Origin of the sequence: Primorskyibacter flagellatus (assembly GCF_900176485.1) — a bacterium.
In the GTDB taxonomy this organism is placed as follows: domain Bacteria; phylum Pseudomonadota; class Alphaproteobacteria; order Rhodobacterales; family Rhodobacteraceae; genus Primorskyibacter; species Primorskyibacter flagellatus.
This window is the reverse complement of sequence record NZ_FWYD01000002.1, coordinates 339,498-454,228: the sequence shown is the minus strand read 5'-3', so window position 1 is coordinate 454,228 and position 114,731 is coordinate 339,498. Positions and strand designations below refer to the sequence as shown.

Annotated in this window: 105 protein-coding genes and 1 riboswitch (2 of these 106 cut by a window edge); of the genes, 59 read left to right on the top strand and 46 right to left on the bottom strand. The window is 59.8% G+C overall.

All coding sequences use genetic code 11. The features are described from left to right. The 6 genes from addB to regB all read right to left on the bottom strand — a co-directional run. Positions 1–1,713: the 5' portion of a double-strand break repair protein AddB gene (gene addB, locus B8991_RS05000; protein WP_084350919.1), read on the bottom strand. 1,218 nt of this gene lie to the left of the window's left edge; only the first 1,713 of its 2,931 coding nucleotides appear in the window; its start codon is at positions 1,711–1,713; its stop codon lies off the left edge, out of view. Then, positions 1,706–2,365, bottom strand: a complete 660-nt coding sequence (locus B8991_RS04995; RefSeq protein WP_084350917.1) for a nucleotidyltransferase family protein — start codon at positions 2,363–2,365, stop codon at positions 1,706–1,708. Before B8991_RS04995 ends, addB begins: the two co-directional genes overlap by 8 nt. Continuing rightward, entirely contained in the window at positions 2,365–3,363 is a 999-nt protein-coding gene (locus B8991_RS04990) for an aminoglycoside phosphotransferase family protein (RefSeq protein ID WP_084350916.1), read from the bottom strand. Before B8991_RS04990 ends, B8991_RS04995 begins: the two co-directional genes overlap by 1 nt. Continuing rightward, the gene (gene tsaE / locus B8991_RS04985) at positions 3,360–3,854 is read right to left on the bottom strand and encodes a tRNA (adenosine(37)-N6)-threonylcarbamoyltransferase complex ATPase subunit type 1 TsaE (RefSeq protein WP_412780452.1); all 495 of its coding nucleotides are present in this window, start codon (positions 3,852–3,854) and stop codon (positions 3,360–3,362) included. The genes B8991_RS04990 and tsaE overlap by 4 nt, the downstream gene beginning before the upstream one ends. A gap of 20 nt (positions 3,855–3,874) precedes the next feature. Next, positions 3,875–5,389 (bottom strand): PAS-domain containing protein, encoded by a 1,515-nt coding sequence (locus B8991_RS04980; protein ID WP_084350913.1) that lies wholly within the window; start codon positions 5,387–5,389, stop codon positions 3,875–3,877. A gap of 81 nt (positions 5,390–5,470) precedes the next feature. After that, positions 5,471–6,868: a sensor histidine kinase RegB gene (gene regB, locus B8991_RS04975; protein ID WP_084351164.1), complete on the bottom strand. Its 1,398-nt coding sequence runs from the start codon at positions 6,866–6,868 to the stop codon at positions 5,471–5,473. 107 nt (positions 6,869–6,975) lie between these two features. Between regB and B8991_RS04970 the strand changes: the two genes are divergently transcribed. Then, positions 6,976–7,596 carry an SCO family protein gene (locus tag B8991_RS04970; RefSeq protein ID WP_084350911.1) on the top strand — a complete coding sequence of 207 codons (621 nt, stop codon included), beginning with the start codon at positions 6,976–6,978 and terminating at the stop codon, positions 7,594–7,596. 77 nt (positions 7,597–7,673) lie between these two features. Next, entirely contained in the window at positions 7,674–8,228 is a 555-nt protein-coding gene (locus B8991_RS04965; RefSeq protein WP_084350909.1) for an ActR/PrrA/RegA family redox response regulator transcription factor, read from the top strand. 39 nt (positions 8,229–8,267) lie between these two features. Here B8991_RS04965 and B8991_RS04960 read toward each other — a convergent pair whose 3' ends face one another. The 3 genes from B8991_RS04960 to B8991_RS04950 form a co-directional block, all read right to left on the bottom strand. Then, positions 8,268–8,735 carry a GNAT family N-acetyltransferase gene (locus B8991_RS04960; protein ID WP_084350907.1) on the bottom strand — a complete coding sequence of 156 codons (468 nt, stop codon included), beginning with the start codon at positions 8,733–8,735 and terminating at the stop codon, positions 8,268–8,270. Continuing rightward, positions 8,732–9,328 carry an HD domain-containing protein gene (locus tag B8991_RS04955; RefSeq protein WP_084350905.1) on the bottom strand — a complete coding sequence of 199 codons (597 nt, stop codon included), beginning with the start codon at positions 9,326–9,328 and terminating at the stop codon, positions 8,732–8,734. The genes B8991_RS04960 and B8991_RS04955 overlap by 4 nt, the downstream gene beginning before the upstream one ends. Positions 9,329–9,430: 102 nt before the next feature. Beyond that, the gene (locus B8991_RS04950; RefSeq protein ID WP_084350903.1) at positions 9,431–10,138 is read right to left on the bottom strand and encodes an FkbM family methyltransferase; all 708 of its coding nucleotides are present in this window, start codon (positions 10,136–10,138) and stop codon (positions 9,431–9,433) included. A gap of 130 nt (positions 10,139–10,268) precedes the next feature. Between B8991_RS04950 and ahcY the strand changes: the two genes are divergently transcribed. The 6 genes from ahcY (at position 10,269) to B8991_RS04920 (ending at position 18,011) form a co-directional block, all read left to right on the top strand. Then, positions 10,269–11,663: an adenosylhomocysteinase gene (ahcY, locus tag B8991_RS04945; RefSeq protein ID WP_084350901.1), complete on the top strand. Its 1,395-nt coding sequence runs from the start codon at positions 10,269–10,271 to the stop codon at positions 11,661–11,663. Positions 11,664–12,143: 480 nt separating this feature from the next. Continuing rightward, entirely contained in the window at positions 12,144–12,485 is a 342-nt protein-coding gene (locus B8991_RS04940) for a DUF2853 family protein (protein WP_084350899.1), read from the top strand. 504 nt (positions 12,486–12,989) lie between these two features. Beyond that, positions 12,990–14,330, top strand: coding sequence for an aspartate aminotransferase family protein (locus B8991_RS04935; RefSeq protein ID WP_084350897.1), 1,341 nt, complete (start codon positions 12,990–12,992; stop codon positions 14,328–14,330). A gap of 461 nt (positions 14,331–14,791) precedes the next feature. Next, positions 14,792–15,796: a DctP family TRAP transporter solute-binding subunit gene (locus B8991_RS04930; RefSeq protein ID WP_084350895.1), complete on the top strand. Its 1,005-nt coding sequence runs from the start codon at positions 14,792–14,794 to the stop codon at positions 15,794–15,796. Positions 15,797–15,939: 143 nt separating this feature from the next. After that, the gene (locus B8991_RS04925) at positions 15,940–16,629 is read left to right on the top strand and encodes a TRAP transporter small permease (RefSeq protein WP_084350893.1); all 690 of its coding nucleotides are present in this window, start codon (positions 15,940–15,942) and stop codon (positions 16,627–16,629) included. A gap of 5 nt (positions 16,630–16,634) precedes the next feature. Further along, positions 16,635–18,011, top strand: coding sequence for a TRAP transporter large permease (locus B8991_RS04920; RefSeq protein WP_084350891.1), 1,377 nt, complete (start codon positions 16,635–16,637; stop codon positions 18,009–18,011). A gap of 211 nt (positions 18,012–18,222) precedes the next feature. Here the strand turns inward: B8991_RS04920 and B8991_RS04915 are convergent, their stop codons facing one another. From B8991_RS04915 to B8991_RS04890, 6 genes are read right to left on the bottom strand one after another with little or no spacing between them, the layout of a single operon-like run. After that, the gene (locus B8991_RS04915; RefSeq protein WP_084350889.1) at positions 18,223–22,008 is read right to left on the bottom strand and encodes an nSTAND1 domain-containing NTPase; all 3,786 of its coding nucleotides are present in this window, start codon (positions 22,006–22,008) and stop codon (positions 18,223–18,225) included. A 51-nt stretch (positions 22,009–22,059) separates the two neighbouring features. Further along, positions 22,060–23,124: an ABC transporter substrate-binding protein gene (locus B8991_RS04910; RefSeq protein WP_084350887.1), complete on the bottom strand. Its 1,065-nt coding sequence runs from the start codon at positions 23,122–23,124 to the stop codon at positions 22,060–22,062. After that, positions 23,124–24,974: an SLC13 family permease gene (locus B8991_RS04905; RefSeq protein ID WP_084350885.1), complete on the bottom strand. Its 1,851-nt coding sequence runs from the start codon at positions 24,972–24,974 to the stop codon at positions 23,124–23,126. Before B8991_RS04905 ends, B8991_RS04910 begins: the two co-directional genes overlap by 1 nt. A 3-nt stretch (positions 24,975–24,977) precedes the next feature. Then, positions 24,978–25,664 carry a class I SAM-dependent methyltransferase gene (locus B8991_RS04900; protein ID WP_084350883.1) on the bottom strand — a complete coding sequence of 229 codons (687 nt, stop codon included), beginning with the start codon at positions 25,662–25,664 and terminating at the stop codon, positions 24,978–24,980. Further along, complete coding sequence (locus B8991_RS04895; RefSeq protein WP_218673187.1) at positions 25,661–26,626, bottom strand: nucleoside/nucleotide kinase family protein; 966 nt, start codon at positions 26,624–26,626, stop codon at positions 25,661–25,663. Before B8991_RS04895 ends, B8991_RS04900 begins: the two co-directional genes overlap by 4 nt. A gap of 6 nt (positions 26,627–26,632) precedes the next feature. Beyond that, positions 26,633–27,709: a type 2 periplasmic-binding domain-containing protein gene (locus B8991_RS04890; protein ID WP_179141425.1), complete on the bottom strand. Its 1,077-nt coding sequence runs from the start codon at positions 27,707–27,709 to the stop codon at positions 26,633–26,635. A 704-nt stretch (positions 27,710–28,413) separates the two neighbouring features. On the opposite strand from B8991_RS04890, the gene B8991_RS04885 reads away from it, so the two are divergent. Both B8991_RS04885 and B8991_RS04880 read left to right on the top strand, forming a co-directional pair. Beyond that, entirely contained in the window at positions 28,414–29,721 is a 1,308-nt protein-coding gene (locus B8991_RS04885) for an OmpP1/FadL family transporter (RefSeq protein WP_084350877.1), read from the top strand. 18 nt (positions 29,722–29,739) lie between these two features. Beyond that, the gene (locus B8991_RS04880; RefSeq protein ID WP_084350874.1) at positions 29,740–30,219 is read left to right on the top strand and encodes a DUF4231 domain-containing protein; all 480 of its coding nucleotides are present in this window, start codon (positions 29,740–29,742) and stop codon (positions 30,217–30,219) included. A 7-nt stretch (positions 30,220–30,226) separates the two neighbouring features. On the opposite strand, the gene B8991_RS04875 is transcribed toward B8991_RS04880, so the two are convergent. Further along, positions 30,227–30,790, bottom strand: coding sequence for a hypothetical protein (locus B8991_RS04875; protein WP_084350872.1), 564 nt, complete (start codon positions 30,788–30,790; stop codon positions 30,227–30,229). 382 nt (positions 30,791–31,172) lie between these two features. Between B8991_RS04875 and B8991_RS04870 the strand changes: the two genes are divergently transcribed. Together B8991_RS04870 and B8991_RS04865 are read left to right on the top strand one after the other, a co-directional pair. Beyond that, positions 31,173–32,318 (top strand): patatin-like phospholipase family protein, encoded by a 1,146-nt coding sequence (locus B8991_RS04870; protein ID WP_084350870.1) that lies wholly within the window; start codon positions 31,173–31,175, stop codon positions 32,316–32,318. Positions 32,319–32,345: 27 nt separating this feature from the next. Beyond that, positions 32,346–33,917, top strand: coding sequence for a tetratricopeptide repeat-containing protein (locus tag B8991_RS04865; RefSeq protein WP_084350868.1), 1,572 nt, complete (start codon positions 32,346–32,348; stop codon positions 33,915–33,917). A gap of 12 nt (positions 33,918–33,929) precedes the next feature. On the opposite strand, the gene B8991_RS04860 is transcribed toward B8991_RS04865, so the two are convergent. The 7 genes from B8991_RS04860 to B8991_RS04830 all read right to left on the bottom strand — a co-directional run bounded on the left by B8991_RS04860 (position 33,930) and on the right by B8991_RS04830 (position 43,333). Further along, a complete protein-coding gene (locus tag B8991_RS04860; RefSeq protein WP_084350866.1) occupies positions 33,930–35,288 on the bottom strand; it encodes a cytochrome P450 in 1,359 nt (452 codons plus the stop codon). Positions 35,289–35,313: 25 nt separating this feature from the next. Further along, positions 35,314–36,987, bottom strand: a complete 1,674-nt coding sequence (locus B8991_RS04855; protein WP_084350864.1) for a Dyp-type peroxidase — start codon at positions 36,985–36,987, stop codon at positions 35,314–35,316. Between the two features lie 15 nt (positions 36,988–37,002). After that, on the bottom strand, positions 37,003–38,019 hold the full coding sequence (locus B8991_RS04850; protein ID WP_084350862.1) for a hypothetical protein: 1,017 nt from the start codon (positions 38,017–38,019) through the stop codon (positions 37,003–37,005). 19 nt (positions 38,020–38,038) lie between these two features. Further along, complete coding sequence (locus B8991_RS04845) at positions 38,039–38,797, bottom strand: hypothetical protein (protein WP_235866541.1); 759 nt, start codon at positions 38,795–38,797, stop codon at positions 38,039–38,041. Positions 38,798–38,906: 109 nt separating this feature from the next. Next, the gene (locus B8991_RS04840; protein WP_084350858.1) at positions 38,907–39,806 is read right to left on the bottom strand and encodes a DMT family transporter; all 900 of its coding nucleotides are present in this window, start codon (positions 39,804–39,806) and stop codon (positions 38,907–38,909) included. Then, the gene (locus B8991_RS04835; protein WP_084350856.1) at positions 39,803–42,151 is read right to left on the bottom strand and encodes a PIG-L family deacetylase; all 2,349 of its coding nucleotides are present in this window, start codon (positions 42,149–42,151) and stop codon (positions 39,803–39,805) included. Before B8991_RS04835 ends, B8991_RS04840 begins: the two co-directional genes overlap by 4 nt. Positions 42,152–42,157: 6 nt before the next feature. Beyond that, positions 42,158–43,333 carry an ROK family transcriptional regulator gene (locus tag B8991_RS04830; protein ID WP_084350854.1) on the bottom strand — a complete coding sequence of 392 codons (1,176 nt, stop codon included), beginning with the start codon at positions 43,331–43,333 and terminating at the stop codon, positions 42,158–42,160. A 114-nt stretch (positions 43,334–43,447) separates the two neighbouring features. On the opposite strand from B8991_RS04830, the gene B8991_RS04825 reads away from it, so the two are divergent. From B8991_RS04825 to B8991_RS04730, 20 genes are all read left to right on the top strand, one after another. Next, positions 43,448–44,710, top strand: coding sequence for an extracellular solute-binding protein (locus B8991_RS04825; RefSeq protein WP_084350852.1), 1,263 nt, complete (start codon positions 43,448–43,450; stop codon positions 44,708–44,710). Positions 44,711–44,797: 87 nt separating this feature from the next. Then, complete coding sequence (locus B8991_RS04820; RefSeq protein WP_084350850.1) at positions 44,798–45,685, top strand: carbohydrate ABC transporter permease; 888 nt, start codon at positions 44,798–44,800, stop codon at positions 45,683–45,685. Between the two features lie 71 nt (positions 45,686–45,756). Then, on the top strand, positions 45,757–46,635 hold the full coding sequence (locus B8991_RS04815) for a carbohydrate ABC transporter permease (protein ID WP_084350848.1): 879 nt from the start codon (positions 45,757–45,759) through the stop codon (positions 46,633–46,635). Further along, the gene (gene argH, locus B8991_RS04810) at positions 46,632–48,116 is read left to right on the top strand and encodes an argininosuccinate lyase (RefSeq protein WP_084350846.1); all 1,485 of its coding nucleotides are present in this window, start codon (positions 46,632–46,634) and stop codon (positions 48,114–48,116) included. The genes B8991_RS04815 and argH overlap by 4 nt, the downstream gene beginning before the upstream one ends. A gap of 3 nt (positions 48,117–48,119) precedes the next feature. Next, a complete protein-coding gene (locus B8991_RS04805) occupies positions 48,120–49,178 on the top strand; it encodes an ABC transporter ATP-binding protein (protein WP_084350844.1) in 1,059 nt (352 codons plus the stop codon). Beyond that, positions 49,175–50,041, top strand: coding sequence for a carbohydrate kinase family protein (locus B8991_RS04800; protein ID WP_084350842.1), 867 nt, complete (start codon positions 49,175–49,177; stop codon positions 50,039–50,041). The genes B8991_RS04805 and B8991_RS04800 overlap by 4 nt, the downstream gene beginning before the upstream one ends. Before the next feature lie 157 nt (positions 50,042–50,198). Continuing rightward, positions 50,199–51,125: a hypothetical protein gene (locus tag B8991_RS04795; protein ID WP_084350840.1), complete on the top strand. Its 927-nt coding sequence runs from the start codon at positions 50,199–50,201 to the stop codon at positions 51,123–51,125. Positions 51,126–51,210: 85 nt separating this feature from the next. Continuing rightward, positions 51,211–52,167 (top strand): AAA family ATPase, encoded by a 957-nt coding sequence (locus tag B8991_RS04790; protein ID WP_084350838.1) that lies wholly within the window; start codon positions 51,211–51,213, stop codon positions 52,165–52,167. After that, complete coding sequence (locus tag B8991_RS04785) at positions 52,164–53,066, top strand: DUF58 domain-containing protein (protein ID WP_084350836.1); 903 nt, start codon at positions 52,164–52,166, stop codon at positions 53,064–53,066. The genes B8991_RS04790 and B8991_RS04785 overlap by 4 nt, the downstream gene beginning before the upstream one ends. Continuing rightward, a complete protein-coding gene (locus B8991_RS04780; RefSeq protein ID WP_084350833.1) occupies positions 53,063–53,440 on the top strand; it encodes a hypothetical protein in 378 nt (125 codons plus the stop codon). Before B8991_RS04785 ends, B8991_RS04780 begins: the two co-directional genes overlap by 4 nt. Next, positions 53,433–54,398: a VWA domain-containing protein gene (locus tag B8991_RS04775; protein WP_084350831.1), complete on the top strand. Its 966-nt coding sequence runs from the start codon at positions 53,433–53,435 to the stop codon at positions 54,396–54,398. The genes B8991_RS04780 and B8991_RS04775 overlap by 8 nt, the downstream gene beginning before the upstream one ends. Next, positions 54,377–55,291 (top strand): vWA domain-containing protein, encoded by a 915-nt coding sequence (locus B8991_RS04770; protein ID WP_235866540.1) that lies wholly within the window; start codon positions 54,377–54,379, stop codon positions 55,289–55,291. The genes B8991_RS04775 and B8991_RS04770 overlap by 22 nt, the downstream gene beginning before the upstream one ends. Then, positions 55,288–55,962 carry a tetratricopeptide repeat protein gene (locus B8991_RS04765; protein ID WP_084350826.1) on the top strand — a complete coding sequence of 225 codons (675 nt, stop codon included), beginning with the start codon at positions 55,288–55,290 and terminating at the stop codon, positions 55,960–55,962. The genes B8991_RS04770 and B8991_RS04765 overlap by 4 nt, the downstream gene beginning before the upstream one ends. Then, entirely contained in the window at positions 55,959–57,161 is a 1,203-nt protein-coding gene (locus B8991_RS04760) for a BatD family protein (protein ID WP_084350824.1), read from the top strand. Before B8991_RS04765 ends, B8991_RS04760 begins: the two co-directional genes overlap by 4 nt. A 79-nt stretch (positions 57,162–57,240) precedes the next feature. After that, positions 57,241–57,867 carry an S-(hydroxymethyl)glutathione synthase gene (gene gfa / locus B8991_RS04755; RefSeq protein ID WP_084350821.1) on the top strand — a complete coding sequence of 209 codons (627 nt, stop codon included), beginning with the start codon at positions 57,241–57,243 and terminating at the stop codon, positions 57,865–57,867. A gap of 96 nt (positions 57,868–57,963) precedes the next feature. Further along, positions 57,964–58,689 carry a LuxR C-terminal-related transcriptional regulator gene (locus B8991_RS04750; protein ID WP_084350819.1) on the top strand — a complete coding sequence of 242 codons (726 nt, stop codon included), beginning with the start codon at positions 57,964–57,966 and terminating at the stop codon, positions 58,687–58,689. A 10-nt stretch (positions 58,690–58,699) separates the two neighbouring features. Further along, positions 58,700–59,869: an FIST N-terminal domain-containing protein gene (locus tag B8991_RS04745; RefSeq protein WP_084350817.1), complete on the top strand. Its 1,170-nt coding sequence runs from the start codon at positions 58,700–58,702 to the stop codon at positions 59,867–59,869. Further along, positions 59,866–62,121, top strand: a complete 2,256-nt coding sequence (locus tag B8991_RS04740; RefSeq protein ID WP_179141431.1) for an ATP-binding response regulator — start codon at positions 59,866–59,868, stop codon at positions 62,119–62,121. The genes B8991_RS04745 and B8991_RS04740 overlap by 4 nt, the downstream gene beginning before the upstream one ends. A gap of 12 nt (positions 62,122–62,133) precedes the next feature. Next, positions 62,134–62,799 carry a hypothetical protein gene (locus B8991_RS04735; RefSeq protein WP_143514489.1) on the top strand — a complete coding sequence of 222 codons (666 nt, stop codon included), beginning with the start codon at positions 62,134–62,136 and terminating at the stop codon, positions 62,797–62,799. Next, on the top strand, positions 62,796–63,146 hold the full coding sequence (locus tag B8991_RS04730; protein ID WP_084350813.1) for a hypothetical protein: 351 nt from the start codon (positions 62,796–62,798) through the stop codon (positions 63,144–63,146). Before B8991_RS04735 ends, B8991_RS04730 begins: the two co-directional genes overlap by 4 nt. Positions 63,147–63,160: 14 nt before the next feature. Here the strand turns inward: B8991_RS04730 and B8991_RS04725 are convergent, their stop codons facing one another. Further along, a complete protein-coding gene (locus tag B8991_RS04725; protein ID WP_084350811.1) occupies positions 63,161–63,970 on the bottom strand; it encodes a quinoprotein dehydrogenase-associated SoxYZ-like carrier in 810 nt (269 codons plus the stop codon). 125 nt (positions 63,971–64,095) lie between these two features. Here B8991_RS04725 and B8991_RS04720 point away from each other — a divergent pair, with 125 nt between their 5' ends. Next, positions 64,096–65,121 (top strand): quinoprotein relay system zinc metallohydrolase 2, encoded by a 1,026-nt coding sequence (locus B8991_RS04720; RefSeq protein WP_084350809.1) that lies wholly within the window; start codon positions 64,096–64,098, stop codon positions 65,119–65,121. A 3-nt stretch (positions 65,122–65,124) separates the two neighbouring features. On the opposite strand, the gene B8991_RS04715 is transcribed toward B8991_RS04720, so the two are convergent. Continuing rightward, positions 65,125–65,730 carry a hypothetical protein gene (locus B8991_RS04715; protein WP_084350807.1) on the bottom strand — a complete coding sequence of 202 codons (606 nt, stop codon included), beginning with the start codon at positions 65,728–65,730 and terminating at the stop codon, positions 65,125–65,127. 165 nt (positions 65,731–65,895) lie between these two features. Here B8991_RS04715 and B8991_RS04710 point away from each other — a divergent pair, with 165 nt between their 5' ends. The 13 genes from B8991_RS04710 (at position 65,896) to B8991_RS04650 (ending at position 78,329) form a co-directional block, all read left to right on the top strand. Further along, complete coding sequence (locus B8991_RS04710) at positions 65,896–67,008, top strand: S-(hydroxymethyl)glutathione dehydrogenase/class III alcohol dehydrogenase (protein WP_084350805.1); 1,113 nt, start codon at positions 65,896–65,898, stop codon at positions 67,006–67,008. Positions 67,009–67,014: 6 nt separating this feature from the next. Then, a complete protein-coding gene (fghA, locus tag B8991_RS04705) occupies positions 67,015–67,848 on the top strand; it encodes an S-formylglutathione hydrolase (RefSeq protein WP_084350803.1) in 834 nt (277 codons plus the stop codon). A gap of 14 nt (positions 67,849–67,862) precedes the next feature. Then, a complete protein-coding gene (locus B8991_RS04700) occupies positions 67,863–68,285 on the top strand; it encodes a c-type cytochrome (RefSeq protein ID WP_084350801.1) in 423 nt (140 codons plus the stop codon). A gap of 119 nt (positions 68,286–68,404) precedes the next feature. Further along, on the top strand, positions 68,405–70,207 hold the full coding sequence (locus B8991_RS04695) for a methanol/ethanol family PQQ-dependent dehydrogenase (protein ID WP_084350799.1): 1,803 nt from the start codon (positions 68,405–68,407) through the stop codon (positions 70,205–70,207). 85 nt (positions 70,208–70,292) lie between these two features. Next, positions 70,293–70,829, top strand: coding sequence for a c-type cytochrome, methanol metabolism-related (locus B8991_RS04690; RefSeq protein ID WP_084351160.1), 537 nt, complete (start codon positions 70,293–70,295; stop codon positions 70,827–70,829). Then, positions 70,813–71,658, top strand: coding sequence for a substrate-binding domain-containing protein (locus B8991_RS04685; RefSeq protein WP_084350797.1), 846 nt, complete (start codon positions 70,813–70,815; stop codon positions 71,656–71,658). The genes B8991_RS04690 and B8991_RS04685 overlap by 17 nt, the downstream gene beginning before the upstream one ends. After that, entirely contained in the window at positions 71,655–72,203 is a 549-nt protein-coding gene (locus B8991_RS04680) for a PQQ-dependent catabolism-associated CXXCW motif protein (RefSeq protein WP_084350795.1), read from the top strand. Before B8991_RS04685 ends, B8991_RS04680 begins: the two co-directional genes overlap by 4 nt. A 103-nt stretch (positions 72,204–72,306) precedes the next feature. Next, positions 72,307–72,395, top strand: a riboswitch (TPP riboswitch). 47 nt (positions 72,396–72,442) lie between these two features. Beyond that, on the top strand, positions 72,443–73,219 hold the full coding sequence (gene thiM / locus B8991_RS04675) for a hydroxyethylthiazole kinase (protein ID WP_084350793.1): 777 nt from the start codon (positions 72,443–72,445) through the stop codon (positions 73,217–73,219). Continuing rightward, positions 73,216–73,851, top strand: coding sequence for a thiamine phosphate synthase (thiE, locus tag B8991_RS04670; protein WP_084350791.1), 636 nt, complete (start codon positions 73,216–73,218; stop codon positions 73,849–73,851). The genes thiM and thiE overlap by 4 nt, the downstream gene beginning before the upstream one ends. Then, positions 73,848–74,654, top strand: coding sequence for a bifunctional hydroxymethylpyrimidine kinase/phosphomethylpyrimidine kinase (thiD, locus tag B8991_RS04665; RefSeq protein WP_084350789.1), 807 nt, complete (start codon positions 73,848–73,850; stop codon positions 74,652–74,654). The genes thiE and thiD overlap by 4 nt, the downstream gene beginning before the upstream one ends. A gap of 37 nt (positions 74,655–74,691) precedes the next feature. After that, on the top strand, positions 74,692–75,378 hold the full coding sequence (tenA, locus tag B8991_RS04660; RefSeq protein ID WP_084350787.1) for a thiaminase II: 687 nt from the start codon (positions 74,692–74,694) through the stop codon (positions 75,376–75,378). 342 nt (positions 75,379–75,720) lie between these two features. Continuing rightward, positions 75,721–76,587, top strand: a complete 867-nt coding sequence (gene motA, locus B8991_RS04655) for a flagellar motor stator protein MotA (protein WP_084350785.1) — start codon at positions 75,721–75,723, stop codon at positions 76,585–76,587. Beyond that, positions 76,584–78,329 (top strand): hypothetical protein, encoded by a 1,746-nt coding sequence (locus B8991_RS04650; protein WP_084350783.1) that lies wholly within the window; start codon positions 76,584–76,586, stop codon positions 78,327–78,329. Before motA ends, B8991_RS04650 begins: the two co-directional genes overlap by 4 nt. 69 nt (positions 78,330–78,398) lie before the next feature. Here B8991_RS04650 and B8991_RS04645 read toward each other — a convergent pair whose 3' ends face one another. Genes B8991_RS04645 through pobA form a run of 5 tightly spaced genes read right to left on the bottom strand, consistent with a single transcriptional unit; the run spans position 78,399 to position 82,248 of the window. Continuing rightward, a complete protein-coding gene (locus B8991_RS04645) occupies positions 78,399–79,235 on the bottom strand; it encodes a 3-oxoadipate:acetyl-CoA acetyltransferase (RefSeq protein WP_084350781.1) in 837 nt (278 codons plus the stop codon). A 54-nt stretch (positions 79,236–79,289) separates the two neighbouring features. Then, complete coding sequence (pcaG, locus tag B8991_RS04640) at positions 79,290–79,910, bottom strand: protocatechuate 3,4-dioxygenase subunit alpha (protein WP_084350779.1); 621 nt, start codon at positions 79,908–79,910, stop codon at positions 79,290–79,292. A gap of 3 nt (positions 79,911–79,913) precedes the next feature. Beyond that, a complete protein-coding gene (gene pcaH, locus B8991_RS04635) occupies positions 79,914–80,642 on the bottom strand; it encodes a protocatechuate 3,4-dioxygenase subunit beta (protein WP_084350776.1) in 729 nt (242 codons plus the stop codon). 46 nt (positions 80,643–80,688) lie between these two features. After that, positions 80,689–81,066, bottom strand: a complete 378-nt coding sequence (gene pcaC / locus B8991_RS04630; protein WP_084351158.1) for a 4-carboxymuconolactone decarboxylase — start codon at positions 81,064–81,066, stop codon at positions 80,689–80,691. Between the two features lie 12 nt (positions 81,067–81,078). Beyond that, positions 81,079–82,248: a 4-hydroxybenzoate 3-monooxygenase gene (pobA, locus tag B8991_RS04625; protein ID WP_084350774.1), complete on the bottom strand. Its 1,170-nt coding sequence runs from the start codon at positions 82,246–82,248 to the stop codon at positions 81,079–81,081. A gap of 103 nt (positions 82,249–82,351) precedes the next feature. On the opposite strand from pobA, the gene pcaQ reads away from it, so the two are divergent. Continuing rightward, the gene (gene pcaQ, locus B8991_RS04620; protein ID WP_084350771.1) at positions 82,352–83,272 is read left to right on the top strand and encodes a pca operon transcription factor PcaQ; all 921 of its coding nucleotides are present in this window, start codon (positions 82,352–82,354) and stop codon (positions 83,270–83,272) included. A gap of 163 nt (positions 83,273–83,435) precedes the next feature. Continuing rightward, a complete protein-coding gene (locus tag B8991_RS04615) occupies positions 83,436–84,644 on the top strand; it encodes an ROK family transcriptional regulator (RefSeq protein ID WP_084350769.1) in 1,209 nt (402 codons plus the stop codon). On the opposite strand, the gene B8991_RS04610 is transcribed toward B8991_RS04615, so the two are convergent. From B8991_RS04610 to trhO, 4 genes are all read right to left on the bottom strand, one after another. After that, complete coding sequence (locus B8991_RS04610; RefSeq protein WP_084350766.1) at positions 84,641–85,624, bottom strand: aldose epimerase family protein; 984 nt, start codon at positions 85,622–85,624, stop codon at positions 84,641–84,643. The two genes, B8991_RS04615 and B8991_RS04610, sit on opposite strands and share 4 nt — an antisense overlap. After that, a complete protein-coding gene (gene xylA / locus B8991_RS04605) occupies positions 85,624–86,931 on the bottom strand; it encodes a xylose isomerase (RefSeq protein WP_084350764.1) in 1,308 nt (435 codons plus the stop codon). Before xylA ends, B8991_RS04610 begins: the two co-directional genes overlap by 1 nt. Beyond that, a complete protein-coding gene (gene xylB, locus B8991_RS04600) occupies positions 86,928–88,379 on the bottom strand; it encodes a xylulokinase (RefSeq protein WP_084350761.1) in 1,452 nt (483 codons plus the stop codon). The genes xylA and xylB overlap by 4 nt, the downstream gene beginning before the upstream one ends. A gap of 237 nt (positions 88,380–88,616) precedes the next feature. Continuing rightward, positions 88,617–89,531: an oxygen-dependent tRNA uridine(34) hydroxylase TrhO gene (trhO, locus tag B8991_RS04595; RefSeq protein WP_084350759.1), complete on the bottom strand. Its 915-nt coding sequence runs from the start codon at positions 89,529–89,531 to the stop codon at positions 88,617–88,619. A 115-nt stretch (positions 89,532–89,646) separates the two neighbouring features. Between trhO and pncA the strand changes: the two genes are divergently transcribed. The 3 genes from pncA to pncB all read left to right on the top strand — a co-directional run bounded on the left by pncA (position 89,647) and on the right by pncB (position 93,882). Further along, the gene (gene pncA / locus B8991_RS04590; protein ID WP_084350757.1) at positions 89,647–90,240 is read left to right on the top strand and encodes a bifunctional nicotinamidase/pyrazinamidase; all 594 of its coding nucleotides are present in this window, start codon (positions 89,647–89,649) and stop codon (positions 90,238–90,240) included. A 74-nt stretch (positions 90,241–90,314) separates the two neighbouring features. Further along, positions 90,315–92,525, top strand: coding sequence for a PAS domain-containing hybrid sensor histidine kinase/response regulator (locus B8991_RS04585; RefSeq protein WP_084350755.1), 2,211 nt, complete (start codon positions 90,315–90,317; stop codon positions 92,523–92,525). A gap of 67 nt (positions 92,526–92,592) precedes the next feature. Further along, on the top strand, positions 92,593–93,882 hold the full coding sequence (pncB, locus tag B8991_RS04580; RefSeq protein ID WP_084350753.1) for a nicotinate phosphoribosyltransferase: 1,290 nt from the start codon (positions 92,593–92,595) through the stop codon (positions 93,880–93,882). A gap of 9 nt (positions 93,883–93,891) precedes the next feature. Here pncB and arfB read toward each other — a convergent pair whose 3' ends face one another. The 6 genes from arfB to B8991_RS04550 form a co-directional block, all read right to left on the bottom strand. Beyond that, positions 93,892–94,311: an alternative ribosome rescue aminoacyl-tRNA hydrolase ArfB gene (gene arfB, locus B8991_RS04575; RefSeq protein ID WP_084350751.1), complete on the bottom strand. Its 420-nt coding sequence runs from the start codon at positions 94,309–94,311 to the stop codon at positions 93,892–93,894. Between the two features lie 297 nt (positions 94,312–94,608). Next, positions 94,609–95,238 (bottom strand): queuosine precursor transporter, encoded by a 630-nt coding sequence (locus tag B8991_RS04570; protein WP_084350749.1) that lies wholly within the window; start codon positions 95,236–95,238, stop codon positions 94,609–94,611. Positions 95,239–95,329: 91 nt separating this feature from the next. Continuing rightward, on the bottom strand, positions 95,330–96,211 hold the full coding sequence (locus B8991_RS04565) for an esterase-like activity of phytase family protein (RefSeq protein ID WP_084350747.1): 882 nt from the start codon (positions 96,209–96,211) through the stop codon (positions 95,330–95,332). Further along, positions 96,184–97,095 carry a penicillin-insensitive murein endopeptidase gene (gene mepA, locus B8991_RS04560; RefSeq protein ID WP_084350745.1) on the bottom strand — a complete coding sequence of 304 codons (912 nt, stop codon included), beginning with the start codon at positions 97,093–97,095 and terminating at the stop codon, positions 96,184–96,186. Before mepA ends, B8991_RS04565 begins: the two co-directional genes overlap by 28 nt. Then, positions 97,092–98,432, bottom strand: a complete 1,341-nt coding sequence (locus B8991_RS04555; RefSeq protein ID WP_328588467.1) for an MFS transporter — start codon at positions 98,430–98,432, stop codon at positions 97,092–97,094. Before B8991_RS04555 ends, mepA begins: the two co-directional genes overlap by 4 nt. Positions 98,433–98,487: 55 nt before the next feature. Continuing rightward, positions 98,488–99,024: an acyl-CoA thioesterase gene (locus tag B8991_RS04550; RefSeq protein ID WP_084350741.1), complete on the bottom strand. Its 537-nt coding sequence runs from the start codon at positions 99,022–99,024 to the stop codon at positions 98,488–98,490. A 131-nt stretch (positions 99,025–99,155) separates the two neighbouring features. On the opposite strand from B8991_RS04550, the gene B8991_RS04545 reads away from it, so the two are divergent. From B8991_RS04545 to yaaA, 3 genes are all read left to right on the top strand, one after another. Next, positions 99,156–99,449, top strand: coding sequence for a YggT family protein (locus B8991_RS04545; protein WP_084350739.1), 294 nt, complete (start codon positions 99,156–99,158; stop codon positions 99,447–99,449). Between the two features lie 123 nt (positions 99,450–99,572). Beyond that, positions 99,573–101,636, top strand: coding sequence for a DNA helicase RecQ (recQ, locus tag B8991_RS04540; protein ID WP_084350736.1), 2,064 nt, complete (start codon positions 99,573–99,575; stop codon positions 101,634–101,636). 30 nt (positions 101,637–101,666) lie between these two features. Further along, positions 101,667–102,449, top strand: a complete 783-nt coding sequence (gene yaaA / locus B8991_RS04535; protein ID WP_084350734.1) for a peroxide stress protein YaaA — start codon at positions 101,667–101,669, stop codon at positions 102,447–102,449. 3 nt (positions 102,450–102,452) lie between these two features. Here the strand turns inward: yaaA and B8991_RS04530 are convergent, their stop codons facing one another. After that, positions 102,453–104,648, bottom strand: a complete 2,196-nt coding sequence (locus B8991_RS04530) for a PAS domain-containing hybrid sensor histidine kinase/response regulator (protein WP_084350732.1) — start codon at positions 104,646–104,648, stop codon at positions 102,453–102,455. A gap of 208 nt (positions 104,649–104,856) precedes the next feature. Here B8991_RS04530 and B8991_RS04525 point away from each other — a divergent pair, with 208 nt between their 5' ends. Further along, positions 104,857–105,417 carry a putative glycolipid-binding domain-containing protein gene (locus B8991_RS04525; protein ID WP_084351156.1) on the top strand — a complete coding sequence of 187 codons (561 nt, stop codon included), beginning with the start codon at positions 104,857–104,859 and terminating at the stop codon, positions 105,415–105,417. 109 nt (positions 105,418–105,526) lie between these two features. On the opposite strand, the gene B8991_RS04520 is transcribed toward B8991_RS04525, so the two are convergent. Continuing rightward, the gene (locus B8991_RS04520) at positions 105,527–106,708 is read right to left on the bottom strand and encodes an acetyl-CoA C-acyltransferase family protein (protein WP_084350730.1); all 1,182 of its coding nucleotides are present in this window, start codon (positions 106,706–106,708) and stop codon (positions 105,527–105,529) included. A 255-nt stretch (positions 106,709–106,963) separates the two neighbouring features. Here B8991_RS04520 and B8991_RS04515 point away from each other — a divergent pair, with 255 nt between their 5' ends. The 3 genes from B8991_RS04515 to tdh all read left to right on the top strand — a co-directional run bounded on the left by B8991_RS04515 (position 106,964) and on the right by tdh (position 109,848). Beyond that, positions 106,964–107,530, top strand: a complete 567-nt coding sequence (locus B8991_RS04515) for a helix-turn-helix domain-containing protein (RefSeq protein WP_084350729.1) — start codon at positions 106,964–106,966, stop codon at positions 107,528–107,530. 96 nt (positions 107,531–107,626) lie between these two features. Further along, positions 107,627–108,811, top strand: coding sequence for a glycine C-acetyltransferase (locus B8991_RS04510; RefSeq protein ID WP_084350728.1), 1,185 nt, complete (start codon positions 107,627–107,629; stop codon positions 108,809–108,811). 11 nt (positions 108,812–108,822) lie between these two features. Further along, complete coding sequence (gene tdh / locus B8991_RS04505; RefSeq protein ID WP_143514495.1) at positions 108,823–109,848, top strand: L-threonine 3-dehydrogenase; 1,026 nt, start codon at positions 108,823–108,825, stop codon at positions 109,846–109,848. A gap of 111 nt (positions 109,849–109,959) precedes the next feature. Here the strand turns inward: tdh and B8991_RS04500 are convergent, their stop codons facing one another. The 4 genes from B8991_RS04500 to B8991_RS04485 form a co-directional block, all read right to left on the bottom strand. Further along, entirely contained in the window at positions 109,960–112,302 is a 2,343-nt protein-coding gene (locus tag B8991_RS04500; RefSeq protein WP_084350724.1) for an aldehyde dehydrogenase family protein, read from the bottom strand. Continuing rightward, positions 112,299–112,598, bottom strand: coding sequence for a hypothetical protein (locus tag B8991_RS04495; RefSeq protein WP_084350722.1), 300 nt, complete (start codon positions 112,596–112,598; stop codon positions 112,299–112,301). Before B8991_RS04495 ends, B8991_RS04500 begins: the two co-directional genes overlap by 4 nt. A gap of 6 nt (positions 112,599–112,604) precedes the next feature. Beyond that, positions 112,605–113,594 (bottom strand): deoxyribose-phosphate aldolase, encoded by a 990-nt coding sequence (deoC, locus tag B8991_RS04490; RefSeq protein WP_084351153.1) that lies wholly within the window; start codon positions 113,592–113,594, stop codon positions 112,605–112,607. 73 nt (positions 113,595–113,667) lie between these two features. Continuing rightward, complete coding sequence (locus B8991_RS04485; RefSeq protein WP_084350720.1) at positions 113,668–114,360, bottom strand: glycosyltransferase family protein; 693 nt, start codon at positions 114,358–114,360, stop codon at positions 113,668–113,670. A gap of 134 nt (positions 114,361–114,494) precedes the next feature. Between B8991_RS04485 and B8991_RS04480 the strand changes: the two genes are divergently transcribed. Beyond that, on the top strand, positions 114,495–114,731 hold the 5' end (the start) of the coding sequence (locus tag B8991_RS04480; protein WP_084350718.1) for a metal ABC transporter solute-binding protein, Zn/Mn family. Its footprint extends 729 nt past the window's final position; only the first 237 of its 966 coding nucleotides appear in the window; it begins with the start codon at positions 114,495–114,497; the stop codon falls past the right edge of the window.

Sequence of the window (114,731 nt, the reverse complement as noted above, 5' to 3'; positions counted from 1 at the left end):
CTGCACCCGTGCCTCCAGCGTGCCCCAGATCAGGATATGCGGGTGCGGCGCGTCGCGATCGCGCAACGGTTCCGCCGAAACCAGGACGCCCGAAACAAGGGAGTCGTAATCGGTGGCGTCCATTTCCCCGCCATGGGGCGCCTCGGCGGCGATCTGCTGCATGGCGGCTTTCGCAGAGCGGCCGGCCGCCTGATCCCACAGGATGCCGCTGCCGGTGGCGTTTGGCCCGGCCGAGATCGCCTCGGCCCGCGCGATATGGGTTTCTGCCCAGTCCGACAGGGGGCGCTTGCCCTTTAGCGGATCAACCATGAAACAGGCAGCCATCCAGGCAAGCCATTCCGCCGCGTCCTGTTTCTCCGCCCAGCCTTGCAATGCCTCTGCCGTCGGGAAGGGGATGCCCTGCCGACGGATGTGAAGCTCCAACTCGCGGGTCAGGATCAGGTGCCGATTGCGGTCCTGCCCGGTATGGGTCAGCGGATGTTTCAGAAGGGTCAGCAGCGTCTCGGCGGTGCAGGGGCGCTGAAACAGATCCAGCACATGCCGCAGAAAGCGGCCCGGTGGGGTCAGTTGCAAAGGCGTGCCCGCGCTGTCATCCGGCACGATGTCCCAGCGGTCCAGGGCCGAGGTTACCTGACGGGTCAGCATCCGGTCCGGCGTTATCAGCGCTGCGGTTTGACCGTCCTCTGCCGCCTTTCGCAGACGCATGGCGATGGCCAGCGCCTCATCGCGACGCGTCGGCGCCTCCAGCAAGGTCACATCTTTGGTCGCTATCGTAAGGTCCGGCAGGGTCGGCCCGTCCGTAAGCCATTGATCGGTGACCGGCGCAGGCCGCAGGGAAAGCGACACCAGTCGATTGCGATCTGCCGAGGGTGCTGGCGTGTCCGACCAGGGCGTGACCTGATCGGGGCGCAATTCCATTTGCTGCATCAACCGGGCAAAGCGATATTGCGGGTGATCCTCGCTTGTCATCCCGTCGGTCAGCGCATCCCAGACATGATCCGGCATGTCGTAATCAAAGCCGGGCAGAACCACCGCACCCTGCGGCAGCCGCGCCACGGCCCGCATCAACAACGCCGTGGTGCCACGAGACCCGGTTGAGCCTGCAAGGATCACCGGGTGATCGGGCGGCGAGAGTTCCCAATCGCGGATCAGCCGAAGCGTCGCCAGCCGTTGCCATGCGGCGGTGTCCGGGGGCTCTGCATCCTTGTCGAAATAGCTTTGCACGATGCTGATGAAGGTTTGTGCGCGCTCCCAATGACCGCTGAGGTCGGACACGTCCAGCGCCGCGATGGCAGATGGCGGCACGCCCTCGCCCTGCATCTCGTCCATCAAGGCGGTAAGGCTGTCGGCAAGGTCGAACAGGGCCGTGCGCGGGGCGAGATCGGGTTGCTGGTCCAGTAGCCGGGCGATGAGTTGTGACAGTTCCAGCCTGCGCCGCAAGGCTGGCACCGGATCCGGCAGGTCGGGCATGTCAGTGGCGTCCGCCAACGATGTCAGAAGACGAACGCGCGGCAAGAGTTTTGGGGGCCCGGCGTCAAAAATATCGCGGATCCGGCGGGACATGCGGCGGGTGTTCACGATCAGCTCGACCTGCGCCCAAGCCTCTGGCGGGGTATCGGCCATCCGTTCGGTCAGCCCGTCGATCAGGGCGGCCGGGAAATCCACACCGGGTGCCAAGCCAAAAAGGCGCGGGGCGGGCGTATCGCTAAACATCCAGCATCGCCTCGGCCAGCGCGATGCCTTCGGGGTGGCCGACATCGCACCATTTACCATCATAGGGCAGGCCATAAAGTCGCCCGTTCTTCGCGATTTCATTCCAAAGTACGTTCAGCGAAAAGACCTGTTCGGGGATGGGGTGAAGCCCGTCCGTCCGGATAATCTGCACGCCGCTATAGACCAGCCCCGGACCGCGTTGCAGGCGGCCGTCCGGCAGGAGCGTGAAATCCCCTTCGCCATTGTGTCCAATGGCGTGCTGCAATGGCACACAGAGCAGAAGCGCATCCATGTCGTCGGGCCGCCAGGCATTTGCCAACAACTGAAACGGATTGGGGCCGCGCCAGACCGCATCGGTATTCGTGGTGAATACCGGATTGGATTGCAGCAAAGTCAGCGCCTGCCGCAACCCTCCGCCCGTGTCGAGGATCGCGGGGGTCTCGTGACTGAACAGAACGTCGGTCGATGCCAGATGCGCGCGCAGAAGGTCAGGCAGATAGTGCAGGTTGACGACACGGCGCAAATCCGGAAATGGCTTGGTCAGGTCCAACGCATGATCGATCAGGGGCCGCCCGGCGACCTTGATCAGCGGTTTCGGGCGGGTTCGGGTCAAGTCCTTCATGCGCGTGCCAAAGCCCGCGGCGAAGATCATCACGGCTTGCGGGTCGGACACTGCGATTTCAGCCTTTCCAGAACGGCGGTTTCAGGAGGCGGCAGAAGCGGCGCAAGTTGCCGCGCCAGTTCTGCAAGCACCGGATGCGCGAGGTTGGTTTGCAGGTGAGCCCAGACACGGGGGATCAGGTCGATGTAATGCGGCTTGCCCGCACCGATGCAAAGCCGGGTAAAGACCCCGAGAATACGCAGATTTCTTTGCGCACCCAGAACAGCGGCGGCGGCGGCAAATTGATCCGGGTCATGGCCGGTAAGTTTTAGGAAATAGGTTGTCGTGTCAGCGACGACAGAGGCAGGCACATCCCGGCGCGCGTCCTGCAAAAGCGACATGAGGTCATAGGGCGCGTGGCCCAGCATGGCGTCCTGAAAGTCCAGAAGGCCGGCGCGTGCGCTGCCGGTGCGGTCCGGCAACCAAAGCAGGTTTTCGGCGTGATAGTCCCGCAGGATCATCACCGAGGGCGCGCCTGCATGGGCCTGCAATGCATCCTGCATGGCATTGATCGCCGCAGATTTCGCATCAACCGCCACGGGTTGACCCGCATGTTCGGCATACCAATCGAAGACGAGGTCGGTGGCCTGCGCCAGCATATCCGGCGTGGCGCGCGGCAGGTTGGCCGGAGGGGACAGGCGGTGGACTCGTGCCAAGACTTCGGCGGCGGTACGGTATAGCAGCGACTCCTGCGACGGATTCTCCTCTGCCAGACGCGCAAACAGCGCATCGCCGAGATCTTCCAGCAGAAGCAAACCATTATCCGTGTCGGCGGCCAATATACGCGGCGCGCTCAGACCATTTTCGACCAGATACTCCGAGAGCGTCTGAAACAGCTGCGTGTCGCCCGCCGGGTCAGTCATCAAGATAGCACTGCGCGTGCCATCCGTGAGACGCATATAGGTGCGCGAAGAGGCGTCACCGGCCAGCAATGCGCGGTCAGCGTCAGTCCAGCCTGACCGTGACAGAAAATCATCCGGCGAAGTCATCCGACTATTCCCTCAAGCCGGGACTTCCACTTCGCACCGTGCCAATTCAATGACAACTCGCGGGCGTCTTCCTGAGCGGTTTCGGAGAACCGAATGGTCAGCGCGTCTTCTGGCGTTAGCGAACCAAGCCTGTCGGGCCACTCAATCAGGCAAATCGCGCTTTCAAAAGCCTCTTCAAGACCAAGCTCGATACACTGCGCGGGGTCGGTAAGGCGGTACAGATCGCAGTGCCAGATTTCACCAGACGTGCTGTCATAGACCTGAACAAGCGTGAATGTAGGTGAGGGAACGTCTTCAGGCTCTGTCAGCAACGACTGGATCAGCTGTCGCGCGAAAAAGGTCTTGCCTGCGCCGATGCCGCCTTCCAGCAGTACACTGTCGCCGGGTTGCAGCCGGGTGCCAAGGGTCCGGGCAAAGGCACAGGTCGCCTGTTCAGAATTTATGTGAAAGGTCGTTGATCCGCGTGACATGGCGGCGACATTAACGCCCATGCCTGTGGCTGCAAGCGGGTTCAGACGCTCTGCGTGTCCAATTGCCGTATGGGCAGCGTCGGCGTTTCGCAGGCAAAGCTGACAAGCGTTGATCCGCCCGACACAGGGGTTATCTGGCAAAGAATCTGACCGCCGTTCCTGTGCGTTACTCGCATTTCCCAGGCCGCCCGGTCATGGCCCTGCACCACAAAATCGCGCAGCTCGCCCCACATGGGTGACGGATGGCACAGTTCCTGCCACTGCCGGGTGGCGTCAACGACGGTCATCTCGGCAAAACTGCTGTCCGGATCAGACTTCCACAGCGTGCGGTAGGCTGTATTGGAAAAGGACAGCACGCCGTTTTGTGAGAAGATCGCGATGGCGTCGTCCAGCGTGTCGATCACACATTGGCTTAGCTCTAGCTCTGACCGGAACCGGCGCGTCAACGAAATCTCGGCACTGATATCTTCAAACAAAAAGGCAATTGCGCCGTCAGGGTGCGGCCGGCCGGTGACTTTGTAGGTCAACCCAGAGGCAAGCGACCAGGTTTCGGAATAGCGGTCATCGCTGGCGGCTGCGACAAGGTCCGCCATCTGCTCGCGCCAACCGTGGTAGTTCTTGGGCTCGGGCATCATCCGGCCTTCGCGAAGCCGGTCGAAGAACGACAGCAGATTCGGTCGACCGGAAAGAAATTCGGCGGACAGCTGCGTCAGGTCGATCAATGCCGGATTGAAAAGTGCAAGCTGACGATTGCGGTCAAAAATGGCCAGGCCGATGGGCAGGTAGGCAAAAGTCTTTGTCAGGGTCTGGACAAAGTTGCGCTGCGCGATCTCTGCCCGCACAACAGCCGTTACGTCGATCCCGAAATGAAGCCATGACGCACCGTGTTGCGCGGATGTGATATCGAACCATCGTTGGGCGTCGCCGCGCGCCGATGTCAGGCAGGTGCGCCGGGTGCGCATATGCTCCAGCCCGTTGGATGGCACATCGAAAATAGGCGCTCCGGGCTGATAGCTCTCGACGCTCGCGGTCAGGGTGTCATAGGCTTTGTTGCTCCAGTCCGTGCGATTTTTGCTGTCGCTTTTCCAAATTGGATTGGGTGCCGTTCCCAAGGCGATACGCAGCAGGTCCAGTTCGGACTGGGCGCTGCGTAATTGGTGCAGATCGGCTGAGCTGGCCGGTCGGTCGCACAGCGTCAGGCGCATCCGGCTGCCGACTTTATCAACCTCGATATAACCGTCATCGTCGGGCTTGGCTGAGGAAAAAAGCTGCCGTTCACGGGGTACATGATCGGGCAGCGAAGGAAAACGTGCGCGCAAACTGGCGACAAGATCGTGCCAGGTGATGTTTTTGCCCGCCATCAAGTCTCGTGTCTCGTCCGTTGCATCGACGATCATGTCGTCTTTGAGCAAGACCGAAATGGCCGGTTCAACATCCTGACGGGGATGGGGTCGTCCAGCCGGGCGATCGTTGCCGCGCGCCAATACGGATAGCAGAATGATCGCGGTAATCGCTGCGGCGGTGCAAACCACCAGGAAGTCATACGTTTCGATCATGCCGGTCCAGCTTTGCTGTCAGATTCGGATATGCCGACATTTCCTTAACAGCGTTAATAACCCCTTAATCGGAACAGTGCCCTAAACTTCGATCAAGGTGTTTTCGCCGATCGGGTGCCCTGACTTTCCCAGTTCCGTGACAATCATGTTGCGGGGCCAAACCACCTCGACGATGGCACCGCACCTTTCGGACGTCATTGATTTCGGTAAAAACCCATCTGACCCGTTGGCAAAATTCAACTGCGCGCCGGTACGCTCCAGCAGCGTCTTGGCGATGAACAAACCCAGCCCCATGCCTTCGTATTCCGGACGCGCGCTGCGGTCACGATCCGTCCGGCGGTTGCGCACAAAAGGGTCACCGATCCGCCCGAGTAGGTTCGGAGGATAACCGCGCCCGTCGTCGATGATCCGAATGGTGATTTTTGCTTCCGTCCATGTTGACTCGATCCAGACGGTGGTGCGGGAAAAATCCACGGCGTTCTGAACGAGGTTGCGCAGCCCGTGAATGATTTCCGGACGGCGCAGGATGTTGGGTTGTTCCGCCTCGCCACCCGGTCCGGGGCCTTCCTCGACAATGATTTTCTTCCCGCGGTTTTCATGCGGTTCTGCCGCTTCCATGATGACCTGCACCAGCGGTGCCTGGCGCATGTGCAAATCTTCTTTGCCAGCGCGTCCCATCGAACGAAGGATGTCGCGACAGCGATCGGCCTGCTCGCGGATCAGGCGCGCGTCTTCCTGCAAATCCGGTTGGTCATGCAGGTCTTCCATCAGCTCTGCCGAGGTCAGTTTTATCGTGGCCAGCGGTGTGCCAAGCTCATGCGCGGCTGCCGCGACCACGCCGCCAAGGTCGTTCAACTTCTGCGCGCGGGACAACGCCATTTGCGTCGCGGCCAAAGCGTCGTCCATGGAGTGCATTTCGTTCGCGATGCGGCGGGAATAGATCGACAGAAACAGCAGCGCGATGGTGATTGCGACCCAGTTTCCGTACAGAAACGTGTCCGGGACGCGCAGGATGAAGCCTTCTTCGGTCCGCAGCGGCAGGTGAAACCGGATCAGCAGCGACATCAGGACAAACGCTGTGATCCCCAGCAGAGCAGTGGATCGTAGCGTCAACACCGAGGCGGAGACCGTGACCGGCCCCAACACCAGCAAGGCGAACGGATTGTTCAGGCCTCCGGTCAGGTACAGCAGAAAGGACAGTTGCAGCACATCAAACAGCACCATCAGGAAGTTCTCGGTCTCGCTGAGACGCTTGTTTTCCGGAAAGACAAAAACCGCGATCAGGTTCCCGATAACCGAGACACCGACCGCCATAAGGCACAGGCCAAGCTCCAGCGTCAGGTTGAACATGCGCTGGGCCACGAAGATCGCCACCAACTGCCCGACAATGGCAATCCAGCGGATCAGGATCATCGTGCGCAGACGGATCCAGTTGCCCCGGTTGCGGCCGCCGGCAAAAGAGGTTTCAGAGGTGCTCATCTGCGGCCATTCGTTCCCTTGCATTCAATAAGCCAATTGTTAGGTGTGACCGGGTTCCGGATCAACTGGGTTCGGCGTAAAACACCTTGGTCCCCGGAGTAAGTAAAATGAAGAAGACCACTGTCCTTGCCGCTACTGCCGTAGGCGTCTTGTTGCTTGCCGGCGGGGTTTATTTCGCGACAACCAACGGGTCTGACGATCGCTTTGCGCAGTGCCGTGCCACCCAAGTCGCCGGCGGCGCAGGTCAGATCGGTGGCCCGTTCACTCTGGTCGATGATACGGGTGCGACAGTCAGCGACAAGGATGTGATCACAGAGCCGTCCTTGCTGTATTTCGGGTATACATTCTGCCCGGATGTCTGCCCGCTGGATGTTGCGCGTAACGCCGATGCGGTGGATGTCCTGCAAGAGCGTGGCCAGTCTGTGACGCCGGTGTTCATCTCGATCGACCCCAAGCGCGACACGCCTGAAGTCGTTGGCGAGTTCGCGTCGAACATGCATGAGCGGATGATCGGGCTGACTGGGTCCGAGGAGCAGGTCAAAGCCGCAAGCCAAGCCTACCGCACTTACTACAAGGCGCATGAGGACGGCAGCGACTATTACCTCGTGGATCACTCCACCTTCAGCTACCTGGTCTTGCCGGAATATGGATTTGTCGAATACTTCCGCCGCGATCTTGGCCCCGAGGATATGGCGGACCGGATTGGCTGCTTTGTGAACAACGCCTAATTGCATATGGTTTGACCGCCCCTTGACCTCGGGATAGGTATGTTCGGACAACCTCATATCGTCCGAAGGAGAGTCGAGTGGCAGAACGCAAGCTACAGGATTTGGGAGAGGACAAAAGCCTCCTTCTTCTGGATGATGACGAGGCGTTTCTCAGGCGCTTGGCAAAGGCGATGGAAAAACGTGGGTTTGAGGTTGAGATCGCCGGTTCTGTAGCAGCGGGCAAGGCTATCGCGACTGCGCGACCCCCCGCCTACGCCGTCTGTGATCTGCGGCTTGAGGATGGCAACGGCTTGGATGTGGTCGAGGTGCTGCGCGACAAGCGGCCCGATTGCAAGGTCGTGGTCCTGACCGGCTATGGTGCGATTGCGACGGCGGTGGCCGCGGTGAAGATCGGGGCGACGGACTATCTGTCAAAGCCCGCCGATGCGACCGACATCACAAATGCACTGCTGGCCAATGACGACGATCTGCCACCCCCGCCGGAAAATCCGATGAGTGCGGATCGTGTCCGGTGGGAGCATATCCAGCGTGTCTATGAGCTGTGCGACCGGAATGTCTCGGAAACGGCGCGGCGGCTGAACATGCACCGCCGGACCTTGCAGCGGATCCTCGCAAAACGGTCTCCGCGCTGAACGGGATGTGGTCTGCCGCTTACGGTTACGGCGCGATGGTCAGAGCGCGAAGCGCTTCATGACGCGGGGCGCGACGGGCGCGTCGTCCCAGGTTTTCCAGTCCTCGAAGCCCCGGCTGTCGTAATAGGCCAGGCCGCCAGTATTGTCGGCACGAATGACGGCCGCGATATAGCGGTAGCCAAGCTCTTGCGCGGCGGTTTTGGTTGCGGAAAACAGGGCAGATCCGATGCCTGTACCGTTCAGGCCAATGCGAACGTAGGTGGCAATATCGCAGGTGTCGGGTGGAAGACCCTTATGCGGCTCGATCCACTGAAAGCCAAGCAGACCGGTGTCGTCCTCTGCAACGTGCCACGCGTTGCGCCCGATATGTCGTGCCCGCCAGTCGCACAGATCGCGGGAGGTCACTTCGGTGGTCAAGGCCGTGCTGTCGCCCGCGTGGATCAACGGGTTGAGAATGGCCACCATTCCCGCCTCATCGCCGTCGCGGGCTGCGCGAACAAGCGTCATGTCATCGCCCCGAGCAACGCCGCATGGCGATGCGTGAACTCTGCCCGCGTCACGGCCGGTGGGCGCAGCCGAATGGACAGATCGCGGATCAACCCCGGCTCAGGAGCGCCGAACAGGCGGTCTGCTTCGCTGCGCGAGAAGCCGGCAATCTGAATGGCCTCCATCCACGCGCTGACCTTGTCGGCCTTCTTGATCAGCTTCTTGATCTTCACCGGGATCGTGGCGGGCAGGCCAAAGCGGATATGGATGGCCCCGGCCAACCGTTCGTCCAACGCACCGTAGCCCGGCCCGACGGCAGCCTTTACCGGCGAGATCATGTCCCCGATCACATATTCCGGTGCATCGTGCAGCAGGGCGGCCAACTGCCATTTTGCCGGCTCATCCGGGCAGATGCGGGTGAACAGGGTCTCGACCAGCAGCGAATGTTCGGCGACAGAATAGGCATGCTCGCCGCGCGTCTGGCCGTTCCAGCGGGCGACAAAGGCAAGCCCATGCGCAATGTCCTCGATCTCGATATCGACGGGGGTGGGGTCCAACAAGTCGAGCCTGCGCCCCGATAGCATTCGTTGCCATGCGCGTGGTTGTTTGGCCATCTCGTCTTCCTGATAAATCCGTGGCCCTTGAGTATGACGTCCGGTTTTCTGTGTAAATGCCGGGAACGTCGCGCAGGCCGTCGGAGTTTCCGGGTCCAGAGCCTAATCCAGAGTGACCGGTGTTGTCGCGTAGACAAAATTGCCGTGCAACTTGCCGATCTGGGTATAGTTCAAACCACGAAACGTCCGATTGATCCACTGCGCCTGATCAAGATATTCAAGGATCAGGATCGGCTGCCATCGGTGGATAAGGTGCCACGCGCCTTTCAGCGCCTGTTTCTCATGGCCTTCGACATCCAGTTGCAGGATCGACAGCTTGCGGTCCAGCGGCACGACATAGTCCAGCATCACCGCCTTCACCGGCTCGACGCCGGGGCCGTCCTCGGTCACGAATTTGCTCAGGCCGCCCAATGAACACCCCTCGGCATCGCGGGTTTGAAACAGCACTTCGCCGTCGCGGTTGGACAGCGCGGCATTGGTCAGCGTGACATTCGACAAGCCGTTCAGTGCAACGGTCCGGGTGGCGCAATGATGGTTGGCAGGGTTGGGTTCAAACGCCCATAGCCGCGCTTCAGGGGCCAGAGCGCTGGACAACGCCGGAATGAAGTCGCCGAAAAACGCACCGGCATGGATGATGTCGCCATCACCTGCATGTTTGCGCATGAAGCGCAGCGTGTCGGGCTCATACACCCTGCCGGACAGGACGGCGCGCGATGCGGGGCGCTGCTCCAGCCCGTCCGGGACGCAATAGCGGCCATATTCATTCTGCGGAATCCCGTTCTCGGATACCGAAGCCTGATCGTTTGACATGTTTGAATTCCTGCCCTGACGTGGCCGCGTCACGCGGGCCTTGATCGTCGGAATCCTGATCTACGTTGCCCGAGAAATCAAGGGATGCTAGGGGCGTGGCAAACCTATCGGGAATTTCTGGAGAGCTGGCATGGCCACCGACTATATCGTCAAAGACATCAATCTTGCTGAATACGGGCGCAAGGAACTGAATATCGCCGAAACCGAGATGCCCGGCCTGATGGCGTTGCGCAAGGAATACGGCGAGTCCAAGCCGCTGAAAGGCGCGCGGATCGCGGGCAGCCTGCACATGACCATCCAGACCGCTGTTCTGATCGAAACGCTGGTGGCGCTGGGCGCGGATGTGCGCTGGGCGTCCTGCAACATCTTCTCGACGCAGGATCATGCGGCGGCGGCAATTGCTGAAACCGGCACGCCGGTGTTCGCCATCAAGGGCGAAACGCTGGAGGAATACTGGGACTATGCCGACCGGATCTTCATGTTCGAGGAGGGCGGCGCGAACCTGATCCTTGACGATGGCGGCGATGCGACGCTGTACATTCTGATCGGTGCGCGTGTCGAAGAAGGCGAAGAAGACCTGATCGCGACCCCGACATCCGAGGAAGAGGTCGCCCTGTTTGCCCAGATCCGCAAGCGGATCAAGGAAAGCCCCGGCTGGTTCGTCAAGCAGCGCCACATGCTCAAAGGTGTCAGCGAAGAGACCACGACCGGCGTGCATCGCCTGTACAAGATGATGGAAAAGGGTCACCTGCCTTTCCCGGCGATCAACGTCAATGACAGCGTCACCAAGTCGAAATTCGACAACAAGTATGGCTGCAAGGAATCGCTGGTTGACGGTATCCGCCGCGCCACCGACACGATGATGGCCGGCAAGGTTGCGGTGGTTTGCGGCTACGGCGATGTGGGCAAAGGCTCTGCCGCAAGCCTGCGCGGCGCGGGTGCACGCGTGAAGGTGACAGAGGTCGATCCGATCTGCGCGCTTCAGGCCGCAATGGACGGGTTCGAGGTTGTGTTGCTGGAAGACGAGGTCGCCAAGGCCGATATTTTCATCACCACCACCGGCAACAAGGACGTGATCCGGATCGAGCATATGCGCGAGATGAAGGACATGGCCATCGTCGGCAATATCGGCCACTTCGATAACGAGATCCAGATTGCCAACCTCAAGAACCACAAGTGGACCAACATCAAGGACCAGGTTGATATGATCGAGATGCCCTCGGGCAATCGGATCATCCTGCTGTCCGAGGGCCGTTTGCTGAACCTTGGCAACGCCACCGGCCATCCCTCCTTCGTGATGTCGGCAAGCTTTACCAATCAGGTTCTGGCGCAGATCGAGTTGTGGACAAAGGGCGAGGACTACAAGAACGAAGTATATGTCCTGCCCAAGCATCTGGACGAAAAGGTGGCGCGTCTGCATCTTGACCGGATCGGCGTGAAGTTGACAAAGCTGGATGCCGAGCAGGCCGCCTATATCGGCGTTGGTGCCGATGGTCCGTTCAAGCCGGATCATTACCGTTACTGATCCGGAGCCGCGATTTGTCGTAATTGGGGGACTGTCGCGCATTCGATTTGCGGAACAAGGGTTGCGGGCATTGCCCGTGGCACACGGTTTCAGGCCATCCACCAGGGTGGCCTGCTACTGTTATCCCTTCATACGAATTCGGTTGTTTCGGTGTTCCGGCATCGCAGATCCTCCGGCGCGGCGTCGGGCGAAGCCTGTGGCAGGATCGTCTATCGCCGTTGCATGCTTGGTGGCCACGTGCCTTTGAGCATCAGAGCGCTGTAACAAGCGTGTAAAGGCCCAACCCCGTAGCATATGCCACCGGATCATCTGACGCGGACCCGTTTACCTGTGAGGTGACGTAAGGGTGACTTTCCGCTCAGGGGAAAATCCGCCCGGCTTTGCCATTGTCATACCAACATTTCCCGTTAACCTGTCGCTTGTGCTGAAACTGGGACGAGTCAAGCCAGGCACGAGACCTGACATTATTGGGAGAATATTATGGGACGACGCGACGAATTGATCGAGAAATATGCTGACGATCTGAGGACAAAATGCGGCATGGATCCTGATATGGACCTGCTTCGCAAAGTGACCATTGCCTGCGGACCGGCCATTTACAACGCCGACGCGTCGACAGTGGCGGGAAGCCAGCCGGACGAGCTTGAGACCGTCAAGAAGAACTTTTTGATGAAGAAGCTGGGCTTGCCTGATGGGGCGGAACTGGATGATGCAATCAAGTCTGTGATCGAGACCTACGGGCAGTCCGAGCGCAATAAGTATCGCGCCGTGATCTATTACATGCTGACCAAACATTTCCGCAAGGAAGCCGTCTACGGCTAAGGCCGATTGGGGCATGGCACCATGTCTCCGACCGCGAAACATCACAAGTGAGCTAAATTGTAGCTACTAGACGTTTGCCCCGGGCATATGGTTGGGGTAGTCTCTACTTGTCTGGCTAGTATGGCTGGAACCTAATTCAGTTCGCGTGTGGTGTGTAGGGAGCACGTGGGGTGACGGAGGGTTCTGGCGCTATGTCCGGAACCCTCCGTTTTATTTGTGGTACATTTTTGGTGACCGTTGCCTGTTACATGTGGCATGGGAGTCACCACTTGCGCTGCGCGATCTAAAGTCGCGAAATGATCGTGTTGCATCCGCGCTGGGGGCCGTTGACGCCGAAGCGTCCGATACCCGATGCCGGTGAACATTATTGCCACAGAGCGGCAGGGATCCCTCATGTGGCGACATGACATCTTTAAAATTGCCTCACTGGCGGCAGAAATACCCCTTATCCTGTTGTCGCGGCTTTGATCGCCGCGCGACGTTTTTCTTCAAAAGGCCCCTGTCATGAGCCAGACTCAAAGCCACGTCTTTCCCCGCCACTGTAACGCCAGCCTGCCCACGGCGGTGGGAGGTGACGGCTGCTATCTGATCGATGCTGACGGCAAGCGTTACTTTGACGGATCGGGGGGCGCAGCCGTGTCCTGCCTGGGTCATTCCAATGCGCGCGTCCGCGACGCGATCAAGGCGCAGGTCGATCAGCTGGCCTTTGCGCATACCGGCTTTTTCACCTCTGATCCGGCAGAGCAGCTGGCCGACTTGCTGATTGAAAATGCGCCGGGCGAGTTGGACCGGGTGTATTTCGTCTCGGGCGGTTCCGAGGCCGTGGAAAGTGCGATCAAGTTGGCCCGACAGTATCATGTCGAGAATGGCGAACCTCAGCGGCGGCATCTGATTGCCCGGCGGCAAAGTTATCATGGCAACACCATTGGCGCATTGTCCGCAGGGGGCAACGCATGGCGGCGTCAGCAGTTTGCGCCACTGCTGCTAGACATGAGCCATATCGCGCCCTGCTATGAATATGCCGAAGCCGCCGAAGGCGAAACGCCCGAGGCCTACGGCCAGCGTGTCGCCAATGAACTTGAGGCCGAGATACAGCGGCTTGGCGAAGACAGTGTCATTGCCTTCATCGCGGAACCTGTGGTCGGCGCGACACTGGGCGCGGTGCCGTCGGTGCCGGGCTACTTCAAGCGCGTGCGCGAGATTTGTGACCGCTACGGCGTCTTGCTGATCCTGGATGAGGTGATGTGCGGCATGGGCCGCACCGGGCATCTTTTTGCCTGTGATGCAGATGATGTTGCGCCCGATATTCTGTGTATCGCCAAAGGGCTGGGCGCGGGGTATCAGCCGATTGGCGCGATGCTGTGCTCTCGTGCGATCTACGACACGATCGCCCAAGGTACAGGGTTTTTCCAGCACGGACACACTTATATCGGCCATCCGGTCGCAGCAGCAGCCGGCCTTGCGGTCGTGTCGGAACTGCTGGAGCGTGATCTGGTTCCACAGGTCCAGGCGCGCGGTGCCTATCTGCACTCTGCGCTGACAGCACGGTTCGCCCAGCACGCCCATATTGGTGACATCCGGGGCCGTGGTCTGTTCCGGGGGCTGGAATTTGTCGCGGACCGACAGACAAAGACACCCTTCGATCCGGCCTTGGGCCTTGCGGGCAAGCTCACGAAAGCGGCCTTTGCCGAAGGATTGATCTGCTATCCGATGCCGGGTACGCGGGACGGACGCCATGGTGACCACGTCCTTCTTGCGCCTCCCTTCATCGCAACCGAAACCGAGTTGGACGAAATGGTGGACCGCCTGTCGCGTGCCGTAGACACCGTGATGGCTGGCGTTTGACCCGTGATGATGCGGCGGTGGCGTGAGGTCAGCGCAGGGGACGACGTACGCCGCTCGGGCTGTCGCCCATCGCCCCGCCCGCCATCCCGAAAAAGGTCGTGCAGATTGAAGAGTACCATGAGGGGGCCGCTTTGGCCCAAGGCACTTTGGCCGGGTTGAGCTGAGTTTGAACGCCGAATCGTTCGAGCGTCCATCGTCGCTCTGCGGTAGAAGGCATACCCGGTTTTACGTATTGTGCGCGCCGCAGGCTGTATGGGGGCGGTGTTGAGGAGAGGAAGATCAAAACTCCGAATCCGCGGTTCTGGCTGCAAGCCAATGATACAAATAATAAAATTTATAAACCTCAGATGCTTGTCACGAAAACTTGAGTGCGATGCGCCGTTTCTATTGACTGGCGCCACCGCATCGCGTGGTTTTGTGAGGCAATAAAAAAGAAAATCAGGATCCCGGGAGGAGACCACATGAAAAGATTTCTGATGAGCGCGGCGATTGCGACCGTTTTGACAGCCACGGCGCAAACAGCGGTTGCAGCCTGTGATGATGGCGAGATTGCGATCAAGTTCAGCCATGTCACCAACTCTGACAAGCACCCCAAGGGGATCGCAGCCAGCCTGCTGATGGAACGTGTGAACAACGAGATGGACGGAAAGGCCTGCATGGAGGTCTTCCCGAACTCGACGCTTTATAATGATGATCAGGTCCTGGAAGCGATGCTGCAGGGCGACGTGCAGTTCGCCGCGCCTTCGCTTTCGAAGTTTGAGCAGTTCACAAAGGTGTTCCGGATTTTCGATCTGCCTTTCATGTTCAAGAACATCAATGCCGTGGATGAGTTCCAGAACTCTGAAACAGGGCAGGCAATGAAAGAATCGATGACTCGTCGTGGGTTGGTGGGTCTTGGATTCTGGCATAACGGCATGAAACAGATGTCTGCAAGCAAGCCTTTGATCTTGCCTGCGGATGCGGCCGGGCTGAAATTCCGCGTGCAGCAATCGGACGTGCTTAAGGCGCAATTCGAGGCGCTGGACGCCAGCCCGCAACCCATGGCGTTTTCCGAAGTGTATGGCGCGCTGCAAACCGGTGTGGTCGATGGGCAGGAAAACACCTGGTCGAATATCTATGGGCAGAAGTTCTTTGAGGTGCAGGACGGCACGACCGAGACCAATCACGGAGTGCTTGACTATATGCTCGTGACATCCATCGACTGGTGGGAAGGCCTGCCGGATGACGTCCGTGATCAGCTTGCGACCATCGTTGATGAGGTGACAACGGAACGGAACGCGGCCGTGAATGAAGTCGACATGGAGGCGCGTCAGGCCGTGCTTGATGCGGGCGGTGTCATCCGCGAGTTGGATGAGGATCAGCGCCAGGCCTGGGTTGATGCGATGAAGCCGGTCTGGGAGCAGTTCACGGCGGACGTTGGACAAGAGAACATCGACGCGGCGCAAGAAATCAACGCGAAGCATTGATCTAAATCTAAGCCTTGCCCCCCGCAACTGAATGCCGGGGGCAGGCATCATCAAACGATAGGGGCGGAAAGGGGCCTTTCCGGTCTGCGGCCCTTCGGGGTGGTGGAGCCCGACTCCAACCAGACATAGTTCGGAGGGGAAACATGTCCGCTCACTATCAACCGGAAACGGCGCTTGGCCGTTTCGTGAACGAGATCGAGGAGACCGCGATTGCGCTAATCCTTGGTGTCATGACCATCATCACATTTGTCAACGTCGTGCTGCGCTACGGGTTCAACACCGGGCTGGTCTGGGGGTTGGAGGCCGTGACGTTCCTGTTTGCATGGCTCGTGCTTTTCGGGGTCAGCTACGCCGTAAAGGTGACCGCCCATCTGGGCGTGGATGCGGTGATTAACCTGTTCTCGCCTGCCACCCGCGTTGTTCTGGCGCTGTTCGCCGGTGCGCTTTGTATTATCTACGCTTCGCTGTTGATGAAAGGTGCCTGGGACTATTGGGCCAATTTCGCAAACCTGCCGCAGACCACGGGACGGTGGTTCCCGATCGGGCTGGAAGACATGAAGCGCACATCCTACCGCGGCTGGTACGAGGTGGTGGATATTCGCTTTCCGGAATGGCTTCGCTGGATTGAACCGATCATGAACGAGGGCGAGCATTACGAAAAACTGCCCCGCTTTATCCCCTATGTCATGCTGCCCTTCGGCATGGCGCTGCTTTTGTTTCGGTACATACAAGCCACCATTCGTCTTGCCACGGGCCGCTCCAAAAGCCTGATCGTCAGCCATGAAGCCGAAGACGCCATCGACGACGTCGCGCACATGAATCGCGAGGGCTGATCGACATGGAAGTTGTCTCACTATTCGTCATGGTTATCGGTCTGATGCTGATCGGTGTGCCGATTGCGGTCAGTCTGGGCCTGTCATCCATCGTCTTCCTGCTGGTGCTGAGCGATACATCGCTGGCATCTATCGCACAGACCTTCTTTCAGGCGATGGCCGGGCATTACACGTTGCTGGCGATCCCGTTCTTCATCCTCGCGTCCAGCTTCATGTCCACTGGCGGCGTGGCGAAGCGCATCATCCGGTTTTCCATTGCGATTGTGGGGCACCTGCCCGGCGGGTTGGCCATCGCGGGGGTTTTTGCCTGCATGCTTTTCGCAGCGCTGTCAGGGTCTTCGCCTGCCACTGTGGTCGCCATCGGCTCCATCGTGATCGCGGGCATGCGGCAGGTGGGCTATTCCAAGGATTTTGCCGCCGGTGTCATCGCCAATGCGGGCACGCTGGGCATCCTGATCCCGCCCTCCATCGTGATGGTGGTCTATGCGTCTGCCACTGACGTCTCGGTTGGGCGCATGTTTCTGGCCGGCGTCATTCCGGGGCTGATGGCGGGCTCGATGCTGATGCTGACGATTTTCATCATCGCGGTTGTCAGGAAATTGCCGAAAGGCGAATGGAAGGGCTGGGGAGAAGTGTTTCTTGCCGGGCGCGAAGCGGGGTGGGGTCTGTTCCTGATCGTCATCATCCTTGGCGGCATCTACGGCGGTATCTTCACCCCGACGGAGGCAGCGGCGGTGGCGGCCGTCTACGCCTTCTTCATCGCCAGCTTTGTCTACCGCGACATGGGGCCCCTGTCGCGCCCCGAAGGCCAGCGCAACCTGACCTTGCTGGACAAGCCGATAGCACTGATCACGGTGTTCTTTCATCGCGACACCCGCGATACGCTTTTCGAGGCGGGCAAGCTGACGGTGACGTTGATGTTCATCATCGCCAACGCACTGATCCTGAAACACGTCCTGACGGACGAGCAGATCCCCCAGCAGATCGCCGGCGCGATGCTGTCTGCGGGCTTCGGCGCGGTGATGTTTCTGGTGATCGTCAACGTGATCCTGCTGATCGGCGGGCAGTTCATGGAGCCGTCGGGCCTGATCGTCATCGTCGCACCTTTGGTCTTTCCCATCGCGATTCAACTGGGCATCGACCCCATCCATCTGGGCATCATCATGGTGGTGAACATGGAAATCGGGATGATCACGCCGCCCGTCGGCCTGAACCTGTTCGTCACATCCGGCGTCGCCGGAATGCCGATGATGCGGGTCGTGCGGGCCTCGCTTCCGTTTCTGGCAGTGCTGTTCGTGTTCCTGATCATGGTCACCTATATCCCGATCCTGTCGACATGGTTGCCGACAACCTTCATGGGGCCGGAGATCATCACCAACTAGATGCGACAAACTCGAACACATCATTCGGTTTAAGGATCATATCGGCCTTCTGGCTTTTCGCGCCGAGAGGGCCGATTGGGGCCGGACGTCAACGCAGATATATCGTGTCAAAATAGGCTGATTTCATCGTCTGCTTGGACGAAACTTGCTTTGGAGCGCATGTTGAGCGGCGTGATGCTGAAAGTCCTCAACGGACTGACGGTTGCGCATCTCACTGGAAGGTAAGGAATCGAGTCAGAAAGGCGCGGCCCCTGGACCATATACTGGCAATGTCCGAAGGCAGCGCCACCTGCGAACAAAGCTCTGCCATGGATTTCCCGGCTGCGTGCGTAGTGGGATCTTGCGCGATCATTTTGTCGGCGCATATCAACAATTCCTGCGGATCAAGGTAATACTCGAACAAAGTGTCCGCCGCGACCGCCAGCCTGCTGGATGTGCCGGCGCTGAACGCAACACCCTCGGCGTTGCCCGAATAGCCGGTCACCGATTGCCGGACCCCGCCTTCATGCGCGTCCTGAACCTGCACGCCGTTTTGGGTAATGACAGCGATCCATTTCTCATTGGTTGCGCCGCGGTTGAACTGCCGTACGTCCAGCCCGCTTTTCCAGTCATATTGGTCAGTCCGGTCGGTCAGCTTGGACAGCTTGATCGTGGAATCGTCGCTGGCGCTGGCAAGTCGGCTGGCATCCTCGTTGAAACTCAGGGCATTCACCGGCTGTTGGTGATGAGCCACGATCTTTGAGGCCGCGGTCGTTTTTGCGCCCTTGTCCAGCGTCCAGAGATAGACCCGGCCACTCCAATCACCCGTGGCAATACGAAGCGGGCCTGCCTCCGGGACATTGGCCGACTTAGGCGCTACTGCAAGCGACACGACAGGAGCGCTGTGTTCCAGCGTGTGCAGCGCGCTTCCCATGGTGACGTCCCATAGCCGAACGGTCTTGTCCCAACTGGCGCTTGCCAAGATGTGAACAGCGTCGCTATCGGGCACAAATGCGAGGGCAGAGATTGCGGCATCATGTGCGTAGCGATGTATCAGCTTGCCCGACGATATGTCCCAGACCTTGACCATTTTATCCCAGCCACCGCTGGCCAGCATACCATCCTTGAACGCGAGCGCCGTGACGCCTTCGGCGTGGCTTTCAAGCCGGTGAAGCAGCGCACCAGTGGCGGCATCCCAAAGTGTAAGCTTGCCGTCCCAACCCGCCGTAGCAAGCACGCGGGCATCCTCGCTGAAAGCAAGATGAGTGACGCGAACATCTTGCCGCGGCAAGGCAATACCGTTTGTCGTCCAAGACTTATCGGAAATCGGTGTGACCACCACGGACCCGTCCCGGCCCGCAACCGCTGTGCGGCTGCCATCGGGGGCCACGGAAATGGCCGACACCTCGACCTGTTGTGGCATGACCGCAGACAGTTTCGGGCGGTCCGCAGGATTGGATATGTCATATAAGTCGACATTGCCGCCGGCCACCGCCGCGATGAAAAAGCCGCCGGAGGGGCTGGCTGCAAACTGCCGAACCCTGTCAGCAGCCAATTTGGGTGCGGGTGTTCCGCTGCACTGACGGGCCGTGTCGTCCGGCACATTCCACGTCAGCACCGAGCGGTTTCGATCCAGCGAGATCATGTGCTGCACTGCGGTGCCGCCGTCGCCTGGCGGCGGGAGGAAATGAACGTCGGTCACGGCATGTTTGTGACCTTTCAAGGTTTGCTGCCTCTGCGCAGCCTGCACCGCGCGGTTCAGCGCGCTCTGCGCGGCGGGCAGCACCAGCCCATCATGGGTTTGGGTCACGCAAACGGCCGAGCGCGCCGTGACCATGCTTTGCACCGGGTCCGTGCCCATCAGGCCAAGTGCAGTTAGCGCCTGCTGCCGTGCCCAGGACATGCGTTCGGACATCTTGGCCTCGTGTTCCTTGACCAAAGCATATCCCAGAAACCCCAGCAGCACCGCAGTGACTGCCATCACGATATTGCGGCGCCTGCGGCCTTGGCGTTTTCGCATCGCCTCGCTTGTTTGCACAAACGCCTTGCCGGTTTTGTGGTCTGTGGTCCGCCCGTCAAATCCGCCGCGGTTGAGAAGTTCGACCGCTTGTTCAAGCCGTGATCCGCGCCAGAGATGATCGGCGGGACGCCCGGCCTTGTCCCATGCGACAGAGGCTTGCCTGACCTGTTGTCGCAGCAGAAATTCCGCCCGGTGATCCTCGATCCAACTGCGCAGCGGCTTCCAAGTCCGGAACAGCGACTCATGCGCCACTTCCAGCACCCGTGTGCCACCCTCGGCGCGCGAAACCAGCAGCCGCCGCTCGACAAAACTGTCAAGCAGGTCTTCCACGGGGCGCAATTCCGGCGCATCCCAAGGCACGGGCTGGCGCGCAAACTGGCCGTCATCCGCAAGCCGCACCATTTGCAGAAATGCGATACGCAGCGCGGGTTCCTTGTCGTTCTGGCGGGCGCGGGCAAGGATGGCGTCCGCCTCGCCCGCGATGGCACCATCCAGACCGCCCAAAACCTTATAGGCGTCCAGGGTCAGCAATCCGGCCTGATGACAATCGCGCCACATCAGCCAAAGGGTGAAGGACAGAAGCGGTAGCGCATCGGCCGTGCTGGCATCCTCAAGCAGCCGATCGGCCAGTCCGGGCTCCAACTCTATCGCGCCCAGCTTGGCCGGCGCTTCGATCACCTGCCGCATGCCTTCGACCGCCATGGGGCCAAGCGACAGCGTCTCGAAATCCATGCCAAGCTGCGCGTTCGCGTGCTGAAAGGATTCCAGAAAATCCGACCGCATCGTGACAAAGACGGTGATCGGTGAATCTTCGACATCCAGCGACGCCGCCAGAAGGTTCAGGAAATGCGCAGTCTGGGCATTGGTCCCGAGTTGGCCAAGAAGTTCCTCGAACTGGTCGATAACCACCAGCAGCTGCGCTTCGGGCTGGCCGGCGCTGCGACGCAATTGATAAGCAAAATCGACAAGCGGGGTGGATCCGGGACGCATCGGCGCATCCTCGGGTTCTTGATTGCAGATCCGCCGGAGGTCATCGAGGCTCCAGTCCAGAAATTCAAGCAACGACGCGTTTGCGTCCGAGGGCGGTTCGTGGCGGAGGGCCTCAAGCCTTGCCAGAAGATTGTGAAGGCGTTCGTCTTCCTGTGGCTTTGTCTCTGCTGTCGGGGGATCTGGCTCCATTTGATGCGTCAGCAGCAGGGGCGGTGCTTTGTGCCATGTCTCCAGCCGCCGTTGGATGTTTTCGGGCTTGCGCGCGTCGGGTGTTGCGTTGGGGGCGTAGCGCCGCAACGAATTACTGAGCGATTGAGCCAGTTCCGCAAACGGGTCGCGACCGGGGCGAAACGGATCGACGATCACCCAGTGTTTCGGTTCGCGGCGCAGCCGGGGCAGAATACCGGCGCGCGCGAGCGAGGATTTGCCGCTGCCGGAAGCCCCCAGCACCATGATCAGCCCCGGTGCGCCACGGTCCAGCAATTCAACGCCTGCGCGAACCTCGTTTTCGCGGCCGAAAAATACCGGTGCATGTTCTTCGTGATACGCGTTCAGACCAAGATAGGGCGATGATCTGGGGTCCCAATCGCCAACCGCGCCCAGCAGATCCAGTTCCGACAGCCCGTGCCAGAGCCGCCTGTATCCGTCCTCGGGGTTCGCCCGCAGGTCGATGAACTGCTTTTCGGTGATGATCGAGGGCAGCTTGGCATCCGGCGCCAACGGATCGGCCAGAAGCGCCATGATCGGCTTGCCCTCCATTCGGGCCAGGGCGATCTCGGCAAAGCACCAGTGTGATTGCAGGTAGGATTCCGTGCAGATCGCAATCACAACCCGACAGGCCCGCAGTTTGCGGTAGAGCGTCCTTTCCCAACTGCGTCCCGCAACGATGCCCTTGGTCGGATCAAGATCAAGAAATACGCAGACATGGTTCTGCTGCCGCAGCCGTGCTTCAAGCTGCTTGGCCAGCGCACTGTCGGCAGAACTGTGGCTGATGAAGATCGTGCTCATACGGCGTCTGTTTCAATTTGCCGCCAGCTGCGCTTTGCGGGGACGGCCACGTTAACAATCTCCCGTGTAGAAGTTGCCTGTGGCGCGGGCAAAGGCTTCGTGGATGAAGGGGACGATCAGGCCGCGCCGTTCCAGCGCCGGTTGACATATATGGACCAGAAACTGCTTTGACGTCATCGTGCCCATCGGCGCGGCCCCGTCCAGGACCGACAGGGCTTCGCGGGCTGCGACCTCGCCCTGTTCGTAGGGTGACGCCGATACGCTGAGCATCGCGCCATCCTGGCTGTTGGTCCAGCCCATGCCGACGATCGGCACGGTGGCGTTTGCCTCGGCCCATTTCATAACCTGACTGGCCGGACGAATGAAGGGTCCGTCCTCGCCGTCGCGGATCTGTTGATAGTTGGTTACAAGAATAAGGTCCGCATCCTGCCCGGCGCGCTGCACCGCCTGTTTCCATTCGTCGAACGTGTCCACTTGCACCGGGTCCAGCCACTCGAACGGAGCCCAGTCGATGCTGGTAAAATGCGGAATGTCGGCAGTGATGGATGCTGACCTGTCACCGATGAACACGACGCGGGGCTTGGCGATTGGTGCCACCCCCTCCGCGACCTGCACTTGAAGTAGCGTAAGCGAAATGTCGCGGATCACCTCCATCGGTTTGCGTTCGAGGATGCCGCTGACATTTTTGCTATCGCCGTAATAGGCGGCGGGATCACCATTGACCCCGCCAAACACTACTTTGATCGCTGGCTGCCCGTCTTCGCGGTCCTTGAAAAACTTCTGACCCACCAGCGTTTGCGCGGGGTCGTCGAACAGGATCAGCACGTCTGGCTGGGATTCCTCGACCACCCTGTTGGCCAGCTTTGCGGCTGTGCGCCGAAAATGCTCACCTGTATGGTTCTTCAGATCCATGTAATGATAGCGGACCAAGATGCCCGGATGATCCTTTATCGCGCGTTCGATGCCTTCGTTGATCGCCTCGACCCATGAGTAATCTGTATTGTAGCTGTGGATAATCAGGATCTGCTGAGCGCGGCTTTTCTGCCAGTAGACCAGCGCAAAAAACAGCCCCATGAAGACCAGCATGACAGCGATGCGCAGAGAGTTTCTGTTCATCAGATCAAATCCAGCTTTTGCCAGTACACCAGCGAGCCGTAAATTGCGCCGATCCGCAGGGCCAGCATGACAATATTCGCGGTGATGATGCGCGACTCGTCACAAACTTCGGCCATGCCGCGTGCTGCAAGATCGTTGCGAAGCTTCAGGAAATACGAGCTTTGATACGGAAAAATGAACGTATCGGCGACGGCAAGGATGACAAAGCCAATCAACCACAGTGACGTGCCCTGCGCGATGGCCAGCGGAAACAGCGCGGTCGCGAACAGCACCACAGTGACACCGGTGGGCAGGGCCAGCCGCACCAGCAGGATCATGGCCGATAACATCAGGATAAAGAGCGGAAAGTCGCTGCGCATATACGCGCCGAGCCACCCCAGATGGCTGACGATGAACGTGTCCAGCCCCGTGCTGGCGGCAATGGGCACCCAGCCGACGATTGCCCCGATATAGACCAGCACCGGCCAGTCGATCTGGTTGCGCAACGCTTCGCGCTGAAGCGAACCGAACAGCATGAGCGTCACGAAAATGGCCAGCGCAACCCATGGCACGTCGATCCCGTGCAGTGCCTCTGTCAGGATGCCGAGGGTCATGGCGGATACCGCCAGAATTGCGATCCATTCCAGACGTGCGATGGGGCCGAGGATGCGGCGTTGTTCCAGGATGGTCTGCCGCGGGATGGAAAATTGCCGCGCGCCGCGGAAAAGCACCACAGAGACTGCGAAGTAGGACACCAGCACAAGCAGGCCAAAGACCGAGGCCGCGTTGAACCACGACAGCCAGTCAAACGCGAATTGCGTTTGGGGATCAAGAAGCCCGTACACCACAAGGTTGGGCACAGATGCCGTCAGAAACAGCGGCACAAAAATCGACACACCCGCCGTCAGACTAAAGATCAGCCGATTGGCAAAAACGTCTTTGCGCCCGGCCTTGGAGATCTCGACCAGGTCCACGAGAAAGGGCGAGATGATGGTGATGCGGCCCACCACCGACGGAATGATCGGCGACAGCAGCGTCCCAAGGCCAAACAGGCTGAGGCTGTACCCAAGCGACGTAGAAGGGACGCGCGACAAGACCCACAGCGAGAACCGATAAGTCACGCCCGATGCAACCATCAACGCCCCGATGCCGAAGATGCTGAGGCAGATGAAGAAGCTTTCGGAACGAAAGCCGGACAGCGCCTGTTCGGGCGGCGCGACATCCAACAAGATCACCGCAAGCGCGGCAAACAACGGCGGCACATATTCCGGCACCAAGCCGAACAGCCACATGCAGACAGTGACCGAGATTATGGCGAGGAAATCGGTCGCGGCGTCGCTTAGGCCGATGGCAGGGCCGATGTAATACACCGCAACCGGCCAGACGATGGCTTGAAGCCAACCGGCAATTGCGAGGAGTGTTGCATCGCCTGTTAGCGTCGCGGGGATCTGCGACGTGGCGGCATTGCCCGGATCATCGTAGCGGCTGGCGTAGGATTTGAAGAAAAGCTCACGCAGGGATCGGCTGATCTCGGCTATGCCCGCAAGGGCTACGGCCGGGATCGCCAGCACGTTGGAGTCTTCTACCGCGATGGCGGCATCCGTGTGGGTGTCGATGCCCAGCAAGGCCTCTTCGCCTGCATAGCCTTCATTCCGCGTGACAAAGCGGCCGCTCGCGCATTCCAGGCGGATCGTGCCGCGCTGGATCAGATAGACGGTCCGGGCGGCGTCGCCCGTCTGGTACAGATATGCCCCCGCCGAAATCACGCGCGTCTCGATATGTGGCAAGAGTTTTGATAGCTGAATCGCTGATAATTGCCCGAGGATCGGGTCGGACAGCAATTTGTCAGCAGAGAGGGCATTGGTTGCCATTGCTCAGGATGTCCCGCCGCCGTTTTTGCGCGAAACGCGGTACAGCGGGCGGGGAACTGGCCCGACATGAGTGGCAAAGTGGCCAATCAGCTGAATATCAAGCGCGCCACAGGTCTCAAAAATTGCCAACTCTTCGTCCGGCAAATAAGTGTCCCACGTATAGCCGGGGGGCGGGATCTCGGATTTCAGCGCCAATTCGACAAACAGAACCGGAATGCGCTCCGTCAGCATCTGCATCATGCCCTGAACATGCTTTAACCCCTTGTTTTGCACGATGTGGTGGAGAATGCTGAAGAAAAACGCATAGTCGAAGTCTCCGGGCGCTATTTGCGCGCAGGTTTCAGCCGAAAGCTCTTCTTGCACGAATGTGGCGCTGCCGGGCGTGTAGAGCTGGATTTCCTGACACAGGCTGACATTGCGCGGGTCAATATCGCTGCCGCGCCCGATCATGCCGCGATCCACGAAATACAGCGTGTTATAGCCCAGTGAACAGCCCGCATCCCACAGCTTGCGTCCCTCTATATTGTCACCCATCGCCTCCTCGACCGCGCGGCAACGGTCCAAGCAGGGGCGCAGCGGCCCAATCGCGGGCTTGTGGGGGTAGTTGTAAAGCGGCTGATACACGTTTTTGCCTTGCACCAGCAGGGCGTCTACGCGCGCCTGTTTCTCTGCCTCGTTTGTCACGGTCATATAGTCTCTGCCTCTGTCTTGGCCTGCGATTGCGGCCGACGGACCCCCAGAAGATTTCTGTCAGGCCCGATTTCCAGCACCACATCGGCGATGCGTGCGTTTGGCATGACCCATTGGGTGATGCTGGGTTGCAAGGCTTCGTTCCAGAACGCTTGCATCTGCTCTTCGGTAAATCCGGCCTGCCCATGGGTTTGTTGGCGGATTTTGCGTTCTCGGCCAAAACGCCATTGTTGCAATTGGGCAATCGGGGCGTCGAGGTAGATGAAGAAATCGAACCGATCTGCCAGTGTGTCATAGCCGGGGCAGCGCGCGCCGACCATCGCCCCGTCGAAAATGCAGATGTCGGGCGTGTCCGGCAGAACCTCGTCCGCCGCTGGCGTGTCGCGGCCCAGATCGTAGCGTGGAACGGTCAACGTCTCGCCCCGGCGATCAAGTGACGAGACAAACGCGCAAAGCCGTTCGGTATCATGCGATCCGGGCAAGGTCCGCCACTTGTGTCCACGGCGCAGACGTTCTTCTTTCGGGAAATAGAAGTCGTCCAGCGAAAGGCTGAGACAGCGTTGCTTGGCAGACGCCATCATCGGCAGACAGGCGGACAGGATCTTGGATTGCGTCGTTTTGCCAACCCCCGGACCGCCGCCGATGCCAACCAGAAAGGTGCCGGACGCTTCGGTCGCGCGTTGGCCCAGATATTGCGTAAGCGGCACGATGATCTCGAACAGGAAAGTCGCGCTGGGATCAGAGATGCCAAAACCCGCCATCACTCGTTCATATTCCGGCGTCAGATCGCGGAACAGCCGCAAGCGGCGCTCGACGTGATCCCCGTTCCATTTACCACCGAACAAGGCAGTCTCCAGCGGGTTTCGGGACAGACGTTTCGCGATCAAGCGATACGCCTCTGTATCGCTTTGCAACGCGGCGCGAGCCAGCCGATCGACAGTCGGATCGTTCAATTCGGGCATCTCCATTCATCGAGCATTGTCAGGGCTCGCCGCGTCCAAACACTCTTTGAAATGGCTGATACTATCGAAAAAGAACGCTTCTGCCTGTTTTCTGGAGCAGTAGCTGCTGATGATGTCCGGGTTAGTATACAGGACATCCATATAGTGTGTGCGATTGAATTTCTGAAAACTCTCGGAGTTGAAGGCTTGCTGGAACAACCAGTCCAGAAATTGTCGTCGTTCGGGCGGTATGTTCTGCTGTACGAAAAAGCCCCGGAACCGGTAATAGGCATGGCATTGTTCCCGGTCAGGCGTAGCGAAAGACGTGGTCGGCCCAAGTCGCGCGGTCAGCGCCTGTGTAACGTCCTTCTTTGGCAGCAAGGTGAAGATCGGCTTCAGGAAACCACCTTCTATCAGCCGCGCAATGTCGCCGGGTTGCTCGATCAGGGCATCGGCGTAGCCATCCTTGCTGTCCGTCTTGTTGAACAGCGAAAAGTACCTTTCGGACCCGCTTTCATAGGCTTGCGGCACAAAGGCGGGCGGGGTGGCTGGGTCGTTGGCCGTGGTCGGCACCTCTTCGATCACCGGCGTTTCGGCAGAGGTGTCGAGCGGGATCAGAAAAGCTTGCTCGAACTTTTCCAGCAGGAAATCCTCAAGCCCAAGGCCGGTATCATCGCCGCCGAAAATCGCGATTTTCAAGGTCGAGGTGTCACCCGCCGATGCGTGATCGACAAACCCGCCAAGATCCGAAAACCGGGTATCGTCCGTGCGGATGTACAGCTGACTGAAGGTGATCTGCGCGATGTTCAGGGGCGTCAGGAACACATCCTGATCGGGTGATGTGGCAAGCAGGCTGGCATAGGTGTCGTTAAGCTGTATGACGTTATACCCGTTTGGCGGCAGCTCTGAGAAATACTCCAGCGCGACGTCCAGATTGCCACCGAACTTGAACAGAAGGTTCACCTCGATGTTCAGATCGTTGCCGTCGGCGTCCTTGAGATTGCGGATGGCCTTTGCGATCTCGTCACTCAGCGGCAGCGATCCGGATGCGGTGCTGCGCGGAATGAAGATATTGATCGGCTGGTCCGGGAAGCCGGCGGGCATCGGCACAAAGTCAACATCACAGGTCTGGGCCAATGCGGGCATTGTTGAAATGACACCCATTATGGCCAGAAAAACCCATGCACGCAGACAACCAAAGACCGAACCCGCGGCGTGAAGAATGGTCCTGGCCAAGGTAATGCGTTTCCTGCGGTTCGGTTTCATCAGGTGTTCGTCAGGGGCAAGCGTATTCCAGCAGGCATGGTCCGGCCAAAATCTGTTGCCTTGGATACGCTGCCGTTAAAGATGTACGCATGTTTCCGTAATAGTAGTGCTACGTCAAGAGACATCGCCTTGTCAGCCACGCGACACAACCCTTGGGGTCGGGCAAGTTTACACTTATTTGCCATTGTCTTAAGGCTTATCGCCCGCAGCCTGATGTGGGGGGACGGTGTGTGTGACCGAAAATCCACATCTTATGATTTGCGAACTGGCGGTGCCAAGCAATGTTATCGGGGTTTACCTGATACAGTCTAAGGTTGCATAAGTAGCATATGTATAGGTGTACGCCGTGGCTGGCGCTGCTGTCTTTTTTCGGCAGGTATCCAAGCCATTCAGATTTGCCTTAGGTCGGGATCACATCCGACCGGCGGTTTCCAGAGCGTAATTTTTCCAGTTCCCAGCAAAGCAAGGCCATAGGGGCGCTTGCGCATATTGCCGATGACCGATCATTAACGGGCCACGGCGTCACGCAGAGGACAAGCGTCATGCTCTTGAAAAGACATTTATCAACGGTGACCCTGATGGTGGCGCTGGCAGTTCCGATTTCGGCGATGGCCAATGGCTACCAAAACCTGCATCAAAGCGCGATGGGGCTGGGAACAGCCTATGCCGCGAATGGTGCGGGCATTGACGACGTATCGGCGATGTTTTCCAACCCTGCGTCGCTGAGCCGGTTTCCGGGATGGAATGCGTCTGCCGGTGTGACGCTGATCCTGCCAACCGACACGTTTGAAGGGCTGTCTGCTACCACATCCGGCGGCGTGCCGATCACAGACGGGAACCCGTCAGAGCCGTCGCAATTCCTCGACACGACCTTTTCCGGTTTCTGGTATGTGAGCAAGCAACTGTCGGACAAGCTGCATTTCGGGCTGGCGTTCAACGCACCCTGGGCGACGGAATCGGACTATACTGACACAGCCGCATCCCGATACACCGCGACGACAACAGAACTGACAGCCTACAACCTCAGCCCGATGCTGTCTTATCAGGTCACTGAACAGCTTAGCCTCGGTGCGGGACTCAACATCCAGTATTATACCTCGAAATTCGCGACCAACATTTCGACAACGCCCGCTGCTCCGGCGCGCGGGACTGATGCATTGGCGACGTTTGAGGGCGACAAGCTGGCATTCGGGGCCACGGTCGGTCTGGAATATCAGGCGACGGATCAATGGCGGTTCGGCGTCTCCTATCGGTCAGCGATCAACCATGAATTCGACGGCGACGTACAGATCGACGGATCGACGGCAGCATTGGCCGCGCTGCCCGGCTTTGGCATCTCGGATTCCGGATCGGCGAAATACGATATTGCTACGCCGTGGATGTTGCAGCTTGGCGCGCATGGGCAAATCAACGACAAGCTGGAGGTCTACGGGTCGGCAACACTGACCGGGTGGAGCAAATTTACAGACACGATCGTTGAGACGTCGAATGGTCTTGGAACCATCGAGGTCAAAAACGGCTGGCACGACGCAATCTATGTCGCCGTCGGCGCAGGCTATCAGGTGACGCCCAAGACCAAGATTTTCGGGGGGCTCGCCTATGACGAAACCCCGACACCGACCAAGGTCCGCAACCCGCGGGCACCCAATGCGCATCGCTACTATGTTGGCCTTGGCCTGTCGCATGCGTTCTCGCCGTCGCGGTCCATCAAGTTCGGCTATGCGCACACGTTCTTTGACGACGCACCGATCCGTCTGACCGAAGCCACCAATCCCGGACGAGGTTCGCTGAATGGCGACATCAAGATCGATGCGGATATTGTCATGGTTCAATATGTGCACAGCTTCTGACGCTTGGGCCGTCATGCCATGACCAGCGCCGAAACCGACTATCTGGAGCAGCGCCTCGATGGGCAGATTGAGTGGTACGACCGCAAAAGCGTGTCCAATCAGGCCGCTTACAAGAAGCTGCGGCTGATCGAGATTATTGCCGCCGCGTCGATCCCGCTCTTGGCCGGATACATCGACAAACACGTCTATGTCGGCATGGTGATCGGTGCTTTGGGGCTGATTGTGGCAGTCCTCGCCGGGGTCATTGGGCTGTACCGGTTCCAGGAAAACTGGGGCGAATACCGTGCCGTGTCAGAGGCTTTGAAGCAGGAGAAATTCCTCTTTCTCGCGCGGGCGGCACCATATGACGGTGAAAAGCCCTTTGAACTGTTGGTCACGCGGGTTGAGACCATGCTGCGGAAGGAAACATCGGGCTGGACCCAGTCGATACGAAAGGCAACCCAGTCCGATCAGGCAGAGCGCGCGGGAATGGAGAAATCCTCGCCAGAAGGCGGGTAGACCCGGATCAATGCAGTTTGGCTGGATCAATGATCGCCACCTTCGCCGCGATACACTCGACCCGATGCGCGACATCGGCGGTGCCGCCGTCGCCGTCACCGCCCTGTCCATTCCACAACAGCAGCAGATGAATCGGGCCGCCATCGGCACAGGTCTTTGCCGCAGCAATCATGCGGGTGTTGTTCCGCGCGAAAGGGTTGTCCGAGGCATCGGTGGCGCCGGCCGGATCCGGCCACGCCGCCGTAGACCGTCCAAGGACATCTGCAAACCGGTCCTCCCAGCCAGAGTCGCAAGCGAGCGGGAGCCTGACCGACTCCTCAAGAAATGCTTCTTTTTCCAACGGGAGGAACAACCGCACCTGCGCGCCCCGGTCAAGACCGTGTTCCGCGAAAAGAATGTCCCCCCCGCGTGCGCCGCCACAGATGCAAATGTCGTCCTTGCCGACCCGCCAGCCTTCAAGAATTGCCGCGATCCGCGCGCTTGCCGCATCTTCCATCGACGCCGGAAATCGCGGTGTGTCCCGGTCCGGACTGTCGATCATATGGCCGCTGAACAAAATCACGCGTTGCATATCTTTACCCATCCTTCACAGATCAACGGCAAATAAGGATCATCCGCCTTCGTGTCAGTCAGCCCTCCTCCCAAATGGGTCTGATGCCAGCATCCTGCAAGCAGTGGAGAGCGACGAATTCGGCCTCTAGACCAGCGCGCAAGCCCGCGTGACTGTTGACTTTCAGATAGGGAAACGGCTCCAATAGACATGCGGTTCCGCAGCCTTCGCAATCAAAATGAAAACAAGCGTTTTTCCACTTGGCCCGTATCGGCTTTGGTCCACCAATCAACCGAAGTCGCGTGTCTGTCTCCTTTGTACTCTTCCGGACAGACCAATTTTTTCAAACACATGAATACATATCGGAGAGTTCCATCTCGCGATGCAAAGAAAGGTTAGCCAAATGTCAAAAGACCTGAACGCTCATTTGTTCGGACCAGGCCCAAAGCGAATTCTTGCACTGGACGGGGGCGGCATCCGCGGAATTCTGACCCTGCAAATGCTGGCCCGCATAGAAGAGATATTGCGCAAGCGTACCGGTGACGAAAACACGGTCTTATCGGATTATTTCGACCTGATCGGCGGCACTTCTACCGGTGCGATCATTGCGTCGGCGCTGGCACTTGGCTGGCCGGTCAGCCGGATCAACAAGCTTTACCTCGAATTTGGAAACGACATTTTCCAATCGTCATTCTTTCGGATGGGGCTTTTGCGGCCGAAATTTTCCGCCAAGGCCGTGCGCGAAGGTCTGGAACGTGAATACGGCGATATCTGTCTTGGCGGGCCAGAGGTGAAAACCGGGCTGGGGATTGTCGTCAAACGCATCGACACCGGCAGCCCGTGGATTATCCACAACAACCCCAAGGGTATGTATTACAACGAGATCCCCGGCAGCGGGTCAACGCCCAACAAGGATTACCTGCTGCGCCAGGTGGTTCGGGCAAGCTCGGCTGCGCCGACGTATTTTGAACCCGAACTGATCAATGTGACATCTGACATGCAGGGCGCATTCGTCGATGGTGGGGTCAGTCCCTACAACAATCCGGCGCTGCAACTGTTGATGCTCGCAGCGCTGAAAAACCACGGGTTGAACTGGCCGGTGGGCAGCGACAAGATCCAGATTGTGTCATTGGGCACCGGTACCAAGACACTGGCGATGGAGCAGGAAAAGGTCATGAAAATGTCCGCCGCAGAACTGGGCGTGCGCGGTTTGTCCTCGCTGATGGACGATAATGCCGCGTTGAACGAACAGTTGCTGCAATGGATGTCGGACAGCCCGACGGCGCGATCGATCGACAGCGAGGTGGGCGATCTAAGTTCTGATATTCTGGGCGGTGGCACGCCACTGTTGACCTATCTGCGCTACAACGTCGAGTTCGACACCGTATGGCTGAAAGACAACCTGAATGTCGACTACTCGATGGATCGGCTGGAGGCGATTGCGCAGATGGACAAACCCGAAAACATGGACGACCTGACCGATATAGGTAAGGCGGCTTGTATCCTGATAAAGGAAGAGCATTTCGGTAAACAGTTCGATATCGGGTGACGGATTCCACGGACGGAGGGACATATAATGCAGCAGGATGGAAACGAATCGTCTGATGCAAAGGGCGGGTCAGAGCGGCAGCTGACATGCTTTGTGGTAACGGGGTTTGGCCACAAGACCGACTATGTGACGGGCCGCGTTCTGAACCTTGACCAGACCTTTAAGCAGTTGGTCCAGCCGGCCTGTGACAAGGTTAACGTCAATTGTTTTCGCGCCATTGATGCCAACCTGACCGGTCAGATTGATTCCATCATGTATCGCTGGCTGTTTGAGGCAGATTTGGTCATTGCCGATCTGTCGACTTTGAATGCCAACGTTTTTTACGAGTTGGGCGTAAGGCACGCGCAGCGCCCGAATACCACGGTGCTGATCGCCGAGGCGCTGTTGCTGGAACGCATTCCCTTCGATCTCAGTTCTTTCGTGATCCATCAATACGAGCATGGCGGCGAAGGCATCAGCGCCGACGAACAGGACCGGTTTGTCGCGTATCTATCCGATATTCTGGCCAAGATCATCGGGACCGAAAGGATCCGACAGGAAACTTCACCTGATGTGCCCGCAGAATCTGACAGTCCGGTTTATCGAAATCTGAAAAGTATGAGGCCGCCGGACTATACCCCTGAATCGTTCCTTGTGCCGCCCGCGTATATTGCGCCAGAGGCGCGGAACACTGCCCTGCCAGATGATGGCGCATCGCTTGCGACCATGCTGCAAGCCGCCGAGGACGCGATGGCGTCGAAAGACTTCGAGACTGCCATAGATCTGCTGCGCCGAACCATGGACCTGCAAACCAAAGGGCGGCCCGACAGCAAGCCGGATGTGTATCTTGTGCAGAAGCTTGCACTCGCCACCTACAAAGTCGGTGAGAAACGCGACACGAACGGCAAGATTGACGCTGATCTGACAATGTCTGCGCTCTATCAGGCCGAAGACATATTAGAGAAGTATTGCGCGCCGGGTATCACCAACGATCCCGAAACGCTTGGTCTGGCGGGCGCGATCAACAAGCGCCTGTTCGATTTGACCGATGATGCGGAATATCTTGATCGGGCGATCCGGTTTTACGAACGGGGGTTTTACATTCGGCAGGACTATTACAACGGGATCAACGTCGCTTTCATGTACTCGCTGCGGGCGACGCGTCAGGAAACGCGGTTCGACGCGATTGTCAATTTCGGGCATGCCAACATGATCCGTGAGCAAGTTGCGCGGATTTGCGAGGATCTTATCAGTGACGAAGATAGCTTTGCCGGACGTGGTGACCGAGAATGGATCTACCTGACATTGGCTGAGGCGTATCATGGTATCGGTCGCACAGCCGAGGCGGAGCGCGTGGAACGCAAGATCGACAGCCATGCAAGTGCCTTCGCAAAAAGCAGTTATAGCGAACAGAAAGCCAAACTGTCAGCCATCATTGCTGCCTTTGAAAACGGCGCGGACGCCGACGAAGCGATGCAATCGCGGCCCGTCCCACTGGCGAATTCACAGCAGTCACGGGCACCGATAGGAGCCGATGGGCAGATCACGTTTCGCCCGGATGTCGCGCCCGGCAGGAATGTTCGGTCTTTGGAGGTCACTTACCGCATTGAATACGACTAGACCCCGCCGAACTCAGGTGTCGAATTCAAGGTGGAAATGCTGCGGGTGGGGCGTTGGCCCGGTGTCGATCTGACCGGCAGGTCCAGGGGCACGTCGCAGGTTTTTCTGCGCCAGCAAAGGTTTCAGAATTGCCGGGATCACCGCCTTGTTGATCGCTGCGCCGAAACAGATATGCATCCCGTAACCCCAGATGATGTAGGTCTCGAACGGGCGATTGATGCGAAATTCCTGCGGTGCCTCCACGGCGTAGCGGTCAAACATCGCCGAAACGGTCGCGGCAAAGACCATCTGGCCTTTCTTGACGTTCACCTGCCGGAAGGACGACCGCGCGACAGTGGTATCGCGGGTTGCGCGGCGGTAGATGACGGGGTTGTGGGGATAGAAGCGCAGCGCTTCCCAGATGTAGTTCTCGTAGGACGCGTCATTCGTCAAAGCCGCACGATGCGCGCGCTCAAGCTCCTCCGGACGGTTCAGCAATTCGTCCATCGCGTAGCAACATGCCTTTGAGATTGTCGGAATAGCGCCGATCAGAAGCCCCAGTATATTGTTACGGATGCCAAGATCGCTCATCCCCGGCGTGTCGGCGCGTTGCTGGGCAAGGCAGCGGTTCAGAATATCCTCGGCGTCGGTCGGGTTGGCCTTGCGGTCGGCAATGGCCGCGTCAAGATAATCGCGCAGCCCGGCGGCACAGTTCATCGCCTTTGCGTCCAGTTCAGGATCGGCGGGCAGATCCTCGAACAGATACCAGAACAGGGTGCTGGTCCAGTCCTTCATGGTGGCCGCGTCCGGCCCGCCGGTGCCGAAATAGGTGTTGGTCATATCCCACGGCACTTGCAAGGAAAGCTGCGCGGGCAGGTCAATCTTGCCATGGCTGCGCTCGACAATATCGCTCGCCATCAACTGCGCGCGCGGCAGGACGATTTCAGCAACATCGGTATGGCGTGCCGCCAGTCGCATCGCAGAGGTGTCGCGGGTGTAGTCCCAGCCCGGCTGCATTCCCAGAAAGAAGTTGTCGCCATCGGTCAGCTTGCGCATCCGACTGCCATAGACGACTTCGAAATCCTCGTTGCGGGCCAGCACATCCAGACAATCGTTACTGCGGGTGATGATGACCGTGCCGGTATTGTCGTAGCTTTTCACCAGCTTTCGTTTGAGCGACAGATTGGGCAGGAATGCCCGCAACACCTCGAACACCTTGCGCTGGCCGGAAACTGTCTTCAATTCCGTGCCGATATTCTGCTTTAGCCCGCCTTCGGCGCGGGAAGCCTTGAAGGCGATCCCGGCCAACTGGGCAGCCGCGCGCAACCCCTCGCCCCAAACCATCAGGACGGCGAGAATGGTTCCGCCGATATTGCGAACCGCTGAAATCATTGCCTGTCCTTTCGGCATTGTTTGGTCATGTCGCGTCGACAGTGCCCATGGCCATCATCCGCAAGGCGGTCATCGAGGGTATGAAGAAGTAATCCCCGCCGCGGCATTCGACAAAGGTCTTTAGCTTGCTCATCACATAAGGGTTCTTGCCGGATTTCGGATCGGACGTGATCGTAAAGCGTTTGTGGCGGTCGTGATTGCCAAGCATGGGGCAGGTGTCGTTGCCCTGATGAAAATCCAGCCCGTATTGGATCCACTGTTGCTGCACGAACTCAAACTGACGCGACAGGCTGGCACACATGATGATCATGGTGACGCCCTGCTCGGTATCGTCGGTCTTGGCTTCGCCGACGCGCGGACCGTAGGGCAAGCCACGCCGCAGGATACGGCGGCGTTTGTTAAGGGCCGAGGTTGCGTTCTCGTTCTTGTGCTGCTGGCCAGTCTCGGGGTCGATCCCGATCTTGTTGAGCGGATCAAGATAGTCGCGCGTATTCATGCGCCGCAGATGCGATCCCACAGGGTTCTTGTAGCCAAGCATATCGTCGGCATAGACAAAATCCGACGAGGCGGGGGACCGAAGATAGGCTACCTGATTTTCCAGCGCTTTCACTGGGTCCGCGTCGTTGAACCCCATCTTGTCGCCAAACGCGATCCATTCCTCATACGTTGGCACCACTGAAATCGGCACGCCGTCCGACCAGCGCCCGCACATCTTGGCATGCAGGGTTTCGCGGGCTTCGATCTCCGAGACGCCTTGATGGGCGGCGAATGTCTTGGCCTCTTCGCGCATCACCTCATCGAAGGTGCCGACGTTCTCGTGCAGCTTGCGATAGGCCATGAAGGTAGAGTTGCGCGTGAATTCCGGCGGGGCGGCGGCGGGGGGTAACTCCTGGCTTTCATCGGGGTGGCCGAGAATGAATTCTCCCGCCTCGATCGGTTCCCATCCGGCTTCCGGGCTCATGCGCTTGCCGCGGCCGATTACGGCTGTCTTTTCAAGCTCCGGCGCGTACTGACCTTTGTAAACCGGGTCGCCGATGCCATCGGAAAAGCCGAAATGTTCCTTGGGGGTGGGCAGTTTGACGCCGTTCTTTTCCTGAAAGACGGCAGAAGAGGCCTGATATTCCTGATCGCCGTTCTTGCCGTTATTGGTCAGGATCCGGACGCCCTGATCCAGATCCTTGCACAGATCCCGCAACCATTGGGTCTGCTCTTCCAGTTCAGCGACGGGTTCATCCTGCCCCAGGGTGTGAAGCTGCGCATTCATCGAGATCCAGATATGGACGTTGTCGGTATCGTCGCCGTCGCCAACCCGGTTGCCCTGCCAGATCGGATCCCAGTGCTTGTCCCATCCGACCGATTCAGCCTCGGTTTTGGTCACATCGCGATCGCCAAGGATGAAAGCGCGGTTTTTCATGCCAGAGATGAAGTCTTCGGGCATGCCGCGCAGGGTCCGTTCTGGGATCTGCATTTTCAGAAGCCCCAGAAACGTAAAGCCGATATTCATCGTCACCGGCGGCTTGCCGCCTTCGGGCCAAGTGGCCCCGGTGGTCACCTTCTGGCGCACCGCTTCGATGAACTGTCGTCCTTTGCCGCAATCGGAAATGTTGAGAAAGAAATATCGTGCGAAAGGAAAGGAGTAGCGTCCATAAGCGCGGATCACATTGCCTTGTATGTCGTCCAGATTCAGGCTGCGTGTCATGGTTGAATTTCAATCCTAGCTTGAAAGGCCGCCCTCGGCCGCGATCGAGATCACGCCGGGATTTTGCGTCGGTGACATCTTGTCTGCGGGTTTGTGGGTTTCCAGAAAAGCCCCGAAATCCTCGTAAATCTTGTCCGCATCCGCGCCCTGATGGTCGATGGCGAAATCCGCAAAGGTCTGCTGGACGTAAAGCGCCTTCAGGACCGATGGCAGATCGTCATATTCGCCGGGCGGCAGGGGTTTGCTGCCGTTGCTCAGCGCGTATCTGGCACTTAGCACCGCAGCCACGACGGCGATGATGAAGCCAAGGACGAACAATAGCAGCGTGCTGATGCCCAACACGCTGGACATGCCGAACAGCCAAAGCACCAGCGCGAGCAGCCCGATCCCCGCTGGCACCAGGATGGCTGCCAGAAGCTTGGGGACCGAAAGCTCGTTGAATTTGGGCAGTTTCAGGTAATAATCGTGGAAGGGCATCGTCGTTTCGACATGGCACCGGTCGAGGTATTCGGCAAACCCATCGGCCGAGTTGACGCCATCGAACCCCACGCAATTGCGATAGATCTCTTCCAGTTCCGGGCCCATCGTATCCCACAGCTTGCGGGCATAGGATTTGCGCACTTCGGTCTGTTCTTCGGCGGTCAGATTGTGCGGCAGCGGCGCGCCATCTTCGGTAACGGCATCAATATCGGCGCAAAACACCAGATAGGCCGCGTTCAGCTTGTCGATTTCCTGCGGCTCTACCGGGTTGATGCCCTTTGCCGTGGCCACGACCGGGTTCTGCGCGTTACGCCCGTTATAGATGACATCGCCCAGCACAAACATGCGCGCCAGATGTGTGCGTTTGTTGCGCGAAAACGGGCTGTTCAATCCGGTATTTTGCGTTGCGGGGGACTGCAATGCTGTGGGAAGCATTGCCAGCGTTGCCCTCACTTTCTGCTCGCAGGAGGTGTTCGACCCGTCCCCGGCCTTTCCGGCCTTGATCGGTGCGAGGGTCGTCAGGAACAGATGACCTGTATCAAGATCCGGCATGAGGCAATCCTCAGTTTGTTTAGGTTCGTTCGCTGTCGAAGGTCTGCTGGGCATTCCTGACATAAGCGCCGCGATTGATGTCTGCGCGCTCTGTATCAAGGCTGGCAACGGGGCCGATCCCCGGATCGCCAAGGCAGCTTTGGACCCTGAACATCGTCTCTTTATACGCTTTGGCGAACTCTTCGGGCGATTGCGTTCCGTGCGACTTGGCCAGTTGCAGGACGGCATCATAGACGCGAAGGCTGGATTTGATGTCGCGTTGTGCCGAGCCAGGCGTCGCGTTGTAATAGTAATCCGTATTGACCTGATTATAGGTGATATATGTTTTGAACGTCGTCACCGGAATTGATTGCGGATACTTGGTGGCCGAGTACCAGAACAGGTTCAGGCCCTTCGGGATACCGTCTGAAAATGCATCAATATACTGGTCCCAGGTTCCGTTGAAATTGGAACAGAACAACATGTAGTCGTTCTTCACGGTTTGTTTTCCTTGACCAAGGTCGGGCCATTCGTTTGGCCGGATGATCACCCAGCGGGCAAAATGAATGATCGAAAGGCCAAGCAAGCCCATCAGGTTTTTTGGTAATCCACGAGATGCCATGAACAGCAGCCGATTGACCCAGGTAATTTTGGGATTGCTCGGCGTGACCACATTCATCGCATAGGCTTTGCCGCCTATGTTCGACATTAATGTTTCCTTTTCGCAACGAAACTGCACCAAAAAAGTGTAATCAGCAAATCGTAGGGCACCCCTGCGTTGTATTTGAACTGTCTGCACCCGTCAACGCTCATGCTGCGTCTTGTGACATAGTCGGACCTGGTTGTGGTTAAAATAAGGTTAAGCGGATCAGGGTCTTGGCGCGCGAACATAGTGTCGCGGGAGGTGCCTAACGGCCGGGTTGGCGCCCCGATTCGCCCGCGCCGCGCCCGCGCCGCCGTCCCCGAAGGCCAAGTGTAAGCGCCGCGACGACGACCAAAGTCGCCCCTGCGAAAAACCGTGGGCCGGGCACTTCGTCGAACAGAAGGTAGCCGACAGTGACCGAAACCAGCAGGCTCGCATATCCCAGCACCGACAATACACCTGCTTCGCCCAGAAAATGCGCCCGTAGGAAACACAGCTGTCCGGCCTGAGCGAACACTCCGATCAGCAGCAGAATCGGCAGTTCATCCGCAGGCACTGCGACCCAGTCGGTCAACGCGAAAGGCAGGGTACAGAGAGCCAGCCCGACGGTGTAGAACGTCATCATCACGATCTCTGGCGTGCCGCGCAGCGCCCGTGTCACGATCACTGCGCCGGATCCGGTCAAGACCACCAATAACAGCGCGGCAAGCCCGGCCCCCAAGGGTGTCGCGGCGGGATCCGTCGCTATCACGATCCCGGTCATGGCAAGCGCCGCTGCCCCCCATTGGCGGGCCGTGATGCGTTCGCGAAGCACGACCGCGGCGAGCAGCATGACCACCATCGGACGGGTGAAGTTCATCGTCGTGTAAAGTGCAAGCGGCACCCGCGCGATGGCGAAATAGCTGGCGGTCAGCGTGACGGCTGACAGCGCCACGCGCAGCATTTGGAACCAGGGCTGCGGCACGTTGCGAAAGGCCGACCGTTTGCGCAGGATCAGCGGTGTCAGCAGCATAAGACCGACCGCTGCCCGCAGGAACACGATCTGCGCGGGCGGATAGCCAAGGCCAAGCGCCTTGACGATGCTCAGCGCCCAGATGTTCAGCCCCATATCCGCAAACAGCCAGGCCGCGCCACGCAGATTGTCGCGCGGCGGCTGCTCTGTCATCGGGTAGCGGGGGCGGTCAGGTTCGCCATCAACCGGAACGCGCCCGGCACCAGCCGCGCCATCTGGTGATGCAGGATCAGCGAGGTATGCGTGTGCCGGCCCTTGCCGACCTCGGCGCTCAGCAATGCGCCTTTCAGAGGGGCTTCATCCGGATCGTTCATTTCCAGCGGGGTGGCATAGGCCGGATCCCAGCTTTTGGCGAAATACAGCCCCCTCTCCTTGTGCCAGCCGTTCCAATCCTCCGGGCCGATCTTGTTGGGGGATGACAAAAGCGGATGGTCCTGAACCTGCGTCACAGGGGCTGCCTCGTCCGTGACGCGCCAGCGCAGCGAAGGCTGTCCGATCTGGAGCCGAAGCGGGGGCGTGGTTTCGGGCGTCCAGTTGTCCCAAGGCCGGTGGTAAAGCGTCACGAGATGCCCCCCCGCCCGCACCCAGGCGTGAAGACGCGGCATCGCCTCAAGCAAACCGGGGCGAAAACGCAGGGCGAAGATACCGATCACCACCGTATCAAAGGGCGCGAAAGCGGCGTCGCTGTCCAGATCGGCATCAGACAGGTCGGTCACATCGGCGCCAAGCGCCCCCAGCCAATGCGCCACACGGTCGTGGCCGCTGCCGATATAGGCGACGCGTGCTGGCGGCAGATCGGCGTGCAGAACCTGGACCGAAAGCGCGGCGGGGCGGCTTTGCATTGTTGGGTCGATATGCGGAAAATCTATGCAGGACTCGCTGGTTGCGGCTTGTCCGTCCAGAAGCAGCGGCAGGTGATAGAGGCCCTGTGCTGTGGTTTTCGGCAGGCGGAGTGTCAGGCCGGTATCGCTGCGCTCGGCCTGCCAGCCGGTTGGCAGGGCCAGCGATGGCTTGGCCGCCGATGGGTGCAAATCTGACAGGGACACCGCAATCTGACGCCGCTGTGTGGCAAGGTTGATCACCTCTGCATGCGGGGTCAGGGTGGCAGCACGCGTGCTCAGGATAACCGGCGGCCGCTCGAACGGGACACGGACGCTTGCCCCGCCAATGTCCAGATGCAACGCCGGGACAGGCGGGTCGGCAGGATCATATGCGGCGCGATACCCATCACTCGGGCTTGTTGCTTCGCTGATGCGCAAGCTGTCGCCATCGACCTGCCACCCATCAGGCAGATCGGGCGTGACGGTCAGATCAGGGGCGTCGCCGGGCTCACACTCGACCTCCAGCGTCGTTTGCGCGCCGGGCCGCAGCCGCATGTCGCTGATGCGCGCGCGCGCCTCGATCCCCAGGGCCAGACGTAGGACGTGGCCAAGCTGCACACGTTTGGCGGCAAGCCTGTGCGCGATCAGCGGGGCAGCGTCCGGCGGACAGGCATGTTCGGCCGACACCACATGGTCATATGCGGTGCGTGCCTGCACGGCGATTGTGGCAAAGTTCGGAAATCCGGCGACAGCCGCAGCAATCGCTTTCTGCGCAGTGTGCAGGTCTGGACCGATTGCAGGTGCCAGCGACGCCAGATCCGCCAGGTTTTCCGGCAACCCGTCAGTGACGGCCAGATCAGGGCCAGAGACGTGGCTTTCCGCCAGATGCAGCGGCCAGTCCTGACCGGCACCGGCAGGCACCCAGCGCCCCATCCCTTGTGTCCGGTGAAAGGCGCGGGACATCTGTCCAATCCGGGCATACGGCCAGCCGCTGACCGGATCACGCCCGGTCGCAGGCACTTCCAGCGTGGCGGGGGGCGGTGGTTCGTCATCGTCATAGGCCTGGCCTGCGCCGGACCAGGCTGGCAAATAAAGTTTGGAAATCTGCCACGGTGGCAAGTCGCAGGCGAATTCCGGATCGGCGGCGGCCTGCATCACCTGATGCGCGGCGGCGGTCATGGCGCGGTGGTGACCGTGCTGACCGGGAATGTCGAGGAAGGTGGGGATCAGGATATCCGGTCGTTCGGTTCGCACAATTTGCACAAACCGCGCCATCAGCGCGTCTTTGCCCCAGCGCCCTAGGGTTTCTTCGCCGCTTTTGGAGAACCCGAAATCGGTGATCGGATCATCGGCAGAGACTCCATGCCAATACATCCGCATATTGAGGATATCGCAGGCGCGCTCCATCTCTCGGGTGCGCAGCGCGCCGAGATCGGCTCCCGCTTCAATGCCGATGTCGTTCTGACCGCCCTCTCCCCGGGTCGAGCAGGCATAGGACAGGTTGACGCCGTCGCGCAGCCCAAGGGCCGCCAGCATCGAAGACGTCTCGTCATCGGGGTGGGCCCCGGAATTCATCAGCCGCACCACGCTGGTCAGCGGGCGCAGCGCGAACCACAGATCAAGGATGCGCGAATGCGCGCGTGCAGTATCAAGGCGGGTCTGGTCTGGTGTGGGCATGGGGGCCTACCGGCTTGCGGCGATCATCGGGGTGAACGCCTGGTTAAGAACAAGGGCCGCGGCACCCAGCGTGGCAGTCATGCGCCCCGACGTGCCGCGCATCAGCCGAGGCTGCCTGCGGTCGGCACGGTTGGACACGGACCGGTCGGGCAGGCGCACCGCGTCGATAAGATGGTCCAGCACCGCATCCGGCATGGCACCGCCAAGGATCACGACCTGTGGATCGAAGAGGTTTTCGATAATGCCGATGGCGGCAGAAAAAGGCTGCACAGCGGTATCGAGCCATTCCAGCAAGGGCGGTGCGGATTGCGCGTAGAGCCGGCTCAGATCATCCATATCGCGGGCGTCGATCCCGTGGGCGGACAAATGGGCCTGCACCGACAATCGGCTGACGCAGCTTTCCAATGCGACTGGTACGCCCTGCGCGATCACCGGGATATGGCCGATCTCGCCCGCATTGCCAAACGCGCCAGAGACCAGCCGTCCGCCTTGCAGCAGCCCCAGGCCCAGCCCCTGACCGAAGTAAAGGAAGGCGAATGTCTCCAGCCCCTGCGCAACGCCGGAAATCCGTTCCGCCATGGCGCTGGCATTGGCGTCGTTTTCGACGAAAACCGGCAGGTGAAGCGCGCCCTCCAGCAAGCCTTGTGGATCTATATCCTGCCAGCCCGGCAGGTCAGAGCCGCTGTTCTGGATTCCGGTCGCGCCAAAGGGTCCGGGCATGACGACGCCCGCGCCCAATACCGATGTTTCGCGCACGCCCGTGTCCTGCAGCGCACGGAATTTATGTTCTGCGACCTCTGCCAGCACGGTTTTCGGCTCATTGTTTGTAAGTTCTGTCCGGTGGCTGTGTTTGGTCGTTCCGGTCAGGTCAATCAACGCCGAGAAAACCGCGTTGGGCCGTATCTCGATCCCCAGCCCGTACCCGCCAGAGGGGTTGATCGCATATTGTTGCACTGGCAGGCCGCGCCCCCCGGTGCGGCGGCCATGTTCGCGCAGCATTCCGTCCGCCAACATGTCCGCGATGATGTTTGACACTGCCTGTGTGGACAGGCCCGAAGCGCGCGCAATCTCTGCCCGTCCAATCGCGCCAGCCGCGCGGACGCTGCCCAGCACCATCTGCCGGTTGTGACTGCGGGTGCGTTCGGCGTTGACACCCGGAATTTGGCGATGAGATGCGCTCATGGAACTCGATTAACTCAATTTTCTTGAATACTCAAGCTGGTTGAGTTAAACGAAGCCAAGGTCCGGACCTACGCCAGACGCGGGTCACGGCCACGACAAAACAGGGAGACTCCGATGGCATTTCCGACATTGAAGGCTTGGGCCGTGGCAACTGCCGCCGGTGCCGCGTCGCTGATAACGACCCCCGCTCAGGCGGTCGAGATCGAATATTGGCAGTACTTTTTCGACGCCCGCGTCGCTGCAATGGACCAGCTGATCGAGAAGTTCGAGGCCGCCAACCCGGACATCACCGTCACGATGACGCATTTCCCGTATGCAGATTACCGTACCAAGGTCGCCGCCGCCATTCCTGCCGGAGAAGGCCCGGATGTGGTGCAACTGTTCTATGGCTGGTTGAATGACTATGTCGGTGCCGACCTGATCCAGCCGCTGCCCGGTGATGCGTTCCCGGTAGAGGCTATCGACGCAGAGTTCTTCCCGATGGTGCAGGCGATGAAAGGCGATGGCCAGTACTGGGCGCTGCCGACCGCCGTCCGCAGCCTTGCGCTGTTCTACAACGAACGTCTGATGGAAGAGGCCGGTGTCGAGCCACCCACCAATCTGGACGAGTTGATCGCCGCCGCGCAGGCCATGACCAAGGTCGACGGCGCTGGCAACATCACTCAGGTCGGGTTGACCGCAGGGATGACGGCGCAGGATCACCACTGGTGGCGCGAAGTGCTGGTGCGTCAGTTCGGCAGCGAGCCTTACCTTGATGACTACAAGACAGTGAATTACGACACCGAGGCCGGGCGCAAGGCGCTGGATTTCTATGTCGGTCTGGCAACGGATGAAAACCCTGTCACCGCGTTCAACTTCATGGATGAACCGCAGGCCGCGTTCAAGGCGGGCCGCGCAGGCATGCATATCGACGGATCGTTCCGGATCGGCGCGCTGGAAAGTACGCGGGGCCTGAAATGGGGCGTGACCGAACTGCCCGCCAATGCGGATGGGATGCGTTCCAACTATTCGTCCTATTGGGTCAACGCGATCACAACCAAGGCCGAGGGCGAAAAATACGATGCCGCGGTCAAGTTCATGCAATACATCACTTCGGACGAGGCAATGCAGGTCTGGCTGGACGTGGTCGGAGAACTGCCCGCCAAGCCATCAGTCGGCATGACCGAGACCAATGCGAATGACCCGGTTTTTGGCCCGTTCATCCGTGGTCTGGAATATGCACACACCACGAAGTTTGCGGATGAAAGCGGCCAGCGGCAGGCGATGGTTGAAATGGTCGAACGCATCACGCTTGAAGGCATGGATCCGGGCGAAAGCCTGACAATTGCCGCCGAAGCCGAGCAAAAAATCCTCGACGATTACTATAGCGGGAACTGAGCCTGCGTCTTCGGTCCCGGCGTGCCCTTGCGCGCCGGGATCAACCCGCCCCGCAAATCCGGGGCGTAATTGCGGGGCCGTCCTGACATGTATCGAAACCTGACCATCAAGCAAAAACAGATCGTCTGGGCCTGGGCATTTCTGGCCCTGCCGGTGCTGTTCTATTCGGTCATTCGGTTTTACCCGACCGGCAACGCGATGCTGATCAGCTTTCAGGACTGGAACCTGCTGGGCACGCGGACATGGACGGGACTGGACAATTATACCACGCTGCTGTCCGATCCGGTCTTCTGGCAGGTGTTCCGCAACACCTTCATCTATCTACTGCTGGGCACGCCCGTCAGCCTGGTGGTGGCGTTTGGCATTGCCTACCATCTCGACAAGGTGCGGTTCATGCACGGCTTTCTGCGGATGCTGTATTTCCTGCCGTTTATGACCAGTGCCGTCGCCATGGCCTGGGTCTGGCGCTGGTTTTATCAGCCGGTCCCGGTAGGGCTGTTCAATAACGCGCTGGCCAGCATTGGTATCCCACAGATCAACTTCCTGAACTCGACGACCAATGCGCTGCCCGCGATCCTTGCCCCTGCTGTCTGGGCCGGTCTGGGCTTTCAGGTCATCATCTTCATGGCCGGCCTACGCGCCATTCCGCGCAGCTATTACGAGGCCGCGCGCATTGATGGCGTCTCGACCTGGACGGTTTTGTGGGAGATCACGCTGCCGCTCCTGAGGCCGACAATCGTGTTTCTGGTGGTTTTCTCGTCCATCGGTTTCCTGCGGATCTTCGATCATGTCTTCAATATGACGACGAACAATCCCGGCGGCCCGCTCAATTCGACAAAACCGCTGGTGCTGATGATCTATCAGACCGCATTCAGTTCCTTCGACATGGGCTATGCTGCGGCGCAGACCGTGGTGCTGTTCATCGTGCTGTTGCTGGTCAGCCTGTTTCAACTCTGGATCATGAGGGACCGCTGAGCATGGATACTCAATCAGCACTTTCCTCCGCGATCACGGTCGCTGTTCAAACCCGAAGGGACACGATCTAGATGGCCGTGACCGAAGAGATCCGCCCAAACGCTGATGCGCTGCTGCATGCCGCCCCTCCGCGACGGCCGGCCAATTTGGGCCAGATCCTGCGTTGGACGCTGCTGTTTCTGGGCGGCATCGCGATGGTCATGCCGATCGCCTACATGATCTCGACCTCGCTGAAATGGCCGCATGAAGTTTACAATCTGCAACTGATCCCTGACGAGCCGCATCTGGAAAACTACACATATGTGCTGGAGGATGGGCGGTTCTACGGCTGGTTTATCAACTCCATCGTCATCGCCGTGGTCACGACGGTGTCGAACGTGCTGTTTGACAGTCTTGTCGGCTACACGCTGTGCAAGTTCCGGTTTCCCGGCCGTTACATCGTGTTCATCGCGATCCTGTCGACGCTGATGATCCCGACAGAGATGCTGGTGATCCCGTGGTATCTGATGAGCCAGCAACTGGGCTGGCTGGACACTTATTGGGGCATCATGTTCCCCGGCCTGATGACCGCCTTCGGCACCTTCCTGATGAAGCAATTCTTTGAAACCGTGCCGGATGATTTTATCGAGGCGGCGCGCATCGACGGGCTGAACGAGCTACAAATCTGGTGGACGGTCGCCATGCCGCTGGTGAAGCCGGCGCTGGCGGCGCTTGCGATCTTTGTGTTCCTTGGCAATTGGACCGCCTTCATCTGGCCGCTGATCGTGACCAATTCGGTCGAGATGTACACGCTGCCCGTTGGCCTTTCATCCTTCGGCGATGAGGCAGACGTCGCGTGGGAGTTGATCATGACCGGCGCTGCAATTTCTACCATTCCAACGCTGGTCGTGTTCCTGATCTTCCAACGCTACATCATCCAGGGCGTCGTCATGGCGGGGTTGAAGGGATGACGGATACCTCGCGTTTCCCTGATCCGGTCTATCGTGACACGGTGCTGGCACCGCTGTTTGAGGGAGTCAAAACCCATTATGCGGTCCATATGGGGGCTCTCAATCGGGCGCATCTGGTGATGTTGTCCGAAACCGGCATCCTGCCACCTGCGGCGGCACGTTCCATCGCGCAGTCGCTGATCGACATTGAGGCCGAGACCGATATTTCCACGCTTCGCTATACCGGCGCGCATGAGGACTACTTCTTCCTTGTCGAGTCCGAGTTACGCAAGCGGCTGGGCGATCTGGGCGGCGCGCTGCACACGGCACGGTCGCGCAATGACATGGACCACACCCTGTTCAAGCTGGCCCTGCGCAGCCGCACGGCGCATCTGATGGCACAGGCGCTTGATCTGACGGATGCGCTGATTGCCAAGGCCCGGGCCGAGGCCGACACGCCGATTGTCGCCTATACACACGGCCAGCCCGCCCAGCCTACCACCTTCGGCCATTACCTTGGCGCGGTGATCGAGGTGCTGCAACGCGACATCGCCCGGCTGGATGCCGCCGCCGACGGGCTGGAGCATTGCCCGATGGGGGCGGCAGCAATTACCACCAGCGGGTTTCCGATTGACCGGCACCGCGTTGCCGAGCTTCTTGGCTTTGAAGGTCCGCTGCTGAATTCCTACGGCTGCATCGCGGCGGTGGATTATGTGACGGGGCTGTATTCCGCGATCCGGCTGATGTTCCTGCATCTGGGCCGCGTCATTCAGGACATGCAGTTCTGGACCGCCTTCGAGGTCGGGCAGCTCTACGTGCCCAACAGCCTCGTGCAGATCAGCTCCATCATGCCACAAAAACGCAACCCGGTGCCGATCGAGCATCTGCGCCACCTGTCCAGCGTCACTTGTGGGCAGTGCGAGGCCGTCATCGGCACGATGCACAACACCCCCTTCACAGACATGAACGATTCCGAGGGCGAGGTGCAGGCCGCAGGCTATGCCGCCTTCGACCGGGGCGGTCGGGTGCTGTCGCTGCTGGGCGCGTTGATCCCGGCTGTGTCGGTCAATGCAGACCGGGTGCGCGCCACCACGGATGCCGCCTGCATCACCATCACCGAACTGGCCGATACGCTGGTGCGCGACGAGGGGCTGAGTTTCCGTCAGGCGCATGAGATCGCCGCCACGACGGCACGGGCCGTGATCGCGGCGGGTGTTCCGCTTGGGCAGGGGTTCGACGCCTTTTCCGACGCATTTGAAACCGCCGCGGGCCGGGCGCCGGTATTGGACAATGCGGCATTCGCACATGCCGTCGCGCCCGAGACGTTTATCGCGCGGCGCGACCGTCCCGGCGGGCCTGCGCCTGCCGCTTTGAACGCAGCTTTGGACGGCTACGCCCAGACGGCGACGGCGCAGCGCACCGCGATGGACACCCGCGCCACACGCCACAGAAATGCCAAGGCACGCCTTCAGGCCGCCTTCACGACGATCCTTGAGGGATAAAGAATGGCCGATCTGTCGATCCGCGATCTGGTGAAACGCTATGACAAGACGCAAGTGCTGCACGGTATCAGCCTTGACGTGGAGGATGGCGAATTCGTGGTTTTTGTCGGGCCTTCAGGCTGTGGCAAGTCCACCACCTTGCGGATGATAGCGGGGCTAGAGGAAATCACCTCGGGCGAGGTGTCCATCGCCGGGCGCTTGGTCAACAACCTTGAACCCAAAGAGCGCGACATCGCCATGGTGTTCCAGAATTACGCGATCTATCCGCATATGACGGTGCGCAAGAATATCGGCTTCGGGCTTCGCACCGCCAAGATGCCGCGCGCCGACAAGGAGCGCCGGATCGACGAGGTTGCCGTGATCCTTGGCATGACCGACCTTCTGGACCGCAAGCCCAGCCAGTTGTCAGGCGGGCAGCGCCAGCGCGTCGCCATCGGGCGGGCCATGGTGCGCGACCCGGCGGTGTTCCTGTTTGACGAGCCGCTCAGCAATCTGGATGCGCAACTGCGCACGCAGATGCGGCTGGAGATCAAGAAACTGCACCAGCGGGTCGGGAACACGATTATCTTCGTGACCCACGATCAGGTCGAGGCGATGACCATGGCCGACCGGATCGTCATCATGAAGGACGGCCATATACAGCAAGTCGGCACGCCGTCCGAGGTGTATCACAGCCCGGCAAATACATTTGTCGCGCGGTTCATCGGGGCGCCCTCGATGAACATGCTGCCCGGCGTGGTCGAGGACGGTGGCAAGATTTGGCTGGACAGCGGCACAGAGGTCACGCTGAACACCGCCGCCAAGCCCGGTCAGGCAGTGGTGCTGGGCGTGCGGCCGGAGGATCTTTATCCCGGCGATGGCCCGGCGCTGGTGCGGGGGCCGGTGCTGGTCCGTGAACCACTGGGGGCGGAAACACTGATCTATGTCGGGCGCGAAGGCGACGAGGTGATCGCAAAGGCGGATGGGCGCACCCCGCCCGAGGTGGGCGAAGAGGTTACGCTGACAGCGGCATTGGAAAACCTGCATGTATTCGACGCCGAAACCGGCGAGGCGCTGCGGTGAGCCTTGAGGGTGCGGTCGTGTGCGCGGGTCGGCTATATTGCGACCTGATCTTCACCGGCGTGCCGCGCCTGCCCAGCATGGGAACAGAGATCTACGCCTCGGGGCTGGGACTTCATGCGGGCGGCGGAGCGTTCATAACAGCGGCGCATTTCGGGGCCTTGGGGCGGCACGCGGCGCTGGCGGCGACCTTGCCCGGCGCACCGTTTGACACGGTCGTTGCCGGTGATCTGGCGCATGCCGGGTTGAACCTGATTCTGTGCCGCGCAGCACCTGACGGCAATGATCCGCAAATTACCGTGGTGTTGACGGGTACGGACGACCGCGCCTTCGTCACCCGCCGGGCCGGTCCCGCCCTGCCGCGCCTGACGGCTGGCGATCTGCGCGGGTCCAGGCATATGCATATCGGAGAGTTGGCGACGCTGGTGGAATGCCCCTGGCTGATCGACGCGGCGCGCGGTGCCGGGCTGACCCTGTCGCTTGACTGCGCGTGGGACGAAACGCTGGACGCCAAAGGTGCAGCGCCGCTGATCGCACAGGTCGATGTTTTCCTGCCCAATGCTGTCGAGGCGCAACGCCTTGTCGCCGCAGGGCTGCCGCCGCCCTGGTCCAGCCTTGACGTGATTAAGCGCGGCGCTGAAGGTGCAAGCGCCGGGCATGGTGATACGGCAATGGCCGCGCCCGCCATCGCCGTGACGCCGGTTGACACGACCGGCGCGGGAGACGCGTTCAATGCCGGTTTTCTGAATGCCTGGCTTGATGGCGCGGGAGTCGAGGCATCGCTGCGGCAGGGCAACGACCGTGCAGCGCGTGCGATTTCCGGGCGGGGCGGGTTCAACCCCGCTGCAACAGAGGCAGCGACCTAACCTGCCTTGCGCCGATATTGCGCATCCTCACCCCGCCACCAATCGGCAGGCCTGACACGGGCGGGTGCCATCCACGACGCTTCGGGCAGTCAAGCGCAACATGACCCAGAGCCGCCTTCAGAGTGGAAGTTGGCCCCAATCCCGCTAAACTCTGCCCATGCGTGGCGGTTTGTTTCTTTGTGGTGTCGTGGCTTTGGTCCTTCTGGTCGCAGGGCAGGGGCGCGCTGCGGATCGGCAGAGCTTTCTTGAGCTGGCGCGCAGCGGCTGGAACTATCAGCTGCGTTCGACAATGCTGGGTCGGGATATGTCGATCCCGATCCATATCAACGGGCGCGACCTGTCGGGCGCGGCGCTGTGCCTTATTGGTGATCCGCCGACCGCGCAATCGCTGGCGGTGCTGGACACGTTCCGCGCACTGGCCCGCCATGTCTTTGGAAAGCCGCTTCCGATGCGCTACGCAGGGCGGCACGCGCGGTCATGCGGATCAGGTCGGACCGCCATTCTGCGGCTTTATTCAGGTTTTCCCCCAAATCAGGCGCTGACGCAGGATCTTGACTGGATGAATGACGCCTACGGGCTGGGACTGCTGCCCGGACGATTTTACGCGGCAAATTCCCCGGCCATGGCGCAGACCTTCTTTGGCAGGCGCGGGGCCACGACGCATCTGATGGTCCAGCAGGCAGTGTCCCCGCCGGGGTCGCTGGAGGAGGCCTATTATCGGTCCATACTGATCGAAGAGTTGTTTCAAAGCTTCACCTTCGGGATGGACGTGCTGCTGATACGGCGCGACCCTGTTTTCCTGTCAAAGCTTCAGGAAGTGCCGCTGAATACGCATCGCCTGCCCTGGGGTTCCAAAGCGTTCATGTCGGCATTGCTCCGGTCCAACCCGTCAAGGCTGTGCGAATTTGACGTGTTTATGATGCACGCGGTTGCGGGTTCGGCTGTGGACCAGACAACAGAACCCGCTTTCATCGACTATATCGATACCGAATTCGACCGGTTGGCAGCATTGACAGAGGCTACGCGAGCCGATCCGCGGTTCTCACTCATTCTCGATCCGGACTGTCGCGCCGCCACGCAATGATGCGACTTACGACGGTATAGTGCTGTGTCAAACGATGCCCTAACATCTCCGCAAAATGGCGCCGAAAAGGCGACGAGGAGGATACATGGACGCATTGCCAAACAGCCCACCAGAGAACATGCGATCGCTGCTTGGCTATCTGTCGCAGGGCCTTGTCGGACACGAGCGGCTGATCGAGCGACTGATGATCTCTTTGCTGACCGGTGGGCATCTTTTGCTGGAAGGGCCGCCAGGGCTGGCCAAGACGCGCGCGGTCAAATGGCTGTCAAACGCGGTCGAAGGCAGTTTTGCCCGGATCCAGTGTACGCCTGATCTGATGCCTGCCGATCTGACCGGGACGCCGGTGTTTCGTCCGCAAACCGGCACGTTTGAATTTGTGCCCGGTCCGGTCTTTCACAATCTGGTGCTGGTGGACGAGATCAACCGCGCGCCACCCAAGGTGCAATCGGCGCTTCTGGAGGCGATGGCCGAAGGGCAGGTCACGGCTGGCAACCAGACTCATGCCCTGCCGGACCCGTTTCTGGTCGTCGCAACGCAGAACCCGATTGAGCATGACGGCACGTTTCCATTGCCAGAGGCGCAGTTGGACCGGTTCCTGCTTTACGTCAATCTTGACCTGCCTGACGCACAGACCGAACGGCAGATCCTTGATCTGGTCGAAACCGAGGCTGCCCAGCCGCCCGTCGCAGCGGGGCAGATGCCGCTGGCGGCCCTGCAAGAGGCGCGGCGGCAGGCCATGGCGGTGCATCTGTCACCGGAACTGCGCGACTATATCGTTCGCCTTGTGACCGCGACGCGTAAAGGGGAGCTGGCCGCCGAGATCGAACATGCCGTCTCGCCGCGTGGATCGCTGGCGTTGGCTGCGGCCTCCAAGGCGCGGGCCTATCTGCGGGGGCGGGATTATGCCTTGCCGGAGGATGTCGCCGATCTTGCCGGGGACACGATGGCGCACAGGATGGTTCTGTCATGGCGCGCCGTCGCCGAAGGCCGCAGCCAGCGCGACGTGGTTGCCACCATCCTTGGCGCGGTCGAGGCGCTGTGACCGCCGCGTTGAAGGCACCGGGCGTCACGCTGTCCGCGACAGAGCTGATCGCCTTGCGCCAAGTGGCCTTGCGTCCATTGGACGAACCGGTGCTCGCCGCGCTGCCGGGCGGCTTTGCCATCAGGCGCAAGGGCCACGGTCAAGAGGTGGCCGATGTGCGCGAATATGTGGCGGGCGACGATATACGGCATCTCGACAAGGGTACAACGGCGCGCACCGGCGCATTGCATGTTCGCCAATTCCACGAGGAGCGCGACCGCGTATCGCTGCTGGTGGCGGATTTTCGACCTTCGATGCTGTGGGGAATTTCGCGCGCCTTCCGGTCCGTCGCCGCGGCAGAGGCGCTGTGCCTGATTGGATGGCGCATCGTGGTCGAAGGCGGGCGCGTGGGATTGCTGGCCATGTTGCCGGATGGTCAGGTTGTCGTGGCACCGCGTGGCCGGGCGCGGGGAATGCTGGATGTCATAGGTGGTTTGGCGCGGGCGCATGACATGGCGCTGCAATCGGTGATAGACGGACATTCCGAAGATCGCACGCTGGACGAGGCCTTGTCGCGGACAGAGCGGCTTGTGTCCGCCGGGGCAGAGGTGCTTATCGCGTCCGGTTTTGACCATATGGGCGAGGGATTGGCCGATAGGCTGTCATCTCTGGCGCGGCGTCGGGTGCCGCGTCTGATACGGGTGGTCGACGGGGCAACCGACAACCTGCCAGCGGGGCGCTACCCTATTCGGTTGCCCGATGGCCGGCGGATACGCGTCGCGATGCACGACAAATCCGCGACGCCACCAGAGATGGAAACCATTGCCGGGCGTCCCGCGCTGCTCGTGAATGCAGGCGCAGAAATCGTAGAAACCGCGCGCCGACTGGCGACATCCCTGCCATCGGATCGCACACCATGAACGAAAGGGCGCTGAGCGAACACGCCTTGCAGGCCGGGCTGCGCGACATCCGGCTTCCGGCGGAAGCGACGGGCGGGATGGGCGCAGAGCTTGCCGCCGCAATTGCTTTAGCGGCAATTGCGGCTTTGATGATTGGCCTGATCGCCCGGCAGTTTCTTGGTCGAAAGCCGCGCCCCGCCCCCGCCCGGCCCACTCTTGCCCGACGACTTGGCGAACTCGACGCATTGCCTGACGCCGAGCGGCGGATAGCCTTGCTTCATTTACTGAAATTATACGACCCTTCGCAGTTTTCCGCGCTGTGTGACGGCCTGTACCGTCCTGATGGCGGGCCGGACAGCGCGACCCTGCGTGCGGCGTTGGCGCGCCATGCTTGAGCTGGCAACCCCCTGGGCCTTGGCCTTGCTGCCCTTGCCATTGCTGGCGGTGCGGTTCCTGCCACCGATCCGTGCGGGTGGCACGGCGCTGGCCGTGCCTGAACGCATCGGGGCGGCACTGATCAGGCGGTCCCGCGGGGCAGGATCAGACATGCCCGCGCGCCTGCAACGCGCCTTGCCGTGGCTGATCTGGGTTTTGACGGTGCTGGCGCTTTGCGGCCCCCGGATGCCAGAGCCGGTGGCTGCGCTGAAGGTCTCGGGCCGCGATCTGGCGATTGCGCTGGATCTGTCCGGGTCAATGGTGCGGGACGATTTCTATCTCGACGGCGCGCAAGTGAGCCGGCTGGAGGCCGTTACCGCCGTCGGGTCCGCTTTTGCCCGCCGCCGCGCCGGGGACCGGGTGGCGCTGATCGTTTTCGGCTCTGACGCGTATTACGCCACGCCGTTCACCTTTGATACCGAAGCGGTCGCCCGCCGGATCGAGGAGGCGACCATAGGCATTTCCGGCCGCGCGACCAATATTTCCGACGCATTGGGGCTGGCCCTGAAACGGCTGGAAGCGTCTGAGGCCGCCACGCGCGTGGTCATTCTGCTGTCGGACGGGGCCAATAATGCGGGTGCCACAAACCCGCAGGGCGTCGCGCGACTGGCCGCCGATATGGGCGTTCGGGTGCATACGATCGCGCTTGGCCCGAAGGATGAAACGACCGCAGAGGAAGGCGAGCGTGGCGTGGTCGATGCCACGACCCTGCGGGCCATTTCGGACGTGTCGGGCGGGCAGAGCTTTCGCGTGCGGACCACCGAAGACCTTGTCGCCGTCACCGAAGCGCTGGACCGGCTGGAGGCCACCGACAGCGACGGGCTGTCGGCAGAGGTCTATGCCGAATTCTGGATCTGGCCCGCAGTCTTGGCAATGCTGGGGTGCGTTGGCCTTGCATGGCGGGAACAATCCGCATGATCGGCGATCTGACATTGCTGCGGCCCCTGTGGCTTCTGGCGCTACCCGTCCTCGCAGTGCTGGCCGTGTGGCTGTACCGCCATCAGGGCGGCATCGGTGGGTGGGAACGCGCCATTCGGCCAGAGCTTTTGCGGGCAATGGCAGCGCTTGGGCGGGTCGAGACACGGCGTGACAGGGTGCCTTTGATTGCCGCAGTCGGGGCGGCTGCCGTCGCGGTGCTGGCCCTGTCCGGTCCGGCGGTGGAAAGACGCGATGCGGTGTCCTTCCGAAATCTCGACGGTGTTGTTCTTGTCGTTGACGCCTCGCCCAGCGTGACGGAAAGCCCCCGCTGGCAGGATCTGGTCACGATGGGCCGGTTCGGGATTGCGTCGCTCGGCTCGCGTCCCGGCGGGATGGTGGTGTATGCAGGCGATGCCTATGTCGCCACGGACCTGACGGCGGATCACAAACAGTTGGGCCAGACCCTGTCGCTGATCGGTCCCGAAACGGTGCCTGATCCCGGATCACGGCCGGAACGCGGGTTGGATCTTGCAGGTGTGATGCTGACCGAAGCAGAGGTGCTGGCCGGGGATGTGGTCCTGTTCACCGATGGCGCAGGGCTGGGCCCTGACAGTCTGACCGTGGCAGAGCGGATTGCGGCGGAGGGCGCGCGGCTGTCGATCATCGCTTTCGGCCCGTTAACGCCCGAGATGGAGGCACATGCCGCGATTGGTGGCGGCACGCTGATGTCGCTGGACGCGCCGGACGACCTATCCGATTGGTTGACGGGGCAGGCGCGTGACCGGCTGGAACAACAATCCTATCCGCTTTTGTTCTGGCGTGACATGGGGCGGGCGTTGTTGGCGTTGGCCCTGATCCCGATGCTGATGTTGTTTCGCAGGCAGATGACATGAAGGTGCTGGCATTGATAGCTGCCGCCGCAACCGCGTTGGCCCTGATCCTCGGCGGAACGTCCGGTTTCGGCCGGGTCCTGCTGTCGGCAGGAATGCCCGCATTGGCGACACCCCTATTCAAGGATGCGCAGTGGCGCGGGGTTGCGCTCTATCGCGCCCGGAAGCTGTCCGACGCGGCAGAAGCGTTTGCCGATGCCCGGGCCTATTACAATCTTGGAACGGCGCAGGCGCGGGATGGCAAATATTCGGCCGCGCTTGAGGCCTATGATCGTGTGATTCCCGGAGGAGACGGCGACGCACAGGCCAATTTTGACCTGATTGCTGCTTATTATGCATCGCTTGGGATCGACCCGGAGGTTCTTGGGCTGTTCGGAGAGCAAAAAGAAGGCGTAATTGAGGAATCGTTTGTCGCGCAGGGCAATGCGCGCGCCGCCGGGACGGGGGATGAGGTCACCAATGCGTCGGCCATGCTTGGCAATGTCGAACTGCGCAGCAACGCATCCCAGAAGGTGCGGCGCGTGTTCGACGACCGGTTCATGGTGGCGGATGAACGCTGGCTACGGCAATTGGCAGATGTGCCGGGCGAATACCTCGCCGCGCGTATCTCGCAGGAACGTAAGCGGCGAAAGGCCCTGGGGCTGGAGCCACCCACGCCGGAGGATCCGCGATGAGGATGGTCTGTCTGCTGATCACGATGCTTTTTGCGGGTCCGGTTTTGGCACAATCGCGCAACGTCGAGCCGCAGGATCTGCAACTGACGGTCACTGTTCTGGAGCAGGACGCACAACCTTATGCCCGCGAGATGATCCCGATCCTGATCCGCGGGGTTTATCGTCGGCACATCACCCTTGAGAAACTGGAACAACCTGCGTTGGAAGGGTTCAACTGGACGCAGCTGGGCCCTGATAAATGGAGCGAGGAGCGTCTGAACGGCAAGACCGTCAAGGTGATGGAACGCCGGATGGCGCTATATCCCGAAGACGCGGGCACATTGACCATCGGGCCCTTCACGCATCATCTGACCCTGACCGATGAAGGCGATGACTGGTTCGCGCATGATATTACCTCGCCGCCGGTGACGGTAGAGGTCGCCGCCCCGCCGGATCTGCCGGAGGGCGGTTGGTGGTTCCCGGCCAAACGTGTCGAGATTTCCGACCAATGGTCGAACGCGCCGGACCGTTTGAAGGCGGGTGAGGGCGTGTTGCGGATCGTCCGCATCAAGGCCATCGGCGTGACTCCGGAAATGGTGCCGCCGATGCCAGAGCTTCATTCGCCGTCGGGCATGGTTTTCGCCCATCCCGAAAAGCGCCTGATAGAGCTTTCGCCGGAAGGACCGGTCACTTTCGTATTCTGGCGCTGGACGATCCGGCCGGGCAATGCCTATTCCACCATCGTGGAGCCGCTGCATCTGGAGTATTTCGACACTGACGCGCGGGTGATGCGCGATGTCACGATCTCGGCTCAGCGGGTAGCCTATGACGAAACTGCGCTGCCTCCGGTGCCACCGCCCGCGCGCCCGTCTGTCCTGCCCGGATGGCCGGTCGCCTTTGTCGCGCTGCTGATCTTCGGTGCCGGTCTGGGCTGGATGGTGTCCGGCAGGCGCCCCGACGCTACGGCATTAAGGCGGCGGCTCAAGATCCTCGATCCGTTGACACGACAGATGGCGCGGGCGGCGCGTGCGGGTGAGCCCGCTCAGGTCAGGCGCGCGGCATATGCCTTGGTGGGCCGGGACGGGGCCGGGCCGGAGGACGGCCGCCTTTTGGACGGTCTCGACCGGGCGATATTCGCGCCGGATGCCAACACCCCGGACTTGCGCGGCTTTGTCCGGTCCTTCCTGCAATCGCATGCCAGAGTTAAGACTAAGCGCTGAATTGCCAGACACGCCCGACAGGCAGAGGCTTGCGCACAGCGTTCGACACTGGACGCACTGCCTAAGGGAGGACACGACCATGGGACTATTGGACAATCTGTTCGGGGGTGGAAGCAATGACACTGCCGACACCACGCCCAAATACACGCATGTGAAAATTCATCCACAAGTTGACAGTGGCATCCCGCCGGAAGACCCGAATTTCGGCGGCGGGACGTTGCGGTGCCAGTGCCAGACCAATCCGGTGGTGGTCGAAATCTCTGGCCAGACTGCGCATAACCACGTCTGCGGCTGCACCAAATGCTGGAAGCCCAAGGGTGCGATCTTCAGTCAGGTCGCCGTGACGCCGCGCAGCAATGTCAAAGTCACTGAAAATGCGGACAAACTGGGGATTGTTGACGAAAACGCCGCAATCCAGCGCCATGCCTGCCGCGATTGCGGAACGCACATGGTCGGCCGGATCGAGGATACCGGACACCCGTTTCATGGGTTGGATTTCGTGCATACCGAACTGTCCGCGCAAAAGGGGTGGGCGGCACCGACCTTCGCGGCGTTTGTCTCGTCAATCATTGAAGCCGGGGTGGACCCGTCCCGCATGGACGAGATCCGCGGACGCCTGACAGAGCTGGGGTTGACGCCCTATGATTGCCTGTCCCCGCCCCTGATGGATCTGATCGCGACCCATGTCGCGAAACAAAAGGCCTGATGGCTGCGGACATGGGCGGAAAGTGATCTTAGATGCGTTGAAACGGTTGCAAAAAATCGTCGCTAAGCTAGCTTCTTGAACTGGGAGGCTACTGCTATGCAACACTTTGACGTTGCGGTTCCGGAAGAGACAATCTCTTCGGTGCTGATTGTTGACGACCATCCGCTATACAGCGATGCGCTTGCGTCGGCCTTGGGCGGGGTCTTTGCGGACTGTCAGGTAGAAAAGGCCGGATCTTTGAAAGCGGCGCTCGCATTGCTGGAATCGGGGTTTCACCCGGATCTGGTGATGTTTGATCTGGTCTTGCCGGATGTGAATGGCATCTCGGGGTTCATTTCGTTGCGGGCGCATGTGCCGGATATTCCGATTTTGGTCATCTCTTCGATGACGTCGCATGTGCTTGTGACCTCGTTGATGAACGAGGGTGCCGCCGGTTTTTTGCCGAAGGACACGCCTGCGAACGTGATCCAGACCGTGCTGGCAGAGATCGCGGCGGGGCGCAAATATGTCCCGAAGGATTACCGTCAGGCCCGGCCCGCCGAAACGCCCGAGGATTTGCTGGAGAACATTCACCCCAAGCTGGCCGCGTTGACGCCGCAGCAGCAGAAGGTGATGAAGCTGATATGCGAAGGCAAGCCGAACAAGCAGATCGCCTACGAGCTTGATCTGGCCGAGGCGACGGTCAAGGCGCATATCACGGCGCTGCTGCGACGCCTTGGTGTCAGCAACCGAACGCAGGCCGCCCTGATGGTCGAGGCGGCCCATGCCCAGGCTTTGGAATCGGTCGAGGAGCCGGAGGCGCTTTCGTTCCTCTGCCGTTAGTAGGACGGATATGCGAGACACCAACCCCTGCTCTGGTCCGAAATTTGTGACGGTGGCGCAATCCACCGCCCCTGATGCCCGCGACGCGGTCGAGGAGGCCGCGACGGGTATCGACCTTGTGCAGACGTGTTTTGTGCTGGTGTTGGCACCGTCCGGATTGGACGCGGGCGTTCTGGCCGATGCTTTGGCTGACAGGCTGGACGGTGTGCCGGTGTTTGGCTGCACGACGGCGGGACAGATCACGCCTGCTGGCTACGAGACAGACGCGTTGCTTTTGATCGCGTTTCACAAAGAGAATTTCCGCTGTTCCTCGATCCTGTTCAAACCGCTGAAACCCCTGTCCATCGCGCCGATTATCAGCCAGGTCAAACGCCAGAACAGCCAGTTCCTGCGCACACCGGGCTGGAACCGGCTTGCCTTGGTTTTTGCCGACGGTCTGTCGAAACAAGAGGATCTGCTGGCCTCGGTTCTGGAAACCGTGCTGGAGGGCATTCCGGTCTTCGGCGGCTCTGCCGGGGATGGTCTGGCCTTTGGCGAAACCTTCATCCTGCATAACGGCGCGTTCCATGGCAACGCGGCACTGCTGCTGATGGTCGAGACGAACCTGCAATTCCAAGGCCTCAGCTTTGACCACTTCCTGCCAAACGGCAAGCAACTGGTCATCACCGATGCCAACACCGAAGAGCGTCTGGTCCACGAGATAAACGGTGCCCCGGCGGCAAAGGAATATGCGCGATTGGTCGGCTGTGCAGTCGAGGATCTGTCGCCGCAGGTTTTTGCCGAAAACCCGATGCTGGTCTGCCATAACGAAAACCACTATGTCCGCGCGATCTTTGCCCTGACGAATGGCCAGTCGCTGTCGTTTCTTGCCGCTATCGACGACGGGCTGGTGATGATGCTGGGCCGCGGCAAGAATATCATCGAGACATTGGAAGCAGAGCTGGATGTGCGCGACCCGGCGGGGCGGGCACCGGATTTCATCCTTGCCTTCGATTGCGTGTTGCGAAAGCTGGAATTCGAAGAAAAGCAGCTCGACAGGCACGTCTCCAAGATCTTTCGTCGGCATCGGGTTCTTGGCTTCAACACCTATGGCGAGCAGCATTGCGGGCTGCATATGAACCAGACCTTTGTCGGCGTCGCGTTCTTTGAAAGCGACGGGGGGCACGGGCAATGGACATGATCGACCCGACCGAAGCACCGGATATTCAAGTCGCACGCCAATCCAAGATTATTGCGGCATTGGTCAGGCGGGCTACGCGGCAAAACGAGGTTGGCACGACAGCGTATAGCGCCTTTCAATCGGCCATCGAGTTGCAGGCGCAGGTCGCTGCAAAGACCCGTGATCTGGAACGGGCGGCGACCGAGTTGGAAAGCGTTCAATATGATCGAGAGCGCACCCGCCGCAATCTGGACGAGGCGCTGTCGGCGATGGGTGACGGGCTGGCGCTGTTCACCGGTAAGCAGCTCGATATTTGCAACGATCTTTTTCAGCACCTCTTGCAGGATGTCTCGGATCAGGTGGTTCCGGGGCTTAGCCTGACGGGATATTTCAGCCTTCTGACACAAAGCGCGCATGTCCTGTCACTGGACCGGAAAATTACGCAAGCGGATGTGGCCGCCCCGACGTTGTCGGTCGTGATCGAGATGACCGAGGACCGCTGGTACCGGCTGAACATGGAGCGGACCTCTGCCGGAACGCGCATCCTGTTGTTGACGGAAATCACGTCGATCGTGCGGCAGAACCGGACCGAGAAAGAGCGGCTGATCGACAGACAGGCCGACTACCTTCAGGCGGTGTTCGAGAACATGACCTCGGGCGTGTGTACCTTTTCTTCGACGGGCCGGGTGATGATGCATAACCTGCCGTTCCGGCAATTGTTGGGCCTGCCCTACGGTGCTGTGGAAAAGGGCATGTCGCTTCACAGCCTGCTGGCCTTTCTCACGCGACGCGGGGTGATCGAAGGTGCCACGATTTTGATGGTCGAACAATGGCAGGCGCGGTTGCTGCGCAGCGGACGGTTTCGGCAGCGGGTGCGCAGTGTCACCGACAGGGTCTTTGATCTTCAGGCCAATATGCTGCCGGATGGCGGCTTTCTGGTCGAACTGAAGGATGTCACGCTGGAAGCGCGCGCAACCGAGATGCTGGAAAACCGGGTGCAGGAGCGCACGGCAGAACTGACCCGCGCAAATGCGCGCCTTACGGAACAATATGACGAAAAGGCCCGCGTCGAGGAAGAGCTGCGCTTTGCCAAGGAGCGCGCCGAAGCTGCGGTGTCGTCCAAGACCCGTTTTCTGGCGGCGGCCAGCCATGACCTGTTGCAGCCCATCAATGCCGCCAAGCTGTTGATTGCGACATTGCAACAAAACACTATGGGGTCGCCGCACGCCCCCCTGACAGAGCGGTTGAAAGGGGCTTTCACGTCCATTGAGCAATTGTTGCATGCCCTGCTGGATATATCGCGGTTGGACAGTATCGAAGAGGATGCGGTGACGGCCCGCACGCTGAACCTCGGCACGATTTTGCAAGGTGTCTACGAGGATCAGACCCCGCTGGCCGAACAAAAGGGCGCGAAGCTTGTGATGGTGCCGTGCAATCATCATGTCCGGTCCGATCCGGTCTATCTGCTGCGGTCCATTCAGAACCTTGTGGTGAACGCGATCCAGTACACAGAGCCGGGCGGCAAGGTTCTGTTTGGGTGCAGGCGTCGCGGTGACAAGGTCGAATTGCAGGTCTGGGACACCGGCATCGGCATCGGTGAGGAAGATCAAAGCCGCATCTTCGAAGAATTCGCTCGTGCCGGAAATGTGCCCGTCGGTTCAGGTGTCGGGCTGGGCCTGTCGATTGTCGAACGGACGTGCCGCCATCTCGGGCACCGGCTTTGGATGTCGTCAGAACTGGGCGTTGGATCGGTCTTTTGTATCGAGATGGACCGCGTGGGCGATTCCATCGGCGACTCCGAACCCGTGAAGGCGGCATTGAGCTTTGGTGACGTGCCGTTGGATCATATCGCCTTGGTGGTAGAGAATGACGCGGATGTGCTGTTTGCCACGACACAGACTTTGCAGGGCTGGGGGGCAAGCGTATTGCCTGCGGCGTCCACCGAAGAAGCCGTGAACTTTGTTCGGGATATGGGAATGCCACCGGACATCATGCTGGTGGATTATCAATTGGACGGCGCGGATACCGGCCTGCGCACCATAGAGACCATCCGCCGGGAAACCGGCACGAATGTCCCGGCGATCATGATAACCGCCGATCGGCGGGAAAGCTTGTTGCGGGCCGGGAAGCGGATGGACTTCACAGTCATGACCAAACCATTGCAGTTGTCGCGCCTGCGTCCGCTGATCGAATGGAAGGTCAAGGAGCACACCGCCGGAGTGCAGCCGAAAGTCGGGCATGACACTGCCGGACAGGGGAATACTCTCGGCTGAGGGAGGAATTTTATGATGCTGAAACAACTGGCCTTTGCGATTGCACTATTGGCGGCACCAGCCGTCGCGAATTCGGCGGACGGGGCCAAGACCTATGACCTGCTGTTCCGCAATGGAACATTGGACGAGATCAGCCGAGACAAAACGCTGTTCTATCACCGCGAGGTCACCAACGCCTTGAAACCAGAGGCGGGCGAGCGAGACACCGGAGACATCGCGCTGAACTTTTCGACCGACGAGGATGGGATGCTGAAAATCTCATTCCACAAAGAGGACAAGATGCGCGGTATGGGGCGTTTCCCGGCCAGCGTCGGTAATCCGATGATCATGGTCTTTTATGAATCGGTCATCCGCGACATGGCGGAATCGGCGGGTGGCAGTCCTTTTTACATCCGCAATCGGGTCAAGGACGCGCTGATCCAGACGTCGGAGGTGATCGAGGGCGAAGCAGAAGTTGACGGGCGCATGGTGGCCACAAAGACGGTCAGCCTGTTCCCGTTCAAGGACGACCCGAACCGCGACCGGATGCAAGGCTTCGGCGACTTGGAAATGCAGGTGGTGATGTCCGAGGACGTGCCCGGCTGGTATCTTAGCATGACGGCAGATGCGCCCGGTGCGGGCGACGGCCCGGTTTACCATTCGGAGATCACGTTTGATACGCTGGGGGAAACGAGATGAAAGGCCTGACCTGCGCGCTCATTCTGGCAGTTGCACCGCTGGCGGCCAGCGCGCAAAGCGTTGCACAGCAATATAACGACTACCCGACAGCCGCTCGCGCGGATTACGTCTTTGCCTGTATGGCCACGAACGGGCGCAGCCGCGAGGTGCTGCAACAATGCGCCTGCTCGATAGATGAGATTGCCACAATCCTGCCATACGAAAAATACTTGCAGGCGGAAACGGTCCTTTCGATGCGGCGCACGGGGGGCGAACGCATGGCCGTTTTCAACAGCGCCGTCGTGGCCGAGGCTTTGGTGGCCGACCTGCGCCGCGCGCAGGCCGAAGCAGAGATTATCTGTTTCTGAGGGTGTCGGGCCGATCAGCCCTGCGCCGCTTTGCTCAGATCATGCGCGAAGCTGTTGCCATCGGTATCCGTGGCTTTGACGGTCAGCATCTCGGCACCGTTATCGGTGTAGGAAAATCGAAAGACCGGGTTTTCGGAAATCGAGATGCCACCATCGACAGTGAACAGCAGATCCTCGCCCTGCCAGACCTCCATATGATCGATGAAATGCGCGGGGATGAACAGCTGTGTCACCTGATCGCGTTGCAGCCCGGAGTAATTCGGGTGCCGGATCATGATCTGCGCCTCGCGACGCGGTGTAGACATGGCAGGCTCGCCAAACAGGCGCAGCTTCATCTTGCCAATGCCGGCCAGTGCCTGTTCGGGGTCCTTGGTTGCGGGAGCGGAACAGCCGCCAGAGGCTTTGACATACCGGCCCGACATGGACAGGCCCTGATCTGTTTCTGCGATCACCCGGAGATTGGAATACTGGTCCACGCGCACGCGCAACTCGAAATCGAGCGGGGCCATTGCGTCGGAAAATTCCATGACAGCGGCCACGGGGGCCGGGTTCTCGTCAATGACCACAGTTGCTTTTTTGATCGGCAGCGATGGGTCAAGCTGGCGCAGCACCACTGGAACCGTCGCGGCATCATGCGCGCGGTAAGGCGCATCGACACTGATGATGGCGGCCCCATCGGCAAGCGGGGCGTCCCCCAGAATATCCGGGCGCAGGTCCTGCCAGGTTGCGCTTTCGGTTAACGGGTTCGTGATCGGGTCATCGGCGAAAGCGGGCGATGCGAACAACGCAACAACGACCGCCGTGATAATGGCTGGATTGGCCATGCCTCCTCCTCTTGCATGGGTACAAAGCGAATTATGACACAAATTCAGGTTTTCTGATATAGAGCGTTTGGTCGGTGCCGCACACGTTTCCGCGCGCGACCTGTGACCTGTTAGGAGGGAGGGCGATGTTCGAAGCTGTCGTGTTGATCTGTCTGAATGCAGGCGCGGGACCGTGCCGCGAGATGCTGCTGCCGGGATTTGAGGCCGACAATCAACAGGCCTGCGAGGCGGCGCTGGCAGAGGCCCCGCCGCAAACGCCTGCGGGAACGGCCGCTTTTTGCCAACCGAAGGGCGCTGCACTGGCGGTGGATGAGATTGCAGAGGGTGTCTTCGTCCATTCGGGTCTGATCGAGGAACCTGACGAGGTCAATCTAGGGGACGTGTCCAATCTGGGCTTTGTCATTGGCGACGCTTCGGTCGCGGTGATCGACAGCGGCTCTGCCCGCTGGATGGGCGAGGCGCTGTGGCGCAGCATCCGGCAGCGTACAGACAAGCCGGTAAGTCATGTGATCCTGACTCATATGCACCCGGACCATGTCTTCGGCGCGACGCTGTTCGCGGATGCAGGGGCAGAGTTGGTCGGTCACGAAAGGCTGCCGCGCGCGCTTGCCGACCGGCAGGCGAACTACCTTGAAAGCCTGCACCGCCTGATTGGTGAAGAGGCGATGATCGGAACGGTTTCGCCGGACATCTCACACCGGATCGGGGCCGAGGATCAGATCGACCTCGGGAATCGAGTGTTGACCCTGACGGCCTGGCCCACAGCCCATACGCCCGCGGATCTCACGGTGTTCGATACAAAAAGCGGAACGCTATTCGCCGGCGATCTTGTGTTCGATCAGCACACGCCTGCGCTGGATGGCAGCGTTCTTGGCTGGCAGGACGTTATGGCGCGGATGAAAGCGCAAGCAGCCCTGCGAGTCGTGCCCGGACATGGCGCGGCGTCACTGCCTTGGCCGGCGGGCGCCGCCGCTTTGGAACGCTACTTGCAAACGCTTGTCACGGACACCCGCGCCGCGATTGCCGACGGCACGCGGCTTGGCGACGCGGTAAAGACCATCGCGGCCGACGAGGCGGAGCATTGGCACCTGTTCGAGGCGTATAATCCGCGCAACGCCACCGTTGCCTTTACAGAGCTTGAATGGGAATAGGGTTCAGCTGTCCTTGACCTCTGCCTGAAGCATCTGGGCAATCCCGAACAGACGTTTTTCCAGCAGTGTCGGCGTTTCGCACAGATAGGTGATGTTCTTCTGCCTGTCCGAATAGATCAGCTGATCCCAGTCAAGTTGCTCTTCCAGCGCGTCCACCCTGTCAAAATCCGGGTCTTCGGTTGCCAGTTGCGTTGCCATCTCGCTGCGCGCGGCTTCGATCTTTTCGCTCAGCCCGATCTGGCTAAGCGAAAATTCCTCGATGCCGTGGATGATCCGGCCGCGCCGGCGGGACAAACGGTCGAACACTTGCTTGAACACCAGACCCAAAGCGTCAGGATCTCCCTCTACCTGCGCAGCAAAGGCGGCAATATCGGGGCGTAATGTCTCAAGCTCGATTCGCCTGACGGCCAATGTGTCGGCAAGCGTATTCACGTCGTCCTGTATCGCCTTCGGCACAGTGTCCGGGACCGGATGCGCCCACATCAGGCCAACGGACAATTGCCCCACCTTGCGCTGCACGCAGGGCCATGTCGGATCCGAAAAATCGGTGGCGAGGGCTGGGGTCGCAAGACACAACCCGGCGAGCACTAGAATTCTGGCGTGAACCATTTGAAAAATCCTCCCAGATAAAAGATGCCCGAGGGCGCAAGGCAAGTCTACGCTTCCCAATGCCCACCATAGTCTGCATTGTTTGGTATACTGCCCCCTACCATAATCCGTTAAAAATGCGTGGCCGGTAAAACGTGTCGGCGCGCAAAGGAAGGAAGAATACATATGCGAACTCGTGCTGCCGTGGCCGTTGAGGCAGGTAAACCACTGGAAATCATGGAAGTCGAACTGGACGGGCCCCGCAAGGGAGAAGTGCTGGTCGAGATCAAGGCCACGGGCCTGTGCCATACGGATGAATTTACCCGTTCCGGTGACGACCCCGAAGGCATCTTCCCGGCAATTCTTGGCCATGAGGGCGCAGGCGTCGTGATCGAGGTCGGCGAAGGTGTGACCACGCTGGAGGTGGGCGATCATGTGATCCCGCTTTACACGCCCGAATGCCGCGAATGCGAATACTGTCTGAACCCCAAGACCAACCTGTGCCAGAAGGTGCGTTCGACACAAGGTCAGGGTCTGCTGCCTGATGGTACGACGCGGTTCAAGATGCTGGATGGCACACCGATCCACCACTACATGGGCTGTTCGACCTTCGCCAACCACACGGTTGTGCCAGAGATCGCGCTGGCCAAGATCCGCAAGGACGCGCCGTTCGACAAGGTCTGCTATATCGGTTGCGGTGTCACCACGGGCATCGGCGCTGTCATCAACACTGCCAAGGTAGAGATTGGCAGCCGCGCGGTTGTCTTTGGTCTGGGCGGCATTGGCCTGAACGTCTTGCAGGGCCTGCGTCTGGCGGGTTGTGATCAGATCGTCGGTGTCGATCTGAATGACGACAAGATCGAAATGGCCGAGCATTTCGGCATGACCGATTTCGTGAACCCCTCGAAGGTCGAGGGCGATCTGGTGGCGCATCTGGTCGAGCTTACCAAGGGCGGTGCGGATTACACCTTTGACGCGACCGGCAATGTGAACGTGATGCGCACGGCGCTGGAATGCGCGCATAAGGGCTGGGGCGAATCAATCATCATCGGCGTGGCACCTGCGGGGGCTGAAATCAGCACGCGACCTTTCCAACTGGTGACAGGACGTGTCTGGCGCGGAACCGCGTTTGGCGGCGCCAAGGGCCGCACAGATGTGCCGAAAATCGTCGACTGGTACATGGATGGCAAGATCGAGATCGACCCGATGATCACGCACAAGCTGACGCTGGACGAGATCAATCACGGCTTTGACCTGATGCATGAAGGCAAGTCGATCCGTGCCGTGGTGGAGTTCTGATCCGGTATGGAAACTCTTTCTGAAAATCGTAGCTTCGAAGGCGTTCAGGGCGTTTACAAACACGCCTCGACCGCCTGCGGATGCGACATGACCTTCGCCGTCTATCTGCCGCCACAGGCAAAGACCGGAAAGGTGCCAGTTCTGTGGTATCTGTCGGGTCTGACCTGTACGCATGAAAACGCGATGGTGAAAGCCGGGCTTCAGGAACATGCGGCCGAACACGGTCTTGCGCTCGTCTTTCCCGACACCTCGCCGCGCGGCGACGACGTGGCGGATGACGACGCCTATGATCTGGGGCAGGGCGCCGGGTTTTACGTCAATGCGACGCGCAACCCCTGGCGTCCGCATTTCCAGATGTATGACTACATCACCAGCGAATTGCGTGATCTGGTGCTGGCGAATTTCGCCATCCTCGACCGGCACGGGATAACCGGGCATTCGATGGGCGGGCACGGCGCGTTGACCATCGCGATGCGCAATCCTGATATGTACGATTCACTGTCCGCTTTCGCGCCGATTGCGAACCCCACCCAAAGCGATTGGGGTCGAAAGCAGCTAAGCGCCTATCTTGGAGATGACGAATCAAGCTGGTGCCAGCACGACTCCGTGCTACTTATGGACGACAAGGGATGGAAAGGCGACCTGCTGATCGATCAAGGTGGATCTGACCAGTTTCTGGACCTGCTCAAGCCGGAAACACTTGCCGAGGCCATGATGCGCAATCGGCAGCCAGGGGTGTTTCGGATGCAGGAAGGCTACGACCATTCGTATTTCTTTGTGAACTCCTTCGCAGGCGATCACGTTGCCTGGCACGCAGATCGTTTGCTTCAAGACCAGTAAGATAGAGGCTTAAAATGTTCAAAACAGTAATCTGCACAGCTTTTGCGACACTTCTTCCGCTTGCCGTCATGGCCGAAAGCCACTCGATGGCAGGTGATGCGGAAAAAGGCGAAAAAGTGTTCCGCAAATGCCAAGCTTGCCACGATGTGGGCGAGGACGCCAAAAGCAAGGTTGGGCCGGTCCTGAACAACATCATGGGGCGGCAGATCGCCAGTGTGGAAGACTTCAAATACTCCAAGGTTCTGGCGGAAATGGGCGAAGCCGGGGATGTCTGGACGCCCGAAGCACTGGCTGCCTTTCTGGAAAAACCGCGCGATTTCGCCAAGGGCACGAAGATGTCCTTTGCCGGGCTTCGTAAAGAAGAGGACCGCGCAGATGTGATTGCGTTTCTAGCGAGCCATTCTGACGAAACTGAGGCGACTGACGAAGGTTCGTGACATAAGAAATGTCTGCCCCGCCGGGAGGAGAGAGCTGGCGGGGCAGTACATAGCGGCAGATGGGCTAAGCCCCGTTTTGCCATGAGGCGGCGAAAGCCGTGTATTTCGGGAGGACTGAAATGAAGACCCTTAGAATGTTAACCTCGGGCATCGCCCTTTGCTGCGCCAGTATGGCGATGGCGAATGACGATCTCATGACGCTGATGGACAACCCGGCACAATGGGCGATCCAGACGGGCGATTACAAAAACCAGAGATATTCCAAACTCGATCAGATCAACGCCGAAAACGTCGGCGACCTTCAGGTTGCATGGACATTCTCCACCGGCGTGCTGCGGGGCCACGAAGGCTCGCCGCTGGTGATCGACAACATGATGTATGTTCACACGCCGTTCCCGAACATCGTCTATGCGCTTGATCTGGCACAGGACGGCAAGATCGTCTGGAAATACGAACCAAAGCAGGACCCGGATGTCATCCCGGTGATGTGCTGCGATACCGTGAACCGCGGTGTTGCCTACGCCAATGGCAAGATCTTCCTTCATCAGGCCGACACGAAAGTGGTCGCGCTGGACGCCATGAGCGGCGAGGTGAAGTGGGAAGCACAGAACGGCGACGCGTCGATAGGCGAGACAAACACCGCGACGGTTCTTCCGGTGAAGGACAAGATCATTGTCGGTATCTCGGGCGGTGAATTCGGTGTTCAGGGCCATGTCACGGCCTACAACATGGAAACGGGCGAACTTGAGTGGCGCGCCTATTCTGTCGGCACCGACGATCAACTGTTGGTGGACCCGGAAAAGACCACCCATCTGGGCGAGCCGATCGGCGTGGACAGCTCTATCAAGACCTGGGAAGGCGATCAGTGGAAGATCGGCGGCGCCACGACGTGGGGATGGTATTCCTACGACGAGGAGCTTGACCTCTTCTATTACGGCTCTGCCAACCCTTCGACCTGGAACCCTGCGCAACGCCCGGGCGACAACCGTTGGTCGATGACCATCATGGCGCGTGACCCCGATGACGGCATGGCCAAGTGGTTCTACCAGATGACCCCGCATGACGAGTGGGATTATGACGGCGTCAATGAAATGATCCTTACGGAGCAGGAAATTGATGGTGAAGAGCGCAAGCTGCTGACGCATTTCGACCGGAACGGTCTGGGATATACCCTGGATCGCGAAACCGGCGAATTGCTGGTGGCGGAAAAGTTCGATCCGGCTGTGAACTGGACGACCGGTGTCGATATGGACCCCGAATCCGAGACATACGGTCGTCCGGCCGTTGTCGCGCAGTACTCGACCGAGCAGAATGGCGAAGACGTCAACTCCACCGGTATTTGCCCGGCGGCGCTTGGGTCCAAGGACCAGCAGCCTGCGGCCTACTCGCCGAAAACAGAGCTGATGTATGTCCCGACCAACCACGTCTGCATGGACTACGAACCGTTCCGCGTGGCCTACACCGCCGGTCAGCCCTATGTCGGCGCGACGCTGGCGATGTATCCGGCACCCGACAGCCATGGCGGCATGGGTAACTTCATCGCCTGGGACAACACGGTGGGTGAGATCAAGTGGTCCATCCCCGAGCAGTTCTCGGTCTGGTCCGGTGCTTTGGCAACTGCGGGTGACATTGTCTTCTACGGCACGCTCGAAGGCTATCTGAAGGCGATTGATGCGACCACAGGTGACGAATTGTACCGCTTCAAAACCCCATCTGGCATCATCGGTAACGTGATGACCTACGAGTTTGAAGGTAAGCAGTATATCGGCATCTTGTCTGGTATTGGCGGCTGGGCCGGGATCGGTCTTGCGGCTGGTCTGACGAACCCGAATGACGGTCTGGGTGCCGTGGGTGGCTATGCCGCTCTGAGCGACTATACCGCGTTGGGTGGTCAGCTGACCGTGTTCGCACTGCCGGATTAAGGCTCGATGACGCTTCAAGAGCTGGGTCCGGCGCATCCGTGTGCCGGACCTCCCCTAACGACTGTCCGAAAGGTGAACAGCCATGATGCGCACCGCATCCCATTTTTTCTTTGCCGCCGCCGTATCGACGCTGCTTCCCCTTGCAGCCTTTGCCCAAAGCTCGAGCGATCAGCCGGTAAAGCCCGAAGAACACGCTGATGAAGTCGCTGTCGCCTATGAGGACGATGGCATGTACTTCACCGAAGATGATATTCCTACCTACAAGGTAGCCGAGGATGGAACCGTCGATTGGATGACCTTCTCGGGTTTCCGTCGCTATCATTCGGAATGTCATGTCTGTCATGGCCCGGATGGCGAAGGGTCCACCTATGCGCCGAAGATCAAGAATTCCGCCGTGCATCTGGACTATTACGATTTTTATGATGTCGTGGTGAATGGTCGTCAGAATGGCAACTCGGTCATGCCGCACTTTGGCGACAACCCGAACGTGATGTGCTATCTCAATGACATCTATGTTTACCTCAAAGCCCGTGGCATGGATGCGGTGCCGCGTGGTCGCCCGGCCAAGAAAGAAGCCAAGTCCGATCTGATCCGCGAGATGGAAAATGATTGCATGGGCTGATACGATGCGCCTTGTCGCGTCAGGGTTTTTGGGATTGTTGCTTTGCGCCGGTGTGGCGCAGGCGCAGACCTCTGATCTTGTCTCGACGCACGCATTGAGGGTTTGCGCAGATCCAGCCAATGCCCCGATGTCCATGCAAGACGGATCTGGCTATGAAAACGCGCTGGCAGAGCTGGTCGGCGAAAAGCTGGGTCTGCCCGTTCAATATACCTGGTATCCGATGGCGACCGGCTTTGTCCGCAACACGCTTAAGATCAAGAAATGCGACGTGATCATTGGTTATGCGCAGGGCCATGAGCTTGTGCTGAACACCAATCATTATCTGACATCGACATATGTGCTGATCGTTCCGAAGGACGGCCCGTTGACCGACGTCACCGTGCTGTCGGATGAACGCTTGCAGGGGTTGAAGATCGGGATCATCGCCGGAAGCCCGCCTGCTACCCATATGGCGCGCAACGGCTTGATAGGGAAGGCAAAGGCCTACCATCTGTTTGTTGACAGACGGTACGAAAGCCCTTCAGAGGACATGCTGGCCGACCTTGAAAGCGGAGAGATCGACGCCGCCATCATTTGGGGGCCGATCGGAGGTCCTTTGGTCAAACAATCCCATCCGGGTATGAAAGCCATTCCGCTGATCAAGGAAACCCTGCCGCCCAAACTTTACTACCGGATCACGATGGGCGTCCGACAGGGTGAAAAAGTTTGGCAGCGCAAGCTGAACTCGCTCATTCGACGCAATCAGGATGAAATCAACGCTCTGCTTGCTGATGCGGGCGTGCCGTTGGTCTCGGACCTTGGGGATACGGTTCTGGATCTGTCCCAATGATCCGGATGCTGGCGATCCTGCTTTTTGTGGGACTGCCAGTCAGTGTGGTGGCTGAAGACGAACCCGCGGATTACCGGATGGACCGCTACCGGGGGCCGGTCCCGTCTACCCTGTCGGGTGGCACGGTCGTCGGGCCGGAGGCGGCACATGACCTGTGGCAAGCGGGCCAGACCGCATTCATTGATGTTCTGCCGCAAGCCCCGAAACCCGCCAACCTGCCCGAAGGCACGATCTGGCGCGACAAACCGCGAGACTCCATCCCCGGCGCGATCTGGCTGCCCAATGTCGGCTACGGGGCCATTGCGGACGTCACAGAAGGGTATTTCCGACGCGGTTTGGCCAATGTCACGAAAAATGACAGCACGCATCCGGTCCTCTTCTTCTGCCTTGCAGAGTGCTGGATGAGCTGGAACGCCGCCAAACGCGCAATCGAATGGGGGTATAGCAATGTCTACTGGCTGCCCGAAGGGACTGATGGATGGCAGTTCTGGGACTATCCGCTGGAACGGATCACTCCGGAAGAACCGCAGCCCGGCGTTGAATAATCAGACCGCCCTGAATCATAGAAAAGTTGAAAGCCCCGGCACAGTGATGTCCGGGCCAGAGTTTCCCATGGCGATTGACGCCGTATCAAGGCTTGCCTAATGTCGCTTTAGCCGGGGGCGCTGCCAAGCTGAGACGTACCCTTTGAACCTGAACCAGATAATGCTGGCGGAGGGAGGTCACAGTCGCTTTATATTTGCTGACAAAGTGCTCTTTTTCGCCAGAACCTGAAAGAGCCGCAATGACTGTGACAGATATTCTGACTCCGCTTCGCGCGCAAAGCCCGCTTGTACACTGCATCACCAACTATGTGGCGATGAACATCGCCGCCAACGTTGTATTGGCTGCCGGCGCGTCGCCTGCCATGCTTCATGCCGTTGAAGAAATCACGGATTTCACGCCGATTTCCGGGGCGTTGACAATTAACATCGGAACATTGTCTGCCCCTTGGGTCGTGGGCATGATATCCGCAGCCGAGACGGCAAACACCCACAATATTCCGTGGGTCTTCGACCCGGTTGCGCATTTCGTCAGCAACTACCGCAAAGGGGTCGCGCAGGACATTCTGTCCTTGCGTCCGACGATCCTGCGGGGAAACGCCTCAGAGATCCTTGCCCTCGCTGGAGAGGCGGGATCCGGCAAGGGGGCCGACAGCGGCGATGCTGTCGAAGCGGCTGAAGCTGTGGGTGTAGCATTGGCACGGAAATTCGGCTCTGTTGTCGCGATCACCGGTCCTGTGGATCTTGTCACCGACGGCACGCGGACGGCACGGGTCGCAGGCGGGTCGGAGATCATGCCGCAGGTGACCGCCTTGGGCTGTTCGCTGACAGCATTGATGGGGGCGTACGCAGCCGTCGGACCGGCGTTTGACGCGGCCTTGGGCGCGTTGGCACATTTTAAAGTGGCCGGCGGCATGGCGGCCAGGCAGGCAAGTGGCCCCGGCAGCTTCCAAGTGCATTTCCTCGACGCGTTGGCGGCGGTAAAGCCCGACGACCTGCACGAAGTGGTTGTCGCATGACGGTCCTGCGCAAAAGCCTTCGGCTTTACCTTGTCACCGATCCGCAGCTTTGCGCCTCGCGTGGGGTTATCGATACGGTGCGTTGCGCAGTATCGGGCGGTGTCAGCATGGTGCAGTTGCGTGACAAGTCCGCACAAACACACGAACGGGTAGAGCTGGCACGCGCGATCAAAAAGGCTCTTTCGGGCAGCGGCGTGCCTTTGGTGATCAACGATGACGTGGATGCCGCCGTCGCTGCCGATGTAGACGGGGCGCATATCGGACAGGGAGATCTGACGCCCGCGCAGGCCCGCGCGCGGCTTGGCCCGGACAAGATTCTGGGGCTGTCCTGCGAGACGGCGCAGACTGTGCAGGGGGCTGATCCCTCCATAGTCGACTATCTTGGTCTTGGCCCGGTTTTCGGCACGGCGACCAAAACCGACCATGCCGCACCTATCGGGTTTGATGGGTTGGCGCGTCTTGTCGCGCTCTCGTCGCTTCCTGCCGTCGCCATAGGTGGGCTGAAAGCGGAACACGCAAGTGCCGTGCTGAAAAGCGGTGCTGATGGTCTGGCTGTCGTGTCCGCCATTTGTGGGCAGCCCGATGTCGCGGCAGCGGCGCGTGCCTTTAGCTTTCAGGAGGGCCGGGCATGATCGCAAACGTGCTTAGCATTGCCGGGTCGGATCCATCAGGGGGCGCGGGCATACAGGCAGATATCAAGGCGATTTCGGCCAATGGGGCCTACGCCATGGCTGCGATCACGGCACTCACGGCGCAAAATACGCAAGGCGTCAGTGATATTCATCTGGTGCCGCCCGATTTCGTTCAAGCGCAGATCAAAGCGGTGTTCGAGGACATCAGAGTGGATGCGGTTAAAATTGGCATGATTGCCAATGCCGACATTGCCGCCGCTGTCGCCGAGGTGCTGCGAGACTGTACTGCTCCAATTGTGCTGGACCCCGTGATGATCGCCAAGGGCGGCGCACCCTTGTTACAGCCCGATGCTGTATCTGTGCTGCGGGCGCAGCTTTTACCACTGGCCAGGCTTCTGACGCCCAATCTGCCCGAAGCTGCGCATCTTCTGGGTGCTTCGATCGCTGCAGATCGGACCGCCATGCAAGAACAAGGCCGCGCGCTTATCGCCAAGGGGCCAGCTGCCGTCCTGATGAAGGGCGGGCATCTGGAGGCACCGGAAAGCCCGGACTGCCTTGTCACGCGGGATGGTGTGACCTGGTTTGAAGGGCAACGAACCAAGACCCGCAATACCCATGGCACGGGGTGTACACTGTCTGCCGCCCTGGCGGCACAGCTCGCGCAGGGATTGGACCTGCGCGACGCCGTCACCGCCGCCAAGGCTTATGTCGCGTCCGCTCTTGCCCATGCCGATGACTTGACGGTCGGAACGGGCCACGGCCCAACCCATCACTTTGCAAAATTCAAAGGACTGCACCCATGAGAACACTGTCAGACACCACCATCGAGGTGACAGTCTAATGAGTGGATTGGAACATGGTCGCACCGTTGCCCTGTTGCGGGACGGATGCGCGGATGATTGGCGTAGCTATACGCATCACCCTTTTGTCGACGGCCTGCGCGACGGCACGTTGCCTCGCGCGGCTTTCCTGCATTACCTGATACAGGACTACGTCTTTCTTGTGCATTTTTCGCGCGCCTGGTCCCTAGGGGTGGTCAAGGCCGAAACATTGGAAGAGATGAAAGTCTGCGCTGGTTCAGTCAATGGATTCGTCAATCACGAAATGGCCCTGCATATTGAGACCTGTGCCGCAGAAGGCATTGACGAGGTCACCCTTTTCAACGCGGTGGAAGAGTTCGAGAACATCGCCTATACGCGCTACGTCATGGATGCAGGGTTACAGGGCGACTTTCTGGATCTGCTGGCGTCACTGGCACCATGTTGCTTTGGGTACGCCGAAATCGGCACGCGGCTTGGTGTAGAGGCCGCGCCCGATACGCCCTATCGCGCATGGATCGACACCTATAACGGCAGTGAATACCAAACCGCGATGACGCGGCTTGGCCAGATGATCGACGGAGCGATGACGCGGCGACTGGGCCCCGCGCCCGAGACCTCCCCCCGGTGGTCGCAGTTGCAAAAACGGTTCACAACCGCAACACAACTGGAGGCCGCATTCTGGGGTATGGGGCTCCGCAAAGCGTAAAAACCTGGCCTCCCGATATCACTGTTCAAGGGCACCATTTGTTAGAAGCGGTGTCCTTGTGCTTTTCCGATGCAAGATGTCACCACCACGTTCAGTGCCGTTCTGCTCGGGTTGCTGTTTGGTGTTTGCCGACTGCCAGCGCACTCTATGACAGTTTGATAGGCCACCAAGAAGCTATGGCTGATTTGACCGCGCCGATGCGAGGTGGTGATGGATTGGCCAATATTTAAGAAAAATCCATGTAAATTCGACCGCCATGAGCACAAGAGACACCACGAAGAAGGACTATCTTAACAACCGTCGTTTTAACGTCTCCGGTATCCAGAAGCAGGAGCTTATCGCGTGTTTGGTATCATCGGCATCATCACGATTTTCGCTATGGTCTTTGGTGGCTACCTTGCCGCCGGTGGTAAGATGGCGATCATTTTGAAAACTCTCCCGTTCGAAATGATGATGATCGGGGGGGCAGCGGTTGGTGCATTTCTGATCAGCAATGATGGCGCAGCGGTCAAGCATACACTCAAGGACATCTCGAAGGTCTTTAAAGGCCGGAAATGGAAGCCGGAGGATTACCGTGATCTTCTGTGCCTGCTTTATGAGTTGATCCGCTTGGCGAGGAGCAATCCTGTCGCCATCGAAGAACATGTGGAAGACCCGCAATCTTCTACGATCTTCGGAAAATATGAAAAGATACTTGCTGACAAGGAAGCGGTGAACCTTATCTGTGATACGTTGCGTTCGGCGTCGATGAATTACGACGACCCGCATCAGGTGGAAGAGGTGCTGGACAAACGCATGGAAGCTTCGCAACACCACGCGTTGCACTCCAGCCATGCTTTGCAAACCGTGGCTGATGGTCTTCCAGCATTGGGTATTGTCGCTGCGGTTCTCGGCGTGATCAAGACCATGGGTTCGATTGACCAGCCGCCGGAGGTGCTCGGACGATTGATCGGTGGGGCTTTGGTCGGGACATTTCTTGGCGTGTTTCTTGCTTATGGTCTTGTCGCGCCTTTCGCGTCGAAAGTAAAAGCTGTGGTCGAAGAAGACAGCCACTTCTATCATCTCATCCGCGAAGTCCTGATTGCCAACCTCCACAATCACTCGACAATCAATTGCATCGAGGTCGGACGCCAGAATGCGCCTGATCATATCCGGCCCAGCTACAATGAACTGGAAGAAGCCCTGCGCGGCCTGAAGGACGCTGCATGAAGTATCTGTTTGTGATATTCTGGCTTTGTGTTCTTGCCGCACCTTCCAGCGCAGAGACCATAACCATCAAATCGGGTGAGCACGGAACGTTTACCCGGCTTGTCCTATATTTGCCTGACAAATCCGGGTGGCAACTGGAACAAGACAAACGCAAAGTTTCAATCGTGTTTCCCGGAAAAAGATACGAGGCAGTTCTTGATCAGGTTTTTCTCAAGATTACGCGCGAGAGGATCGGCGAGGTCAATGTGCTGCCGGCTAAGGGACGCATAGAATTGCTGCTGAACTGCGATTGCGTGGCAACAGCTTTCGAGTACAGGCCTCGGATTGTGGTTGTGGATGTTGCTCCCGAAGGTCCGTCAAGTACTGAAGTAAAACCCGTCAATCGTGGTTTTCTCAATGATTTCTGGATAGATACTATTTTGAAACACGAGGTTGCCAGCGAAGCAACACCTGTAGAAACGTCGTCGGAACGTGACGTTGTCGAGGTTGGCGATAGCGCATTTTCTGGAATCGTTGATGCGATAATGCAGAAAGCGTCGCAAGGATATCTTACGGCGAGCGCCGGGACATACTCGGAAAACACCAGGTCAGCGCAGATTGTCCCGCACCTCTCGACAGGGCCGCATGGCTCTGAAGCTGACAGGGCATCTTTTTCCGTGGCACCGCACATCATCAAAACCAATAAAGAAGAGCGTTTTGATTGCGGTGCTCAGCTCCGCCCCATGCTGGAGTCCAATGGGTTTGGCACTGAAATAGCATCTCTTCAGTCGAAGCTCATAGGCGACGATGGCGAGGTGTCGCGCGATGTAGCGGAACAAATGGCCCGTTCTTACATCTACTTCGGGTTGCCTCAGGAAGCGCGACAAATACTCAAACTCGTGGATGCGACGATTCGTGAAAAATATGCGCCCACGCTTAGATTTCTGGACGTTGATAGTTGGGCAGGTGGGCTTCCGCCGAAAACCACCGTCGGTTGTGAAGCGTTGGCCGAGTTGGCGTTCGTGGTCATTTCAGGGGGTCAGCCTGAAGCCCTAGTTTCGCCTGAAGGGTTTCTCAAGCAATTCAAGTCACTTTCGCCACATCTTCGGGAATTGATTGGGCCGCGACTGTCGGCAGCACTGCGCGTAAATGCCAGAAATAATATTGCCGAAAAGCTAGATGAGTTTTTGTCAAAAGCACAGCCGAAGCCTGAATCCTTGGCCGACGTGTTAAAGAATAATAATTACGAAACGGTAAGCTTGGAGATCGAAGCAGCAGCAGCCGACTCAACTAGATTTCAGGATTATGGTCCCGAGGCATCAATCCCTCAGGAAGTTCAGGAAGATGGTGGATATGAGGAAGCGATCGACCCATCGCTTATGGAAACGTTCCTAAAAGAATATGATGGCTCACTTCCGGATAAAACATTGGCCAAACTCCTTGTATCATTACGGACCGATGAGGGTGAATTCAAATCAGCAGTCGCGGAGATCCGCAATTCTGAGGACTTGTCAGTCTCAGATAAAGAGGCACTTCTCTCTCAAGTCGTCGGTAATGCGACAACAACTGGTAGCACTCGCAATTTCCTGGAGATGGCGTTTTTTCTGCAAGAGCAAGAGATAGCTCGTCTGTCCGAAAGTCGCCGGTCAGAGATTAGAGCACGCCTGCTGGAGCTAGGTTTCGACGAAAAAGCGGAAGCTCTTGTTCCGCAAGCCAGTTTGCCGGCAGATCAAACTGGCTTTCTTGAACGTGGAGTCCTGTAACTTCTGACAGCGCAAGATCGGTTGGCTGGCCGCTACGTCGGTATTGGGACGTGGTAGGTCATCCAAAACCTATCCACTCTTGGTTGGAAGGTGCAGAATTTCGCGTGCTTGTTGCCAAGTTGCGACTGGCCGTTCGTATTTTTCGCAAAGCTTGGCGGCCCGTTCGACCAGCGCGGCGTTTGATGGCGCGAGTGTATCCCGGTCCAGACGCATATTGTCTTCCAGACCCGTTCGCGTGTGGCCGCCCGCGGCGATTGCCCATTCGTTGACCCGTATCTGGTTTGGGCCAATTCCCGCAGCACACCAGTTTGCATCCGGACAGCGCGATTTCATTGTTTGAACATAAAAATCGAACACCTCTTTGTCGGCAGGCATAGCATTTTTCACCCCCATAACGAATTGGACATAGAGGTTTCCGAAAAGCAGTCCTTCATCGTGCATACGGATGGCGTGCAGAATGTGGCTAAGATCAAATGCCTCAATTTCCGGGGTGACCTCATACCGAATCATTTCAGAGGCCAGCCAAGCGACGAGATCCGGTGCGTTTTCGTAGACCCGTGTGGGGAAGTTGTTAGATCCCACAGATAGCGACGCCATGTCGGGCGACAGTGACAGCATGCCGCCGCGCTCTCGGCCCGTGCCGGACCTGCCGCCGGTGGATAGCTGCACGATCATTCCCGGGCAGTGTTCGCGCAAGCCTTCAAGAAGCCGCGCAAAGCGTTCGGGATCAGAGGACGGTGTCTGGTCATCATTGCGTACATGGCAATGGGCGATAGACGCGCCTGCCTCGAAGGCGGCATGGGTGCTTTCCACCTGCTCTGTGATCGTGATCGGAACGGCGGGATTGTTTTTCTTGGTCGGTACTGATCCGGTGATCGCGACACAGATGATGCAGGGGTTGGTCATGTTTTGGTCCAGTATTTGTTTATGGGCCGCCAAGAAGGGGCGCACCCGGATGTGTCAAATATCGAAGAAGACGGTTTCGTTCTGGCCCTGGATCTGCACGTCGAAACGATAGACGGCCTTGCCGTCAGGTTCGCTGCGCTGTGCGATCAGCGTTTGCCGCCTGCGCTCCCATTCGATGATATTCATCACCGGGTCGGCCGCATTCGCCGTTTCCTCGTCCGAAAAGTAGATCCGTGTGTTCAGTCCGACATTGATGCCGCGCGCGACCACCCAAAGGTTTATATGCGGGGCCATCATTTGCCCGTTTCGTCCCATGACAGCACCGGGCTTTATGGTGTCAAACCCCCATTCGCCAGTATTGAAATCAGTGATGACACGCCCCCAGCCGCGAAAGCCATCCTCGACCGCACCAAGATGTTCGGGATGGGCATAGATGCCATCCGCATTCGCCTGCCATGTCTCCAGAAGTACATCCTTGATCGGACTTCCGGTGCCGTCAATGACCAACCCCTCGACTCGAATACGTTCGCCCTTGGCGTTCGGCCCGGCAATGTCGTGGCCAAGTTCTTCGCGGTAGATGTCAAAGCCTGCGGATCCAGGCGCAAGGCCGATATGGACATAGGGTCCAGCGGTTTGTGACGGCGTTTCGCGAAGATAATTCAATTGTTGGGGCATGGGTCAGTTCCCCTCCAGTCGGTTTTCAAACAGGGTGGACCGTCGTCCGCGCAAGACAATGTCGAATTTGTAGGCGATGCTGTCCAGCGGAATGGTGCCGTTCAGGTCCAATTTGGCGATCAGGGCATCGACTGCGTCGGGGTCGGGGATCGATTTGACCATAGGACAGGTCTGGATAAGGGGGTCGCCCTCAAAGTAGATCTGGCTGATCAGGCGCTGGGCAAACCCGGTGCCAAACACAGACACATGGATATGCGCAGGCCGCCAGCTGTTGACAAAATTGCGCCACGGATAGGCACCGGGTTTGATGGTGCGAAAGTAGTAATACCCGTCCTCGTCCGTCATGGTCCGGCCGCAGCCGCCGAAATTTGGGTCGATAGGTGCAAGATAGGTGTCTTTCTTGTGCCGGTAGCGCCCGCCCGCATTGGCTTGCCAGATCTCGACCAGCGTATTGGGAATCGGGCGGGCGTTTTCATCCAGAACACGCCCGTGCAGGATGATCCGCTCGCCTATCGGCATCTCGTCGGGCTGTGCGTAGTTCAGGATCAGATCATTGTCGATCGGGTCGATGTCGTTATGCCCGAACACAGGCCCGGTGATTTCTGAGGCCGAGTTTTGCAGGCTGATCAACGGATATTGCGGTGAGCGGGCCACGCTGGTCTTGTAGATGGGGGAATAGGCCGGCGGGTGACGCCCAAGGTCGCGTTGGTAGAACTCTGCGGGTTTCTTCATCTGTCGTTTTCCTTCTGCAATCAGGCTGTTCGGTGCGGCCTGAAGCTTAGTCCCGTTCCATCTCTGCGTAGGTTTGCTTGGCAAGTTTCAGAGCGTGGTTGGCGCGCGGGACGCCAGCATAGATTGCCACATGCTGAAATGCTTCCAAAACGTCGGTCTTACTGGCACCCGTACGAGTCGTCGCGCGGATATGCATGGGGATCTCCTCGAAATTGCCCAATGCTGCCAACAAAGCCAAGGTCAGCATAGATCGTTCCCGGTCTCCGATCCCGTCGCTGGCCCAGACGGTGCCCCAGGCAGCTTCGGTGATGAGCGTCTGGAAGGCTTCGTCAAACGGGGTCTTTGCCGCCTCGGCACGATTAACATGCGCCTCGCCCAGAACGGATTTTCGGACCGTCATGCCCTTTTCGTAGCGATCAACCATGTTCATCCTCTTTCAGTAAGGCAAGCCTACATAATTCTGTGCCATCACGCTTTGTGCTTCGCGGTTGGATCGCAGAAACTCCAGATCGGCGCGCTGTATCTTGAGGTCAAATGCGGTCTGGTCGGGGAACCGGTGCAGCAGCGTGGTCATCCACCAACTGAACCGTTCGGCCTTCCAGGCCCGCGCAAGCGCCCGTTCGGAATAACGGTCAATCCCTTCCGGGTCGCTCTCTTCGTAATGCTGCATCAACCCCTGATAAAGATAATGCACATCGGATGCGGCGGTGTTGAGTCCTTTGGCACCGGTGGGCGGCACGATATGTGCAGCGTCCCCACACAGGAACAGCCGCCCCCAGCGCATCGGCTCGGTGACGAAGGATCGCAGGGGCGCGATGGATTTTTCAATCGACGGTCCGGTGACCAGCGTGTCGGCATATTTCGCGGGGATGCGGCTGCGCAATTCGTCCCAGAACCGCTGATCCGTCCAGTCGTCGGGCGAATCCTCCAATTGGCATTGAACGTAATACCGGCTGAGATTGGCATTTCGCATCGAACACAGCGCAAAACCACGCGCCGAATTGGCGTAGATCAATTCGTCATTGACCGGGGGCGTCTCCGACAGGATGCCCAGCCATCCAAAAGGATAGACCTTTTCATAGTCGCGCCGCACGTCATGCGGAATGGTTCGGCGGCTGACCCCATGAAACCCGTCGCAGCCCGCCACGAAATCGCACTCGATGCGTTCGGATTTGCCGCCCACCTCGTAGGTGACAAAGGGTTTTTCGGTGTCGGCGTCGTTGATGACCACGTTCTCGACATTGTAGACGATCTTGCCGCCCGCCGCTTCGCGCGCATCGTACAGATCCCGTGTGACCTCGGTCTGACCATAGATCATCACATGCGTGCCGGTATGTTCGGTGAAGTTGACCTCGAACTCTTCGTCGTCGAAGGACAGCAGGGTGCCCTCGTGGATGATCCCTTCCTTGTCCATCCGGTCGGCAATGCCTGCCTCGCGCATCAAGCCGACCATGCCTGTTTCAAGGACGCCCGCGCGGATGCGGCCCAGGACGTATTCGCGGGACTTGCGTTCCAGCACGACCGTGTCGATGCCCCGGCGCAGCAGCAGTTGTGAAAGCAGAAGGCCCGAGGGACCGCCCCCAATGATGGCAACTTGCGTGCGCATGTTTCGCCCTCCCTAGCCTGTCTTGCATGCTGACATATTAATGATTGATTGAAATATGTAAAATGATGTTTTGTCTGCTTTGATTGCCAAAAATGGAAACCAAATGCTCGACCGTCGCATCAAGATCCGCCATCTTCAGTGTTTTGTTGAAATTTGTCGCGCTCGCAGCATGAAGAGCGCGGCAGAAAAGTTGAACCTGACACAACCCGCGATTTCCAAGACCCTCAAAGAGCTGGAAGAGATCTTGAACGTTCCACTTCTGACGCGCAGCCGCGCTGGCGTTTCGTTGACTCGGCATGGGGACGTGTTTCTGCATTTTGCAGAGATGTCCCTTGCGTCGTTGCTGCAGGCGGTGGCGGGGGTCGAGGACTTGGCCGGGCAGGGCCGGGCGCGACTGGCAGTGGGCGCCTTACCGTCTGTCGCGGCAGGGCTTATGCCGGCAGTGGCGACTCATTTCGCGGAACTGTCTTCCAGCACAACGCTACAGATCATGGACGGTCCGCACGGCTATTTGATCGACCGCTTGCGGCGTGGTGATCTGGACATTGTCATCGGCCGGCTCGGTCCGTCAGACTCGATGCAGAACATCTCTTTCACGCAGCTGTATAACGAAGAGGTCCGCTTCATCGTGCGCGCCGGTCATCCGCTTCTTGCGGCACCAGAACTGCCACGGATTCCCGAATATCAGGTAATCTATCCCTCACAGGGATCCGCCATTCGTCCGCTGGTGGAACGATTTCTGATCAGTCATGGGATCGGGCGGATCGACAAGCGACTGGAGACTGTCTCTGGTGCCTTCGGGCGCGTTTTTACCCGACGGTCGGATGCCATCTGGATCATCTCGGCCGGGGTGGTCGCGAACGAGATCGCCGACGGTCATCTTGTGGCATTGCCTTGGGACACGTCGATGATGCGCGGGCCTGTCGGCCTGATGCGACGTCCCGAGACCGCGCAATCGCCACAAGATCAGGTGTTCCAGATCGCTTTACGCAACGCGATGAAAGATTTGGGTCTGAACGGGTGAATGCAAGACCTTCACCAGCGCGTGCCATTTAATTGACAAACAAAATTAATTCTTGCGGAATAGTTTCTACCCTGCCACGATACTGATCCGGTGCCTGAATTCAAGATATTCAGGTCAACGGTGAGACAGAATTCCTATCCGATCCTCAGGGGGCATCGCCCGGATGGCCAAGGAACAAAGAGAACGCAGCAGACGAACGATTTTGGATGCGATCCGCCGTGCGGGCCGCGTTGCCCGTATTGATCTGGCGCGGAGCACAGGCATCAGTCAGGCCACCGTGACGACGATCACGGCAGAGCTTCTTCATCAGGGGATGATCTGCGAAGTGGCAAGCGCCGACGATCAGCGCGATGCGCGACGTGGCCGTCCACGTGTTGATCTGGCCTTGCGTGGTGCCGCGCATCTGGTGGCAGGGGTGAAGGTCGCCAATCGGGCACTGTCCATTGTGTTGATGGATTTTGCAGGAAAGATCGTGGGGGAATACACCGAACGTCTTCCGGCCAGCAGGTTGGCCGCAACCGGGTTGGCACGAACCCTGAAGCAAGCGTTAGAGCGGACGCTGGATGCATCAGGTCTGTCGTTCGCTGACCTCTCGGCTGTCGGGTTGGGTATGGCCGGTGTGGTCGATGCGTCGCGCGGGTTTGTGTACTGGTCGCCGTCTCTTACCGAACGCAATCAGCCGATCAGCGCGATTGTGTCGGCAGAGCTTGGCTTGCCGGTTTTTACCGATAACGATGCCAATCTGGTTGCCGTGGCCGAGATGTATTTCGGACCGGGTGCGGCCTATCGCGATTTCATTGTTGTCACGATCGAAGCGGGTGTCGGCATGGGCATCGTGTTGGACGGGAAACTCTATCGCGGGACGCGGGGCTGTGGGGCAGAGTTCGGCCACACAAAGGTGCAACTGGACGGTGCGAAGTGTCGCTGTGGACAACGGGGCTGCCTGGAGGCTTACGTGGCGGATTACGCATTGCTTCGAGAGGCGGAGTCTGCCGGGCTTGTTTTTCCTCAAGCCGATGCCGACAAAGCCATAGGCCCGTTGCTGACCGCCGCGCGTGATGGCAATGCGAAGGCGCGGCACATCGTCGATCATGCTGGGCGGATATTTGCCATGGGGTTGGCAAATCTCATCAACATCTTTGACCCGCAGTTGATCATTCTGGCGGGCGAACGCATGCAGTTCGACCACCTTTTTGCAGAGGACGTGCTGGCAGATGCCCGCCGGTCCATCGTGCAGATAGATCAGCCGCCGCCAGAGATCCTGTCGCATAAATGGGGTGATCTGATGTGGGCGGGGGGGGCTGCGACCTATGCCATCGACAAGGTCGCAGACATGTCCCTCCGCGAGATTGCAGCGCAAAACGCGGCTTAGGTTGCTGCCCTTTGCGGCGCGATCTCGATCTCCGTGCGCTGATGGTAGGGAGTGACCGGGCTGCACAGGATGGATGGAAACTCTGGCACATTGGGCGCATTTGGAAAGCCTTGCGCTTCGAGGCAAAGCCCGGTGTAGCGCAAGTGTTCCTGACCGGGCAGCGGCGTGCCATGTGATGCCAGGGTGACGCTGTTGTAGACCTGCATGCAGGGCTGGTTCGTCCACATCCTCAGCCGCAGCCCGTTGGGCGCCGTGACTTCCGCCGCCGGACCGTTGCCGCCGTCCAGAACAATATTGCCATCCAGGTCGGCCATGCCAACGGGGCGCGCATCGCGGAAATCATAGACAGTGCCCACGACAGCCGCTGTATGGCCCAAAGCCACCAGATCCGGCCCGTTGGGCGTGTGGTTTGAGCCGTTTATCCTCAGCAGATGGTCTTTGACAGGGCCAGCGCCCATCAGGTTGTAATAGCTGTGATGCGCCAGATTGATGGGTGTTTCCCGGTCGGGCCGCGCCTGCATGTCATAGGTCAGGCGGTGTCCGTCGAGCGAGATCGTGATCTCGAAATCCACCGCACCGGGATAGCCCTGATCCAGATGCGGCGAGTGCAATGTCAGACGAACGGCGCGGGTGCCATCTGCCTCTGTCGTCCAGTTACAACGGCTCAGCCCGCCCGGCCCACCGTGCAACTGGTATGCCGGATCGGCGGAGGTGAGCGACCATTCTTCACCGTTCAAGACGAAGCTGGCACCGGATATGCGGTTGACGACCCGCCCGGCGACAAAGCCCATGCAATTGGCACCGGCCCGGTAGCCAGCCGGATCGGCATAGCCCAGCACCACCGGCACTTCACCGCCATCATGGCTGACCCGCCAATCCTGTACGGCACAGCCAAGCGACAACACGGACACCTGCGCAACATCGCTTTGCAGAACGTGGCGGCGAATTTGCCCGGCGGGGATGTCCAGCCCCGTTGCCATCAGACGAACCTGTTGACGTAGTTTTCAAGGATCTCTTGACGGCCAGAGCGTGGCTGCGGATTGATGTCCTCGGCCAGCACCCGATCAAAGATCGTGCCGAGGTCGCTGTTCAGCATCTCTTGCGCGCTTTCGGTCTGCCATCCGGCATATCGCGTGGTCAGCGCGTCTTCCAGGCCGCCATCTTCCAGCATGGCTGCTGCGGCTTTCAGGCCGCGCGCACAAATATCCATCCCGCCGATATGTCCGGCGATTAGATCCTCGGCATCCAGTGATTGACGCCGCAGCTTGGCGTCAAAATTCGTGCCACCGGTGGTGAAACCGCCGGATTTGAGGATGTGGTAATAGGCCAGCGCCACCTCCGGCACGTTGTTGGGGAACTGATCCGTATCCCACCCCGACTGATAATCGTTGCGATTCATGTCGATCGACCCCAGCATCCCCTCGGACGCAGCCACCGTAATCTCGTGTTCAAAGCTGTGCCCTGCAAGGATCGCGTGGCCCTGCTCAAGGTTCAGCTTCACCTCATTTTCCAGCCCGTATTTGCGCAGGAATCCGATGCAGGTCGCCGCGTCATAGTCATACTGATGCTTCGACGGTTCCTGCGGTTTGGGTTCCAGCAAGATTGCGCCCTTGAAGCCGATCTTGTGCTTGTAATCCACAACCATGTTCAGGAACCGGCCCATATGGTCCATCTCTTGGCCCAGATCGGTGTTGAGCAACGTCTCGTACCCTTCGCGCCCGCCCCAGAGGACGTAATTCTGCCCGCCCAGCTTTTGGGTGGCATCCATGCAGCTTTTGACCGTGGCGGCGGCGAAGGCAAAAACGTCCGGGTCCGGGTTGGTCGAGGCCCCCGACATCCAGCGCCGGTGGCTGAACATATTGGCCGTGCCCCAAAGCAGTTTGGTGCCCGTCTCTTCCATCTTCTGGCCGAAATAGTCGGTGATCTCTTCCAGACCCTTCAGATTCTCGGCAAAGCTGTTGCCCTCGGGTCGGACATCAGCGTCGTGAAAGCAGAAATACGGCTGACCCAGAATGCGAAACATCTCGAACGCGGCGTCGGCCTTTGATTTCGCGTTGGCCATTGAATCCTGTGGATGCCAGGGCCGGATGAACGTCTGCCCGCCGAAAGGGTCGCCACCTTCCCATGCGAAGCTGTGCCAATAGGCGACGGCAAAGCGCAGGTGGTCTTCCATCCGTTTGCCCATCACCAATTCGTCAGGGTTGTAGTGATGAAAGGCCATCGGATTGGTGCTGTCTGGCCCCTCGTAGGCAACGGGGGCAATGGCGTCGAAAAAGCCGGCGGTCATGGCAGATCCTTCAGGGCTGGATAGGTGGCGCGGAAGGATTGATAGGCCTCTTCATACGCGGCTTTCAGATCGCTTCGGGGGGCGATGGTGCGGGCCACGTCGGGTGCCGACATCACATCCTGGGCGCGTACGCCGGTGGCCGCGCATTGCGCCAGCCGTGCAGCACCCATTGCCGCGCCGAATTCGCCTTTCGCGGGCAGGTCGATGGGCAGGTCCAGCAGCGTCGCGCAAAGCTCTACCCAATAGGGGGACTGCGCGCCGCCGCCGATGGCCAGCACCCGTTCAAGCCTGGTGCCGGTCGTCTTCAGCGCCTCAAGATTGTCCCGCAGGGCAAAGGCGACGCCTTCCATCACGGCCTGCGTCAGTTCCTTGGGGCCGTGCGAGATGTCGAGGTTCAGCAAAGCGCCCCGGATGGTGCTGTCATTGTGTGGCGTGCGTTCGCCCGACAGGTAGGGCAGGAAGCGTGTCTTGCCGGGGCCTTCGATCCGGTCTCCAAGCGCCTTTGACAGTGTCGCTGCGTCCTGCCCCAGATTGCGCGCCAGCCAGTTCAGACTGTCGGTCGCGGCAAGGATCACACCCATCTGATACCACGTGTCGGGGATGGCATGGCAGAAGGTATGAACCGCCGTCTCGGGCATCGGGGAAAAGCTATCCTTGGCGGCCAGAAGAACGCCGGACGTGCCAAGCGAGACAAACCCGTCGCCTTCGGACAGCGCACCCACGCCGCAAGCGGCCACGGCGTTGTCGCCGCCGCCGCCAGCCACCGCAACGGGATGCGAGATCCCCCACTCCTGCGCAAGTGATCCGCGCAAAGCACCGGCCATTTCAGAACCTTCAACCAGTCGGGGCATCTGGTCCATCCGCATGTCTGAGGCGTCCAGAAGGTCCTGCGACCATGCGCGCTTTCCCACGTCCAGCCAGGCAGTGCCGGCCGCATCGGACATTTCGGAAACATGCTCTCCGGTCAGCCAGAAGGTCAGGTAATCCTTGGGAAGCAGAACCTTGGCGATGCGCGCGAAAATCTCCGGTTCATTGCGCGCGACCCAAAGCAATTTCGGCGCGGTGAAGCCGGGAAAGACGATATTGCCGGACAGCGCCCGGAGGTTGGCCTGTGCATCCAGTTCGGCGGCCTCGGCAAAGCTGCGGGTGTCGTTCCACAGGATGCAGGGTCTTAGCATGGTATCATCGGCACCAAGCAGGGTTGCGCCGTGCATCTGGCCTGCCACCGCGATGCCCTTGAGCCCCGCCCATTCATCGGGATGTGCCGCGCGCAGGTCGGCCACAACGCCGTTGCAGGCCGTCACCCAGTCGGCGGGGTTCTGTTCGGACCAGCCACGTTGGGGATGAGAGATCGGGTAGGTCGCCTCGGCGGAGCCTGCAACGCTGCCATCCGCGTGGACCAGCAACGCCCGAATTCCGGACGTGCCCAAATCAAGACCTAGATACATCATGCCCCTCCCGGCGTCTGACCGGGATAGTCGGTCAGTTTAATTCAGGTGTCAAATTAAAACTTCATTCGCTCAAGACGTGCCTTTATCAGGCAGTCTCCTGGCCAACATTATGCCATGACGGCCCGTCGCGTCCATGACGGCCGCCAAAGCGTTTGTGTCATCCGGCAACGAAAGATAGTACGGAAAGGGGGAATGCGACGATTGTCTTCAGACCATGAATTTCCGGCCTGCGCTTCAGACGCTATTCTCACCACCCAGATGGGTTTCACCGCGCGCCCGCGCCAGTTCAATCTGTTTTTGTCGCTCACGGAAGCGGGCCTTGTCGTCGGCTGAGGTTTCGTCCGCACAATGGTGGCAGGAGACGCCGTGTTCGTATTCCGGGCGCGTGCGATCCTCGGGCAGGATCGGGCGACGACAGGCATGGCACAGTTCATGCGGGCCTTCACGCAGGCCGTGCCCGACCGAAACCCGTCCGTCAAACACAAAACACTCGCCCTGCCAGGTGCTTTCAGCCTCCGGCACCTCTTCGAGGTATTTCAGAATGCCGCCCTTGAGGTGAAACACCTCTGGTACGCCTTGTCCCAACAGATAATTGGTGGACTTCTCGCAGCGGATGCCGCCGGTGCAGAACATGGCGATGCGCTTGTTGTGAAACCGCTCTTTGTTCTTTTCCCACCACGCAGGGAAGTCCCGAAAACTGGCCGTTTCCGGATCGACCGCGCCTTCGAACGTGCCGATCGCAACCTCATAGTCGTTGCGGGTGTCGATCACGGCCACGTCCGGGCTTTGGATCAATTCGTTCCAATCCTCCGGGCGCACATAATGGCCAACGCGCGCTTTCGGATCGACATTGGGCTGGCCCATTGTCACGATCTCGCGCTTCAGGCGCACTTTCATTCGCGCAAATGGCTGCTTGGTCGCGGACGAGAGTTTCCATTCCAGATCGGCACAGCCGGGCAGGGCGCGCAGATGCGTCAATACCGCGTCGATACCCTGTGCAGGCCCGGCGATTGTGCCGTTGATACCCTCATGCGCCAACAGCAAGGTGCCGGTGATACGCTCTGCACGGCACAGGTCCAGCAACGGACCCAGAATGCCAGCGGGATCCGCAAAACGGGTGAAGTGATAAAGGGCGGCGACAGTGAACATGGCGGCGATTTACGCCTGCGCCGCGCCGCTATCAAGAGGTACAAATGGCGCAGCCCGTTGACCGCCCGCCGCGCGCGTCCTACCCATGGGGCGATCCCAAGCAGAGGCTAACGACATGCACGCGCTTATAGTCATTGATGTCCAGAACGATTTTTGTCCCGGCGGTGCCTTGGCCGTCGATGGCGGCGACCAAATTGTCGCGCCGATCAATGCAATGATGGATGACTTTGACGCCATTGTGTTGACACAGGATTGGCACCCGGCCGACCATTCATCATTTGCCAGCCAGCATTCGGGGAAAAAGCCGCTGGACCTGATCCAGATGCCATATGGTCCACAAGTGCTGTGGCCCGATCACTGCATACAGGGCACAGATGGCGCTGCATTTCATGCCGATTTGAATGTCGACCGGGCCGACCTGATCATTCGCAAAGGGTTTCGCCGCGAGATTGACAGCTATTCGGCCCTGTTCGAAAATGATCATGAGACTTCAACCGGGCTTGAGGGGTATCTGCGCTCGCGCGGGATAGAGCAGTTGACGCTTGTTGGGCTTGCGCTGGATTTCTGCGTGAACTTCTCGGCGGTCGATGCGGCGGGGCGGGGGTTTGATGTCGTCGTGGCCAAGTCGGCCTGTCGCGGCATTGATCTGGATGGCTCTCTGGATGCGGCGCTTGCGGGCATGACCGCCGCTGGCGTGACCTTACGGTAACATCGTTCTTGCCGTTTTCTTAACTTGCTGGGCGTAGCTGTTTCTGAGCGTCAGAAACAGGAGCGGATGCTGCAATGTCTCAACCCGTTCTGCACACGGAACGGCAACTCGCCGCCTTCGACGCGCGCAACAGTCCGGCTGGGCTGCTCGCGCGTTATGCCCGGGGGCGCGTCAGCCATTTTGTCACCCGTCATTGGTTGACTCTGTCCGGTGCGGCAACGCTGGTCGTGCTTAGCGATTGGCGCATAGGACTGTTGGCAATCTTCCTCGCCCTGATGGGAGAGGCGGTGGACTGCCTGTATCTTCGCAAGCTGCCAGATCGGCTTGTTGATAAATCGGCCTACGAGCTTGCCTATCGAGGATCAAGCGTGACCGCAGGGTTTCAGGCCGTAACGATCGCGTCCTGTGTTACCCTGGCGGACTTTGCGGCCCCTCCCGGTCAGGCCAGTCTGGTCGCATTGTCATATCTGACTGGTGCGGCAATCAATGCCGGGATGGTCTACCCGTTTCATCCCGGTGCCGCCAAAGTACGCCTGACCGTCTACGCCCTTACATTGCTTGGCCATTTCGCGATTGATATTGCGCGGATGGGGGGGTGGGTGCCGCGTCATGGATATGACATTCTGGCGGCGATCATGCTGCTATACACGGTGCGCAGCTATATCGGCTTTATCGTGGCCGGGCATGACCGCGAAGCGTCGCACAGTCGCGCGTTGCTGTTGGGGAAACTGGCCGAAGAGCGCGTTGGCCACGATCTGGCGTTCAAGGAACGCGAGGCAAGCCAATTGTCTCTGGTGGCGCGGCATGCCAACGATTCGGTGATCTTGTCTGACGCTGACTCACGGATTCTCTGGGTGAATGAGGCTTTCACGCGGATCACCGGCTATACGCTTGAGGATGCAGTTGGCAAAACGCCGGCAGATGTGTTGAACGCACCCGACACCGATCCCGATACCTGCCAACGAATTGCACAGGCAAGAGCCGCCGGCTTGCCATGCCGTGAAGAGGTGCTGAACGCGACGAAAGACGGCCGGTTGATCTGGGTCGAGGCAAACATCGTGCCGGTTCTCAACGCCGAGGGCGGCGTGGAAACGATCGTTGCGATCGAACGCGATATAACTGCCGCGAAAGAGCAGGAACGATTACTGGCGGAAGCCAAACTTGCAGCCGAAGATGGTGCGCGCGCCAAGGCGGATTTTCTTGCAACCATGAGCCATGAGATCCGCACGCCAATGAATGGCATCATCGGCATGGCAGAGCTTTTGGCTGAAACGAGCATGTCAAAGGACCAGAAACTCTTCGCGGAGACGATTCGTTCGTCCGCCGCTTCACTGCTGAAGATCGTCAACGATGTGCTTGACTTTTCACGGCTGGATGCCGACCGGATGAGCATTTGCGCTGAACAGTTTTCGCTCGCCACCTGCATCCGTGAGGCAACGGACCTGCTGCGTGTACAGGCGCGGGAAAAAGGGCTGTTCCTGGATATCTGCCACGACGTTCCCTTGCCCCAGACCGTGCTGGGAGACAGAGGCCGCGTACGGCAGATTCTGGTTAATCTGCTTGGCAATGCGCTGAAGTTCACCTCGAAAGGCGGTGTAACGATCCGGACATCATGGGAAACCGTCGAGAATCGAATATTGTTAACCGTGAATGTAACCGATACCGGCATAGGCGTGGACCCGGCGAATGCGGACCATATTTTCGGCCAGTTTGCACAGGCTGACGCGGCCACGACGCGACGCTTTGGCGGGACGGGCTTGGGTCTGTCGATCTCAAGATTGCTGGCGCGGCGCATGGGCGGCGATCTTGTGCTTTCGCCCCGGCCTCCGCCGGGTGCGCAGTTTGACCTGACGCTTCTGCTCGATCACGCTGACGATACTGCTGTGACCGCACCCTTGCAGGATATCACGACGATACATCCCGGGATGCGCCTGCTCGTTGCCGAGGACAACGGGACCAACAGGTTGTTGATTCAAAAATATCTCTTGCATCAACCTATCGACCTTCGCTTTGCCAATGATGGCGTGCAGGCGGTGAACCTGGTCCGAGAAACAATGCCGGACGTGATTCTGATGGATATGTCCATGCCGGAGATGGACGGGCTTGCCGCAACGCGGGAGATCCGGATGATCGGGGGCGTCCAGCCGCATATCATTGCACTGACTGCCAATGCATTCGAGTCCGACCGCGAGGCGTGTTTTGAGGCTGGCATGGATGACTTTCTTGCCAAACCTTTACGCAAGGCGCAATTGTTTCAGGCGCTGTCGCGGGCGTCGAAACCCTGAGAAACCAGTTGGACCCCGTGGTCGCCATCGCATATCAAAGCTGTAATTCCCGAATGAGGACAGCATCTTGGACATTGCCACACGCGTCTGGAACCACAAATGGAAGATCGACCCGATCATCCGATCCTTGATTGATACGGATTTTTACAAGCTATTGATGTGTCAGTCAGTTTTCCGCAACAAACCCGATACGCAGGTTGTGTTCAGCCTCATCAATCGCTCCACGCATGTTCCGCTTGCGAAACTTATTGATGAAGGAGAGTTGCGCGAACAGCTGGATCATGTGCGCTCTTTGTCATTGGCACGCGGTGAAAGCACCTGGCTGCGCGGCAACACGTTTTACGGCAAACGGCAGATGTTCCGCCCCGATTTCATGGAATGGTTCGAGGGTATGCGGCTGCCGCCCTACCATCTGGAACGTGTGGGCGACCAATACGAGTTGACGTTCGAGGGCAGCTGGCCTGAGGTCATGCTGTGGGAAATTCCGGCACTCGCCATCTTGATGGAATTGCGGGGTCGGGCGGTGCTGAACACGATGGGCCGGTTCGAGCTTCAGATCCTCTACGCCCGCGCGATGACCAAGCTGTGGGAAAAGGTCGAGCGATTGCGCTCTGTTCCAAGTGCACGCATTGCGGATTTCGGCACACGGCGCAGGCACAGCTTCTTGTGGCAGGACTGGTGTGTGCAGGCGATGACCGAAGGGCTGGGCGCAGGCTTTGTCGGGACGTCGAATTGCCTGATCGCCAAAAACCGGGATCTGGAGGCGATCGGCACCAACGCGCATGAATTGCCGATGGTCTATGCGGCCTTGGCAGAGAGTGACACAGCCTTGGCTAATGCGCCCTATGATGTGCTTGCGGATTGGCATGAGGAACATGACGGCAATTTGCGGATCATTCTGCCAGATACTTACGGGACCGAAGGGTTTTTGCGCAACGCGCCCGATTGGCTGGCCGGTTGGACCGGTATTCGCATCGATTCCGGCGATCCGGCCACCGGTGCCGAAAGCGCGATCCGCTGGTGGAAAGAGCGCGGCGAAGATCCAACGCAGAAATTGGTGATCTTCTCGGACGGGCTGAATGAAGAGAAAATCCTGGAACTGCATGCCCAGTTTGCGGGCCGGGTGCGCGTGTCTTTCGGTTGGGGGACGTTGCTGACCAATGATTTCCGTGGCTTGACCAAAGACGACCGGCTCGCGCCCTTCAGTCTGGTGTGCAAAGCAATCAGTGCCGAAGGCCGCCCGACCGTGAAGCTGTCAGACAATCCAAACAAGGCGATGGGACCGGCGGAAGAGATCGCCCGCTACAAGCGCGTCTTCGGCGTGGGCGATCAGCCCCGGATGGATGTCGTGGTCTGACGGGGCCGCCTAACCGTCATCGACCCGACCGCGCAGGGCCTTTACCTCACTTCGGGCTTTCTTGGCCTCGACGCGTTTGCGCTTTTGATTGAGGGAAACCTTGGTTGGTATGCGCCGCTTGGGTTTTTCCAGCGCCTTGCGGATCAACTCCGCCAGCCGGTCGCGGGCAATCTCGCGGTTGCGTGTCTGTGACCGGGTTTCGTCCACCTGAAGGATCAGCGCGCCCTCTTTCGTCCAGCGACGCCCGGCCAGCCGCCGCAACCGCCGCTTCACGGGATCGGGTAGGTTGGGCGAGCGTTCCGCCTCGAACCGCAATTCGACAGCGCTGGACACCTTGTTGACATTCTGCCCACCCGGCCCGGACGCGCGGATGAACTGCTCTGTCAGCTCCCAGGCTTCGATGGTGATCTGTTCATTGATGCGCAACATCGGGCTTCTTTAGCAGTCAAAAAGCGGAATGTCCCGACCGGCGGAACAATGCAAAAAGGGCCGCCCTATTGTGGACGGCCCTTCGAGAACTCGGGAGGCGGGGGTCGGTTCAGACTCTCGCCAATTCGGATTTTGGTTCTGTCAGGGTCTGCCCTAACAGGTCATCCTCCAAACTGTTCCGACACCTCTCTCCAACATCTCTCTCGACACTGGATCACCTCCTTTCAGCTGTTTCAAAACGCAACTTCAAGGTGGCACGGAAAGCGCCTGACGCAAAATGTTTTTTTCGTGATGGGTTTACGCTGTGGCGCGTTTGCCTTCCAAGTAGACCGTGATCGCCCGGAACGGCACCAGAGCGATCAGCGCGAGGCAAAGTTTCACAAGCCAGTCGGCACAGGCAAGCGAGATCCAAAGCGGCACCATCGGACCCATTCCCAACAGGGGCAACGCTTCGGCGGCCCATGACACATCATTGGATGGCTCAAGGACGGTCAGCGCGCCGGAAAATGCAATGGTGAAGAAAAGCGCGGTATCAATCGACGATCCTACCAATGTCGAGGCCAATGGCGCGCGCCACCAGCGACCCTGTCGCAGACGGTCAAAGAGTGCGACGTCCAGAAGCTGCGCGGTCAGGAAGGCCGCTCCGGACCCGATCGCGATGCGGACAGTAACCAGCGGCCCGTATTCGCCCATGATCTGTGTGCCGATCAGTGAACAGATCACCCCCACGACGAAACCGGCGATCACGACCTTTCGGGCGGGGCCTGCGCCGTAAACGCGGTTCATCACATCGGTGACAAGAAAGGCCAGCGGGTAGGTGAATGCACCCCATGTCAGCCATTGGCCGAACAGGAATTGCACCAGAATATTGGAGGCCACGACAATGGCGGCCATGGCAAGAATGCCGGGAAGATGTCTGCGGGTCATGAATCTGGTCCGTTTTTGCAAGGTAGCGGAGACTTGGCCCCCGAATCTGCGGGAACGGGGTCTGATACCCAGCGCGTGCGCGCAAATCAAGTCAGTCGATGACGATGTATTCCACCAGCTCCGTGCGCTGAAAGAATTTGAAGTTGTCGTCAGAGATCATCGTCAGCCGGATGCCTTGTGCATCCTGCCAGACAGCGATCCCTTCGAGGTTGTCATGTGCCCATGTCGCCGTCTCCAACAGCGTTTCGATGTGAGCGATGATGTCACCTTCCACGGAAAATCGGCGCACGCGGCTTCGAAACCCAAAGCCCGAAAATTCGCGCTCCAGCAGATAAAGCCGTCCTTCGGGGCCGAAATCCGCCCCTACCGGCAGGAAACCACCCGAGCGCGGAATTGTGAAAGGGATGGACCATGCGCTGCCGTCAAATCGGTACACTGGAAAGTCCCGGGTCAATTGGCCTGATCGTTCCGGGATGGCATAGACTCGCCCCGCTGCGTCTATCGCCAGCGCTTCCAGTCCAGCATTGTCCTGCAAGCTGGGGAACTCTTCAGCAATCGGCACCCAGGTCGCCTTGTCGAAGCTGGGATAGGCGACAACCCGGTGGAACGCTTCGAGCGAGACATACCAGCGCCCGTCAGCGTCTATGGCCAACCCTTCCGCGTCACCACCGCCACCAATCAACGTGCCGTCATAGTCGCGCAATGCGACGACACGATTGGACGCAATACCCGTGATCTGTCCGTCCGTTCGCTCAAGCCGGGCCGTTACATAGCTGCCGCGGTCGCTGATCGCGTAAAGCCTCTGCCCGTCATCCGAAACCTCCAGGCCCGAGAAGCCGCCAAACCGTTTGCCCTCGCCTTGCCAGATGAACGACCCGACCAGTCGGGCGTTGTGATCCACATCTGCGAAAGCGTTCAGCGTTGACGAAAGCCCGAAGGCAACGGCTAGGGTGCCGACAATACGGCGGCGCATTGACGCGGAAGGTCAGCCAAGGTCAGTTCGCGTTTCGGCTTGGGCTTGGGGGCGTTGGGATCCGGCGGCGGCGGGTTGAGGATGTTGTTCACCCAGTTTTTTGCATCCGCGCAGCCATCGCCTGCGGGCGGGGGTGTTTGGTCAACACAGCCCGACGCGCCACGGGGGCAGCGCAGACGCACATGGAAATGGTAGTGATGCCCGTACCATGGCCGGATCTTGTTCAGCCAGGCACGGTCGCCGGTTTCGTCATTGCACATCTGCACCTTGGCACCGGGGAAGATGAAGATCCGTGCGACGCGTGGATCCTTGGCCGCCGCTTTGACGATCTCGTGATGGGCGCGGGTCCAGTTGCTGTTGGTATAAGCGCCGGCCGCCCGCCGCATGGAGATTGACGAGATGTTTTCACGGGCGGAAACGCTGAGGTTCAGGTTATCCGCCGGACGCAGCCATATATCGGCGTCAAGACCGACCTGATGGCTGGCATGACCCGACAGCATCGGCCCGCCGCGAGGCTGGCTGAAGTCGCCGAAATACAGGCCGTTCCAACCCGGCTGCTGCGCAGCCTTCCGGCTGAGGTTCTTGGCGAAATCCACCAGTTCCGGATGACCCCAATTGCGGTTTCTGGACAGCCGCATCGCCTGCCAGGTCGGACCGGTTTCAGCCAGTTGCACACCGCCGGCAAGGCAGCCTTTGGCGTAACTGCCATAGGGCGCGGGCGATTGCCCTGACCCTCCGGCCTCGTTTCCGAAAAGCTGCTTGGCGCTTTTCGAACTGAGCACACCGGCTGAACTTCCGACGGTCTCTATGGTTTTTTCTGTTTTGCCACCCCCGCAGGCGGCGAGGCTCAGGGCCAGCGTCAGGCCGGTCAAAATGCGGATCATGCTGCTCGATCTCCGTCGCTTTTGACATAGAATAGCAGAATTAGCCCCAAAAGGAACAGGGCGATCAATGGCGTCACGCCAAGTTGCTGCGATCCGGTCAGCTGGGTCGCGACGGCGACGCTTGCCGGGGCGATGAAGCTGGTCGCTTTCCCGGCCAGTGCAAACAGGCCAAACCCCTCTGCCATATGGCCGGGCCGGGCTTGCCGCACCATCATCGTGCGGCTGGCCGACTGGATCACACCGCCCGCCGCGCCAATGATCGCGCCAAGCGTCAGGAATGTGATGTCAGGCAACCGAGAGCCTTCGGCCACTGCTATCCCGAACAATGTCTCGCGGCTGACAAGCGTGATCGCGATCGCGACGAATGTCAGGACGATGATGCAGGTGGTGATCACCGGCTTGGGGCCGAACACAGCGTCAGCGCGCCCCCCGATCCAGGCAAAGATCGCCCCCGCGATGATGGCGATGATCCCGAACATTCCGGTATCCACGACGCCCCAGCCCAACACGCCCGCCGCGTAGATGCCGCCAAACGCGTACATTCCGTTCAACGCGTCGCGGTAGAGCATCGACGAGCCGAGATAGGCGAACAGCGAAGGCGTGCGCGGCAGGTTCCGAATGGTCGAGCCCAACTGACGCATCGCCTTGCCGAACGCGCCCGCGGGCCTGGCCATGCGGCGTGGTTCGCGGACGAACAGGAAGAACGGAACCATGAAAAGCGCATACCAAAGCGCGGTCAATGGTCCGACAAACCGGGTGCCCTCGCGCTGTACTGGGTCGAAACCAAGGATCGGCTCGATCCCCAGAATTGTGCGCCCGGTTTCGGCGCTTTCCGCAAACAGTGTCAGCATGATGACAAGCGCCAGCAAACCGCCGACATAGCCAAAGGCCCAGCCATTGCCCGAAAGTTTGCCGATGTCCTCACGGGGGCCAAGGTCTGGCAGCATGGAGTTGGTGAAGATCGTCGCCATCTCCATTCCGACCAGCCCGATTGCAAAAAACATCAGCGTGAAAAGCAGGTTGAAATCATCCGGAGCGGCGAACCAAAGCATGCCCGCGCCGATAACATACATGGCCGAGAACAGCCAAATCCACCTGATCCGGTTGCCCGAGATGTCGGCCAATGCGCCAAGAACCGGTGCGAGAACCGCTATTGCCAGACCGGCAGCCGTGATGCCGTAACCCCAGGCAGCCTGTGCGCCCGCGCCGTCATCAAGCAATTCCTTGACATATGGCCCGAAGATGAAGGTGATGAGCAACGTGTTGTAGGGCTGACTTGCCCAGTCAAAGAAGAACCAGCCCCAGACCCGCTTGCGCAGAGATATCGTTGCCACAATGACGGTCCTCCGGCTTTGAAACTTGCGCGACCCTGCCCCTGTGTGACTGGAAGTGTCAATCCTGCTTCGGCGGCCAGGGACGCTGATCCTCGGCCGTGATCCAGGCCCGGATCCAGTCGGGCAGGGGCGGCGATGTCGGATTCGCGCCCAAGGCCGCGGCCACCTGAGCCGGGGGGATAATTCCGTCACGGCCCGTTACCGCCGTCCGGTAAAGACCCTGATTGGCGCAGGCACCGTCCTTGCGCCACATTGATTGGTCCAGATAGATGAACTTTTCGTCCCATCCCACAAGCCGACTGCGCATCTCGACCACATCGAACATCCGGATGCGGCGGCGATAGCGCACCGAAACGCCGGCAACCGTCAAGCCCCAGCGCTGACGTCGAAGCACCCCGATCAACCCGGTGCGCTGCGCCAGAGGAATGCGTCCCAGATCATAGATCGTCAGCGTCCGGCCGTTGTTCAACTCGGCCCACAGGTCGATGTCCCAGGGCAGGCACATATGGCGCGACACATGGGTGCCGGTGGGCGAAAGCTTTGACGCCTTGCGATTGATCACCAACTCTTTGGCCATGCGAATGAACGGGTACATCGGCAGTCTCCTTTTACCGCAACACCTGAGCAGGGCTGCCGGGCGCGTCAATTGCAACCTTGCGGCACTCTTGCCCTTTGCGCCCTGCGCCATTACCTGTGCCAGCGGTACAGACCTTGAGGACACCGCGTATGCAATCGCTCTTTCAGATCCTAATGCTGCTGCTGGACATTGTCTGGTTCATCATCATCGCACATGTCATCATGAGCTGGCTGATCAGTTTTCAGGTCCTCAACCTGCGGCAGCCGCTGGTGGCACAGATCTGGGACGGCCTCAACCGTCTGCTTGAACCGGTCTATAGCCGTATTCGCCAGATCCTGCCGGCGATGGGCGGATTGGACTTGGCACCGCTGGTGGCGTTGGTCGCGGTTTACGCAATTCGGATCATTCTGGCGAATAACGCGGCACTGTTCTACAGCTACTGAACCCACGTCCTTTTGCACGTTCCCAGGAATTGCCCTACGAACCAGGCGGCGCGGCCTTGTTTCACGAGACTTGGTATGTGATTGTCGGCATCAGAGCAGATGTAGATAATAAAGCAGGTTTTCATGCCCCGCGACTCCGCCAGCGCCGACGTGCTGTTAAGCGATGTATTCGGTTTTGGTGCCTTCCGCCCGGGCCAGGAAGAGATCGTGCGTGCCGTTGCGGATGGCCGCAATGTGTTGGCGATCATGCCGACCGGCGGCGGCAAGTCTCTGTGTTTCCAACTGCCCGCCCTGATGCGCGATGGCGTGACGGTGGTGATCTCGCCGTTGATTGCGCTGATGCGGGATCAGGTGCGTGGGTTGCGCGAGTCGGGCGTTGCTGCCGGTGCGTTGACCTCTGGCAACACACAGGAAGAGACGGAAACCGTCTGGCAAGAGCTTGAATCCGGCGCGCTGAAGCTGCTTTACCTCGCGCCCGAACGGCTGGCGGCAGGTGGAACCATTTCGATGCTGCGCCGTATTGGCGTGTCGATGATCGCGGTGGATGAGGCGCATTGCGTCAGCCAGTGGGGCCATGATTTCCGCCCCGACTACCTGCGCATCGGCGAGTTGCGTGAACTGTTGGACGTGCCGGTTGCCGCCTTTACCGCGACCGCCGACGCTGAAACGCAGGATGAAATTGTCACGCGCCTGTTTGCCGGGGTGGAGCCACAGCGTTTTCTGCGCGGGTTTGACCGGCCGAACATTCATCTGGCCTTTGCTGGTAAGGACGGCCCCCGGCGGCAGATCCTCGACTTTGCCGATGCGCGCAAGGGACAGTCGGGCATCGTCTATTGCGGCACGCGCGCAAAGACTGAAGGCCTGTCAGGGGCACTGCGTCAGGCCGGGCACAACGCGTGTTTCTACCATGGCGGAATGGATGCCGAGGATCGCCGCGCGGTCGAGTCGCGCTTTGCCCGAGAGGATGGGTTGATCGTTGTGGCGACTGTTGCCTTCGGAATGGGCGTGGACAAGCCCGACATCCGCTGGGTCGCCCATGCCGATCTGCCCAAAAGCATCGAGGCCTATTATCAGGAAATCGGACGCGCCGGGCGTGATGGCGGCCCCGCCGAAACGATGACCCTGTTCGGCCCCGAGGATATACGCCTGCGCCGCAGCCAGATTGACGAAGGGCTGGCCCCGCCGGAACGCCGCGCCGCCGATCACGGGCGGCTGAACGCGCTGCTGGGTCTGGCCGAGGCGCTGCACTGTCGCCGCAAGACGCTGCTGGGCTATTTTGGCGAAACCGACGTAAACTGCGGGAATTGCGATCTTTGCGACCAGCCTGCCGAAGTGTTCGATGGAACAGAGGCCGTGCGAAAGGCGCTGTCGGCTGCATTGCGGACCGGCGAATATTTCGGCGCGGGTCACCTGATTGATATTCTCACCGGGAATCTGACCGACAAGGTTCGCGACAAGGGGCATGATCGTTTGCCCACTTTCGGGGTAGGACGCGAATTTGACAAGCGCGGCTGGCAGGCGCTGTTCCGGCAGATGATGGGACACGATCTGCTGCGCCCCGATCCTGAACGCCACGGCGCGCTGCGCATGACGGATGCGGCCTTGCCTCTGTTGCGCGGCGAGGCGCAGATCGACCTTCGGCGCGACAGTATTCGCGCGGCGTCGGCCAGTCGCAGACCTGCGGTCAAGGCGATGGTCAGCGAAGAGGACGCGCCGCTTCTATCGGCCCTCAAGGCCAAACGCCGCGCCCTGGCAGAGGCTGCTCGGGTGCCGGCCTATATCATCTTCAACGACCGGACGCTGGTGGAAATGGCCGAAACGCGCCCCGGAACGCTTGACCAGATGGCGCGTATCGGCGGAGTTGGTGCGAAAAAGCTGGAAAGCTACGGGACTGCGTTTCTGGAGGTCATCACCGGTGCCGAAGAAGAGATGCACCCGGTGCGGCGCAAGATGGCCGGCCGTGCGTCAGGGGCGCTGTTCGACCGGTTGCAAGAGGCGCAGGCACGTCTGTCGCGCGGCGAGGACGGAACCGAGAAATATCTCAGTTGCACCACGGCCACTTTGCGGCACATCGCCGAGCGGCGCCCCGGCACGGCAGCCGATCTTGAGGCAATTCAGGGCATGGGCGCGCAAAAGGTGGCGCGGTTCGGCCCGGCCTTTCTGGACGCGATCCACGAAGCGGGCTAAGTCGTTGGACGGATTTCGAAGGGGGTTGATATGCTGATAGTGATTTCGCCGGCAAAGCGGCTGGATTGGGCAGAGCGGCCCGAGCACAGCATGACCACGCCATCCCTTTTGGACGATGCCAACAGGCTGGCCAAAACCATGCGCAATCAAACGCTTGGCAGCCTGCAAAAACTGATGGATCTCAGTCCCGATCTGGCGCGCCTGAACCGTGACCGCTTTCGTGACTTTTCCGAGGAACCGCAGGCGGATGCGGTGCGTCCGGCCGCGCTGGCCTTTGCCGGTGACACCTATATGGGGCTTGAAGCGGCGTCCTTGGACGTCGATGAAATGGTCTGGGCGCAGGACCATCTGCGCATTCTGTCCGGCCTTTACGGGGTATTGCGGCCTTGCGACGCGATCCAGCCATATCGGCTGGAAATGGGCAGCAGGCTGAAGACGCGCCGCGGGAGCAATCTGTATGACTATTGGCGCGACGACCTGTCCAAAGCGTTGAATGCGCAGGCAAAGCAACTGAACACGGATGTGCTGGTGAATTGTGCGAGCCAGGAATATTTCGGGGCGGTCGCGCCCAAGGCCCTGAAGCTGCGCGTGATCACGCCGGTCTTCATGGAGGAGAAGCCGGGCGGCCCGAAGATTGTCAGTTTCTTCGCCAAGCGTGCGCGGGGAGCGATGGCCCGCTACATCATTCAGCACCGCCTGACTGATCCCGCCAGCCTGACAGAGTTCGATACCGGCGGCTATGCCTTGCGTCCGGATCTCAGCACTCCGGAGCGCCCGGTCTTTGTCCGCAGCGAGGCAGCTCAGGCCGCCTGACGGCTAATGCGATGGGCTGACGGGTCTTGTGTCGCTGGGACGATGCCTTTCGATCATCTCCGTCAGTTCGGCCTTGCGCAGGGGCTTGGTCATATAGTCATCCAGCCCGCAAGCAATGATGGCTTCGCGGTCGCCGGCCATTGCATGAGCAGTCAGCGCGACGATGGGGACGTGCTGGCCGTCTGGTTCGGCCGCACGGATGTGACCGGTGGCTTCCTTCCCGTCCATTTTCGGCATCGAGATGTCCATGAAAATCAGGTCGGGACGGTCCTCTGCCACGGCGGCGACCGCCTCTATCCCGTTTTGCGCAAAGCGAAGCGACAGATCCAGCGTGCACACCATTTTCTTGAACACCAACTGATTGGTCTTGTTATCCTCTGCCACCAGCAGCTTCATCTGGCGCGCGCTGCCCGGAGAGGTGACCGGGGCTTCCATGATGGGCGTGGGTGCGGGCCGGGGGTGCGCCTTGGGTGGCGCTGCTTTGGCCAATGCTTCCAACTCGTCAAACAGCGAACGCCGAGATAACGGCTTTTGCAATACGGTGTGCACGCATTCACGCGCGGGGTCCGCCACGGTTTCGCCGGGGATGTTTGAAAGCAACAGGATCGGTGCGAAAAGCCCGCGATCACGCATTTCCTGTGCAAGGGCGAGTCCGGTCGTGTCGGGTAGCTGCTGTTCGAGGATGACAACATCTGGTGCCGTGTGCAGTTTTTCCAACGCAGCTTGCGCAGATGTGCAGATCAGGGTTTCGATGCCCAGAACGGTCAGTTGTTTTTGCATGATCATGCTGTTGACCGGCTGGTCGTCCACCACCATGACCCGGCGCAGGTTCTTCGGCAGAACCGGGTTTTGATTGGTTAAAGGTTCTGCGATTGGTAGGGTGATACGAAACCCGAAGCAGGATCCGCAGCCTACCTCGGAATCCACCCAGATATTGCCGCCCATCAAGTGAATAAGCCGTTTGGTGATCGCCAAGCCCAGCCCGGTGCCTTCAAACTGGCGATTGCGCTCATCCTCGACCTGATTGAACTCACCGAAGATATGTTCGGCCTTGTCGGGGGGCAGGCCGATACCGGTATCTTCAACCGTGACATGGATCGCGGCATTCTTCTGGTCAGAGCACATGCCCACGACTCGGATCAGCACATGCCCGGTTTGGGTAAATTTCAGTGCGTTGCCAATAAGATTCGTCAGAACTTGCCGCAAGCGACCGGGATCGCCGACAAACCAGGCCGGTAGAAACATGTCGTAGTCGATCATCATTTCAAGATCTTTGTCGCGCGCTGTCGGCTGAAACAGCATCGCGACTTCGTGCAGGCTTCGTTCCAGATTGAAAGGTTCCGGGTGCAGGATAAGCTTGTCAGCCTCGATCTTGGAATAATCGAGTACGTCGTTGATGATCACCAGCAAAGCTTCACCAGAATTCTTGATCGTTTCGGCATAAAGACGTTGTTCTTCGCTCAGATCGGTGTCTGACAGCAGATCCGCCATGCCGATGACGCCGTTCATCGGGGTTCTGATCTCGTGGCTCATATTCGCGAGGAAGGTGGATTTCGCGCGGTTCGCGGCCTCGGCGCGTCGCTGCGCCTCCTTAAGTCTCTTTTCATAGCGAACGGTTTCCGTGATATTCCGCGCGATGCTGACAACGTCACCGCATTGGCCGCGCTGATCGACCAGTTTGATATATTGATTGTTCCACAATTTCAGCGTGATCGGGTCAGGATTGTCGGTTTCCCAACGGTCGATCATCATGGCGCGCCACTCGGCGGGCGGCTGATCGCCGATGTTGACGATCCCCTCCTCGGTGATGAGTTGCAGAATGCGGGGATAGAAAATGCCGGGGCGCACCTCCTCCAGCCCGTCGAACACAGACAGATAGGCATGGTTGGCGGCGATCATCATGTTGTCGGCATCGAAAAAAGCAAAGCCGTCCTGAATCGTCCGGATGGATTGCCACAGGCGACGCTCTGCAATTTCGATCTTCTGGTTGGCAACGCTCAGGTCGGATTTCACGCGCTGGTTTTCCGTCCGCACGGTCAGCACCTCGGCGCGGGTTTCCGTGATCTCGTTCGACAAGGCACGGGCATGTTTGCCCAGTTTGCGATTGGCGGCAAACAGTTCCGCCTGTTTGAGTTCCAGCAGGCGTTCGGCCGCCAGCCGTGCGCGGCGTTCCTCTGACAGTTTGGTTGCAAAGCTCATGCCTTGTTCCGGCTCGGTTGGTCCTGCGCCAGACGATGCTTCATTGATATGAAAAACTTCTTAAACACCCTGGTCCGCAGACTCCTTGCTTGGCTGTGCCATGTCGTGTCACCATTCAACCGATCCGGGTTACGATTTCAGGCATCTGACACGCGCGTTCAGCGGAGTGTCAGGGTCGGATTCCCGGCATACCGTTCTGGAGGTGTCCATGACTGCCGAAACTGTTGCCACAGCGGAATGGCGCGCGCTGGACCGGGAGGGGCGAGATCGCTGTCGCCTTGTCCGGTCAGGAGCGGGGTGGATGCTGATCGGACATGCGCGTTTTGGCGACGGGCAGGGGTGGTCGCATCTGGACTATGTGATCCGCTGCGACGGCGATTGGTTTACGCAAAGCGCCGATGTCACCGGCACATTCCGCGATCAGCCCGTGGCCTTGCGTCTTCTGCGAAACGGAGACAACTGGGCATTGAACGATGTGCCGCAACCGGCGGTCGAAGGCGCGGTGGACATTGACCTCGGTTTCACGCCCGCCACCAACTTGATGCCGCTGCGCCGGTTATGCGAGGTGGGTCGGATGCAGGCCCGTGCGGCCTGGCTGTGCGAGCCCGAGGGCGCGTTGCGGCCCCTGAACCAGGCCTATACCCGCGAGCGTGGCGGGTTGGTGCGTTACGAAGCCGAACAGACGGAATTTCAGACAGAGCTGAAGGTGGCGGATGACGGGTTCGTGGCGCTTTATCCCGGCTTTTGGGAGAGGCAAGTCATGACCTGAGGGTTTGGCCACGTCCAGCTTCGAATTGCCGGTAAAGACGCTGAATTTGCGTCGACGGCGACATCGAAGGGTGTTTGATGCGCCCGCCAGCAAGGGCGGGCGCAAAGCTTCAGATGCGTTCGATTGCCAAGGCAATACCCTGACCGCCGCCGATGCACATTGTAATCAGGGCGCGCTTTCCGCCGATCCGCTCCAGCTCGTACAGGGCTTTGACGGTGATAATGGCACCTGTGGCCCCGACCGGATGGCCAAGGGCGATGGCCCCGCCATTGGGGTTCACCTTCGCCGGATCAAGCCCCAGACCCTTGTTCACGGCCAGCGCCTGCGCCGCAAACGCCTCGTTGGATTCGATCACGTCGAAATCGTCGGCTTTCAGGCCCGTCCGTTCCAGAAGCGCCTCGACGGCCGGAACAGGACCGATGCCCATGACGTCCGGCCGCACACCGGCATGGGCATAGCCCAGCACCCGCGCACGGGGCTTCAGGCCTGCCTTCTCTGCGGCACTGGCGCGCGCCAAAACCAGCGCCGCCGCACCGTCATTGATACCCGAAGCGTTGCCCGCCGTGACGGTCCCGTCCTTCTGGAAAGCCGGTCGCAGCCCGGCCAGAATTTCCGCCGTGGTTGACGCCTTGGGATGTTCATCCGTGTCAAAGGCCACCATGTCGCGCTTTACCCGCACCTCTACAGGCACAATCTGGTCCTTGAAGCGTCCCTCGCTGATCGCAGCGGCCGTGCGCTTCTGGCTTTCCAGCGCAAAGGCGTCCTGTGCGTCGCGTGTGATGTCGTGTTCTGCGGCGACATTCTCGGCGGTCACGCCCATATGTCCGGTGCCGAAGGGGCAGTTCAACGCGCCCAGCATCATATCCAGCGTGCGGATGTCGCCCATCTTGGCACCCCAGCGCTGATCCGGCACGATATACGGACTGCGCGACATGTTCTCGGCACCGCCCGCGAGGCCGAAATCCGCGTCGCCCAGCATCAGTGATTGCACGACCGAAACGATCGCCTGCGCGCCGGACCCGCAAAGCCGGTTCACGTTCATGGCGGGCGTGGTGTCCGGCACGCCGGCCTGCATGGCGGCGACTCGGCTAAGATACATGTCCCGCGGTTCGGTGTTGATGACATGGCCAAAGGTGACATGGCCAATCTGCCCGCCTTCGACGCCAGCACGTTCCAGAGCAGCGCGCGCGGCAACTGTACCAAGGTCAATGGGGGATGTGCCGGCAAGCGCGCCGCCGAACGTGCCGACGGCGGTGCGTGCGCCGCTGAGAATAACGATATCATCTGACATGATAGGCTCCTTTACCAGTTGTTGCTGAAGTTATGACGCAGACAGCGTTATGTGGTAGCCTGACGCAACGTCACGGGCTGCGCCACCACTTTTTGTTCCCGGTCGCATCAATCGGCGGTCCTGTCCTTGTTGCGATTGTTCGGGGTCTGGCCGGCATCAAGAACGTCACCGGACGTGCGCTGTACAGGCTGGGCGACATGGAAGGTCCTGTCTAGCGATTGACAGAACGTCGCCAAGCAGGGCATCACGTCCTATATGACGGATGAACATGACGATATTTTGTTGCGCCTTCCCGCACGTCTGAAAGAGGCCCGGCGCGCGCAGGACCTGTCGCTGGAGGCGGTGTCGAAACTGTCGGGTGTCTCGCGCTCTATGGTCAGCCAGATCGAGCGCGGGGAATCCTCGCCCACGATTGCAACCTTGTGGAACCTGACGCGGGCGCTTCAGGTGGATTTCGCGGGGCTGCTTGAGACCGCCGAAGTGATGCAGACCGTCGAGGTGCTGCGCGCCGATCAGGTGCCGACCATCGACAATATGGGTGAAGGGTGCCGGATTCGCATCCTGTCGCCCCCAGAAGAGGCTGGTCGGCATGAGGTATACGAGCTGTTGCTTCGGTCAGGTGGTGTACTGGACAGTCAACCCCACACGCGAGGTGCCCGCGAGCAACTGACAGTGGTCTCTGGCACGGTCATGGTCCGGTCAGGGGACGCGGTAGCACGGCTTGGGCCGGGAGATACCGCACGTTATGCAGCCGACATACCCCATAAGATCGCGGCCGAAGGCGGCGAGGTGCAGGCATTCCTGATCGTGATGGGCGGTTAATCCGGCATAAGGGAAAATATCCGTAATTACGGATTTCTTCTATTTCGGAACTTAATCCGCTATGGTAGAGTTGGCTGACAAAGGAGACTCATCCCCATGACCCAGGCTTTTTTGACCCATCTGCAAGACGAACTTCGTGGCATTGAGGCTGACGGCCTGATGAAGCGCGAACGATTGATCACCTCACCGCAAGGCGCGCGTATCGATGTTGGCGGGCGCGAAGTGTTGAACCTTTGCGCCAACAACTACCTCGGGCTTGCGGATCATCCCGATCTGATTGCCGTCGCCAAACAGGCCATGGACGATCACGGCTACGGCATGGCCTCCGTGCGATTCATTTGCGGGACGCAGGATCTGCATACGCAACTGGAGGAGCGGCTGGCGTCCTTCCTGGGGACGGATGACGCGATCCTGTTTGCCGCATGTTTCGACGCGAACGCCGCAGTGTTCGAGCCGCTTCTGGGGCCGGAAGACGCAATCATCTCAGACAGTCTCAACCACGCGTCGATCATCGACGGTATTCGGCTGTGCAAGGCGAAACGCTATCGCTTCGCCAATTCCGACATGGACGATCTTGAGGCCCAGTTGAAAGCGGCCCGCGACGCTGGCGCGCGTCATGTGATGATCGCCACCGACGGCGTGTTCAGCATGGATGGTTATCTGGCCAAGCTGCCGGAGATCCGTGCGCTGGCCGACCGTTATGACGCTCTGCTGATGGTCGATGACTGCCACGCGACCGGGTTCATGGGGCCGAAAGGCGCAGGCACGCCCGCGCATTTCGGCATCAAGGCCGACATCCTGACAGGCACGCTGGGCAAGGCGCTTGGCGGTGCGATCGGCGGCTATATCGCCGGACCGCAGGCGGTGGTGGACCTGCTGCGCCAACGCGCGCGCCCCTACCTTTTTTCGAACGCGCTGCCGCCCTCGGTTGTCGCGGCCGGGATCGAGGCGATCCGGCTGGTCGAAGAGGGCGACGCCCTGCGTGCGCAACTGTTCGAGAATGCCAAATACTGGCGCGCGGGGCTGACCCGTCTGGGGTTTGATCTGCTTCCCGGCGAACATCCGATCATTCCGGTGATGCTGGGTGAGGCGCAATTGGCACAGGATATGGCCTCGCGGCTGTTCGACGAGGGCGTCTATGTCTCGGGCTTTTTCTTTCCGGTGGTGCCGAAGGGCAAGGCCCGCATTCGCACGCAGATGAACGCCGCCCTGACACGCGACGATCTGGACAAAGCACTCGCCGCCTTTGAGGTCGCGGGCAAAGCCACAGGGGTGATTTGATGACTGATACGATGAAAGCACTGGTCAAGGCCGAACCCCGCGAAGGACTTTGGCTGGAAGAACGCCCCATCCCCGAGATCGGCCCGGACGATGTGCTGATCCGGGTTCACAAGACCGGGATCTGCGGCACCGATGTACATATCTGGAACTGGGATGAATGGGCGCAAAAAACCGTGCCGGTGCCTTTGGTGACAGGCCATGAATTCGCCGGAGAGATCGTGGCGCTGGGGCGGGATGTCGAGGATCTGAAAATCGGCCAGCGATGTTCGGGCGAGGGGCATCTGATCGGCAAGCATTCCCGCCAGAGCCGCGCAGGCAAATTCCATCTGGACCCCGAAACGCGCGGGATCGGTGTCAACGAACAGGGTGCCTTTGCCGAGTACTTGCGCCTGCCCGCGTTCAACGTGGTGCCGCTGCCGGACAGTATCCCGGACGACATCGGTGCGATCCTAGATCCGTTGGGCAATGCGGTGCATACCGCGCTCAGCTTCGATCTGGTGGGCGAGGATGTGCTGATTACCGGCGCGGGCCCCATCGGCATCATGGCGGCGGCTGTCGCGCGCCATGTCGGGGCGCGCCACGTGGTCATCACGGATGTGAACGCGGACCGTCTGGCGCTGGCGGAAAGAGTCACCGACGTGGTGCCGGTGAACGTCGCCAAAGAGGATCTGGCAGAGGTCATTCCCCGTCTGAAAATGCGGCAGGGCTTTGACGTCGGGCTGGAGATGTCGGGCAATGCCCGCGCCTTCGATCAGATGGTCGATAGCCTCGTGATGGGCGGGCGGATTGCGATGCTGGGCATCCCGCCGGGCAAGACGCCCGTGGACTGGAGCCGCATCGTCTTCAAGGCGCTGACGATCAAGGGTGTCTATGGCCGCGAGATATTCGAGACATGGTACAAGATGATCGCCATGCTGGAAAACGGGCTGGACGTGTCCGGCATCATCACCCACCGCTTTCCCGCCGCGGAGTTTGAAACCGGCTTTGCCGAGATGCGCGGCGGATCCAGCGGCAAAGTCGTGCTGGACTGGCGTTAACGGCCTGGCAAGCATCGGGAAGGGGGCGCTGCCCCTCTTGCCCCTTTCCGTGCCCTTCATGCCCAGCCATAGCGGGCGGAAACCGTTCACAAAGCGCCTGATACCTGTGCCTCAGGCGCCGTAAGGCACCCAGACCGTTTTGATCTCGGTCGCGGCGTCCAGGAATGTCTGGCCTTCGCCTTCTTCGCCCATCCAGTCACGCGATTGGCCGTTATTCACCCAGGTGCGTTTCAGGTTGCCAGCGGCGCCGCGTTCAATCGTGGCGGCAAGATCGGTGGACGAGAAGCTCCAGACCGCGTTCACATCGGCATGCGCGGCAAGAGTCGGGGCCAGTTCTGCATGGTTGCCGGTCAGGATGTTGACAACGCCCGCAGGCACGTCAGAGGTTTCCAGCACCTGATAGAAATCCGTGGCTGCCAGCGGAAAAGGTTCCGACGCGGCCAGCACCACCCGGTTGCCCATCGCGATGGCAGGTGCCATGACCGACACCAACCCCAGCAGTGGGGCCTCATCCGGACACAGCACGCCGATCACGCCCACCGGCTCGCGCATCGCCAGCGCCACGCCGCGCAGCGGGACCGCACGGACGTCGCCATCCAGCTTGTCGGCCCATGCCGCATAGGTGAACAGACGGTCCACGGCGGCCTCGACTTCCTTGACGCCTGTGCGATTGCCGGTCATCTGATCAAGACGCTTGGCGAACTCCTCGGCCCGCGCAGACAGGTTCTCGCCCAGATAATACAGAACCTGCGCGCGCAGATGAGCGGTCGCGGCGGGCCAGCCTTTCGCCCCATGAGCTGCCTCGACCGCATTGCGGATGTCTTTGCGGTTGGCAATCGGCACCTGACCCAGAAGCGTGCCGGACTTGCTATAGACACCCCGCGAATAGCCGCCATCGGGCCGCGCCTGCTTGCCCCCGATATAGAGCTTGGCCGTCCGGTCAATGCCGTCCTCCGGCCCCTTGTCGCCTGTGAAGGCTTCGATCTTGGACAAGGGTTTGGGCTTGCCTGTTGGCCTCGTATAGGCGGTTAGCCCCTCCCAGCCGCCTTCGCGGCCAAAGCCGCTTTCGCGCATGCCGCCAAACCCAGCGGCGGCGTCCAGCATATTCGTCCCGTTGACCCAGACCACACCGGCAACCAGCTTGGGGGCCATGTCCAGAGCCACGTTGATGTTCTCGCTCCACACGCTCGCAGCAAGGCCGTAACGGGTGTTGTTGGCCAGTTCCACCGCCTCTGACGGGGTGCGGAAGGTGGTGCCAACCAAGACAGGGCCAAAGATTTCGTCCTGCATCAAGGTGCTGGCCGGGCTAAGCCCGGTGATCAGCGTCGGCGGATAGTAACAGCCTGACGCGGGCAGAGTGGCGGCAGCGCGATAGGTCTCGCCTTCGGTATTGCTGTCAACCATGCGGGCGATGCTGTCGCGCTGCACCGGATCCACGATTGCGCCGATGTCGATGCATTTGTCCAGCGGGTCGCCCACGCGCAGCCCGTCCATGCGGCGGCGCAGACGACGGTAGAAATCTTCCGATACGCCTTCCTGCACCAGCAGGCGCGAACCAGCACAGCAGACCTGACCGCCATTGAACCAGATCGCATCGACCAGCCCCTCGACGGCGGAATCCAGATCGGCGTCCTCGAACACGATATAGGGGGATTTGCCGCCCAGCTCCAGCGTCAGGGACTTGCCCGATCCGGCGGTGGCTTCGCGGATCGCGCGCCCCACCTCTGTCGAACCGGTGAAGGCGATCTTGTCCACATCTGCATCGACAATCATCCGGCCCACGTCGCCATCGCCGGTCACGATGTTCACGACGCCCTTGGGCAGCCCGGCCTGACGGCAGATATCGGCAAAAAGCAACGCGGTCAGCGAGGTATATTCCGCGGGCTTCAGCACAACCGTGTTGCCCATCGCCAGCGCGGGCGCGATCTTCCATGACAGCATCAACAGCGGGAAGTTCCACGGGATGATCTGACCGCAAACGCCCATAGCCTCGCGCCCCGGCTGGGTCTTTTCCATAAGCTGCGCCATGCCGGCATGATAGTAGAAATGCCGCTGTGCCAAGGGCACGTCGATGTCTCGGCTTTCGCGGATGGGCTTGCCGTTATCCAGCGTCTCCAGCACCGCAAACAGCCGGGCGTGTTTTTGCAACAACCGTGCCAAGGCATACAGGTGGCGCGCACGGCCGGGGCCGCCAAGCTTGGACCATTTGCCCTGAGCCGCCCGCGCCGCCGCCACGGCGCTGTCCACATCTGCCGGCGTGGCCTGGGTGAGCGTGGCCAGAACCTCGCCATTCGCGGGGTTGCGGCTATCAAACCCTGCGCCGGGCTTGGTAAAGCTGCCGTCAATGAAATGACCAAATCCATCGCTGTGTTCCGCGAGCCATGCCAGAGCTTCGGCAGCGCTTTCGGGGGCAGGTCCATAATCCATGGTCTCAAAGATCTCTTTTACGGTCATGTCGGAGTGCCTTTCAGCAGAAGAAACACGATCAGCGCGGCGTAAAGCGCGGCAATTGCCCAGCAGGCATAGTTGATAAGGCGCGTGCGCTTGTGCAGCGCCGCATAGCTGCGCAACCCGTCGGGCAGGTCGTCGTCCGGGGGCGGGCTGAACAACGGTTCCGGACCAAGCAGCCGCTGCATGCGCGTCGGCAGGTCGCGCACAGCGCGGCGCAGACGCCGGCGGCGCCACATGGTCGACAGCACGACTAGCATGGTAAAAACGGCGAATAGCGCGTGGTTGCTGGACATCGGCATGGCGGGTCAGCTTAGCGCATGGCGCCACGACGCCGAATAGGTCCCGGTGACGTGATGTTCCAGTTGTCGCTCTATATCGCCCAGCAGCGACGATGCGCCAAAGCGGAACAGGTCCGGCTGCACCCAAGGGTGGCCCAACTCGTCCTTCATCAGCGCCAGATAGGTCAGCGCGTCCTTGGCTTTGGAGATTCCGCCCGCAGGTTTGTAGCCAACGCGGTAGCCGGTTTCGTCGAAAAACTCGCGGATCGCGCGCACCATGACCAGCGTGACGGGTAGCGTGGCGTTCACACTTTCCTTGCCGGTGGAGGTCTTGATGAAGTCGGCTCCCGCCATCATGCAGATCAGCGAGGCGCGGGCGACATTCTGCAACGTCCCCAACTCTCCGGTGGCGAGGATCGCCTTGACATGGGCATCCCCGCACGCGGCGCGAAAGGCCCGCATCTCATCGTAAAGCGCCTGCCAGTTACCGGTCAGGACATGCCGTCGAGAGATCACGATGTCGATCTCTGACGCACCGGCGCGCACGCTTTCCTCTATCTCGGCGACGCGCAGATGAAAGGGCGACAACCCTGCGGGAAAGCCTGTGGACACGGCGGCGACCGGAATGCCGGACCCTTGCAGCGCGTCCACGGCGCATTCCACCATGTCGTGATAAACGCAGACCGCACCGGTGGTCAGCCCCTCGACGCCCAACGCGGCCAGCAGATCGGCGCGTACCGGCTGGCGGGCCTTGGCACACAGGCGGCGCACGCGGCCTTCGGTGTCGTCACCGGCCAGGGTCGTAAGATCAATGCAACTGATCGCTTTCAACAGCCAGGCGGCCTGATAGTCCTTCTTGACCGAACGCCGCCCCGGCAGAGATGCCGCACGTCGTTCGATGGCCGACCGGTTCGCCCGCGCTCGTGCCACCCAATCCAGATCAAGGTCCATCCCCGGATTGCGCGGCTCCAGCGCCTGCGGAAGCTGATGCGTGGCGGTTGTCGTCTTGCTGTCCATCGTCATGTCCGGGCTGGTTCAGAGAGGCCAAGCGTGGCACGCCGACGACCCGCTGGCAAGCTTGCCCGTCGCGTCAGCCCCAGTAGCGGGCGATCTGTTCGCCAAACCACGTCTTGAACCGGGTTTTCTGCGGTCGCAGGATCGGCAGATGGACGATGCGCGGCTTGGGCTGATCGGACCAGATCACCTCGGACGGCTCGAAGATGCGCTTGTTGTATTGCGGCGGGAAAACGTAGAAGCGCAGGTCCGAGTCCCACAGCAGTTCGCGGAATGTCACCTGATCGACGCGGAACCCGGCCACCGTGAAGGCGCGGCTCCATTCCCGGAAGAAGTCGAACACACGGTCGGATGACCGGTACAGCAACACGCCGCAATTGATCTCTGGGAAGGCGTCTGGCGGTTCCTTGCGCCAGACCTTGCGATGCCGGGGACGATGCCACAGCATGACATGCGCGCCGCACAGCTCGAATTTCTGCAACAGATCGAACAGGCTGCGCAGATCGGCGCGAATGATCGTGTCATTATCCAGATAAAGTGTTTCGTCGAAGGGCGTGTCGGGCAACAGATCCACCTTGGGACGTTTCAGCCCTTCCGGGATCACAAAGCTGAGGTCAAAGCCGCTGGTATCATCGCTTTCGGCGCACCAGATACAGGTCTGTAGGCCGGGATTCGATTTCTTGACGCTGGCCGCTGATCGCCGGGCCACATCCACATGGGCACTGCCCCATGCAATATACATCACCCCGCGTCCGCCACTTCGGTCCATTACCCGGCCTTTCCTGCCAATTCTCGCCCTTGTTTGTCATAGCGCGGGGCCGGGCCGGGGTAAATCGGCGCTTTAGTTGCGAATAATTCTCAATATCATTGACTTTATGAGAATGACTCGCATATGCATGCCATATGAAACGTCGCAATCTCCTTCTAGGCCTCGCTGGGGCCACGGCCGTCACTACGCTTCCGCGCATTGCGGCAGCGCAGGACGACACACTCACAATTGTCGCAACCACCGGCATGATCGCCGACACCGCGCGCCGCATTGCCGGTCCGCTGGCAGAGGTGCGCGGGCTGATGGGACCGGGCGTCGACCCGCATTCCTATCGCCAGACGCGCTCTGACATCGTGGCGATCACCCGCGCC

What these genes read in the sequence shown, in the direction of transcription:
- B8991_RS04995 (WP_084350917.1), bottom strand. Translation starts at nt 2,365, where the DNA reads ATGATCTTCGCCGCGGGCTTTGGCACGCGCATGAAGGACTTGACCCGA.
- B8991_RS04990 (WP_084350916.1), bottom strand. Translation starts at nt 3,363, where the DNA reads ATGACTTCGCCGGATGATTTTCTGTCACGGTCAGGCTGGACTGACGCT.
- tsaE (WP_412780452.1), bottom strand. Translation starts at nt 3,854, where the DNA reads ATGGGCGTTAATGTCGCCGCCATGTCACGCGGATCAACGACCTTTCAC.
- B8991_RS04980 (WP_084350913.1), bottom strand. Translation starts at nt 5,389, where the DNA reads ATGATCGAAACGTATGACTTCCTGGTGGTTTGCACCGCCGCAGCGATT.
- regB (WP_084351164.1), bottom strand. Translation starts at nt 6,868, where the DNA reads ATGAGCACCTCTGAAACCTCTTTTGCCGGCGGCCGCAACCGGGGCAAC.
- B8991_RS04970 (WP_084350911.1), top strand. Translation starts at nt 6,976, where the DNA reads ATGAAGAAGACCACTGTCCTTGCCGCTACTGCCGTAGGCGTCTTGTTG.
- B8991_RS04960 (WP_084350907.1), bottom strand. Translation starts at nt 8,735, where the DNA reads ATGACGCTTGTTCGCGCAGCCCGCGACGGCGATGAGGCGGGAATGGTG.
- B8991_RS04955 (WP_084350905.1), bottom strand. Translation starts at nt 9,328, where the DNA reads ATGGCCAAACAACCACGCGCATGGCAACGAATGCTATCGGGGCGCAGG.
- B8991_RS04950 (WP_084350903.1), bottom strand. Translation starts at nt 10,138, where the DNA reads ATGTCAAACGATCAGGCTTCGGTATCCGAGAACGGGATTCCGCAGAAT.
- ahcY (WP_084350901.1), top strand. Translation starts at nt 10,269, where the DNA reads ATGGCCACCGACTATATCGTCAAAGACATCAATCTTGCTGAATACGGG.
- B8991_RS04940 (WP_084350899.1), top strand. Translation starts at nt 12,144, where the DNA reads ATGGGACGACGCGACGAATTGATCGAGAAATATGCTGACGATCTGAGG.
- B8991_RS04935 (WP_084350897.1), top strand. Translation starts at nt 12,990, where the DNA reads ATGAGCCAGACTCAAAGCCACGTCTTTCCCCGCCACTGTAACGCCAGC.
- B8991_RS04930 (WP_084350895.1), top strand. Translation starts at nt 14,792, where the DNA reads ATGAAAAGATTTCTGATGAGCGCGGCGATTGCGACCGTTTTGACAGCC.
- B8991_RS04925 (WP_084350893.1), top strand. Translation starts at nt 15,940, where the DNA reads ATGTCCGCTCACTATCAACCGGAAACGGCGCTTGGCCGTTTCGTGAAC.
- B8991_RS04920 (WP_084350891.1), top strand. Translation starts at nt 16,635, where the DNA reads ATGGAAGTTGTCTCACTATTCGTCATGGTTATCGGTCTGATGCTGATC.
- B8991_RS04915 (WP_084350889.1), bottom strand. Translation starts at nt 22,008, where the DNA reads ATGAGCACGATCTTCATCAGCCACAGTTCTGCCGACAGTGCGCTGGCC.
- B8991_RS04910 (WP_084350887.1), bottom strand. Translation starts at nt 23,124, where the DNA reads ATGAACAGAAACTCTCTGCGCATCGCTGTCATGCTGGTCTTCATGGGG.
- B8991_RS04905 (WP_084350885.1), bottom strand. Translation starts at nt 24,974, where the DNA reads ATGGCAACCAATGCCCTCTCTGCTGACAAATTGCTGTCCGACCCGATC.
- B8991_RS04900 (WP_084350883.1), bottom strand. Translation starts at nt 25,664, where the DNA reads ATGACCGTGACAAACGAGGCAGAGAAACAGGCGCGCGTAGACGCCCTG.
- B8991_RS04895 (WP_218673187.1), bottom strand. Translation starts at nt 26,626, where the DNA reads ATGCCCGAATTGAACGATCCGACTGTCGATCGGCTGGCTCGCGCCGCG.
- B8991_RS04890 (WP_179141425.1), bottom strand. Translation starts at nt 27,709, where the DNA reads ATGCCCGCCGGCTTCCCGGACCAGCCGATCAATATCTTCATTCCGCGC.
- B8991_RS04885 (WP_084350877.1), top strand. Translation starts at nt 28,414, where the DNA reads ATGCTCTTGAAAAGACATTTATCAACGGTGACCCTGATGGTGGCGCTG.
- B8991_RS04880 (WP_084350874.1), top strand. Translation starts at nt 29,740, where the DNA reads ATGACCAGCGCCGAAACCGACTATCTGGAGCAGCGCCTCGATGGGCAG.
- B8991_RS04875 (WP_084350872.1), bottom strand. Translation starts at nt 30,790, where the DNA reads ATGCAACGCGTGATTTTGTTCAGCGGCCATATGATCGACAGTCCGGAC.
- B8991_RS04870 (WP_084350870.1), top strand. Translation starts at nt 31,173, where the DNA reads ATGTCAAAAGACCTGAACGCTCATTTGTTCGGACCAGGCCCAAAGCGA.
- B8991_RS04865 (WP_084350868.1), top strand. Translation starts at nt 32,346, where the DNA reads ATGCAGCAGGATGGAAACGAATCGTCTGATGCAAAGGGCGGGTCAGAG.
- B8991_RS04860 (WP_084350866.1), bottom strand. Translation starts at nt 35,288, where the DNA reads ATGATTTCAGCGGTTCGCAATATCGGCGGAACCATTCTCGCCGTCCTG.
- B8991_RS04855 (WP_084350864.1), bottom strand. Translation starts at nt 36,987, where the DNA reads ATGACACGCAGCCTGAATCTGGACGACATACAAGGCAATGTGATCCGC.
- B8991_RS04850 (WP_084350862.1), bottom strand. Translation starts at nt 38,019, where the DNA reads ATGCCGGATCTTGATACAGGTCATCTGTTCCTGACGACCCTCGCACCG.
- B8991_RS04840 (WP_084350858.1), bottom strand. Translation starts at nt 39,806, where the DNA reads ATGACAGAGCAGCCGCCGCGCGACAATCTGCGTGGCGCGGCCTGGCTG.
- B8991_RS04835 (WP_084350856.1), bottom strand. Translation starts at nt 42,151, where the DNA reads ATGCCCACACCAGACCAGACCCGCCTTGATACTGCACGCGCGCATTCG.
- B8991_RS04830 (WP_084350854.1), bottom strand. Translation starts at nt 43,333, where the DNA reads ATGAGCGCATCTCATCGCCAAATTCCGGGTGTCAACGCCGAACGCACC.
- B8991_RS04825 (WP_084350852.1), top strand. Translation starts at nt 43,448, where the DNA reads ATGGCATTTCCGACATTGAAGGCTTGGGCCGTGGCAACTGCCGCCGGT.
- B8991_RS04820 (WP_084350850.1), top strand. Translation starts at nt 44,798, where the DNA reads ATGTATCGAAACCTGACCATCAAGCAAAAACAGATCGTCTGGGCCTGG.
- B8991_RS04815 (WP_084350848.1), top strand. Translation starts at nt 45,757, where the DNA reads ATGGCCGTGACCGAAGAGATCCGCCCAAACGCTGATGCGCTGCTGCAT.
- argH (WP_084350846.1), top strand. Translation starts at nt 46,632, where the DNA reads ATGACGGATACCTCGCGTTTCCCTGATCCGGTCTATCGTGACACGGTG.
- B8991_RS04805 (WP_084350844.1), top strand. Translation starts at nt 48,120, where the DNA reads ATGGCCGATCTGTCGATCCGCGATCTGGTGAAACGCTATGACAAGACG.
- B8991_RS04795 (WP_084350840.1), top strand. Translation starts at nt 50,199, where the DNA reads ATGCGTGGCGGTTTGTTTCTTTGTGGTGTCGTGGCTTTGGTCCTTCTG.
- B8991_RS04790 (WP_084350838.1), top strand. Translation starts at nt 51,211, where the DNA reads ATGGACGCATTGCCAAACAGCCCACCAGAGAACATGCGATCGCTGCTT.
- B8991_RS04780 (WP_084350833.1), top strand. Translation starts at nt 53,063, where the DNA reads ATGAACGAAAGGGCGCTGAGCGAACACGCCTTGCAGGCCGGGCTGCGC.
- B8991_RS04775 (WP_084350831.1), top strand. Translation starts at nt 53,433, where the DNA reads ATGCTTGAGCTGGCAACCCCCTGGGCCTTGGCCTTGCTGCCCTTGCCA.
- B8991_RS04770 (WP_235866540.1), top strand. Translation starts at nt 54,377, where the DNA reads ATGGCGGGAACAATCCGCATGATCGGCGATCTGACATTGCTGCGGCCC.
- B8991_RS04765 (WP_084350826.1), top strand. Translation starts at nt 55,288, where the DNA reads ATGAAGGTGCTGGCATTGATAGCTGCCGCCGCAACCGCGTTGGCCCTG.
- B8991_RS04760 (WP_084350824.1), top strand. Translation starts at nt 55,959, where the DNA reads ATGAGGATGGTCTGTCTGCTGATCACGATGCTTTTTGCGGGTCCGGTT.
- gfa (WP_084350821.1), top strand. Translation starts at nt 57,241, where the DNA reads ATGGGACTATTGGACAATCTGTTCGGGGGTGGAAGCAATGACACTGCC.
- B8991_RS04750 (WP_084350819.1), top strand. Translation starts at nt 57,964, where the DNA reads ATGCAACACTTTGACGTTGCGGTTCCGGAAGAGACAATCTCTTCGGTG.
- B8991_RS04745 (WP_084350817.1), top strand. Translation starts at nt 58,700, where the DNA reads ATGCGAGACACCAACCCCTGCTCTGGTCCGAAATTTGTGACGGTGGCG.
- B8991_RS04740 (WP_179141431.1), top strand. Translation starts at nt 59,866, where the DNA reads ATGATCGACCCGACCGAAGCACCGGATATTCAAGTCGCACGCCAATCC.
- B8991_RS04735 (WP_143514489.1), top strand. Translation starts at nt 62,134, where the DNA reads ATGATGCTGAAACAACTGGCCTTTGCGATTGCACTATTGGCGGCACCA.
- B8991_RS04730 (WP_084350813.1), top strand. Translation starts at nt 62,796, where the DNA reads ATGAAAGGCCTGACCTGCGCGCTCATTCTGGCAGTTGCACCGCTGGCG.
- B8991_RS04725 (WP_084350811.1), bottom strand. Translation starts at nt 63,970, where the DNA reads ATGGCCAATCCAGCCATTATCACGGCGGTCGTTGTTGCGTTGTTCGCA.
- B8991_RS04720 (WP_084350809.1), top strand. Translation starts at nt 64,096, where the DNA reads ATGTTCGAAGCTGTCGTGTTGATCTGTCTGAATGCAGGCGCGGGACCG.
- B8991_RS04715 (WP_084350807.1), bottom strand. Translation starts at nt 65,730, where the DNA reads ATGGTTCACGCCAGAATTCTAGTGCTCGCCGGGTTGTGTCTTGCGACC.
- B8991_RS04710 (WP_084350805.1), top strand. Translation starts at nt 65,896, where the DNA reads ATGCGAACTCGTGCTGCCGTGGCCGTTGAGGCAGGTAAACCACTGGAA.
- fghA (WP_084350803.1), top strand. Translation starts at nt 67,015, where the DNA reads ATGGAAACTCTTTCTGAAAATCGTAGCTTCGAAGGCGTTCAGGGCGTT.
- B8991_RS04700 (WP_084350801.1), top strand. Translation starts at nt 67,863, where the DNA reads ATGTTCAAAACAGTAATCTGCACAGCTTTTGCGACACTTCTTCCGCTT.
- B8991_RS04695 (WP_084350799.1), top strand. Translation starts at nt 68,405, where the DNA reads ATGAAGACCCTTAGAATGTTAACCTCGGGCATCGCCCTTTGCTGCGCC.
- B8991_RS04690 (WP_084351160.1), top strand. Translation starts at nt 70,293, where the DNA reads ATGCGCACCGCATCCCATTTTTTCTTTGCCGCCGCCGTATCGACGCTG.
- B8991_RS04685 (WP_084350797.1), top strand. Translation starts at nt 70,813, where the DNA reads ATGATTGCATGGGCTGATACGATGCGCCTTGTCGCGTCAGGGTTTTTG.
- B8991_RS04680 (WP_084350795.1), top strand. Translation starts at nt 71,655, where the DNA reads ATGATCCGGATGCTGGCGATCCTGCTTTTTGTGGGACTGCCAGTCAGT.
- thiM (WP_084350793.1), top strand. Translation starts at nt 72,443, where the DNA reads ATGACTGTGACAGATATTCTGACTCCGCTTCGCGCGCAAAGCCCGCTT.
- thiE (WP_084350791.1), top strand. Translation starts at nt 73,216, where the DNA reads ATGACGGTCCTGCGCAAAAGCCTTCGGCTTTACCTTGTCACCGATCCG.
- thiD (WP_084350789.1), top strand. Translation starts at nt 73,848, where the DNA reads ATGATCGCAAACGTGCTTAGCATTGCCGGGTCGGATCCATCAGGGGGC.
- tenA (WP_084350787.1), top strand. Translation starts at nt 74,692, where the DNA reads ATGAGTGGATTGGAACATGGTCGCACCGTTGCCCTGTTGCGGGACGGA.
- B8991_RS04650 (WP_084350783.1), top strand. Translation starts at nt 76,584, where the DNA reads ATGAAGTATCTGTTTGTGATATTCTGGCTTTGTGTTCTTGCCGCACCT.
- B8991_RS04645 (WP_084350781.1), bottom strand. Translation starts at nt 79,235, where the DNA reads ATGACCAACCCCTGCATCATCTGTGTCGCGATCACCGGATCAGTACCG.
- pcaG (WP_084350779.1), bottom strand. Translation starts at nt 79,910, where the DNA reads ATGCCCCAACAATTGAATTATCTTCGCGAAACGCCGTCACAAACCGCT.
- pcaH (WP_084350776.1), bottom strand. Translation starts at nt 80,642, where the DNA reads ATGAAGAAACCCGCAGAGTTCTACCAACGCGACCTTGGGCGTCACCCG.
- pcaC (WP_084351158.1), bottom strand. Translation starts at nt 81,066, where the DNA reads ATGGTTGATCGCTACGAAAAGGGCATGACGGTCCGAAAATCCGTTCTG.
- pobA (WP_084350774.1), bottom strand. Translation starts at nt 82,248, where the DNA reads ATGCGCACGCAAGTTGCCATCATTGGGGGCGGTCCCTCGGGCCTTCTG.
- pcaQ (WP_084350771.1), top strand. Translation starts at nt 82,352, where the DNA reads ATGCTCGACCGTCGCATCAAGATCCGCCATCTTCAGTGTTTTGTTGAA.
- B8991_RS04615 (WP_084350769.1), top strand. Translation starts at nt 83,436, where the DNA reads ATGGCCAAGGAACAAAGAGAACGCAGCAGACGAACGATTTTGGATGCG.
- B8991_RS04610 (WP_084350766.1), bottom strand. Translation starts at nt 85,624, where the DNA reads ATGGCAACGGGGCTGGACATCCCCGCCGGGCAAATTCGCCGCCACGTT.
- xylA (WP_084350764.1), bottom strand. Translation starts at nt 86,931, where the DNA reads ATGACCGCCGGCTTTTTCGACGCCATTGCCCCCGTTGCCTACGAGGGG.
- xylB (WP_084350761.1), bottom strand. Translation starts at nt 88,379, where the DNA reads ATGTATCTAGGTCTTGATTTGGGCACGTCCGGAATTCGGGCGTTGCTG.
- trhO (WP_084350759.1), bottom strand. Translation starts at nt 89,531, where the DNA reads ATGTTCACTGTCGCCGCCCTTTATCACTTCACCCGTTTTGCGGATCCC.
- pncA (WP_084350757.1), top strand. Translation starts at nt 89,647, where the DNA reads ATGCACGCGCTTATAGTCATTGATGTCCAGAACGATTTTTGTCCCGGC.
- B8991_RS04585 (WP_084350755.1), top strand. Translation starts at nt 90,315, where the DNA reads ATGTCTCAACCCGTTCTGCACACGGAACGGCAACTCGCCGCCTTCGAC.
- arfB (WP_084350751.1), bottom strand. Translation starts at nt 94,311, where the DNA reads ATGTTGCGCATCAATGAACAGATCACCATCGAAGCCTGGGAGCTGACA.
- B8991_RS04570 (WP_084350749.1), bottom strand. Translation starts at nt 95,238, where the DNA reads ATGACCCGCAGACATCTTCCCGGCATTCTTGCCATGGCCGCCATTGTC.
- B8991_RS04565 (WP_084350747.1), bottom strand. Translation starts at nt 96,211, where the DNA reads ATGCGCCGCCGTATTGTCGGCACCCTAGCCGTTGCCTTCGGGCTTTCG.
- mepA (WP_084350745.1), bottom strand. Translation starts at nt 97,095, where the DNA reads ATGATCCGCATTTTGACCGGCCTGACGCTGGCCCTGAGCCTCGCCGCC.
- B8991_RS04550 (WP_084350741.1), bottom strand. Translation starts at nt 99,024, where the DNA reads ATGTACCCGTTCATTCGCATGGCCAAAGAGTTGGTGATCAATCGCAAG.
- B8991_RS04545 (WP_084350739.1), top strand. Translation starts at nt 99,156, where the DNA reads ATGCAATCGCTCTTTCAGATCCTAATGCTGCTGCTGGACATTGTCTGG.
- recQ (WP_084350736.1), top strand. Translation starts at nt 99,573, where the DNA reads ATGCCCCGCGACTCCGCCAGCGCCGACGTGCTGTTAAGCGATGTATTC.
- yaaA (WP_084350734.1), top strand. Translation starts at nt 101,667, where the DNA reads ATGCTGATAGTGATTTCGCCGGCAAAGCGGCTGGATTGGGCAGAGCGG.
- B8991_RS04530 (WP_084350732.1), bottom strand. Translation starts at nt 104,648, where the DNA reads ATGAGCTTTGCAACCAAACTGTCAGAGGAACGCCGCGCACGGCTGGCG.
- B8991_RS04525 (WP_084351156.1), top strand. Translation starts at nt 104,857, where the DNA reads ATGACTGCCGAAACTGTTGCCACAGCGGAATGGCGCGCGCTGGACCGG.
- B8991_RS04520 (WP_084350730.1), bottom strand. Translation starts at nt 106,708, where the DNA reads ATGTCAGATGATATCGTTATTCTCAGCGGCGCACGCACCGCCGTCGGC.
- B8991_RS04515 (WP_084350729.1), top strand. Translation starts at nt 106,964, where the DNA reads ATGACGGATGAACATGACGATATTTTGTTGCGCCTTCCCGCACGTCTG.
- B8991_RS04510 (WP_084350728.1), top strand. Translation starts at nt 107,627, where the DNA reads ATGACCCAGGCTTTTTTGACCCATCTGCAAGACGAACTTCGTGGCATT.
- tdh (WP_143514495.1), top strand. Translation starts at nt 108,823, where the DNA reads ATGAAAGCACTGGTCAAGGCCGAACCCCGCGAAGGACTTTGGCTGGAA.
- B8991_RS04500 (WP_084350724.1), bottom strand. Translation starts at nt 112,302, where the DNA reads ATGACCGTAAAAGAGATCTTTGAGACCATGGATTATGGACCTGCCCCC.
- B8991_RS04495 (WP_084350722.1), bottom strand. Translation starts at nt 112,598, where the DNA reads ATGCCGATGTCCAGCAACCACGCGCTATTCGCCGTTTTTACCATGCTA.
- deoC (WP_084351153.1), bottom strand. Translation starts at nt 113,594, where the DNA reads ATGGACAGCAAGACGACAACCGCCACGCATCAGCTTCCGCAGGCGCTG.
- B8991_RS04485 (WP_084350720.1), bottom strand. Translation starts at nt 114,360, where the DNA reads ATGGACCGAAGTGGCGGACGCGGGGTGATGTATATTGCATGGGGCAGT.